Origin of the sequence: Streptomyces sp. NPDC102279 (assembly GCF_044766365.1) — a bacterium.
Classification (GTDB): Bacteria; Actinomycetota; Actinomycetes; order Streptomycetales; family Streptomycetaceae; genus Streptomyces.
Genome location: NZ_JBIWLU010000003.1, coordinates 1 through 115343, shown reverse-complemented (window position 1 = coordinate 115343; position 115343 = coordinate 1). Strand labels below are relative to the sequence as shown.

The following is a 115343-nucleotide window of genomic DNA, read 5'->3' as shown; positions in this document are numbered from 1 at the left end:
GCGGCGATCGTCGGGATCGGGGCCACCGAGTTCTCGAAGGACTCGGGGCGCAGCGAGCTGCGGCTGGCGGTGGAGGCGGTGCGGTCAGCGCTGGACGACGCGGGGCTGACACCGGGCGACGTGGACGGGATGGTGACGTTCACGATGGACACCAGCCCGGAGATCACCGTCGCCCAGGCGGCCGGGATCGGGGAGCTGTCCTTCTTCTCCCGTGTCCACTACGGCGGCGGTGCGGCCTGCGCGACCGTCCAGCAGGCGGCGCTCGCGGTCGCGACCGGGGTGGCCGACGTCGTCGTCTGCTACCGGGCGTTCAACGAGCGGTCTGGCCGCAGATTCGGCTCGGGCGTGCAGCGGAGAGAGCCGTCGGCGGAGGGCGCGGCCCTGGGCTGGGCCCTGCCGTTCGGGCTGCTCACCCCGGCCTCGTGGGTGGCGATGGCGGCCCAGCGGTATCTGCACACCTACGGTCTGACCCCTGAGGCGTTCGGCCATGTCGCGGTGACGGACCGCAAGTACGCGGCGACGAACCCCGCGGCGTACTTCCACGGCAGGCCGATCACGCTCGCCGAGCACGCGGCGTCCCGGTGGATCGTCGAGCCGTTGCGGTTGCTGGACTGCTGCCAGGAGACCGACGGCGGCCAGGCGCTGGTCGTCACCTCCGTGGAGCGAGCCCGGGATCTGCCCCGTCCTCCGGTGGTCGTCGCGGCCGCCGCGCAGGGAGCGGGCCGGGCACAGGAGCAGATGACGAGTTTCTACCGGGACGATCTGACCGGGCTGCCCGAGATGGGCGTGGTGGCGCGGCAGTTGTGGCGTACCGCGGGGCTCGGGCCGGCGGAGATCGACGTGGGGATCCTGTACGACCACTTCACCCCGTTCGTGCTGACGCAGTTGGAGGAGTTCGGGTTCTGCAAGCCGGGGGAGGCGGCCGACTTCGTCGCGGAGGAGCGGCTGCCGCTGAACACGCACGGAGGACAGCTCGGGGAGGCGTACCTGCACGGGATGAACGGCATAGCGGAGGGCGTCCGGCAGCTGCGGGGCACGTCCGTGAACCAGATGACCGGAGCCGAACGGGTCCTGGTCACGGCGGGTACGGGAGTCCCCACTTCGGGGCTGATCCTCGGCTCCGACGGCTGAGGAAGCCGTCCGTCCCGGCCGTCAGGGACGCGAAAGGGAGAGGAGAGGAGGGAGAGGCGGGGAGGGGCTGGAGGAGTCGGGCAGGTCTCCGAGTGGGCTTGGCGGTGGGCACCGGTCGCGACGGTCGCTCCAGGTGGCCAGAGTTGGGAACAGCTGCCCGAGCTCTTCCCCACCGTTCCCGGCCGTATCCGGCGGACCCCGCCCGTCCGCAGCTCTCCCCGGCCCGATCCAGCCGGCGCCTGCCGTCTCCCCCTCGACTCTCTCAGGGGTGAACCCTCAGGGGGCGGTGCGCGCTCGTCCACCTTCAGGAGGTGGGGCCACCCCCCTTCCTACAACCTGAGGCGGACATGGCTTCGGGACCTGCGGCCGATCCGCGGGAGGAGGGGGCGAACCTAGCGTGGAGTCATGACCACACTCGTCTGCACCAGCGCCTCGGACGCCGCCACTCCGGCGACGCAGACCCGTTCGTACCCGTCGTTCTCCTCCTATGTGAGGGCACGCCAGCCGGTGCTGTTGCGGACCGCCCGGTCGCTCACCGCGAACCCGAGCGACGCGGAGGACCTGCTGCAGACGGCGCTGACGAAGACGTACGTCGCCTGGGAGCGGATCGAGGACCATCGGGCGCTCGACGGCTATGTGCGGCGGGCGTTGCTGAACACACGGACGTCGCAGTGGCGCAAGCGCAAGGTCGACGAGTTCGCGTGCGACGAGCTGCCGGAGCCGGAGGGGCTGCCCGCGGCGGACCCCGCCGAGCAGCAGGCGTTGCGCGACGCGATGTGGCGGGCGGTCATGAAACTGCCGGCGCGGCAGCGGGCGATGGTGGTGCTGCGCTACTACGAGGACCTGAGCGAGGTCCAGACGGCGGAGGTGCTCGGCGTCTCCGTCGGCACGGTCAAGTCGGCGGTGTCGCGAGCGCTCGGCAAGTTGCGCGAGGACCCGGAACTGGCGCCCGCCGCCTAGGGCGTGTCCGCGGGTGTCCTGTCCGGCGGATCCCGGCGCGGACGTGGGACCGGTTCCCGTGCTTCGCAAACCGCGCCCGAGCAGGGGTGGCGCTGATCGATCATTCCTGCGCCTAGTGACATACCACGCGGTATGTGAGCAGAATCAGCGGAACCCATTACTACCGCGTAGGCAATGTCGCCCCCGGGAGGACGCCGTGCTGAGCACGATGCAGGACGTACCGCTGACTGTGACCCGCATTCTCGTGCACGGGGCGCGGATCCACGGAGAGTCGCAGATCACGACCTGGACCGGAGAGGGCGAGCCGCACCGGCGCAGCTTCCGCGAGGCCGGCGCGCGGGCCAACCAGCTCGCCCACGCCCTGCGCGACGACCTCGGGGTGACGGGCGACGAGCGGGTCGCGACGCTGATGTGGAACAACGCGGAGCACGTCGAGGCGTACTACGCGATCCCCTCCATGGGCGCCGTGCTGCACACGCTGAACCTCCGTCTCCCCGCCGAACAGCTCGTGTTCATCGTGAAGCACGCCGCCGACCGCGTGGTCATCGTCAACGGCTCGCTGCTTCCGCTGCTCGCTCCGCTCCTCCCCCAGCTGTCGACGGTGGAGCACGTGGTGGTGTCGGGCCCCGGTGACCGTTCGCTGCTCGACGGCGCGAGCGTGCGCGTGCACGAGTACGAGGAGCTGCTCGCCGGGAAGCCGACGGCGTACGACTGGCCGGAGCTGGACGAGCGACAGGCCGCGGCCATGTGTTACACCTCCGGTACCACCGGGGACCCCAAGGGTGTCGTGTACTCGCACCGTTCGATCTACCTGCACTCCATGCAGGTCAACATGGCGCAGTCGATGGGGCTCACCGACCAGGACACCACCCTCGTCGTGGTCCCGCAGTTCCACGTCAACGCCTGGGGTCTGCCGCACGCGACCTTCATGTCCGGCGTCAACATGCTGATGCCCGACCGTTTCCTCCAGCCCGCGCCGCTCGCGGAGATGATCGAGAGCGAGCGGCCGACGCACGCCGCGGCCGTCCCGACCATCTGGCAGGGCCTGCTCGCCGAGCTGACCGCCAAGCCGCGGGACGTCTCCTCCCTCACCCAGGTGACGATCGGCGGCTCCGCCTGCCCGCCCTCCCTGATGACCGCCTTCGACGAGCTGGGCATGAGCGTCTGCCACGCCTGGGGCATGACCGAGACCTCCCCGCTCGGCACCGTCGCCCGCCCGCCGGCCCACGCCGTCGGCACGGACGAGGAGTTCGCGTACCGGCTCACGCAGGGCCGTTTCCCGGCCGGCGTCGAGGCCCGCCTCACCGGCCCCGGCGGTGAGCGCCTCCCGTGGGACGGCGAGTCGGCCGGCGAGCTGGAGGTCCGCGGTCCCTGGATCGCGGGCGCCTACTACGGCGGCGCCGGAGCGGAATCGCTGCGCCCCGCCGACAAGTTCAGCCCCGACGGCTGGCTGAAGACCGGTGACGTCGGCACGATCAGCCCCGACGGTTTCCTGACCCTCACCGACCGCGCCAAGGACGTCATCAAGTCGGGCGGCGAGTGGATCTCCTCGGTCGACCTGGAGAACGCCCTCATGTCCCACCCGGACGTGGCCGAGGCCGCGGTCGTCGCCGTCCCCGACGAGAAGTGGGGCGAGCGCCCGCTGGCCACCGTCGTCCTCAGGGAGGGTTCCACCGCCGACTTCGCGACGCTGCGCGCCTTCCTCGCCGCCGAGGGCAGGATCGCCAAGTGGCAGTTGCCGGAACGCTGGACGATCGTCGAGGCGGTGCCGAAGACGAGCGTCGGCAAGTTCGACAAGAAGGTGCTCCGCCGGCAGTACGCCGAGGGCGGCCTGGACGTGACCCAGCTCTGACACACCGGCTCCGACACGACCCGCCGGGTCCCCACGACCGGCGCCGGCACGCGACACCTGCGCCGGGCGGGCGTTTCACGACCCGCCCGGCGTACGGCTGTCCCGGGCCCGGAGCGCCGCCACGTCCGCGCCGCGGAGTGGGATGTGCACGGACCGCTAGTTGGTACCGATGCGGGCCAGCAGGTCGACGATCCGGTCCTGGACCTCGTCGCTCGTGGAGCGTTCGGCGAGGAAGAGCACGGACTCCCCCGCGGCCAGCCGCGGAAGCTCCGCGGGGTCGACGGCGGCGGTGTAGACGACCAGCGGCGTGCGGTTCAACTGCCCGTTCGCCCGCAGCCAGTCGACGATTCCGGCGCGCCGCCGGCGTACCTGCATCAGGTCCATCACCACGAGGTTGGGACGCATCTGCGCGGCCAGCGTGACGGCGTCCTCGTCCGTCGACGCCCGCGCCACCTGCATCCCGCGCCGCTCCAGCGTCGCGGTGAGGGCGAGCGCGATCTCCGCGTGCTCCTCGATGAGCAGGACGCGCGGCGGATGCTGCTCGGAGTCGCGCGGCGCGAGGGCCTTCAGGAGGACGGCGGGGTCGGCACCGTACGCCGCCTCGCGCGTCGCCTGTCCGAGTCCCGCCGTCACGAGGACGGGAACCTCGGCGGCCACGGCGGCCTGCCGCAGCGACTGGAGGGCCGTGCGCGTGATCGGGCCGGTCAGCGGGTCGACGAACAGCGCGGCGGGGAACGCGGCGATCTGCGCGTCGACCTCCTCGCGCGAGTGCACGATGACGGGACGGTAGCCGCGGTCGCTCAGCGCCTGCTGGGTGGTGACGTCCGGCGCCGGCCACACGAGCAGCCGCCTCGGGTTGTCCAGCGGCTCCGGGGGCAACTCGTCGTCCACCGGCCGGGGCTGCGGCTGGTCGGCGACCTCGACGGCACCGCCGGGACCGTCGAGCGGCTCGGGGCCCTCGGCGGCGTTCTCGTCCGGTGCTCCTATGGCGTACGACCGTCCGGCACCCTCGGTGGCTCCGGGCCGCCGGGGTCCGGACGCGGGCTGGCCGCCCTGCTGGGGCGACCGCGCGCCGTTCTCCGGGCGTTCGACGACGGGCTCGGGCGGCGTGCCGAGCTTGCGGCGGCGGCCCGAACCGTTCGACTGGTGCGGGGGAGGCGTCGGCGCCTGGACGCCGCCACCCGGCTGGGCCGCGGCGATCTGGCGGGCGAACGGAACGCCCTGGCCGAGCGTGCGCACGCTTATGGCACGGCCCTGCGTCGTGCTGGAGTCCGCCGCGGCGGACGTCGCCGACGCCTCGGCGGGCAGCGGCTGCGCGATCCGTGGGGCGGGCCGCTCAGGCGGCAGCGGCGCGATGGCCGGCTGCGCAGCGGGCGCCACGGGCTGAGCGGGGCGCGTGGCGGCCGGCGCGACACCGGGAACACCGGGCTGTACGGGACGACGGGCGGCGGGCGCCGGGGTGTTCGCGCCCGAGGTGTCGTCGGCACCGGGGGCGGTGTTCGCGTCGGGCCACGGCTGCTGGGCCGCCGGAGCGGGCGCGCCCGGCATCGCGGCGGCACCGGCCGGGGTGCCCTGCGCACCGACGGCGGCACCCCGGGCTCCCTGCGTGGGACGGCCCTGAGCCGGAACGCCGTGAGCGGGGACTCCCGGGGCGGGAACCCCCTGTCCGGGGATGCCCTGCCCAGGAACCCCAGGTGTTCCGGTCGTCGTTCCCGTCGGAGCGACCGGCTGACCGGGCTGACCGGGCTGACCCGGCGTGGCGGCCTGGCGGGCGCGACGGCGGCCCGGGCCGGAGACGGGGTGCGGCTGGGGCGGGGTGTGGTCGTCGTCGTCGTCGGCGTGCGACACCGCGTCGTGGCGGCCGTCGTCGGCCTGACCGTGACCGGCCGCGACCGCGGCCTGCTGGGCCCGGGCGACCTGGGCCTGCGCCTCCTGGGCGGCCTGCGCCTGGAGGACCTGGGCCTGTGCCTGGGCGGCCTGCGCCTGCGCCTCGGCCTGGACGTACTCCGGCGATCGGTCCGCCTCCGCGGGCGGAAGCGCGAACACCGTACGGGCGCCCGTCTCCTGCGCGGCGGCACGTTCGGCCGCCGCGGCGAGCGCACGGCGGCGTCGTCCGGTCGGGTGCTCCGCGTCCGAGGCGTCGTCGTCCGGACCGTCCGGGCCTGTGTTCGTGGCCCCTGCCTGTGCACCGGCCGCGGCCGGCAACGCGGCGGGGAGTGCCTGCTGTTCACCGTCACGGCGTGCGCGTCGTCCGGAGGGCACCGGCACCCCCTGCGGAGGCACCGTCCCGCCCAGTCCCGATCCGATGGCCGCCGTTCCCGCGCCGTGCTCGCCCGCCATGACGACCGCACCCTCGGAGACCGCGTCGTCCGCGCCCGGTACCGCCGCGTCGCCCGCGTCCTCGGCCGCACTCGGCCGGCCACGACGCCGCCCGGTACCGCCGGAACCCTCACCGGACGGCTCGGCCGCGGTCCCCTGCGCGGGGACCGGCACCTCGCCGGCCGCGGGATCCCCCGCCGCGCGCCGACGGCGCCGACCGGTGGGAACCGTCCCGCCGGCCCCGGTGCTGTCCCCGGACTGCGCGTCGGACTCGGCCGTGACGCCGCCGTCCAGGAAGGCGTCGACGGACGAACGCCGGGCCCGTCGTCGGCCGCCGCTCTGCTGCGCGGCCTGGTCGGGCAGCGCGACCTCGGTGGAGACCGGCGGTCCGATCACGGGCGCGACCGCTCCGGCCCCGCCCCCGATCGGCACTTCGAGGACGAAGGCGCTGCCGCTCATCCCCGGCACCTCGTGGGTCTGGAGCACCCCGCCGTGGGCGCGCACGATCCCGCGCACGATCGGCTCGTGCACCGGGTCACCCCCGGCGTACGGCCCGCGCACCTCGATCCGGACGACCTCGCCGCGCTGCGCCGCGGCCACGACCACGGTGTTGTCCATGTAACCGCCCGCCGAGACGGGCGCGTTGCCGGTGGCGTCGACTCCGGCGACGTCCGCGATGAGGTGGGCCAGGGCGCGCGCGAGCCGATGCGGGTCGACCTCGGCCTCGATGGGCGGCGCGTGCACGGCGAACTGGACGCGTCCGGGCCCGATCAGGTCGACGGCCCCGTCGACACCGGCCGCGACGACGGCGTCGAGCATGACGTTCGTACGGGCGATGGTCTCGTCGCCCGCGTCGAGGCGCTGGTAGCCGAGCACGTTGTCGACGAGCGTGGTGATCCGCGAGTAGCCGGCCGCGAGATGGTGGAGCACCTGGTTGGCTTCGGGCCACAGCTGACCCGCGTCGTCGGCCGCGAGCTTGGAGAGTTCGCCGCGCAGCTGGTCGAGCGGCCCGCGCAGGGACTGGTCCAGGACGGCGAGCAGCTGCTCGTGCCGGGCGGTCAGCGCCTCGTAGCGGTCCTTCTCCCGCTCACCGAGGGACGCGTACCGCTCGTCCCCCGCGGCGAGTTCCTCCTCGTGCCGCTCGGTCAGCTCGGCGACCTCGGCGGTGTGCCGCTCGCGCAGGGCCTCCAGTTCGGCGGTGTGTTCCTCGCCGATCCGCTCCAGTTCCTCGGTGTGCCGGGTGTCGGCGGCGTCCTTCTCCTGGGCGAGGGTGTCGTACGGCCGCCGGTCCGTGAAGGTCATGACGGCGCCGACGAGCTGGTCCCCGTCGCGTACCGGAGAGGTCGTCAGGTCGACCGGCACCTGGTCGCCGGACTTCGACCACAGCACCTGCCCGCGGACCCGGTGCTTGCGTCCGGAGCGCAGGGTGTCGGCGAGCGGTGACTCGGGATAGGGGAAGGGTTCGCCGTCGGCCCGCGAGTGCAGGATCAGGGCGTGCAGGTCCTTGCCGCCGAGGTCGCTGGCGCGGTAGCCGAGGATCTGGGCGGCGGCGGGGTTGACGAGGACGACCCGGCCCTCGGTGTCGGTCCCGACGACCCCCTCGGCCGCGGCGCGCAGGATCATCTCCGTCTGGCGCTGCGAACGGGCGAGTTCGGCCTCGGTGTCGACGGTGCCCGAGAGGTCGCGGACGACGAGCATGAGCAGTTCGTCGGGGGTCGGGCCGTAGCTGTCGTAGGCCTGCTGGCCGTCCTCCAGGTTCGCGCTGGTGACCTCGACCGGGAACTCCGTGGCGTCGGTGCGCCGCGCGATCATGCGGGTCGGTTTGGTCCGCCCGCGCTGGTCGATGGTGTCGGGCCGCCGCATGGATCCGGGGATCAGCCGCGAGTCGAACTCGGGCAGCAGGTCGAGGAGCCCGCGGCCCACCAGTGCCGTGCCCGGGGTCTCGAAGGCCTCCAGGGCGATGGTGTTGGCGTTGACGACGGTTCCGTTGGCGTTGACCAGCAGCAACGCGTCGGGAAGGGCATCCAGTATGGCTGCGAGGCGAGCAGCGCCTCGGGATGGCCTGCTGCTCACGAGACGCTTCCTCCCTGTTACCGCACCTTGCCGACCGCGGATGCCATCTTGCCAACCTGCCCGCAGCGTGTCACGCGAGGGAGTCTACGGGCAGAGGTCCCGCCGACGGTGCCGGATGAGAGGGAGGTCGCACGCAGAACGGACGCAGAAGCTGTGACCATGTGTTTTCGCCCAACCGCGGGGACGCCCTCGCGCGGCCGCCCCCGCCCGGCCGGCTCGCGCGTCAGGAGATCAGGTCGGGCAGGAACGGGACCATGGTGTTCCAGCGGGAGATCTCGCACCCGTTCGTCCGGTCGTAGCGGGCGTCGACGGGTCGTCCCGCCCAGGTGCCCGTGACGTGCGCGGTGGCCGGCCCTCCGTACTGCATGGTGCAGAGGGCGTCCGGCGGTACGGGGGCGAAGAGGTCCTTGCCCCAGGTGGTGTTCCCGTCGAGCAGGTCGCAGGCCTCGGCGGGCCGCGGATGGCTCCCGCCCGCGGGATGACAGTCCAGTTCGTACGTGCCGTCCGCGCCGTTCCCCGCGTCGTGGACCGTCACCGTCAGCCGGTCCCCGGAGTCCTCGGGGCGGGCCGGCGGCGGCATGGCGGCGGACTCCACGCCACTGCGTGCGGCGGTGTAGAGAGAGGAGAGGCCGGCGGGAGCGGCCAGGGGCGAGGGGGATGCCGTGGGAACGGGGGATGCGGCCGGCGGGGGTGCGGGGGTACCGGCCGATGCGCTGGGCACGGCGGTGAGCGCGGCGGTGGCGGACGCGGCGGCGGTGAGGAGCAGTCGGCGCAACATGTGATGCCTAACGCGACGCGTCCTCCCTGGTTGCGCGCGGTCGCGCGCCGGTGGCGGGCTTTGCCCTCCGGCCTGCCTGCCTAGTACCGTAGGGGGCGATTGGTGACGCGGCGCTCGTCTGTGTCATCATCTGCACGCACCACTCGCGCTCGCGTGAGCGGTTGTGCGGGAGGCGTCGCCTAGTCCGGTCTATGGCGCCGCACTGCTAATGCGGTTTGGGCCTTCAAGCCCATCGAGGGTTCAAATCCCTCCGCCTCCGCGCGAAGATCCGAAGCCCCGGTCCAGTGGACCGGGGCTTCGTCGTTGCCAGGCCGCCCCGAACCGCCCAGAACGGCGTTTTCGCAGCTCACAAGGGGTGAGGCAAACGGATTTCACATGGCGGCGGCAGTCATGTAATGTTCTTCCTGTCGCCGCGAGCGGGGGAAAAGCCCGGGAAGCGAAGACGAAAGAACAACAAAACAAGCACTCGTAGCTTAACGGATAGAGCATCTGACTACGGATCAGAAGGTTGCAGGTTCGAATCCTGCCGAGTGCACACAGGCAAGAGGCCCCGGAGAGATCCGGGGCCTCTTGCGTTTCCGTTTTCTCGTTCTCCTCGGCGTGGAGGGCGGTCTCAGTTCAGTTGCTCGGCCAGTCCGACGATGATGCCCTCCGGGCCGCGGAGGTAGCAGAGCAGGTAGCTGTCCTCGAACCGGGCGATCTCGCCGACGAGTTCGGCGCCGTGAGGGCGCAGGCGGGCGACGGTGTCCTCGATGTCGTCGACGGCGAACATGACGCGGTGTGTGCCCAGGACGTTGTGCGGCTGGTTGCGCGGGCCGGCGCTGATCGCCGCGGGGCTGCGGTACTTCGCCAGCTCGAGCCGGCTGTGACCGTCCGGGGTCCGGACCATCGCGATGTCGCAGTGGACGCCGTCGAGTCCGGTGCACTGGTCGGCGACGAGGCCCTCGACCTCCGCCCTGCCCTCCAGTTCCATACCGAGTTCCACGAAGAACGCGACGGCGGCGTCGATGTCCTCGACGACGATGCCGACGTTGTCCATCCGCTGAATCGCCATGCTGGTTTCTCCCTCTTTCTGGTGCGGCCGGTGGTGACCGCTGATGTCCCTGGGACGGAGCCGGTGGCACGTTCTCGACATCCGCAGACTGCCGAACTCCGAAGAATCCGGAGAGCGTCTCAGGTGAGGTTCATCCGGGTGTACCAGCCCACCGGCATCAGGCGCCTTCGCGGCGCTTGGCGCTGTCAGCCGCAACCGCACCCCTTCGCGGCCTCGTCGGGCGTCTGCGAGGTGCAGCATCCGTCGTCGCCCGGGCCGGGGTCGGCGCTCTTGCCGAGGGTGTCGGCGTCCGCCTTGACGACGTAGACCTCCCACGGCTCCTGTCCCGGGCCGTGGACCCACACCTTGTCCTGGAGGGCGTAGCAGCAGGAGGTGTCGTTCTCCTCGAAGGTGGCCAGGCCGGCGTCCTTGAGGCGGGTGGTGGCCGCGGTGACCTGGTCGGTGGAGTCGACCTCGACGCCCAGGTGGTCGAGCCGTGTCTCCTGGCCGGGCTCGCCCTCGATCAGGACGAGCTTGAGCGGGGGCTCGGTGATCGCGAAGTTGGCGTAGCCCTCACGCCGTTTGGCGGGCTCGGTGCCGAAGAGCTTCGAGTAGAAGGTGATCGAGGCTTCCAGGTCGCTGACGCGCAGGGCGAGCTGAGCACGGGACATGGGGGGACTCCCATCCGCTTGTATTGACGTCTGTCGATGCAACCTTGCGCTCTGCTTCGAAAAACGTCAACATAGAAGCATGTCGAAACAAGAGCTTGTGGTGATCGGGCGGGACGACCCGTCCACCGCCTGCTGCCCCGGCCTCGCGACCGCCCCCCTGGACGAGGAGCAGGCGGCCGGGCTGGCGCGGATCTTCAAGGCCCTCGGTGATCCGGTCCGCCTGCGACTGCTGTCGATGATCGCTTCGAGGGCGGGCGGTGAGGTCTGCGTGTGTGATCTGACGCCGGCCTTCGACCTGTCCCAGCCGACGATCTCCCACCACCTCAAGCTGCTTCGGCAAGCGGGGCTGATCGACTGCGAACGCCGCGGTACGTGGGTCTACTACTGGGCGCTCCCCGGCACCCTCGACCGGCTCTCCGCGTTCCTGGCCACCGCGCGGGCCGCCGAGGGGGCCGAGTGAGCACGCGACTGGGGCGGCGGGTCCTCGCCGAGGCCGTCGGCTCGGCCGCGTTGGTCACGGTGGTGGTCGGCGCGGGGATCCAGGCGACCGAACTGACCTCGGACGCCGGCGTGCGGCTGCTGGCCGACTCCCTCGCCACCGTCTTCGCGCTGGGCGTGCTGATCGCCCTGCTCGGGCCGGTCTCCGGCGCGCACTTCAACCCCGTGGTCACCATCGCGGCCTGGATCACCGGCCGCGGCTGCGCCGAGGGACCCCGCGGCCGGGACGTGGCCGCCTATGTGCCCGTCCAGACCGTCGGGGCGATCGGCGGCGCGGTCCTGGCCGACGCCATGTTCGCCCGGCCGCTGGTGCAGTGGTCCACCCACGATCGCTCGGCCGGCCATCTGTGGCTGGGCGAACTGGTCGCCACGGCCGGGCTGGTCCTGCTGATCCTCGGGCTGGGGCGGACCGGCCGTGCGCACCTCGCGCCGGTGGCCGTGGCGTCGTACATCGGCGCGGCGTACTGGTTCACGTCCTCCACCTCGTTCGCCAATCCGGCCGTCACGGTCGGCCGCGCGTTCACCGACACCTTCGCCGGAATCGCGCCCGCCTCGGTCCTGCCCTTCGTGACGGCCCAACTGGCGGGCGCCGCAGTCGGGCTGGGGCTGGCCAGGGCCCTGTTCGGGCGTCCGCAGCCGGCGCGGACAGACCTCGCTCCCGGCCGGAGTGCCCCCGAACTCGCCGCCCCCACGCACCCCTGACCCGTCTCCGCCCAGAAGGACACCCGTCATGACGATCCACGCCGAGCGTCCGTCCGTCCTGTTCGTCTGCGTCCACAACGCCGGCCGTTCCCAGATGGCCGCGGCGTTCCTCACCCACCTCGCCGGGGGCCGCGTCCAGGTGCGCTCCGCCGGGTCCGCGCCCGCGGACACGGTCAATCCCGCCGTCGTGGAGGCGATGTCGGAGTCCGGTATCGACATCGCGGCCGAGGTGCCCAAGGTGCTCACGGCGGATGCCGTCCGGTCGTCCGACGTGGTCATCACGATGGGCTGCGGGGACAGCTGCCCGGTCTTCCCCGGCAAGCGCTACCTCGACTGGCGGCTTTCCGATCCGGCGGGTCAGGGGATCGCCGCCGTCCGTCCCATCCGCGACGAGATCGAACAGCGTGTCCGCGGACTGCTCGACGAGATCGCCCCGAGCGGCCAGGCGTGAGGTCGCCGCCCGGAGTCCGCGACTGAGGGAGGACGGCAGGTCATTGCGCGGTCGGCGGGCCGGTCGCGTGGGTCGACGGCCGCCGCCGCCGTTCGCGGGCGAACGCGGCGGCGACGGCCGTGGGGTGCGGGACGGTTTCGGGCTCCCCTCCCGTTGCCGGCTCGCACCGACCGTCCTCACCGCCCACCCGGGCGTGCGGGAGTACATCCCGGACTCCAAAAAGGCCGGAGAGGACGAAGGCTGGGAGCTGCGTCGTCGGCGATGCGGCCCCAGCCGCTCACAGGGGTCGGGCGGTCACGAGGACCCAGGGGCCGGGGGCCGAAAGAACAGGGGCCGGTCGACTGTCACCGGTCGGAGCCGGGAAGCGGTGGGCCCCTGTCCGTGCAGCGTATACCGGGCCCCGGCAGAGGCAGCAGTGCGCGTTTCGGCCGATGTACGAGGGGGCGTACGGGCAGGTGTGTGCTTCCGAGGGGGCGGTGGGGGGCCTGTGTCCGCCCTCGCGGAGGCGGTGGGCGCCGATGCGTGGCCGGCGGCCTCCGGTGCGGGTGCGCACGGTGGCCTGAACTGTCACGGGCGCGCGGACTCCCAAGCCCTGAGTGAACTCCCCGCGTCTTAAGCGTCGTTGAGGGTCGTCGTGTACCTCAGCGCCTCCTCCACCGTGGTGAGGATCTCGAAGTGCGGGCCGAGTCCGGCGGCCTTGATGATCCGCAGATGCCAGGGCCGGACGCAGACCAGCGCCAGCCGGCCCTCGCGTTCGAGGACCCGGCGCCGGGTCCTGCAGAGCACCCCGAGCCCGGCGCAGTCGAGGAACTCCACCGGCCTCAGGTCCACGACCACCCGGGAGTCCCGGTAGGCGCTCGCGGCGTCGGTGTGCACCCGGATCTCGGCGATGACGTTCAGGTCGACGGTGCCGTGCAGCTCCACCACCGTCACTCCCTGGTCGAGACGGCTGCGCGCGTTCGGGCCCGGCGGCGGGATGGGTCCCAGGGGCGCCGCGCCTCCGAGCGGAGTGGCGTCCGTGTGCCTGTCCTTGATGCCCATGGCGTTCCTCATACGAGATCCCTGGCGGGAGCTTGGTCGTGGGAACGTCACCGGGGGCAGGGGCGACGCCCGTCCACCGTAGAAACCTGATGGGAGGAAGAAACGCCCAGACGCCCGAAGTGTCACCCATGTGGGTGAACGGCGCTTGCGTTCGCGCGGCCGCCTCCCACTCCCTGCCGGTCCGGGCAGGGCGATGTCAGTGCCGGGCTCTACTGTCGGTGGGGTGCGGCAGGTGTGGGCGTGTTCGGGGTTGCGGTGGTCGGGGGACGGGCCGGTGCTCGTGTGGAGCGGTGGGCGGGAGAGCCCGCTGGTCCGCGGGCGCCGTGTGGCGTTCGGGGTCGTGGACGGGGGTGTGCGGACATGCGTCGGGGCCAGGGGGAACGCGTGCGCCGTGCGAGCCGTCGTCTCCGCGCGCGGTACGGGCGCGCGCTGCGAGGACTGTGCCCGGCTGGACCGGGCGCACTCGGTGGCCGCCGACACGATGGCCGACGACCCGCGCCCGTACCGGGTGTACCTGGCGTGGTTCGGGCCCGGCATGGTGAAGGTGGGGATCACGCGGGCCGAGCGAGGCTCCGTACGGCTCCTGGAGCAGGGGGCCGTCACCTTCAGCTGGCTGGGGCAGGGGCCGTTGATGGCGGCGCGCCGGGCCGAGGAACTGCTGCGGGCCGCGCTCGGAGTGCCGGACCGGATCCCGTACGCCGCCAAGCGGGCGGTGCGGGCCACGCTGCCGGGGCCCGAGGACCGGATCGCCGGGATCAGAGAGCTGCACGCACGGGTGGGGCGGCTCGACGCCTGGCCGGAGTCCCTCCGGCGTGAGCCCTTCGAACCCGTCGACCACACCGACGTGTTCGGGCTCGGCGGAATGCCTCCCGCGCAGGGGGTCGTCAGCGAGCTGGTGGCGGGAGGGGCGATCAGCGGTGAGCTGTGCGGTGCCGCCGGGCCCGATCTGCACCTGGCCACCGCGCGTGGAGTCCTCGTCCTCGACACACGGCTGCTGACCGGCTGGGAGCTGACCGGCGGCACGGAGGAGAGCGGTGTACGGGCTTTTCCCGTACGGGAGTCGCCCGTGGAGTCGGGAGTCCAGGAAGGGCTCTTCTGAGAGGCCGGCCAGGCCCTCCGGGAGCCCGCCCGGGTACCGGCCCGGGTTCCCGCCGTCCGGTTCCGTGGGGAAGGTGCTGGACGCCGCGGGACCGGCGGACGGAGAGTGGCGGACATGAGCGATCACTCTGACGTATCCGCCGGGGCGCGGCCGGGAGAGCGGGCGGCCGTCTCGGCGGCGGTGCCCGGCGAGGCCGCGGAGGTCCGCGCGTTCTGGCGGGGACTCGGGCTGCCCGGACTCGTCGACGTCCACACGCACTTCATGCCCGAGCGGGTGCTGCGCAAGGTCTGGGACTACTTCGACCGTGTCGGGGAGCTGACCGGCGGTGTCGAGTGGCCCATCACCTACCGCGCCGACGAGGACGAACGGCTCGCGCTGATAAGGGAGTTCGGGGTCCTCTCCTTCACCGCGATGCTCTACCCGCACAAGGCCGGCATGGCCGAGTGGCTCAACTCCTGGGCCGTGGACTTCGCGCGCCGCACCCCGGACTGCCTGCACACGTCCACCCTGTTCCCCGAGCCGGGCGTCGACCGGTACGTGCGCGAGGCGGTCGAAGCGGGCGCGCGCGTCTTCAAGGCGCATGTGCAGGTGGGGGCGTACGACCCGGGGGACGAACTCCTCGATCCGGCCTGGGGGATGCTCGCCGAGGCGGGCATCCCCGTGGTGATCCACTGCGGATCGGGCCCCTCGCCCGGCAAGCACACCGGGCCGGGCCCGGTCGCGGGCGTCCTCGCCCGCCATCCCCGGCTGCGGCTGGTCGTCGCGCACCTCGGCATGCCCGAGTACGAGGACTTCCTCGCCCTGGCCGAGCGGTACGACGAGGTGCGGCTCGACACGACGATGGCGTTCACGGACTTCAGCGAGCGGCTCGCGCCGTTCCCCGCCGGACTGCTGCCCCGCCTCGCCGACCTCGGCGACCGCGTCCTCCTCGGCACCGACTTCCCGAACATCCCCTACCCCTACGTCCACCAGCTGCGCGCCCTGGAACGGCTCGGGCTGGGGGACGACTGGCTGCGCGCGGTCTGCCACGGGAACGGGGCGCGGCTGTTCGGGCTCGGCTGAGGCGCGATCCCGGGCCGTCCGAGGGGCGGATCCACAGAGGGGTAAGAGGGACGCATGACGTTCCCAGGAGTTTCCTGAGAGGCGCCTGTGCGTTTCTCAGATAAATCACAGCTTGCGGAAAGGATGCTCTCAGCGGCACCGGCCAAGGTGTCCGCTATGACCACGACCTCGCCCCAGGGGCGCACCGAACTGCTGAGGCCGGACGGGAGCCCCGTCCGCGTGCTGGTGGTGGACGACGAGCTGTCGATCACCGAGCTGCTGTCCATGGCCCTCCGCTACGAGGGCTGGCAGATCCGCAGCGCGGGCGACGGGACGGGCGCGGTGCAGACCGCGCGCGAGTTCCGGCCCGACGCCGTCGTTCTCGACATGATGCTGCCGGACATGGACGGCCTGGCCGTCCTCGGGCGCCTCCGCCGGGACATGCCGGACGTTCCGGTGCTGTTCCTGACGGCGAAGGACGCGGTCGAGGACCGGATCGCGGGGCTCACCGCCGGCGGCGACGACTACGTCACCAAGCCGTTCAGCCTCGAAGAGGTCGTCGCCCGGCTGCGTGGACTCATACGGCGTGCGGGTGCCTCGGACCGGCGCTCCGAGTCCGTGCTCGTCGTCGGGGACCTCACCCTCGACGAGGACAGCCACGAGGTGTCCCGGGGTGGCGCCAACATCCACCTCACCGCGACCGAGTTCGAACTGCTGCGGTTCCTGATGCGCAATCCGCGCCGGGTGCTGAGCAAGGCGCAGATCCTCGACCGTGTGTGGTCCTACGACTTCGGCGGCCAGGCCAACGTGGTCGAGCTCTACATCTCGTATCTGCGCCGCAAGATCGACGCGGGGCGCGAGCCGATGATCCACACCCGGCGTGGAGCCGGCTACCTGATCAAGCCCGCGGCGTCATGAGCGGACGACGACGGCCGCGGACGCAGAAGAGGCGAGGACAGCCGCGTACTCTGCGGACGCGGCTCGTCGTCGCGTCCGTCGCACTGATCGCCGTCGTGTGCGCCGTGATGGGCACGGTGACCACGATCGCGTTGCGTTCACACCTGTACGACCAGGTGAACGCCAACGTGGCCCAGATGGCCATGCGCGCGGCGGGCGGCCCGTTGGGTGAGCCGCCGGGCAGCGGGCGGACCATGCGCCCGCCGAGCGACGACGGCATCGTCAAGGATCCCCTGGACTTCGTCACCCGGGGCCAGGGCATGGGGGCCATCGGCGCGATCGTGAAGAGCGGCGAGGTCACCAAGGGCGTCGTCAGTGTGGGGAAGAAGGACTCCAGCGGTGCCGAGCAGCCCACTCCGGTCAAGCTCGGCGAGAGCCAACTGGCCGCCCTGGCCTCCGTCGTGAAGGACGGGAAGCCGCACACCGTGGAGATCCCGGGCCGCGGCGAGTACCAGGCGCGGTACAAGAGCGGCGGGAACGGCGCCTTCTACGTGGCCCTGCCGACCAACGAGGTCACCAACACCCTGACCACGCTGATCTACGTCGAGATCAGCGTGACGGCCGCTGGCCTCGTGGCGGCCTCCCTCGCCGGCGCCGCCATCGTCACGCTCGCCCTCCGCCCCCTCCGCAAGGTCGCCGCCACCGCCACCCGTGTCTCCGAACTGCCCCTGCACACAGGGGAGGTCACGCTCTACGAGCGGGTGCCAGAGTCGGAGGCCGATCCGCACACCGAGGTCGGACAGGTCGGGGCGGCGCTCAACCGGATGCTCGACCACGTCCACGGAGCGCTGCACGCGCGGCAGCAGAGCGAGATGCGCGTACGGCAGTTCGTCGCGGACGCCAGTCACGAGCTGCGCACCCCGCTCGCCTCCATCCGCGGCTACGCCGAACTGACCCGGCGCGGCCGGGAGGAGACCGGACCCGACACCCGGCACGCGCTGGGGCGGATCGAGTCCGAGGCCGGGCGGATGACCGGGCTGGTGGAGGACCTGCTGCTGCTCGCGCGGCTCGACGCCGGGCGGCCGTTGCAGTACGAGCAGACCGACCTCGTCCCCCTGGTGATCGACGCCGTGAGCGACGCGCGGGCGGCCGGGCGGGATCACTACTGGCGGCTCGACCTGCCCGAGGAGCCCGCGCTGGTGGCGGCGGACGCCGCACGGCTGCAACAGGTCATGGTCAACCTCTTCGCGAACGCCCGGACGCACACCCCGCCGGGGACGACCGTCACCGCACGGGTGCACCGGCACGGGCCGTGGCTGTGCGTGGACGTCCAGGACGACGGGCCCGGCATCCCCGCCGACCTGCTGCCCCGCGTCTTCGAGCGGTTCGCGCGGGGCGACTCCTCGCGCTCCCGGGCCTCCGGCTCCACCGGTCTCGGACTCGCGATCGTGCAGGCCGTGGCGGCCGCGCACGGGGGCGCGGTGACCGTGGACAGCGTGCCCGGCAGGACCGTTTTCACCCTGCACCTGCCCGCGCTCGCACCCGAAACGTCGTGGCAACAGCACTCACAGGCACAGCACAGCGCCACCACATGGGCACAACAGGGCGCGTGACGAGAGTCGTTCCATGCGAACCGACTCTTCTCCCGGCAACCTGCCGGCGCGGGAGCATCTCCCGGCCACAGACGCCGGTACGCCTGTCCTGGACGTAGTGATCCCCGTCTACAACGAGGAGAAGGACCTCCAGCCCTGTGTGCTCAGACTCCACGAGCACCTCAAGCGCACGTTCCCGTACGCGTTCCGCATCACGGTGGCGGACAACGCGTCGACGGACACCACCCCTCAGGTGGCGGCGCGGCTGGCGGCCCGGCTCCCGGAGGTCGTCTCCCGCCGGCTGGAGCAGAAGGGCCGCGGCCGGGCGCTGCGGACCGTGTGGTCGGCGTCCGACGCGCCGGTCCTCGCCTACATGGACGTCGACCTGTCCACCGATCTGAACGCCCTGCTGCCGCTGGTGGCGCCGCTGATCTCCGGTCACTCGGACCTCGCGATCGGCTCGCGGCTCGCCCGCTCCTCGCGGGTGGTGCGCGGCGCCAAGCGGGAGTTCATCAGCCGCTCGTACAACCTGATCCTGCGCGGCTCGCTCCAGGCCCGCTTCTCGGACGCGCAGTGCGGGTTCAAGGCGATCCGCCGCGATGTCGCCCAGGTGCTGCTGCCGCTGGTCGAGGACTCCGGCTGGTTCTTCGACACCGAGATGCTGGTGCTGGCCGAGCGGGCCGGGCTGCGCATCCACGAGGTGCCGGTCGACTGGGTCGACGACCCGGACTCGACCGTCCACATCGTCAGGACCGCGACGGACGACCTGAAGGGGGTGTGGCGGGTGGGACGCGCCCTCGCCGGCGGATCGCTCTCGCTCGACCGGCTCGCCCGGCCCTTCGGGGACGATCCGCGCGACCGCGAACTGACCGACGTGCCCAAGGGGCTGGCCCGCCAGCTCGTCGGCTTCTGCGTCGTGGGCGGCCTGTCCACGCTCTTCTACCTGCTGCTCTACAGCGGCTTCCGCTCCTTCTCCGGTTCCCAGGTCGCGAACGCGCTCGCGCTGCTCGTCTCCGCCGTCGCCAACACCGCGGCCAACCGGCGGCTGACCTTCGGGGTCCGCGGCCGGGGCGGCGCCGTCCGCCACCAGGCGCAGGGCCTGGTCGTCTTCGGCATCGGGCTCGTCCTGACCAGCGGGTCCCTCGCCGCCCTGAACGCGGCGACGAACGATCCCGCGCACTCGACGGAACTGGCGGTCCTGATCGCCGCCAACCTCGCGGCGACCGTCCTGCGGTTCCTGCTCTTCCGCGCCTGGGTCTTCCCTGACCGGCGCGACGAACCGTCGGTGCCGGCACCCTCGCCGGTGGTGGCCTCGCACCTGCCGGGCGGGCACGCCGAACATCCGGCGGCGCCGCACCCGATGCCCGTACGGCACGGCCGGGCGACGCATCAGCCGCTGCCGCAGCGGCCGACGGCGCCCTCGGCCCCGGCCTCCTCCACCTCGACCTCGGCTTCGTACGACACGGCCCCGTTCCGCGCCGGAGACGCCGCGGACCGCGGCTGGGGGGACTCGACCATGCAGATGCAGGCGGTGCGCCCGCACGACCACGATCCGAGGAACGCGCGATGACGACGCAGCCCGACACGAGTACCGGGACCGGTACGACGACGAGCCGTGCCGGGGACGCGAGCCCCGCCGCGGACGCCCGGTTCACCGGAAGCCCCGCCCCCGCCTGGGGGCCGCCCGCCACGACCCTCCCGCCCGGGGCGGGCCGCCCCGCGGTCGTGCCCGGAGCCGGTGAGCCCGCGTGGCCGTTCCTCCGCCGGGCCTGGCGGGGCAGGCCCGAGGACCCGCGCTGGGCGCGCCCCGCGTTCCTCGCCCTGATGCTCGCCACCACGGTGCTGTACCTGTACGGGCTGAGCGCCTCCGGGTACGCCAACTCCTTCTACTCCGCGGCCGTCCAGGCGGGCAGCCAGAGCTGGAAGGCGTTCTTCTTCGGCTCGCTCGACTCGGCCAACGCCATCACCGTCGACAAGCCCCCGGCCTCGCTGTGGCCGATGGCCCTGTCGGTACGGATCTTCGGACTCAGCTCCTGGGCGATCCTCGTCCCCGAGGTGCTCATGGGCGTGGCGACGGTCGGCGTCCTGTACGCCGCCCTGCGCCGCCGGTTCAGTCCGGCGGCAGGCCTGATCGCGGGCGCGGTGCTCGCGCTCACTCCCGTCGCCGCCCTGATGTTCCGGTTCAACAACCCGGACGCGATGCTCGCGCTGCTCATGACCGTCACGGTCTACTGCGTGATCCGGGGTCTTGAGGACGGCCGGACGAAGTGGCTGGTCTGGGCGGGCGTCGCGGTCGGCTTCGCGTTCCTCGCCAAGACGCTCCAGGCGTTCCTGATCCTGCCGCCGCTGGCCGTGCTGTACGCGGTGTGCGCGCCGGTGAGCCTGCGGAAGCGGTTCGCGCAGATCGGCCTCTCGGCGGGGGCGATGATCGTCGCCGGCGGCTGGTGGGTCGCGATCGTCGAGCTGTGGCCCGCGTCCTCGCGCCCCTACATCGGCGGCTCGCAGAACAACTCCTTCCTGGAGCTGACCTTCGGCTACAACGGGCTCGGCCGGATCAGCGGCGACGAGACCGGCAGCGTCGGCGGCGGTGGCGGCGGAGGCGGCACCGGACAGTGGGGCGAGACCGGCTGGAACCGGATGTTCAACTCCGAGATCGGCAGCCAGATCTCCTGGCTGCTCCCGGCGGCCCTGATCCTGCTGGTGGCCGGCATCGTCCTCACCCGGAAGGCGAAGCGGACCGACCTGACCCGCGGCTCGTTCCTCGCGTGGGGCGGCGCGCTGCTGATGACCACGCTCGTCTTCAGCTACATGGCCGGCATCTTCCACCAGTACTACACGGTGGCGCTGGCGCCCTACATCGCGGCCGTGGTCGGCATGGGCGTGACGGTGCTGTGGGAGGAGCGCGGCAAGGTGTGGGCGTCGCTCACCCTGGCCGGAGCCGCCACCGCCTCCGCGGCCTGGGGATACGTCCTCCTCAACCGCACCTCCGACTACCTGCCCTGGCTCAAGTGGCTCGTCCTCGTCGGCGGTCTGACGGGCGCGCTCGGCCTGATCTTCGTGACCCGTCTCGGCCGCCGTCTGGCGCTCGCGGCGGCGGGGCTGAGCTTCGTGGCCGCGGTCGCGGGCCCGACGGCGTACACGCTCTCCACGGTGGGCACCGGTCACTCGGGCTCCATCGTGACGGCCGGTCCGTCCGGGGCCAGCGCGATGGGCGGACCCGGCGGCGGTGGCGGCGGTGGCATGCGGGGCGGCTTCCCCGGCGGCGGCCAGAACCAGCAGAACGGCAACGGCACCCAGCAGGGCGGCGGCACGGGCGGGCCCCCGACGGGCGGCACCGGCGGATTCCCCGGCCAGAACCAGCAGGGCAACGGGAACACGCAGGGCAACGGCGGCACCCAGGGCGGGAACCAGCAGGGCGGCATGCCCGGCACGGGTGAAGGCGGCACGGGCGGTGGCGGTGGCGCGGGCGGTCTGCTGAACGGGGCGAACGTCAGCTCCGCGGCCAAGACGCTGCTGTCGAAGAACGCCGGCGACTACACCTGGGCGGCCGCGGCCATCGGCTCCCAGAACTCGGCGAGTTACCAGCTCGCCACGGGCAAGCCCGTGATGGCGATCGGCGGCTTCAACGGCACCGACCCGTCGCCGACCCTGGCCCAGTTCAAGAAGTACGTGACCGGAGGGAAGATCCACTACTTCATCTCCGGCGGCGGTATGGGTGGCGGCACGGGCGCGAGCGCCTCGACTTCCTCCCGGATCAGCTCCTGGGTCACGGCCAACTTCAAGAAGGTGACGGTGGGTTCGGCCACCTTCTACGACCTGACGCAGCCGACGAGCGGCAGCTGACCGTCGACCGATGTCACGTCCCGCGGGACGGCAGGCGGTGGCCCGGAGCGAACACGCTCCGGGCCACCGCCCGTTCGGGAGGTCGAGGACGGGCGGCCGGCCGGGCCGAGGCAGGCGGTGGTCCGGGCCGCCCGGCGGTCGGTCACGCTCCAGGAAACCGCGTTGTACGCCGTATGGGAGCTGTTCTACGGTGTACAGCATGTCAACCTCGTCCCCTCCTCAAGGGCACCCCCAGCGATGGCTGATCCTCGGGGTCATCTGTCTGGCCCAGCTCACCGTGCTGCTCGACAACACCGTCCTGAACGTCGCCATCCCCTCCCTCACCCGCGAGCTGGGCGCCGCGACCTCCGACATCCAGTGGATGATCAACGCCTACTCGCTGGTGCAGTCGGGGCTGCTGCTCACCGCGGGCAGTGCGGCCGACCGGTACGGCCGCAAGAAGATGCTGGTGAGCGGACTCGTCCTGTTCGGCGCCGGATCGCTGGTGGCCGGACTCGCCGACTCCACCGGGCAGTTGATCGCCGCGCGGGCCGGCATGGGTGTGGGCGGGGCGCTGCTGCTCACCACCACCCTCGCCGTCGCCATGCAGATCTTCACCCCGGACGAGCACCCGAAGGCGATCGGCATCTGGAGCGCGGTCAACGCGGTGGGATTCGCCGCGGGGCCGCTGATCGGCGGCTTCGTGCTGAACCACTTCTGGTGGGGCGCGATCTTCCTCATCAACCTGCCCGTCGCGGCACTCGGCCTCGTCGCGGTGGTCGCGCTCGTCCCCGAGTCGAAGGCCGCGCCACGCGTCACGGCCGTCCCCGGATCCCCGGGAGAGCTGCGGCGGGCCGACCGGCCGGACGTGGTCGGTGCCCTGCTGTCGACGGTCGGCATGACCGCGCTGGTGTTCGCGATCATCTCGGGGCCCGGGCACGGCTGGACGTCGGCGTGGGTGCTCGGCACGGCCGTGCTCGCCGTGCTCGTCCTCGGCGCCTTCGCCGCCTGGGAGAGCCGGATCCCGTACCCCATGCTCGACCTGCAGTTCTTCCGGAACCAGCGGTTCACCGGAGCCGTCGCGGGTGCCGTCCTCATCACCTTCGGGATGGGCGGCGCGCTGTTCCTGCTGACACAGCACCTCCAGTTCGTGCTCGGCTACGGGCCGTTGGAGGCGGGTGTGCGGACCGCGCCGCTCGCGCTCGCCGTGGTCGCGCTGAACTTCTCCGGCCTGTCGGCCCGCTGGACCGCGCGGCTCGGCACGCCCCTCTCCATAGTGATCGGCATGACGCTGATGTCCGCGGGACTGGTGTCGATCGCCACGCTCACCGGCCACGGATACACCGGGACGCTCGCCGGACTGCTGCTCATCGGCGCGGGCTGCGCGGTGGCCAACCCCGCCATGGCGCACGCCATCATGAGCGCCATCCCGCGCGAGAAGGCGGGTGTCGGCGCCGGGATCAACGGCACGCTCGCCGAGTTCGGCAACGGGCTGGGCGTGGCCGTGCTCGGCGCGGTGCTCAACGCGCGGTTCGCGGCGCTGATTCCGGTCGCCGCCGCCTCGCTGCCCGCCGCGCTCGCCTCCGCGGGATCGGCCGGGGAACGCGGGCGGATCACCGACGCGTTCTCCTCGGGCCTGGAGACCAGCCAGCTGGTGGGCGCCGTCGCCGTCCTGCTCGGAGGACTCCTGGCGGCCGCGTTGCTGCGGCGGGCGGAGAGGGCAGACTCCGCGGTGGTGGTCTCCGTGTGAGGGGCGCGGGCGATCCGCGCGACCGGCGTTTCGGCGGCGGTCCGAAGGACACTTCGGAAAGGGACGGCGCGGTGGTGTCCGTCGAGCGCCCGCTTAGCATCGTCAGGGTGGGCGGACCGGGGAGTCCCCGGTCCGTGCCGTGGTTCGAGTTCCGAGGAAGGTGCGCCATGGTGAGGGCAGCCGACAGGGCCGAGCGTCCGGCCCGGACCAGTGTCTGGCTGGAGGGCAAGGCGCCCCGGGGCGGGGCCGCGCGGGGCGGCGGGCAGCCGTCGGGGCTCGACCGGGAGCGGATCACCGAGGCCACCGTGCGATTGCTGGACGCGGAGGGGCTCGCGAAGTTCTCGATGCGGCGGCTCGCCGCGGAGCTGAACGTCACGGCCATGTCCGTGTACTGGTACGTCGACACCAAGGACGACCTGCTGGAGCTCGCGCTCGACGCGGTCTTCGGTGAACTGGAGCTGCCGGACGTCGAGTCGGCGGAACACTGGCGGGATCAGCTGCGGGCGCTGGCCGTCGGGAACCGGGCGCTGCTGGTGCGCCACCCGTGGGTGTCGCCGCTCATCGGAAGCTTCCTGAACATCGGGCCGCACTCCATGGCGTTCTCGATGTGCGTGCAGCGGGTGATCCGGAACACCGGGCTGCCGCCGCGGGGCCAGACCGGGGCGATGTCCGCCGTTTTCCAGTTCGTGTACGGGTTCGGGACGATCGAGGGCCACTTCGTGCAGCGGTGCGCCACGGCGGGGGTGTCGCAGGACGAGTACTTCCGCGAGGCCATGAGCACGATCAGCGAACAGCCGCAGCTGGCGGCGGACTTCGCCAGTGCGGCGGATCTGATGGAGGCACGGGGCGGCGACACGGTGTCGGAGATGCGGGACCGGGACTTCGGATTCGCACTGGAGCTGTTGGTCGCCGGGATCGAGGCGATGGTGGCACGGGGCTGAGCCCCGTGCCGTCCGTACGGGGCCGGCTAGTCCTGGGGCGCCAGGTGCGCCGGGAAGCCGCCGGTGGCGACCGGGCCCCAGCGGGTCGGGGTGACCCGGATGATCGACTTGCCCTGCTTGCGCATCGCCGCGCGGTACTCGTCCCAATCGGGATGCTCCCCGGCGATGTTCCGGTAGTACTCCACGAGCGGCTCGACCGAGTCGGGGGAGTCGAGAACCTCGGCGGTGCCGTCGATCTGGACCCAGGGTCCGTTCCACTCGTCGCTGAGGACGATCAGGCTGACCCGCTCGTCCCGCTGGGCGTTGCGCGTCTTGGCCCGCCCGGGGTACGTCGACACGACGATGCGGCCCGAGTCGTCGACACCGCAGGTCAGCGGGGAGCCCTGCGGGCCGCCGTCGGCGCGGCGGGTCAGCAGGATGGCCCGGTGCCGGGGGCGTACGAAGTCCAGCAACTCGTCGAGGGAGACGGAGGTGTTCGTCGCGATGTTGGGTGCCATGCGATCAGCCTAGGCCGCGTGCGCCCCCGTCGCCCCCGGGCTGTGCCGGTGCACGCCACCGGACCCCATCCGAACAGCTAAAGTGCTGTTCGTCCTGTGCTCGCAGTCGGGAATGTGCTGCGGAGCTCTCCTGCGCATGGCCGTTTGGCCGTGCATGCCGAAGAGGTTCGTGGTGGCTGCGTCCGAGTTTTCTGAATTGCCCCGTTTTGCTGCGGGTTTCGAGCTGGCGGATGCCCTGACGGTGGCCGCGCAGCAGTTGCACGACACCGTGAGCACCCACACCACCCTGCGGACCGCCGTCCAGCTCGCCGTGCACGTCCTGCCGGGCGCCGAGCACGCCGGGATCGCCGTCATCGAGCGCAAGGCCCACCGGGAGACGCTGGCCTGGACGGACGAGGTCGTCCGCTCCGCCGACACGCTGAACGCGGGCCGTGAGCACCAGGCGTACTGGAACCGGCTGTGGACGGCTCCGGTGGCCCGGATCGAGGACAGTGCCTCCATGGAGGAGGACGGGGACCTCGCACTGTCGAGCCTCGGGCTGAGATCGGTGCTGTCGCTCAGACTCCGGGCCGACCGGCGCCGGCTGACCGTCCTGACGGCGTACGCGGGCAAGCCGCGTGCCTTCGACGACCAGGCCACCCGGGTCGGCCGGCTGTTCACCGCGCACGTCAGCATCGCGCTGGAGACGGCGACCATGCGTGAGCAGCTCACCGAGGCGATGCGCACCCGGGACCTGATCGGGCAGGCCACGGGCATCCTGATGGAGCGGCTCGACATCGACGCGTCCGAGGCCTTCGACAGCCTCGTGCGCACGTCCCAGCGGGAGAACGTCAAGCTCCGTGACCTGGCCCGACGGATCGTCGACGCCAGCGAGGGCGACTGAGTCGCGCTCAGACGGCGGGCAGCGACTCCCCCTGCACCGCCTGGATGTCCAGCTCCACCTTCAGCGTCGTACCGATGGCGGAGATGCCCGCCTGGACGACCTGGTTGTAGTTCATGGCGAAGTCCTCGCGGCGCAGTTCCACGGTCGCGCGGAACGCGGCGCGGGTGCCGCCCCACGGGTCGGCGCCGGTGCCGAGGTAGGCGAGGGCGAGGTCGACGGGGCGTACGACGCCGTGCATGGTGAGTTCGCCGTGCACGGTCCAGCGGTCGGAGCCCGCGGGCGTCACGTCCGTGGACCGGTAGGTGATGTGCGGGTACTTCTCGACGTCGAGGAAGTCCGGCGACTTCAGGTGGCCGTCGCGCATGCCGTTGCCGGTGTCGATGGAGGCGGCGGAGATCGTCGCCTCCACACGGGACGCGGTCACGTCGTCGGGGGCGATCTCGATGCGGCCGGCGAAGTCCGTGAAGCGGCCGTGCACGCTGGAGATGCCCAGGTGCTGGGCGACGGCGCCGATGGAGGAGTGCGCCGGGTCGATGGTCCACGGGCCCGGCGGGGGCAGTTCGGTGCCGCCCTGGCGGGCCAGCGTCACCTGGCCGACCTCGGCCCGGCCGGCGGCCGTGACGATCGCGCTGGACGCGGTGGGCGCGTACCCGACCGCGGTCACGATCACGGTGTAGGCGCCGGGCGTGAGGCTCGTGGTGTCATGGATGGCCCCGTCGGTGTCCGCCTCGGCCCGCAGCACCTGCGTGCCGGTCATGTCGGTCACGGTGACGACCGCGTGCGACACGGCCCATCCGTCCCGCGTACGGATCTTCGCGGTCAGTCCCATGTGCAGTAACTCCTTGCGATGCAGCAATGAAAACCGGCCCGTGGGGGGCGCACCTCCGCTCAGAGTGCGCGCTCCCCACGGGCCGGGGCTTCGGACTACTCGCCGGGGTGGGCGAGTTCGATGTCGTGGTCGTCCACGCCACGGCCGCCGACGGTCAGCGCCGTCGCCACCGGCGGGTAGCCGGTCGCGATGACGGTGTACTCGCCGCCGTCCAGGTCGGTGAAGGCGTAGGCGCCGTCTCCACCGGTCCTGGCCGTGCCGACCACGTTGCCGGCCGCGTCGACCAGCGTCACGCGGGCGTCCGACAGGGGGCCGTGCGGCGCCCGTACGACACCCTGGACCTGGGAGCCCGAGTCGAGGTCGACCTCGATCCGGGTGACCCCGGTGCCGCCCACCTCGACGGGCAGGGCGCGCGGCCGGTGGCCCGCCGCGTTCACGGCGACCGTGACGACTCCGGGCACCAGCTCGGCGAACGCGAACTCGCCCTGCTCACCGGTGGTTCCGGTGGCCAGCACGTCACCGCGGACGTCGGTCACGATGACCATCGCGTCCTTGACGGGGGTACCGCCGTCGGCCGCCCGGACGACACCGCTCAGCCCGCTCGTGCCGCTCAGCAGGATGTCGTACGTGAGCGGCTCGTCGTTCACGACGATCGTCGAGGCCTGCGGCTGGAAGCCGTCGGCGGAGGCGATCAGGACGTAGGAGCCGACGCCGGGCGCGTCCACCGCGTAGGAGCCGTCGGCCTGGGCGACCGAGCGGCCGAGCTGACGTCCCGCGAGGGAGATCAGCGTGACGGCCGCCTGCGGCACGGGTGCGCTCTCGGCGCCGCGGACCTGGCCGCGCACCGGGATGCCGGCGGACGCGGGCTGCGGGACGCTCTCGCGCGTCGCGGTGGCGACCGCGGCGAGACGCTGCGTGCCCTCGGGGCCCGCCTCGGTGGCCGCGACGGCCTGGGCGGGGATCCGCTCGGCGTCGGCCGGGACCTCGACGGACTCGGCGACGGTCGTCTCGGTGGCCGGCGCCCCGGACTGGTCGGCGGCGGCCTGGGCCAGCGCGCCGGACGTCCGCAGCGGGACCTCCTTGATGAACAGCACGATCAGGAAGGCGACCAGCGCCATGCCGGCGGCGATCAGGAAGACGTCCGCGATGCCGTGGCCGTACGCGCTCTCCATCACCGTGCGCAGCGGCGCGGGCAGCTTGTCCATGTCCGGGATGGTGGAGTCCGAACCGGAGCCGAGGGAGGCGTACTTGGGGCCGAGGTCGGTCAGCCCGTCCTTCACGTAGTCGGTGATACGGGTGGCCATGACCGCGCCGAGCGCGGAGACGCCGATCGCACCGCCGAGGGAACGGAAGAAGGTGACCGTGGAGCTGGCGGAGCCCAGGTCGGACGGCGCCACCTGGTTCTGCGTGGACAGCACCAGGTTCTGCATCATCATGCCGATGCCGAGACCCAGCAGCGCCATGAAGATCGCGATGTGCCAGTACGTCGTGTCGTAGCGGATCGTGCCGAGGAGACCGAGGCCCGCGGTGACCAGGAAGCCGCCGCTGACGAGCCAGTACTTCCACCGGCCGGTCTTGGTGATGACCTGGCCGGAGACCGTGGAGGAGATGAACAGGCCGGCGATCATCGGGATCGTCATGACACCCGACATCGTCGGGGACTTGTCCCGGGCCAGCTGGAAGTACTGGCTGAAGAAGACGGTGCCGGTGAACATCGCGACGCCGACGAACAGCGAGGCGAGGGACGACAGCGTGATGGTCCGGTTGCGGAACAGCCGCAGCGGGATGATCGGCTCGCTGGCCCTGGACTCGACGAGGACGAAGAGCAGACCGAGGACGATCGCGCCGCCGACCATCGTGTACGTCTGCCAGGAGACCCAGTCGTACTTGTCACCGGCGAAGGTGACCCACAGCAGGAGCAGGGAGACCGCGGCGGAGATGAAGAACGCGCCGCCCCAGTCGACCTTGACGTCCCGCTTCACGACGGGCAGGTGCAGGGTCTTCTGCAGCACGATGAGCGCGATGATCGCGAACGGCACACCGACGTAGAAGCACCAGCGCCAGCCGAGCCAGCTGGTGTCGGTGATGACACCGCCGAGCAGCGGACCGCCGACCGTCGCGACTGCGAACGTCGCGCCGAGGTAGCCGGAGTAGCGCCCGCGCTCACGCGGGGAGATCATCGCGGCCATCACGATCTGCGCGAGGGCGGACAGACCGCCGACGCCGACGCCCTGCACGACGCGGCAGGCGATCAGCATGCCGGCGTTCTGCGAGAGACCGGCGGCGGCCGATCCCAGTACGTAGATGACGAGCGCTATCTGGACGAGCGCCTTCTTGCTGTACAGATCGGACAGCTTGCCCCACAGGGGCGTGGTCGCGGTCATCGAGAGCAGCGCGGCCGTGACGACCCAGGTGTAGGCGGACTGGCCGCCGCCCAGGTCACCGATGATGCGGGGGAGCGCGTTGGAGACGATCGTCGACGACAGGATCGCGACGAACATGCCGAGCAGGAGCCCGGAGAGGGCCTCCATGATCTGCCGGTGCGTCATCGGAGCGCCGTCGGGGGCGCCTCCGTGCTTGGCGTGAGAGCCCCGCACACCGGCTGGTGTGGTGGTTGCCATGGGCTTCCTTTTCTTCCGTGCTTAAGCGGGCGTACGGGTGGTCAGTTCTGATACGTCTGTCGCGTACGAGGGAGGGTGCGCCGGTGTCCGCTGCGTGGAGCGGCAGTCGCCGAAGCTCTCGCGCAGCCTGCCCATCAGCTCGATGAGCAGCCCGACCTCGTGGTCGGACCAGTGACTGAGCCGGTCGGCCAGCAGCCGCGACGTGCGCAGGGAGAGCTCGTCGAGCTGCTCCTGGCCGGTCCCGGTGAGGCGCAGGATGCGTGAGCGCTTGTCGGCGGGGTCGGGGAACCGTTCGATCCAGCCCCGGTCGGCGACATGCGCGACATGGCGGCTGGTCACCGACATGTCGACGGAGAGAAGCTCCGCGAGCCTGCTCATCCGCATCTCGCCGTACCGGCCGAGCAGCGTGAGCACGGCGGCGGAGCCGCCGGGACAGTCGGGCGGCAGGATCCGCGCCATGTCCCTCTTCACGGCACCGATGGCGCTGAGCTGACGAGCCAATTCCTCGTACTGCGCCTGCTCGGCCATCACACCTCCCCCTGTTCGTTGCTTAGGGCAACCATAAAAGCAGTTGGTTGCTGCAGGCAAACGAGTTCGGGGCTTCAGGGCTAAAAACTTGGCAAAGGCAAGCATCTGCGAATGTAAACCCGCAGGTGAGGGCGTGCGTCTGGCTATGGGCTCGCTGTGACGGGGCCCGGAGCGCCCGTCGGACGCGCGTTCGGCGACGCGCTGGGGGCCCACGGAACGGGTGTTCCGGTCGAACCGCCCTCGGGCCGGAGCGAAAGCGGAACCCTGCACTTGGGCAGACCCCGCGGATTCGCTAGTGTCCTGGCCTATGGCAAACACCCAGGGCCCCGAGGGCAACTACGACCCCGCGGGCAGCACCCAGATGTTCCGTGCGTTCGTCGACGAGTCCCCCCAGGGCCGGCAGCAGCAGCAGGCGGCGGCTCCCGCCGGTCCCCGTGTGGGTCTGATCGTCGGCGTCATCGTCGCCGTCGTGGTCGTCGCCGCGGTGGCCTGGCTCGCGTTCAAGTAGGCGGGCGGGCCGGGCTCACCGGCCACCACGTACACCCGCTCCCACGTCCTACTTCCACTGGACGGACACGTCCCGCGTCTCGATGTGCATGCCCAACGGCACCCGCCACGCGTCGACGCACACCGTCCAGGTGCCGTCCTTCCTCGCGCCGGCGCCGATCGGCGCGGGAAGGGCCTCGGTCGACGTGATCGTCGCCCAGTCGATCCCGAGCGACCCGATGATGTGCGTCCCGAACGTCACCGTGCCCGAACGCACCGCCGTACCACCGGTGTTGCGGAACGAGACGATGACCTTCTCGCACCACCGCCGACCGGTGCCCGCCCGCGTGGTACCCGTCACGCCGAGCGCGGCGGGCCGGGCGCTCGCCGACGGTTCGGGCGTGGCCGGCGCGGAAGTGTGCCCGGCGCCGTTGCCCGGGCTTCCACCTGAACCCCCGCCAGTACGGCCCGAATCGGACCCGGAGGACGAGCCGGAACCGGCGCCGCCTGTGCCGGCCCCCGTACCGCCGGAGCCGTCGTCACCGCCCCCGGCCGTGGCGCCGCCCGCGTTCTTCTCGTCTCCCGGACCCTCCGCGCCGTCGCCCGAGGCCGAACCAGGACCGCCGCCGGCCGACGTCGATCCACCCATGTCCGAACCGGCGTGCCCGCCACCGGACTTGGCGCCGCGCGATCCGGAGCCCGGTCTGCCCGAGCCGTCCAGCGGCACCAGGGACACGTCGCCCGACGGGGCCACCGCGGCTCCCGAGGCCCCCGGCGAACCGCCCCCGGGTCCGACCGCGACATAGCCGCCACCGGCTCCGCCGCTCCCGCACGCGGCCAGGACTCCGCCCAGACACAGCACGGCCGCCGAGGCACCCAGCAGGGCACCCCGGCGTCCGGGTATCGACTCGTGACGCATCGCGCCAGTGTGACTGACGGTCCATCAATTATGAACCCCACGTGGAGTGTTCAGTCCGAGATGAGGCCCTCGCGCAGCTGGGACAGCGTGCGGGTGAGGAGGCGGGAGACGTGCATCTGCGAGATGCCGACCTCCTCGCCGATCTGCGACTGGGTCATGTTGGCGAAGAAGCGCAGCATGATGATCCGGCGCTCACGGGGCGGCAGTTTGGCGAGCAGCGGCTTGAGCGACTCGCGGTACTCCACGCCCTCCAGCGCGGTGTCCTCGTAGCCGAGGCGGTCCGCGAGGGAGCCCTCGCCGCCGTCGTCCTCGGGCGCGGGAGAGTCGAGGGAGGAGGCGGTGTACGCGTTGCCGACGGCGAGACCGTCGACCACGTCCTCCTCGGACACCCCGAGAACCACGGCGAGTTCGGCGACCGTCGGAGAACGGTCGAGCTTCTGCGAGAGCTCGTCGCTGGCCTTGGTGAGGGCGAGCCGCAGCTCCTGCAGGCGGCGCGGGACGCGGACCGACCAGGAGGTGTCGCGGAAGAAGCGCTTGATCTCGCCGACGACGGTCGGCATCGCGAAGGTCGGGAACTCGACGCCGCGTTCGGTGTCGAAGCGGTCGATCGCCTTGATCAGGCCGATGGTGCCGACCTGGACGATGTCCTCCATCGGTTCGTTGCGGGAGCGGAAGCGGGCTGCCGCGTACCGGACGAGCGGGAGGTTGAGCTCGATGAGGGTGTCCCGGACGTAACCACGCTCGGGGCTGTTCTCGGCGAGTGCGGCGAGCCGCAGGAAGAGGGAGCGGGAAAGGGTCCGGGTGTCGATGGCGCCCGAGGACTCGGGGACCAGTACGGCTACCGGGGCCTCGGCGGCGGGGACATCGTGAAGCGCGGCGTGCGCCTCGGGCGCTGCGTCGCTCTTCGTGAGCGTGAGCACCTTCGAGCTGCCCTGATCTGCGGACATGCCACCCCCTTTGGGTCGCGGACGGTCGCGGCAATCGCTCCCGTCGGAGGAACGCAGCCTCCACCTGAATACCGGAGGCGGGGCTGCGGCAAACGCGCTTCCGGAAGAATGTCACATGTCGGCAACACGCTGTAGTGACATGTCGACACTGAGGGGGTGAATAGACCCTGGAAAAAGGGGGTCTGACGGTTTTTCAGCGGTCAACCGCCGGAAAAAGCGACCTTGAGCGATTCGCTCTTGTCGGTTACGCCTCGATCCTGTTTGCGGATCGAAGACGCGCGAAACTACGGGCGAGCAGCCTTGACACATGCATCTGGGACACGCCCAGTTCCGCACTGATCTGTGACTGCGTGAGGTTGCTGTAGTAGCGCAGCAGCAGGATCCGCTGCTCCCGTTCGGGCAACTGTACGAGCAGGTGCCGTACGAGGTCGCGGTGCTCGACCCCGTCGAGCGCGGGGTCCTCGTAGCCGAGCCGGTCGAGCAGCCCCGGCAGCCCGTCGCCCTCCTGGGCCGCCTCGAGGGAGGTGGCGTGGTACGAGCGGCCGGCCTCGATGCAGGAGAGCACCTCCTCCTCGGTGATGCGCAGCCGCTCGGCGATCTCCGAGGTGGTGGGCGAGCGCCCGAAGGCGGTCGTCAGGTCCTCCGTCGCGGAGTTCACCTGCACCCACAGCTCGTGCAGCCGCCGCGGTACGTGGACGGTGCGGACGTTGTCGCGGAAGTACCGCTTGATCTCGCCGACGACCGTCGGCATCGCGAAGGTCGGGAACTGCACGCCCCGGTCGGGATCGAAGCGGTCGATCGCGTTGATCAGGCCGATCGTGCCGACCTGGACGACGTCGTCCATCGGCTCGTTGCGGGAGCGGAAGCGGGCCGCCGCGTACCGGACGAGCGGGAGGTTGGCCTCGATGAGCGCCCCGCGGACCCGGTTGTGCTCGGGGGTGCCCGGTTCCAGCACCTTGAGCTGGCCGAAGAGCACCTGGGTCAGGGCCCGGGTGTCGGCGCCGCGGCGTCGCTCGGGCGCGACCTCCGGGGCCGTCTCGATGACGGTCGCCACGGGTGCGGCGCTCGCCGCGGTGCCTGCTGCGTCGTCCGGTGCGGTGCCTGCTGCGTCGTCCGGTGCGGTGCTCTGCGCCGGGGGCGAGGGCGGGGCCTGGGCCAGGGCGTGCGTGGGGGCCGGCGCCTGGGCCTGGGCCGGGGCTTCCTCCTGGGGCGGCGCAGTACTGGCCGACACGGTCAACGCCACCTCGTCATTCGTCAACGTCCGTCAACGTATCCGTCAACTCATCCGTCAAAAGCGGTCATAGCATCACAAGACATGTGCACTGTGTGCAAGCACCGCATATTGCCGTGTTGGAGGTGGGTTGGGGCGTAAGACACCAAAAACCCCTGGCCGGTTGCGGTCAGGGGCGCGGAACGAGGGCGGCCGAGGCCGGTCGCGGCGGTCGGACCAGGGGGCCAGGAGGACCAGTCGGAACGATCCGATCGGTCCGGCCGGCCGGACCGCTGCGATCGAACGGACCGGAAGAGCGGAAGACCGGCGGAGCGGGCGTACCGATCAGAACGGATAGTCGGCGATCACCCAGGTGGCGAACTCGCGCCAGAGGGCGACGCCCGCCTGGTGGGCCGGGTGCTCCAGGTAGCGCGTGAGCGCGTCGGCGTCCTCGACGGCGGAGTTGATCGCGAAGTCGTAGGCGATCGGCCGGTCGGTGATGTTCCAGTCGCACTCCCAGAACCGCAGCTCGGGGATCCGGTCACCGAGCGCGCGGAAGGCGGCGACGCCCTCGACGACACGGGGCTCGTCCCGCCCGACACCGTCGTTGAGCTTGAAGAGGACCAGATGGCGGATCACGGGAACTCCTTGGTGGTGTCGGCGCCGGGCGTCAGTTCTGGGCTCCGTCGGCGACCCAGGTCATGAAGTCGCCCACCGCCTGGGCGGCGCTCGATATGCCCTCGAAGCCTATCTGGACGTAGTCCGCCGCCTTGGCCGGATCCGTGATGATCACGTAGAGCGCGAAGACCACGATGACGTAGATCGCGATCTTCTTCGAATTCACCGCCATGGCGGCCTCCCCTGTGCCTGCTGCGCCCGGTGGGCCCCCTGTTGCCGGCGGTGAGTTTAACCTTCACACGCTCTTTAGGGACCAACGGCCCACTGGTCGAGGTCTTTTGCCGGGCCCCGGGCGAGCTGCCGCAGGTCAGGATGGAAGTGAGCCCCGGCGGAACCGGCAGGAAGTCCGCGGGGCCCGGAGGGGCCTCACTGCGGGGTCCGCGCCGCAGCTTCCCCCGAGACGGCGGCGTGGACCTGAGGGTCCTTGAAACGGGGGAGGCGGCTGTCCCCCCGATGCCGCCTCCCCCGCCCCTTGTGGGTGCGGAAGGTAAGCCCCGGCGACTGAGCGGACGCCGGGGCTTTTCCGCGTCCGGAGGCCCGAGCGCACCCGCACGTCACGGAACGCACGAAGGGCCCCGTCTTTCGACGGGGCCCTTCTGAAGCGGTAGCGGAGGGATTTGAACCCTCGGTGACGGGTTACGCCACACTCGCTTTCGAGGCGAGCTCCTTCGGCCGCTCGGACACGCTACCGAGGAAGACCCTACCCCAAGGGGGGCCATGGTCTGAAATCCGTTTCGGGGCCCCGGAACTTCCGCGCGGGACACGGCCGACGAGCCCCCGGGCCGCGGTCAGCGGTCGCGGAAGAAGCCGGTGAGCAGCGCGGCGGACTCGACGGCGAGGACGCCCTCGACGACCTCGGGCCGGTGGTTCAGCCGCCGGTCCCGGACCACGTCCCAGACGGATCCGGTCGCGCCCGCCTTCTCGTCACGGGCGCCGTAGACCACCCGCTCGACCCGGGACTGCACGAGCGCGCCCGCGCACATCGTGCAGGGCTCCAGGGTGACGACGAGCGTGCAGCCGGTCAGCCGCCACTCGCCGAGCCGCGCGGCGGCCCTGCGCAGCGCGAGGACCTCGGCGTGCGCGGTCGGGTCGCCGGTGGCCTCGCGTTCGTTGTGCCCGGCCGCCAGCACGGTCGTCCCGTCCGGGGCCAGCACGACGGCACCGACGGGAACGTCCCCGTCCCGGACGGCCAGCCGCGCCTCGTCCAGAGCGAGCCGCATCGGGTCCCGCCAGGGGTCGCGTACGGGATCGGGCCGGGGTGCCTGATGAGGGGTGCTCACCCCGGGAACCTAGCGGAACCCCGCCGGGCCGAGGCGCGCAGACCTGCCCGACGGCACCGTGGGTGCTTCGCGGGCGGGCGCGGCCCTGGAGCGCGCGACGCCGGGAGAACGGGCAGACCTCGGTGACCCGGCCCCTTCCGGAGCCGGGCCGCGGATTCCGTGTGATGCCGGGGCCGGTCCACCGGCGGTGTCGTCGTCGTCCTGCCGCGTGCGGACAGGACTGCGGAGCCGGCCATGTGGAGCGGGCCGGCCCGGCGACGTCTGTCGATGCTGATGTCGTGCTGCGTACGTTCGGTCCGGGGAGCGGGGGCCTGGCTCGCCGGTACAGAGGGCCTGCCCGCCGTCCCGGGGCCTAGCGGACGGTCTCCAGGACCTCGGCCGCCCCCAGCGACTCGGCGATCGTGCTGAGCGCCTCGCCTTCGTCCAGGGCCAGCAGTTCCCTCTCGCTCACTCCGAGGTCCGCGAGGATGTAGCGGTCCCCGACGGGGCTGTGCGACACGGCGTCGCCGGTCACACTCCCCTCTTCTTCCTCCTCGTCGTCCTCGGAGTCCGCGGGCTCACCGTCCTCCGTGCCGTCCAGGTCGAGGGCGTCCAGGTCGGCGTCGTCGCCGCCCGGTTCCCGTCCCAGCACTTCGTCCGTGAGCAGGATCTCGCCGTACGAACTGCGGGCGGCCGCGGCGGCGTCCGACACGTAGATGCGAGGGTCCTCCTCGCCGTCCACGCGGACGACGCCGAACCACGCGTCCTCCTGCTCGATGAGCAGAAGCACCGTGTCCTCGTCCGAGACTTCACGGGCCAGGTCGGTCAGATCCGACAGGGTTTCCACATCGTCGAGCTCTGTGTCGCTCGCTTTCCACCCGTCTTCGGTGCGCGCGAGCAGTGCGGCGAAGTACACCGTGACTCTCCCACTGGTCATAGGTGTGCCGGTTGGGGTTCCCCCCGGCGGAGGCAGTGGGCGGGGAGTGTTGCGCTGAGCCCCGCCCACTCGGAATCGTGGCAGAAACAGAGCGCTCAGGGGACGTCTTCGGCCTGCTGTGTCTGCCTCTTTTGATCGCTAACAGCGGATCGTACGCGGATGCCCCCGCCGCGCAGGCACCTCCCGGCCCGACACGTCGGCGTGCCGCCGACGGGACGCGGGGTGCGATGCGGCGCGTGCGGCGGGCGCGTCGCGGGCGCTGACGTGCGCCGTGATCCGGGCGTCGCCCTGGGCGAGTTGGCGACGTCCCCACGGTCGCGGCGCCCCCGGCGCCGCGCGGTGTCGTGCCCGGCCGCGGGGCGGGCGTGCGGGTCCGGCCCGCCGTGCGGGCGGGCTACCAGCGGAACGTGCGCATACGCATGGCGTGGCGCAGGCGGGCCGTCTTGGCCCGGCGGGGCTGGACCCGGTCGCGCAGCTCGCGCGCCTCGGCCAGGTCGCGCAGGAACTGGGCCCGTCGCCTCCGGCGCTCGGCGTCGCTCTCCTGCCGCTCGGAGGTCTCCTCTTCCGGGTTCCGCATTGGCACACCACCCCAGGTCCGTCCCTCCCACCTTCCCTCCGATGGTCGGTTTGATGCCAGCGGACGGGTGACCCGGCGGGCGGGGGCGTGCCGGACGGGGCAGTGGCAGGCGCACGGGGCCCGGCTACTGTTGTGGACATGCGTCTCCACGTCGTCGACCACCCTCTGGTCGCCCATAAGCTCACCACCCTGCGCGACCGGCGCACCGACTCCGCGACCTTCCGGCGGCTCGCCGACGAGCTGGTCACCCTGCTCGCCTACGAGGCCACCCGTGACGTGCGGACGGAGCAGGTCGACATCGTGACCCCGGTCTCCCCGACCACGGGCGTCAAGCTCTCCTACCCCCGCCCCCTCGTCGTGCCGATCCTGCGCGCGGGCCTCGGCATGCTCGACGGCATGGTCCGGCTGCTGCCGACCGCGGAGGTGGGCTTCCTGGGCATGGTGCGCGACGAGGAGACGCTTCAGGCCTCCACGTACGCCACCCGCATGCCGGACGACCTCTCGGGCCGCCAGGTGTACGTCCTCGACCCGATGCTGGCCACCGGCGGCACCCTCGTCGCGGCGATCCAGGAGCTGATCAAGCGCGGCGCCGACGACGTCACCGCTGTCGTCCTGCTGGCCGCGCCGGAGGGCGTCGAGGTGATGGAGCGGGACCTGGCGGGCACGCCGGTCACCGTCGTGACGGCCTCGATCGACGAGCGCCTGAACGAGCACGGCTACATCGTGCCGGGCCTCGGCGACGCGGGCGACCGGATGTACGGCGCGGCCGAGTAGTCACGGACGGACGGCTCTTCGGAAGCGGGCTCTGCGGAACGGGTGTTCGGCAGAGCCCCGGGTTCCGTTCCGAGGGGTCAGCAGCTCTTCTTGGCGGAGGGCGTCGGCAGGGGCTGGGCCAGGACGGTCAGCGCCTTGTCGGCGTCCTCCTTCTTCGTGAGCGTCGTGAAGCCCTTGCCGATGATGAGGTCGACGGTGGTGGGCTGCGTCCGGCCGTCGGTCTTCAGCTGGGCGCCGGGGAGCTGGGTGTTGAGGACGGGGAGTGCGGCGCGGTCGGCGTCCTTGGCGCCGAGCAGCAGCCCCGCGCCCTCGACCTTCTTGTCGTAGGCGGCCGTCGCGTTGCCCACGTCACCGATCTTGAAGCCGCGTTTCTTCAGCTCGTCCGCGGTCTGCTTGGCGAGCCCGCTGCGGGGCGTCGCGTTGAAAACGTTCACGGTGATCTGGCCCGGCTTCGGAAGAGTGCCCGCGACCGCGGCCGCCGCGGAGGCTTTCGCCGCGGGGGAGGCCTTGGACCCGCAGTCCGCCTTCGTACCCGCGGCGCTGACCTTGCCGCCACCGGTGAAGACGTCGATGAGCTGCAGGGTTCCCCACCCGATCAGCCCGAGTGCGGCGACGGAGGCGACGACCAGGAACGCGAGCCTGCGGCGCCCCCGGGGTCGGCGCATCCGCGGGTACTTGTCCCCCGTGATCCGGTACTGGCCACCCATGCCAGGGGGAGTGAGCATGCTCATGGGCGCAGCGTAGTGCGCCCGGACGGCGATGCCTACTAAATGATCATTGCTCGGCACTCAGTTCAACCCATTGGGGTCAAGCCGTGGCCATTAGTCCAGTTCAAGGACGCGCGCGTGCAGCACCTGGCGCTGTTGGAGCGCGGCGCGGACGGCGCGGTGCAGGCCGTCCTCCAGGTACAGATCGCCCTGCCACTTGACGACGTGGGCGAAGAGGTCGCCGTAGAAGGTGGAGTCCTCGGCGAGGAGGGTCTCCAGGTCCAGCTGGCCCTTGGTCGTCACGAGCTGATCGAGGCGGACCGGGCGCGGCGCGACGTCCGCCCACTGCCGGGTGCTTTCCCGGCCGTGGTCGGGGTACGGCCGGCCGTTTCCGATGCGCTTGAAGATCACACGGAAAGCCTACCGGTCAAGACGTTCCGGGCGCAGCCACGGCGACGGAGTGCGACGCTGGAAAAGCCGCCGCAAAGCAGCACAATCGGGAACAGGGGTCAGATATGAGTGACAGCGAGACCGTGCCGCCGGCTGCCGCTGGGGCCGGTCCCGAGGGGCCCGGCGGCGCCCCCGCGCTCCCCCGGGAGGCCCTGGAGATCGCCGCCGGCTACGCCTTCGCCGGACCCGCTCTCGACCTCGGCGCGCTCCTCTGGGACGGGGCCTGCCTGCCCGACGCGCAGATCCGCATCCCGCTGCCGATGCTCAACCGGCACGGGCTGGTCGCGGGCGCCACCGGCACCGGCAAGACCAAGACGCTCCAGCTCATCGCCGAACAGCTGTCGGCGCAGGGCGTCCCCGTATTCCTCGCCGACGTCAAGGGCGACGTCTCCGGGATCTCGGCGCCGGGCGAGCCCGGGGACAAGGTCCGGGAACGGGCCGGGGAGGTCCACCAGGAGTGGACGCCGGGCGGCTGCCCCGCGGAGTTCTACGCGCTCGGCGGCCTCGGCCACGGCATCCCCGTACGCGCCACGGTCACCAGCTTCGGACCGGTCCTGCTCTCCAAGGTGCTCCGGCTCAACCAGACCCAGGAGCAGTCGCTCGGCCTGATCTTCCACTACGCCGACCAGAAGGGCCTGGAGCTGGTCGACCTCAAGGACCTGCGCGCGGTCGTCGCCTTCCTGACCTCCGACGAGGGCAAGCAGGAGCTGAAGGGGATCGGGGGTCTCTCCACCGCCACGGCGGGCGTCATCCTGCGCTCCCTCACCGCCTTCGAGGCCCAGGGCATGAGCCCCTTCTTCGGGGAGCCGGAGTTCGACACGAGCGAGCTGACGCGGACGGCGCAGGACGGCCGGGGCGTGGTGTCGGTCCTCGAACTGCCCGCCGTGCAGGACAAGCCGCAGCTCTTCTCGACCTTCCTCATGTGGCTGCTCGCCGACCTCTTCCACGACCTTCCGGAGGTCGGCGACGCGGACAAGCCGAAGCTCGTCTTCTTCTTCGACGAGGCCCATCTGCTCTTCAACGACGCCTCCAAGGCGTTCCTCGACTCCATCACGCAGACCGTCCGGCTGATTCGCTCGAAAGGGGTCGGCGTCTTCTTCGTGACGCAGACGCCGAAGGACGTACCCGGTGACGTCCTCGCCCAGCTCGGCAACCGCGTCCAGCACGCGCTGCGCGCCTTCACGCCGGACGACCAGAAGGCGCTGAAGTCGACGGTGAAGACGTTCCCCAACTCTCCGTACGACCTCGAAGAGGTGCTCACCGGCCTCGGCACCGGCGAGGCCGTCGTCACCGTGCTGAGCGAGAAGGGCGCCCCGACCCCGGTCGCCGCGACCCGTCTGAGGGCGCCGCAGTCCCTGATGGGGCCGGTGGCGCCGGACGCGCTCGACCGGGCGGTGCGGGCTTCGCCGCTCCACGGGCGGTACGCGCAGGCGGTGGACCGGGAGTCGGCCTACGAGAAGCTCACGGCGGCGCAGGCCGAGGCCGCCGCCGCGCCGGGTTCTGCCGGGCGGGACGAACAGGACGCTCCGCGGGCCGCGCGGTCCGGTGGCGGGCGGAGCCGGGCTCCGAAGGAGGAGGCCTCCGTCGTCGAGCAGGTCGTCGGCAGCGGCATGTTCACGTCCCTGGCGCGGTCGATGGGCACCCAGATCGGACGGGAGATCACCCGGTCGCTCTTCGGGACGGCGCGCAAGCGGCGGTAGCGCGCGGCGGGTGATGTGCGGCGCGGCAGCGTCGGAGGCGGCCGTCCCGGAGGGGGCGGCCGCCTCCTGTCGTCAGGTGCGCGGGGTCTCCGGGGACGAGCCCGGGCGCTGTTCGTCCGGGTCGGGGCGCGGCACGGGGCGCGGATTCGGCTCGGGGGCGTTGTCGCGGGCGGCTTCCGCGCGCAGGAGGGCGCGCAGGACCGCGTACGGGTCCGTGGGCATGGGAGGTCCTGTCCTGTTCCTTGGGTCCGGGATGCCGGGATGACCGGGGTTCGCCGGTGAGAGGCCTGGCCGCGGGCTCGTCCGAGGCCGGGGTTGATCGGCGGGGCCGGGTCTGTCAGCAGCGCAGGACCACGCAGCGGAGCGTGTGCAGGGTGGGAGTGGGGGCGGGAGAGGGGCCGGTGGGCGCGGCTGTCCGTGCGGGACGGCGGTGTCGTCGCGCACGGCTCGTGACGGCCGGGCGCGGTGGTGCGACGGGCCGGTGTCCCTGGCGGTGCGGCGGGCGGAGCGCCGTGTCGGGCACGTCGTGCTCCGCGGTGCCCTCGGCGCCGCCGGAGACGGCGGCCACGGACGCCACCGGGGCGCTGAAGGCCTCCGGGTGCGGGCCCGTCGCGAGCAGCGCGACGACGAGCAGCAGGAGGATCCGGAGGACCTTGTTCCGGGCTCCTCCGCGAGCCTCCCCGCGAGCCCCTCCCCGCGCCCGCCCGCGGTGGCGCGGCGGGTGCGGGTGGCGCGGGGTGGGGCTCATGAGCGTGATGTCCCCACCGGAGGCGGGGCGCTCACCGGGTCGGCGCCCAGATGCACCCGGTCGGCGTACTCCTCGGAGGGAGCGGGGGATCACCCGGGCACCGGAGCGGTTGCGGAACGCGACGACGATCTCAGCCGGGAGGAATGCGGCCCCTCCCGAGTCTGAGGAACGGGGTCCGGGGCGGAGCCGCAGGAACGGGAAGGGTAGGGAGGGAGGGGGCGGAGGAGGGGCCGGCTGCGGGGTCGGCGCCCGTGCCGAGGGAGGGGTGACCCGGTTCACGGAGACCCCGGTTCACGGAGACCCCGGTTCACGGAGACCCCGGTTCACGGAGACCCCGGTTCACGGAGACCCGGTTACTTGCCGGAGGCCTTCGCCGCGGCCTTCATCTCCTGCTTGTGCGCCCGTACCTTCGTCAGGGACTCCGGCCCGGTGATGTCGGCGACGGAGCGGAACGACCGGGCTTCGCCGTAGGGACCGGCCGCCTCCCGCCACCCCGTGGGCCGCACCCCGAGCTGCTTGCCGAGCAGGGCCAGGAAGATCTGCGCCTTCTGGGGACCGAAGCCGGGGAGATCCTTGAGGCGACGGAGCAGCTCCGCGCCGGTGCCGGCGTCCTTCCAGACGGAGGAGGCATCCCCGTCGTAGTGCTCGACGAGGTACTGGCACAGCTGGTGGATCCGCTTGCCCATGGAACCGGGATACCGGTGCACGGCCGGCTTGGCGGAGAGCAGCGCGGCGAACTTCTCCGGGTCGTACGACGCGATCTCGTGCGCGTCGAGATCGTCCGACCCCATGCGCTGAGCGATCGTATACGGCCCCGCGAAGGCCCACTCCATCGGTACCTGCTGGTCCAGCAGCATGCCGATCAGGGCGGCGAGCGGGCTGCGGCCGAGGAGTTCGTCGGCTTCGGGCTGCTGGGCGAGGTGAAGAGTGACGTCCATGGACCGATGATCCCGCGTGCCGGGACGGGACGCTCGGCCGTGGCCGCCCGGGTCCACGGGGCCCTCCCCGGGCACGTACGATCTCGGAGCATGCGAGTTAGGTGAGCCTAACCTGAGAAGAGTGGGGACGGATCGTGACCGCCGAGATCTACCGTGACGCCTGGGGCATCCCGCACCTGCGTGCCGAGAGCGCGCAGGAACTGGCGCACACCCAGGGGCGGGTCACGGCCGTGGACCGGGCCTGGCAGCTGGAGGTCGAACGGCACCGCTCGCAGGGCACCTCGGCCGCGTTCCTCGGCGCGGAGGCGGTGGGCTGGGACCGGTTCGCCCGGCAGGCGCGGCTCGACGACACGGCCCGGCACTGCTTCGCGGCCCTGGAGGAGCGGGACCCCGAGACCGCCGCGTGGATCGTCGCGTACGTCGACGGGGTCAACGCCGGACTGGCGGAGGGCGCCCGGCGCGCACCCGAGTTCGCCGCGACCGGGCTCGCCCCGGGCCGCTGGGAACCGTGGAGCCCGCTCGGGGTCTGGCTCGGCACGCACATCCTCTTCGCCGGGTTCCCCGCGAAGCTGTGGCGCGAGGAGGTCGTGCGGCGGTTGGGCGCGGACGCGGTGGGCCTGTTCGCCATGGACGGCCCGGGCACGGCCGGCAGCAACGGATGGCTGGTGAGCGGCGAGCGCACCGTCACCGGGCAGCCGGTCGTCGCCGGAGACCCCCACCGCTACATCGAGGACCCCGGCGTCTACCAGCAGATACGTCTGGCCTGCCCGGAGTTCGACGTCGTCGGCATCGCGGTCCCCGGCGTCCCGGGCATCGCCCACTTCGCCCACACCGGCACGGTCGCCTGGGCCATCACCAACGCGATGGCCGACTACCAGGACCTCTACCGTGAGCGCCTGCGGAGCGCGGACGGCGGGACCGTCGAGGCCCTCGATCCCGACGGCGTGTGGCGGGCCGCCGCCCGGCACGTGGAGCGTGTGGAGGTGGCCGGGGGCGCTCCGGTCGAGGTCGAGGTGGTCGAGACGGCCCGCGGACCCGTGGTGATCGGGGACGCCGGTGCCGGGGAGGGCGTCAGCCTCCGCCATCCGCCGCGCGTCACCCACGACCTCGGCTTCGGCACGCTCCTGCCGCTGCTGCGGGCCCGCCGGGTCGCCGACGTGGACCGGGCGTTCGACACCTGGGTCGAGCCGGTGAACGTCGTGCAGGCCGCCGACACCGAGGGCGGGCTGCTGCACCGCGTCGCGGGCCGCGTCCCGCTCCGCGCCACGGACAACCGCGTCCGAATCGTGCCCGCCTGGGAGCCCGGGCACGAGTGGACCGGCTGGCACACGATGCCGTACGGCTCCGTCGAGGACGGCGTCGCCGTGATGGCGAACCAGCGCGGCCCCGCCGCCCCGCTCGGTATCGAGTTCGCCCCGCCGCACCGCGCCGCCCGCCTCCGGCAGCTCCTCGACACGGGCGTCAAATGGACGGCCGCGGACATGCCGGCCCTGCACATGGACACCCATCTCGCCTCAGCCGAGCCCCTGTTGGACCGAATCGCCGGCCTCGACCTGTCCGGGCCCGGCGCCGACCTGCGGGACCGACTCCTGCGCTGGGACCGGCACATGGACGCCGGCAGCACCGCGGCGGCGGCGTACGCGGAGCTGCGCGGCGCGGTCGTACGGCGGCTCGCCGCCCACCCGGCCCTCGCCGTCCTCGCCGACCCGCCCGCCTGCCCGGACGTCTTCCTGCCCTGGCTCGCACTCACCCCCCGGGTCGGCCTCGCCCTCGAAAACCTGCTGAGCGCAAGGGAGTTGTACGGCATCGACCGCGACACCGTCGTCCGCGAAGCCGTCGAGGAGGTGGCCGCCCGGCCCACCGCCCGCACCTGGGGCGACACCCACCGCCTCGCCCCCTGGCGCGCGCTCACCGACACCTCGTACGACGAACCGGCGCTCTCCGGCGACAACGACTGCGTGCTGTGCACGTCGTCGGTGCCCGGGATCACCGACCTCAGCGCGCGCGGACCCGCCGCCCGCTACGTCTGGGACCTCGCCGACCGGGACGCCAGCCTCTGGGTGGTGCCCTTCGGCGCCGACGGAGTTCCCGGCGCCGACCACCACCGCGACCAACTCGCGCTGTGGCTCGCCGGAGAACTCGCTCCGGTGACCACCGACTGGAAGACGCTGACCAAGGAGAGCGATGACGGCCACTGACACGACGGACACCGGAGAAACGGACACCGGAGCCACGACCACGGAGCCGTACGCCGGAGGCCGCGCCGCCGTGCACGAGCAACTGGTCGAGGGCTTCGGCACGGTCCGGGTGCTGCCCGTGGAACCGCACGCCGACCTCGACGTCGTCCACGCCTGGGTGAGCGCCGAGCGCGCCGCGTACTGGGGCATGACCGGGTTCACGAGGCGGCAGGTCCTGGAGACCTTCCTGCACCTCGACTCGCTCGACACCCACCACGCCTTCCTCGCGGTCAAGGACGGCGTGCCGGCCGCGCTCTTCCAGACCTACGAGCCCGAGGCCGACCGTGTCAGCGAGTGCTACGAGGTCGAGCCCGGCGACATCGGCATCCACCTGCTGATCGGCCCCCCGGCCCCCGGGAGCGGTGCCCTGCCGGGCTGGTCGGCCGCACTGCTGGGCGCGTTCACGGCGTACGCCCTGACAGGCCCCGACCGGCGGCGCGTCGTCGTGGAACCCGACGTCCGCAACACCAAGGCCGTCGAACGGCTGACCCGGCAGGGCTTCGTCCCCGCCGGGGACATCGTGCTCCCCGAGATCGACCTGCCCGAGGTCCGCCTGCCGGAGAAGCACGCCCGTCTCCTCTTCCTGACCCGCGCGTCCTTCGAGGAGGGTTCGCCCACGTCCGGGTGAGCAGGACGCCGTCCGGGTCCGTACGTAACCGAGACTCTGCCCATGCGAATACGGAGACGGCGTGTGAACGGAAGCGGGCGGCGAAACCGGCGGCGCGGAGCCCGGGTCCTGGCCCTGCTGGGCGGCGTCCTGATGCTGGTCCTCTTCACGGGCGTGAGCGGCGCGTCCGCGCATGCCGCGCTGACCGGCACGGACCCGCAGGACGGCAGCGTGCTGAAGTCGGCGCCCCGCCGGGTGACCCTGACGTTCAGCGAGTCCATCGGACTGCTCGACGACTCCTTCCGCGTCCTCACCCCCGAGAACCGGCGCGTCCACACCGGTGCGCCGAGCCACGCCGACGGGCGGTCCGACACCGCGAGCGTCACGCTGCCCCGCGGCCTCGGGACCGGCACGTTCACCGTGGCCTGGCGGGTCGTCTCGGCGGACAGCCACCCCGTCTCGGGCGCCTTCACCTTCTCCATCGGCAAACCCTCCGCGACCGCCGCGCCGCTGCCCTCCGCCGCCGCGGGCGACCCCGCCTCCACCGCCCTCTACGACATCGCCCGCTACGCCGCCTACAGCGGTCTCGCCCTGCTCATCGGTACGGCGACCTTCGTGCTCGTGTGCGGCTACCGCGGCTCCGTACGCCGACTGCTGCTCACCGGCTGGTGGACCCTGCTCGGCTCGACCCTCGCGCTGCTCCTGCTGCGCGGCCCCTACGAGCGCGGCACCGGGCTGGTCGACGCCTTCGACCCGTCGATCCTGAGCGACACCCTGACGAGCCGGCCCGGCATCGTGCTGGTGGCGCGCCTCGCGCTGCTCGCCGCCGCCGTCCTCGTCCCGCTGCGCGCGCCGCTGCGGGACCGGCCGCCGGGCCGCGCCGTCCTCGCGCTCGGCGGAGTCCTCGCCCTCGGCCTCGCGGTCACCTGGGCCGCCGCCGAGCACGCCTCCGCCGGCATCCAGGTCCCGGTGGCGATGGTCTCCTCGGTGCTGCACCTGCTCGCCATGGCGGTCTGGCTCGGCGGTCTGACCGCCCTGCTGACCGCGCTCCACCGCCCGGCGGAGCCGGTCTCCCCGGCCGTCGTCACCCGCTTCTCCCGGCTCGCCCTCGCCTCGGTCGCCGTCCTCGCCGCCACGGGCGTCTACCAGTCCTGGCGCGGCCTCGGCTCCTGGGACGCGCTGACCTCGACGTCGTACGGCCGTCTCCTGCTCGTGAAGGTCGGCGCCGTGGCACTGCTGCTCGCCGGCGCGGCCCTCTCACGGCGCTGGACGGCACGGCTCGCGGCACCGCGCGTCGCGGTCACGGTTCCGGCCGGACGCGTACCGGTGGCGGTTTCGGCCGGCGGCCCCGGCGAGGCGGAGGCGGACACGGACGGCCGGCTGAAGGAGGAGGGACCGGAGGCGGAAGGGACGCGGGACCGGCACGACGGGGCGACGGAGGACGGGCACGACGGCGGGGCGGGCGGAGCGATCGACGCCGGACACCGCCAGGGGCTGCGGCGTTCGGTGCTCGCCGAGGTCACCGTCGGCATCCTGGTCCTGGTGATCACGACGATGCTGACCGGCACTCAGCCGGGCCGTGCGGCCGAGGAGGCCGCGGCCGCCACCGCGGCGGCCGACCGCCCGGCCTCGTCGACGACGCTGGTCCCCTTCGACGTCGGCACTCCGGGCGGCCACGGCAAGGTCCAGGTCGAGCTGTCACCGGGCCGGGTGGGCGAGAACTCGGTGCAGGCCGTGATCATCGGCCCCGACGGCGGCATCGCGACCGTCCCCGAACTGCGCATCACCTTCACCCTGGAATCCCAGAAGGTCGGCCCGATCGACGCGGAGATCACCGACAAGGGCGGCTACTGGACCTCCGACACCCTCACGCTCCCCCTCGCCGGCACCTGGACCATGAAGACCACGGTCCGCACCACCGACATCGACCAGGTCACGGTGGAGCGGAAGGTGAGGGTGAGCTGAGGCGCGGAGCGCGCAGGCCGGTCACGCGGCGGGGGATCGAGTTGAGACCCGGATCACACAGTTCCCGCAGCTCGTACGCCCGTTGACGGCAGGTACGGCGCCACCAACGTCGAAGGGCCCCACCTCGCGGTGGGGCCCTTCGACGTTAGTGCCCGGTGAGGCACTGGCGGAGGATACGAGATTCGAACTCGTGAGGGGTTGCCCCCAACACGCTTTCCAAGCGTGCGCCCTAGGCCACTAGGCGAATCCTCCGGGGCAAACAATACAAGACGTTGAGGAGTGCTCGCGAACTCGTTCCCCCCTCCAGGATCCTGTACTCTTTGCGGAGCCCCTCACGTGGCGCTATCTGACTGAACTCCCCCAGGGCCGGAAGGCAGCAAGGGTAAGTTGGCTCTGGCGGGTGCGTGGGGGGCGCTTACGTTTCCGGAACCGGTGTCCGGGCGGTGCGGGGCGGGGGTCGATCCGCCGGGTGCGCCCCGCGGGCCGGGACCGAGTCCGGGGTCACGTCCGCGAAGAGCTTCGGACGGTCCTGCTTGTCAGTGGGCGCCTATAACCTCGTAGACGTGTCGTCTCTCGCGCTGTACCGCCGCTATCGCCCGGAGTCGTTCGCCGAGGTCATCGGGCAGGAGCATGTCACCGACCCGTTGCAGCAGGCGCTGCGGAACAACCGGGTCAATCACGCGTACCTGTTCAGCGGTCCGCGCGGATGCGGCAAGACGACCAGCGCGCGCATCCTGGCCCGCTGTCTGAACTGCGAGCAGGGCCCGACCCCGACGCCGTGCGGGGAGTGCCAGTCCTGCCGCGACCTCGCACGCAACGGACCGGGCTCGATCGACGTCATCGAGATCGACGCCGCTTCGCACGGTGGTGTGGACGACGCCCGTGACCTGCGCGAGAAGGCCTTCTTCGGCCCCGCGAGCAGCCGGTACAAGATCTACATCATCGACGAGGCCCACATGGTCACGTCGGCCGGTTTCAACGCGCTCCTGAAGGTCGTCGAAGAGCCCCCGGAGCACCTCAAGTTCATCTTCGCCACGACCGAGCCCGAGAAGGTCATCGGGACGATCCGGTCGCGGACCCACCACTACCCGTTCCGGCTGGTGCCCCCGGGCACCCTGCGGGAGTACCTGGGCCAGGTCTGCGGCCAGGAGGGCATCCCCGTCGCGGACGGCGTGCTGCCCCTGGTCGTCCGGTCCGGCGCCGGTTCCGTGCGTGACTCCATGTCCGTGATGGACCAACTGCTCGCGGGCGCCGCCGACGACGGTGTGACGTACGCCATGGCGACCTCGCTCCTCGGGTACACGGACGGCTCGCTCCTCGACTCGGTCGTCGAGGCGTTCGCGGCGGGGGACGGCGCCGCCGCCTTCGAGGTCGTGGACCGCATCATCGAGGGCGGCAACGACCCGCGGCGGTTCGTCGCCGACCTGCTGGAGCGGCTGCGGGACCTGGTGATCCTCGCGGCCGTCCCGGACGCGGCGGAGAAGGGGCTCATCGACGCCCCGGTCGACGTCGTGGAGCGCATGCAGGCCCAGGCCGGGGTCTTCGGCGCCGCCGAGCTGAGCCGCGCCGCCGACCTCGTGAACGACGGGCTGACGGAGATGCGCGGAGCCACCTCGCCGCGCCTCCAGCTCGAACTGATCTGCGCGCGGGTGCTGCTGCCCGCCGCCTACGGGGACGAGCGGTCCGTCATGGCCCGCCTCGACCGCATCGAGCGCGGGGTGAACTTCTCCGGCGGCGGAGCGGCCCCGGCCATGGGGTACGTCCCCGGACCCGAGACACACGGTGCGCCGCCGATGCGCCAGGCCGCTCCGGCGGCGCCGCAGGCCGCGCCGGTGGTCCCGCCCGGCGGTGGCCCCGCGGCGGCCCGTGCCGCGGCGCGCGGAGCCGGACCCGGCGCGGACGCCGGAGCCGTGCCCGAAGCCGCCGCGCCCGTCGCACCGACGGCATCCCCCGCGCCCGTTCCGCAGTCGGCCCCGGCGGCGGCCCCCCCGGCCCCCGCAACGCCCGTCGCGCCGGAGCAGCCCCCGGCCGCCGGTCCCCCCGCGGGCCCCGCACCCGGTGCCTGGCCCACCACGACGGCCGTCGGCAGCGGCAGGCGCCCCGGCGGCTGGCCCACGGCGGCCCCCGCGGGCGGCGGTCAGCCGCCCGCGCCGCCCGCGCAGGCGCCCGCCGCGAGCCCCGCTCCGCAGCAGGCCGCCTCCGCGTCACCCGCACAGGCTCCCGCTCCCGCACCCGCCATGGGCGGTCCCGACCCCCGCACCCTCTGGCCGAACATCCTGGAGGCGGTGAAGAACCGCCGCCGCTTCACCTGGATCCTCCTCAGCCAGAACGCGCAGATCACGGGCTTCGACGGCACGACCCTGCAGATCGGCTTCGTGAACGCCGGGGCGCGCGACAACTTCGCGAGCAGCGGCAGCGAGGACGTGCTGCGGCAGGCGCTGTCGGAGCAGTTCAACGTGCAGTGGAAGGTCGAGGCGATCGTGGACGCCTCGGGCGGCTCGGCCCCGCCCACCGCTCCGCCCGGAGGCGGTTACGGAGGCGGAGGCGGCGGCTACGGCAGCGGCGGGAGCTACGGCGGCGACGGCGGAGGAGGCGCGGGGTACGGCGGCGCTCCGTCCGGCCAGCGCCCCGCGTCCCCGGCCGCCCAGCCGCCCTCCCCGCGGAGCGGCCCGTCGGGCGGCCACGGCCAGGGCGGAGGCTCGGCCGCGGCCACCCGGCCACCGGCTCCCGAACCGCCGCCGGTCTCCCCCGAGGACGACACCCCGGAGGACGACGACCCCGACCTGGACGAGTCGGCGCTCTCCGGCCACGACCTGATCGTCCGCGAGCTGGGCGCGACGGTCATGGAGGAGTTCTCGAACGACTGAGCGGCCGGATCCGGGTGACGGCACCCCCCGGACCGCCTCCTCCTCGGAGGATCGCACCAACCCCGCAGGCCTCCGTCATCGGAAGCCCCCACAAGGGCAGCCTCGGCCGGCGGCTAGGCTGACCCCCGTGAAGGTCCTTGTCATCGGTGGCGGCGCCCGCGAACACGCCCTGTGCCGCTCCCTGTCCCTCGACCCCGACGTCACCGCCCTGTACTGCGCCCCCGGTAACGCGGGGATCGCGGAAGTGGCGGAGCTGCACGCGGTCGACGCCCTCGACGGCGCCGCCGTGGCCGCGCTGGCCACGGAACTCGGCGCCGAACTGGTGATCGTGGGCCCGGAGGCCCCGCTGGTCGCCGGTGTCGCCGACGCCGTGCGCACGGCGGGCATCCCCTGCTTCGGCCCCTCGCTGGAGGCCGCGCAGCTGGAGGGCTCCAAGGCCTTCGCGAAGGACGTGATGGCGGGTGCCGGCGTCCCCACAGCACGTTCGTACGTCTGCACGACGCCCGAGGAGGTCGAGGAGGCACTCGACGCCTTCGGCGCGCCGTACGTCGTGAAGGACGACGGACTCGCCGCAGGCAAGGGCGTCGTCGTGACCGACGACCTCGACGCCGCGCGGGCGCACGCCAACGCCTGCGACCGCGTCGTCATCGAGGAGTTCCTCGACGGCCCCGAGGTCTCGCTCTTCGCGATCACCGACGGCACCACCGTCGTCCCGCTCCAGCCCGCCCAGGACTTCAAGCGCGCGCTGGACGGCGACGAGGGCCCGAACACCGGCGGCATGGGCGCGTACTCGCCGCTGCCGTGGGCGGACCCGAAGCTCGTGGACGAGGTCATGGACACCGTCCTCCAGCCGACCGTCGACGAACTGCGCCGCCGCGGCACCCCGTTCTCCGGCCTGCTGTACGCGGGTCTGGCGATCACCAGCCGTGGCGTGCGGGTCATCGAGTTCAACGCCCGCTTCGGCGACCCGGAGACCCAGGTGGTCCTCGCCCGGCTGAAGACCCCGCTCTGCGGCGTTCTGCTGGCCTCCGCGACCGGCGCCCTCGCCGATCTGGAGCCGCTGCGCTGGAGCGCGGACGCGGCCGTCACCGTGGTCGTGGCCTCGTGCAACTATCCGGACACCCCGCGTACGGGCGACTCGATCACCGGTCTGGACGAGGTGGCGGCGCAGGACGCCCCGCACGCGTACGTCCTGCACGCGGGCACCCGGCACGACGGCGGCGCCGTGGTCAGCGCGGGCGGCCGTGTGCTCTCGGTCACAGCGACCGGATCCGGCCTCGCCGAGGCCCGCGAGCGCGCCTACGCGGCGGTCGCCCGCATCGGTCTCGACGGCTCGCAGCACCGCACGGACATCGCGGCGAAGGCGGCGGCCGAGGCATAGCCCCAGGTCCCCACGGCGTCACCGAACCCCGGACTCCAGACGGAGTGCGGGGTTCCGCCGTGTCCGGAGCCGGCCCCTCCCGCCTGGCCGTTTCTGTACGGAACCGGGGGCCTGATCATCGCCCACTGTCATCCACCTCTCCCCAGAGCCATTCCATCGAGTGACCGATGCCCCATCCGCCTGACTGGGGCCGGGGCCCCAACTAGGGTGCGGCGAAAGCATTCCGGCACTTGGCCCACCGGCATTGCGATGTCGGTGGCGGGTGCCACAGTGGGGGAGTGACCAACGCCAGGACATCCGTCGGAACCGGCCGCGTGAAGGCCGGATCCCGGCGGACAATAGGGGGTGACGTCCGGTCGTGACCGGTATGGGTGTGGAGGTGGGCGCGCAGGCCGCGCGCTCCCGGGCTCTGGCCGTGCTGCGGATCCGCAGCAGGGCGCTGGCCGTCGCCCTGCTCCCCGCGGCCGTCGCCGTCGTGCTGCTGGCCGGAGGCGCCACCGGCCACATCGTCGGCGGGCACTGGGGGACCGTGCGCTGGATCGTGGCGGTCCTCGCCGTTGTCGTCCTGCTCGCGGCGGCGGGCGTCGCGCTCGTGATCGCCCGCGCCCGGCCCGCGATGAGCCCCACGGTCCCGGTCTCCGAGGCGTCGGCCCCCGATCTGTACCGCATGGTCCGCGACCTGGCCGATCGTCTCGACGTCCCGGCGCCCTCCGCGATAGCCCTGACCCCGGACTGCGACAGCTGGCTGGAGGACCGCACCCACCGGGCGCACGGCCGCTCCGCGTCGGGCGGCGGCGAGGCGGACGGCACGGACACCGACCGGGCGGGCCTGGCCGGAGGCCGGGGTGCCGCGCGCTCGGCGAACCGCGCGCGCCGTGCGTCGGCCGCCCCCGTCCTCGTCATCGGCTCCCCTTTCCTGTGGTGGATGCGCGTCGGTGAACTGCGTGCCGTCCTCGCCCCGGTCGTCGCCGGTACGGGCCCGTCGGCCCACCCGGACATAGCCGCCGCCCGCCGTTTCGTACGAGGACTGGACGCGGCCGTCGCCGTGACCTCGGAGCCCGGACGCGGCCCGCTGTCCCGCACGGTCCTTTCCGGAGTGGGCTGGGTGACCCGGCTCCTGCTGCGCAGCTGCCGGGTCCATGCCGCCGAGATGGAGCGGGGTGTCGCCGCGGCGGCGGCCGAGCGCGCGCAGGCCGTGGACTACGGCCTGCGGATCGTCGCCCAGGAGCAGGTGGGACTGGCGTACGCGGGCTGGGACCGGCTGCTGACCCGGGTCGCCCTGCCCGCCTGGCGGATGGGCCGCTGGCCCTCCCGGCTGGACGTGGGCGTCGTCGCCGCACTGACCGAGCTGTCCCGCCGCGACCGGCTGGCCGAGGGGTTCACCTCCCGGCTCGGCGAGCGGCCCGCCTGCGACCTGCTCGAAGAGCCCGGTTCGGTGGACGAGGCGACCTCGCTGCTGGCGGCCCGGCTCTTCCACGGCGGCCCCGCCGACGCCGGCCCCGACTGGGCGCCGGTCGACTGGCTGGACTATCCGGACGAGGTCGTCGACCGTACCTGGCGCACCGACGCCGCCCGGCTCCACCGCGTTCTGGACGCGCTCGGCGTCCGGCACCCGACCGACCCCGGCCGGCCCGAGGCGGGCGGCCCGACACTGGCCCGGGTACTGGACCACCTGGCCATCCCGGCGGAGGACCGGCCGGCGCCCGACGCCGACGCGGCCCTCGACCCGGAGGCGGCCCTCGACCCGGAGGCAGCCCTCGGCGTGCACGGGGCGGAGGCGTACGAAGGGGTCGGTGTCCCCGATGAGCAGGACGACCCGGACCTCGTCGTGGGGAGCGAACGAACCGCGGCTCTCGCGGCCGGCCTCACGGCAGAGGTGGCCCGCGAGGAGGCGGCCGCCCCGGCGCCGCCCGCCCCGGGCGCGGAGCAGCAAGGCCCCGATCACGCTCTCTGGGACGACGGGACCCTTCCGCTGTTCCCGCTCCAGCCGCCCCGTACCGGCCGTGACCTGCTGGCCGACCACGTCACGGCGATGGTCTGCTGCGCCGCGATGGACACCGCGGGAGCCACCCCCGGACTCGACTGGCTGGACGGGCCGTCCCTGCTCGTCGCGGGAGAGCGCGCCGCCGACCTCGGCCCCCGGGTCCTCACCCTCATAGAGACCGGCGACCCCGCACCCCTGCGCGAGTGGCTCCTGCGCCTCGGCGTCCGCCCGGAGAAGCCGGTCCGGCTGGTCTGACGGCACGGGCTGAACAGCGGCACCGGCGCAACCGGCGGGCCCACGGCGTGGCGAGACCTGTTCGGAACCGGCCGAACCGGTGGGCCCCACGGCTTCGCGCGACCGGTTTCGTCCGAATCCGGTTTGTCCGGCCCGGCGCTCTTCCGGCCGGTCGGCCGCACACTGTTCGCAGCCCGTCTCAGCCCCAGACGGAGCGCCCCGTTCCACTCACGTCAATTCGCGACGAACGGTGACGGACTGCGTGCGTAATGTGATGTGCTGGGACCGATCGCGCGCAAGGGCAAGGGCTTGCCGAACGACGGGGGCACGAAGGAGGGGACCGGCATGGGGTCGGAGCAGATCCGCCGCTGGGAGTCGGGCGCACTCGCACACGCCGTCACGGATCCCTTCGGCCAGGGCCCCGTCCCCTGGCTCCGCGGCAGCGAGACGTACTTCGACGACACCGGCCATGTCGTCCCCTGGTACCTGGACGCCGACACGTCCCCGGCCCCGCCTCCCCGGGCCGGCGGTTCGCGCATCCCGGCACCGCGCGCCACCTCGGGCACCCGCGCGCGCTCCGGCTCCGGCGGCCCCCGCTCCGCGGACGACGTCCGCCGCCAGATCAAGGGGTTCACCACCACCGGAGCCGCGGCTCCCGGCGAGTCCATCGACTTCCACGTCACCGTCGACCCGCCGCAGGAATTCAGCGTCGACATCTACCGCATCGGCCACTACGGCGGTGACGGCGCCAGCAAGATCACCACGAGTCCCCGGCTCTCCGGCATCGTGCAGCCGGCGCCGCTCACCGCCGACCGCACGGTCTCCTGCCACCACTGGTGGCTGTCCTGGCGCCTGCAGATCCCGTCGTACTGGAGCACCGGCGCCTACGTCGCCGTCCTCACCACCGTCGACGGCTACCGCTCCCACGTCCCCTTCACCGTCCGCAACGACCAGACGGCCGACCTGCTCCTGCTGCTCCCGGACGTCACGTGGCAGGCGTACAACCTGTACCCGGAGGACGGCCACACCGGCGCCAGCCTCTACCACGCGTGGGACGAGGACGGCCGGCTGCTCGGCGAGGCCGACGCCGCGACGACCGTCTCCTTCGACCGTCCATACGCGGGCGCGGGCCTCCCCCTCCACGTGGGCCACGCCTACGACTTCATCCGCTGGGCCGAGCGCTACGGCTACGACCTCGCCTACGCCGACGCCCGCGACCTGCACGCCGGCCGCGTCGACCCCACCCGCTACCGAGGCCTGGTCTTCCCGGGCCACGACGAGTACTGGTCGCCGCAGATGCGCCGCACCACGGAGCGCGCCCGCGAACACGGCACCTCGCTCGTCTTCCTCTCCGCCAACACCATGTACTGGCAGGTGGAGTTGGGCCCGTCGCCGTCCGGCGTCCCCGACCGCCTGCTGACCTGCCGCAAGCGCCGGGGCCCGGGCAAGCCCGCCCTGTGGCGCGAGGTCGACCGCCCGGAGCAGCAGCTCATCGGCATCCAGTACGCGGGCAGGGTGCCCGAGCCGCACCCCCTGGTGGTCCGCAACGCCGACCACTGGCTGTGGGAGGCGACCGGCGCGCACGAGGGCGACGAGGTGGAGGGCATGGTCGCCGGAGAGGCGGACCGTTACTTCCCACGCACGCCACTGCCCGATCACCAGGCCCGGATCCTGCTCGCGCACTCCCCGTATCCGGACAGCGATGGCGTCCCCCGCCATCAGGAGACCTCGCTGTACCGCGCCCCGTCCGGCGCCCTGGTCTTCGCGTCCGGAACGTTCGCGTGGTCTCCCGCGCTCGACCGCCCCGGCCACGTGGATCCCCGTATCCAGCGCGCCACCGCGAACCTTCTCGACCGCATCTGCAAACACGACTGAGGGCGCGCGGCCGGCCCCCCCCGGCGGCGCCCGCGCTCCAGAGGCGGAACCGGCCCCTTTCCGCCGCCACCGAGCGCCCCCTGTCCGCGGCCGCTCCCCTCATACGGGAGAATCGAGCCACTAGGACAGAACCACGGGGAGGCACCGTGTCCGGATTCGTCGAAAAGCCCGAGCCCCTTCAGGTGCCGGGTCTGGTACATCTGCACACCGGCAAGGTGCGCGACCTGTACCGGAACGAGGCGGGCGACCTCGTGATGGTCGCCAGCGACCGCATCTCCGCGTACGACTGGGTTCTCCCCACCGAGATCCCCGACAAGGGCCGTACGCTCACCCAGCTCTCGCTGTGGTGGTTCGACCAGCTCGCCGAGCTGGCCCCCAACCACGTGCTGAGCACCGAACTCCCGCCGGGCGCCCCCGCCGACTGGGACGGCCGCACGCTGATCTGCAAGTCCCTTCGGATGGCTCCGGTCGAGTGCGTCGCCCGCGGCTATCTGACCGGTTCGGGTCTCGTCGAGTACAACGAGTCCCGCACCGTCTGCGGCCTCGCCCTTCCCGAGGGCCTCGTCGACGGCTCGGAACTCCCCGCACCGATCTTCACCCCGGCCACCAAGGCCGCCGTCGGCGAGCACGACGAGAACGTCTCGTACGAGGAGGTGGCCCGCCAGGTCGGCGCCGACACCGCCGCCGAACTGCGCCAGGCGACCCTCGCCGTCTACAGCCGGGCCCGGGACATCGCCCGTGAGCGGGGCATCATCCTCGCGGACACGAAGTTCGAGTTCGGCTACGAGGGCGAGACGCTGGTCCTCGCCGACGAGGTGCTGACCCCGGACTCCTCGCGCTTCTGGCCCGCCGACTCGTGGGAGCCCGGCCACGCGCAGCCGTCCTTCGACAAGCAGTACGTCCGCGACTGGCTGACGTCCGCGGAGTCCGGCTGGGACCGCAAGAGCGAGCAGCCGCCGCCGGCCCTCCCCGACAACGTCGTCGAAGCCACTCGCGCCAAGTACATCGAGGCCTACGAGCGCCTCACGGGCATGAGCTGGACCTGACCTGGCCTGACGTGGCCCCGGGCCCGGCTCCGAGCCGGGCCCGGAACACCCGGGTCCACCCCCGGACACGAAGAAACCCCCGACCTGAGGTCGGGGGTTTCTTTTCCGGAGCGGACGACCAGGTTCGAACTGGCGACCTCAACCTTGGCAAGGTTGCGCTCTACCAACTGAGCTACGTCCGCATGCGCCGTGGCGCGACAGCCACTATACCCAACCTCGCAGACGTGCGAGACGCACTGCCGCGTGACGGTTCTCCGCACCCAGTTTGGACGCGGCCGACGACAGATAGTTCCGTACGGTCCCCTGGGACAGCGCGGCCCGCTCCGCGATCTCCGCCACGGGCGCACCGTCGGCGGCGAATTCGAGCACCTCGGCCTCCCGGACGGTCAGCGGCGAGTCACCGGCGGAGATCGCGTCGGCGGCCAACTCGGGATCCACATAACGGTTCCCCGCGTGCACCGTGCGAATGATCTCCGCGAGCCGCTGTGCACTGACCGTCTTCGGTACGAACCCCCGCACACCCGCCGCAAGCGCCCGCTTCAGATGGCCCGGCCTCCCGTGGCTCGTCACGATCAGCACCTGGCAGCCCGGCAGTTCGGCCCGCAGGGATGTGGCCACCCTCACACCGTCCGCCCCCGGCATCTGAAGATCCAGGACGGCGACGTCCGGTTCATGGGCCCGCGCCATCGCGAGCGCCTCGGGTCCGGTCGCCGCCTCCGCCACCACGACCAGGTCGTCCTCCAGCCCGAGCAGCGCGGCCAGCGCACCCCGGATCAGATGCTCGTCGTCGGCGAGCAGCAGCCGCACGGGAGAAGCCGGCGCAGACGCGTCCTCCGGCACGGACGTCACGGCGTGACCTCCCCGGCCTGGTGCGGCACGGCCGAGGCCGACCGTCCCCCGCTCCCGGGGACTCCGACCTCCACGCCTCTGTCCTTCCGCCGACCGTCCCGACCGTCCCGACCGTCCCGACCGTCCCGACCGTCCTGACCCACGCCCGTTCTCACGCTCTTGCCCACATCCCTGTCCGTGTCCCTGCCGGCATCCGCATCCGCATCCGGGTCCCGGTAGGCGTCAGCCGACGGTCTGGCCGCCCCTTGCCCTGCTGCAGGAGCCCTCCCGCGACGCGGGTCCGGGTCCCGGTAGATGTCAGGCGACGGCCGACTCGCCCCTTGACCTGTCCCCGGAGCCCTCCCCCGATCGGCATCCGGGTCCGGTTCCGGGGCATGCGGCAGTGACACGGGGACCTCCGCGGTCAGCCGGAAGAGGCCTCCGCTCGCGCCGGCCCGCAGCACCCCGTCCACTTCTCCCAGCCGCTCCCGCAGCCCCACGAGCCCGGACCCCCCGATCCGTTCGGAGTCCCCCTCCGGCCGGGGACACGAGCCTTCCGTGTCCGGAGCTCCGTCGTTCTCGACCGTCAGCGTCACCAGGCCCGCCGCCACCCGCAGCGACACGGCGCAGTTCTTGGCGTCCCCGTGCCGCAGCACGTTCGTCGTCGCCTCCCGGACGACCCAGCCGAGCGCCGACTGGACCGCCACGGGCAGCTCCGTGCCCGCGCCGGCGACCGAGCAGTCGATGCCCGCGGCCGTCAACACCCCCTGTGCACCCGCCAGTTCGACGCCCAGGTCGGCTTCGCGGTATCCCCGCACCACGGCCCGCACCTCCCGCTGGGACTCCCGGGCTATCCGCTGCACCTCGGTCATCTGGTCCACGGCCTCGGGCCTCCCGCGCCGGGCCAGCTGGACGGCCAGCTCGCTCTTGAGGGCTATCACCGCGAGGTTGCGGCCCATCACGTCGTGCAGGTCGCGGCCGAAACGCAGCCGCTCCTCGGCGACGGCGAGCCGGGCCCGGGTCTCGCGGGCCGCGTCGAGTTCGTAGACGGCGTTCAGCAGCCAGACCGAGAAGGCCGCGGTGAAGGTCAGGAACCCGGCGGTCAGCAGGACCGCGACGGCGGTGATCAGTGCGGCGGGCCCATGGAATCCGAGCGGGAAGGAGACCGCCCCGGCCCCCGCGGCCGCGCCGACCACGGCCGAGGTCATCCGCCGCCGGTCGCGGATCCCGAGGGCGAGCGTGCCGGTGCCGAACGCTATGACGCCGACGAAGAGCGAGGACGACACCCGTAGCTCGTCCTCGGTCGCCGGACGCCAGTCGGTGCCCGACAGGGCGAGCGCCACGAGGGCCGCGACGGCGGTGCCCAGGGCCAGCGCCAGCATCATCCGCCCGGGCTGCCGCCGGGTGCCACGCGTCCAGTCCAGCGACCGCGACGCCGTCACCCCACACAGCACGGCGTGCACGCACACGAGCAGGAACAGCGGCCAGGACAAGGCGGACGAGACGTTGCCGAAGATCGGCAGGCCGAACGTGACGACCTCGATCACGGCGAAGAAGTGGAACGACCACCGCGTGTACGTCTCGACCTTGGCCGGTGTGCTCTTGCCCTGCCACCAACCGGTCGGCTCGATCATGCCCGCCCCCACGTCCGTGGTCATCGTCGCGGCTCCCAGCGGAACCACCGCTGTACAGCAAACACCGCGATCGCGGCCCAGACCACCGCCGTACCGAGGGCGCCCAGGGTGTCGTGGGCGGAGAGGTGCCCGCTCCAGCCGCCGCGTATCAGGGTGATCACCGGTGTGAGGGGCAGCAGTTCGCAGAACGAGGCGACGCGGTCGGGCAGCACCTCCAGCGGGATGAAGGTCCCGGAACCGACCAGGGACACCAGCGTCAGCGGCATCGCCGCGACCTGGGCTCCCTCGATGCTCCTGCTGAAGCTCGCGGTGACGGCTGCCAGCGCCGGCCACGTGACGAAGCCCAACAGCATCCCCAGCAGGACGAGATGGGGTGCCCGAGGCGCCCCGATGTCGAGCGTCACGGCGTAGGCGGCGGCCAGGATCAGGCACTGGGCGAGGCCGATCGAGACCGAGGGAATGGCGGCGCCCAGGAGGATCTCCACGTCGCGTGGCTCCCCGGTGCGCAGCCGCTTCAGGACGAGTTCCTCCCGGCGGGCCGCGTACACACTCACCAGCGAGCTGTAGACCGCGAAGAGCAGGGAGAACCCGATCGAGGAAGGGAGCAGGATCGACCCGACGGTGAGCCCGGTGCCCTTCAGATCCATCTGGTCGACGGTCGAGCGAAGGGTGAAGGGCATGATCAGCGGCACGAACACCGCTGCCGCGAGCGTCGCCTTCGTACGGCCGAGCAGGGTCAGCTCGGCGCGGGCCAGCGCTCCCATGCGTCCCGCCGCCGTGGTCCGGGCCGGGCCCGTGCTCGTCGTGACCGCTGTTCCGCTCATGCCGCCGTCCCCTTCGTCTGCCTCGCCCGCGCGCCGGTGCCCGCTCCCGCCGGCTCGGGCCGGTGCCCGGCGTGTACCGCCGCGTCCCGCGCTATGCGAAGGAACGCCTCCTCCAGGGAGCCCGAGCGCACATCGAGCCCCCGCAGCTCGACCCGCGCCCGCTCCGCCCACACCAGCAGGGCCGTCGCGGTCCGCTGCAGCTCGTTCGTGCGGAGTCTGATCACCCGGCCCTCGGTCTCGTGGCTGCTCACGCCGAGTTCGGCCAGCGGGGGCAGGTCGCCCGGGAAGTACCCCTCGGGCAGCTCGAAGGAGACCCGCGACGGCTGGGCCGCGGTGACCTCGGCCGGAGTGCCGAGGGCCGCGATACGTCCTTCGTGGAGGATCGCCAGCCGGTCGGCGAGACCCTCCGCCTCCTCCAGATAGTGGGTGGTCAGCAGGACCGTGGTCCCGCCGTCGCGCAGTTCGCGGACCAACTCCCAGGTGCTCCGGCGGCCTTCCACGTCGAGTCCGGTCGTGGGTTCGTCGAGGAAGAGGACATCGGGGCGGCCGAGGAGTGCGAGCGCGAGGTCCAGGCGCCGCTTCTCGCCCCCGGACAGCTGCTTGACCCGCACCGCGCTCCGGCGGGTGAGGCCGACCAGCTCCAGTGCCTCCCCGATGGGCCGTGCCCCGCTGGTGCACCCCGCCCACATGCGGAGGGTCTCCGCGACCGTCAGTTCGGAGGGGAAGCCGCCCTCCTGGAGCATCACGCCGATCCGGGGCCGCACGGCCCTCCGTTCCGTGTACGGATCGTGTCCGAGGACCCGGACGTGCCCGCCGGCCGGAGGCGCGAGGCCCTCGATCAGCTCGACGGTGGACGTCTTGCCCGCGCCGTTCGTCCCGAGCAGGGCGAACAGCTCGCCGCGGCCCACCGAGAACGTGACGCCGCGCACCGCCTCGAAGTCTCCGCCCGCACCCTCGTACACCCGCCGCAGGTCAGTGACCTCGATCACGTGATCGTGCCCGTTCGTGTTCATGCATTCAGCCTCGCCGCGGAAAGGGCCCGGCAGCAGTGCGCGGTGTCATCACTCCCCATGACAAATGTCAGACGGCAGAGGGAGATCCGGTGGGGAAGGGACTTCGATGAAGGCTGTGATGCGGGCGAGGCCGGAGAGGGACCGCCCGTCGATGTCCGGGTACGGGCGCTGCTCGCACCGCGGTCGCGAACACGGGAGCACACAGGCTCACGAACGGCACACGACAAAGGCCCCGGTCGACTGACCGGGGCCTTTGTTTTCTGGAGCGGACGACCAGGTTCGAACTGGCGACCTCAACCTTGGCAAGGTTGCGCTCTACCAACTGAGCTACGTCCGCATTGCCTCCGACCGGCTTCCACCGATCGGCGCGAGCACCACCCTACCTGATCCATCCCAAGCTCTCGACAAGCTCGAGCAGGAGGGACCCCCATGAGAGGGTCGGTAAGAGATGCAGAGCGGGTGACAGGAATTGCACACTGCGCCTTCCCCCTGGAAGGGGGATGTTCTACTACTGAACTACACCCGCGCGACTCCGTGGGTTTCGGCTTTCGGCCTTGCCCCTCGGCGTGTTCCAGACTCTAGCTGATCAGCGGGGGGTCAGCGCAAGTCGGCTGTCTCCGGGGTCCGGTGGCGGTCCCTCGCGGGTGCTCCGGGCGCGGGGGCGGCGGTTCAGCGGGACTCGGCGAACGCCTCGTAGACCTTCTTGGGGATCCGGCCGCGCGGCGGGACGTCCATCTTGTTGGAGCGGGCCCAGGCGCGGACGGCGGCGGGGTCGGGCGTCAGCGCGGTGTGCGTGTACGCCTTCCCGGACTTCGACTGCTTGCGGCCGGCCTCGAGGTAGGGCGCGAGTACCTTGCGCAGTTTCTTGGCATTGGCTGGATTGAGGTCGATCTCGTACGACTTGCCGTCCAGTCCGAAGGCGATCGTCTCCGCCGCTTCCGAGCCGTCGATGTCGTCAAAGAGAGTGACCACGACACGCTGCGCCACGAATATCGGTCCCTTCGCGCGACAGCTCCGCGATCAACGGTCATGACGTGCGCGGACGTCACGGAGTTGTCGGAGAGATGTCGACTGTCCGGCTGTTATTGGGCAAAGTATCGGCTAATGCCAATTCCTTTGTACAGTGCCCGGCATTGCATTGTGAAGCCCGACTAAATCCTTCCGCGTGTCCGGAGGCAATGGGCTCCCGTCGCTCTTCTGCCGTTTTTCCCAGGATTTTCCGCGGGAGACCCCTTGTCGATGCGGGATCGTGATCGGGGTCACGTAGGATTCTACGAATCTACGCGAGTAGAAATTTTGTACGGGTAGTCTGAAGGGACCTGCTCAGCACCACACACCGGGAGTGCCAGTGGCACGCGTCGTAGTCGACGTCATGCTCAAGCCGGAGATCCTCGACCCCCAGGGCCAGGCGGTGCAGCGTGCACTGCCGCGTCTCGGTTTCGACGGTGTCTCCGACGTACGTCAGGGAAAGCGATTCGAACTGGAAGTGGACGGACCGGTGGACGACGCCGCGCTCGCCCGCATCCACGAACTTGCGGAATCCTTCCTCGCCAACACCGTGATCGAAGACTTCACCGTCAAGGTCGAGGAAGTCGCGGAGGCCGGAAAGTGACCGCTCGTATTGGAGTCGTCACCTTTCCGGGCAGCCTCGACGACCGCGACACGCAGCGCGCGATCCGGCTCGCGGGTGCCGAACCCGTCGCTCTCTGGCACAAGGACAAGGACCTCAAGCAGGTCGACGCCGTGGTGCTGCCCGGCGGTTTCTCGTACGGCGACTATCTGCGGGCCGGCGCCATCTCGCGCTTCTCGCCGGTGATGGAGACCGTCATCGAGCAGGCGAAGTCCGGAATGCCGGTTCTCGGCATCTGCAACGGCTTCCAGGTCCTCACCGAGGCGCACCTTCTTCCCGGCGCGATGCTCGGCAACAACCACCTCCACTTCATCTGCCGTGACCAGAAGCTGCGGGTGGAGAACGCGGAGACCGCCTGGACGGCCGACTACGTGTCCGGCCAGGAGATCCACATCCCGCTGAAGAACATGGACGGGCGGTACGTCGCCGACGGGCGCACGCTCGACATGCTGGAGGCCGAAGGCCGGGTCGTGTTCCGCTACGTGGACGTCAACCCGAACGGCTCGCTGCGCGACATCGCCGGCATCACGAACGAGGCGGGCAACGTCGTCGGTCTGATGCCGCACCCGGAGCACGCCGTCGAGCCCCTCGTCGGCTCCGGCCGCACCGACGGCCTCCCCTTCTTCACCTCGATCCTCAAGAAGCTGGTCACCGCATGAGCCGCACGCCTCTGGACACGGTCGAGAACGCGGCCGCGACCCCCGACGTCGAGCTTCCCTGGGCCGAACTGGGCCTGAAGAAGGACGAGTACGAGCGGGTCGTCGAGATCCTCGGACGCCGGCCCACCGGTGCCGAGCTCGCCATGTACTCCGTCATGTGGTCCGAGCACTGCTCCTACAAGTCGTCGAAGGTCCACCTCCGCCAGTTCGGCGAGAAGGCTCCGCAGTCCGACGCGCTGCTCGTCGGCATCGGCGAGAACGCCGGCGTCGTCGACGTCGGCCAGGGCTACGCGGTGACCTTCAAGGTCGAGTCGCACAACCACCCGTCGTACGTCGAGCCCTACCAGGGCGCGGCCACCGGCGTCGGCGGCATCGTGCGCGACATCATCGCGATGGGCGCCCGCCCGGTCGCCGTCGTCGACCCGCTGCGCTTCGGCGCGGCCGACCACCCCGACACCAAGCGCGTCCTGCCGGGCGTCGTCGCGGGCATCGGCGGCTACGGCAACTGCCTGGGCCTGCCCAACATCGGCGGCGAGGTCGTCTTCGACGCCTGCTACCAGGGCAACCCGCTGGTCAACGCCGGTGCCATCGGCGTCATGCGGCACGAGGACATCCACCTCGCGAAGGCGTCCGGCACCGGCAACAAGGTCATCCTGTACGGGGCCCGCACGGGCGGCGACGGCATCGGCGGCGCGTCGATCCTCGCCTCGGAGACCTTCGACGACGCCAAGCCGTCGAAGCGTCCCGCGGTCCAGGTCGGCGACCCCTTCCAGGAGAAGCTCCTCATCGAGTGCACCCTGGAGGCCTTCGCCGAGAAGCTGGTCGTCGGCATCCAGGACCTCGGCGCGGCCGGACTGTCCTGCGCCACCAGCGAGTTGGCGTCCAACGGTTCCGGCGGCATGCTCGTCACCCTGGACGACGTACCGCTGCGCGACTCCACGCTCTCGCCCGAGGAGATCCTCATGAGCGAGTCGCAGGAGCGCATGTGCGCGGTCGTCGAGCCGGAGAAGGTCGACCGCTTCCTCGAGATCTGCGACAAGTGGGACGTCATCGCCACCGTCATCGGTGAGGTCACCGATGGCGACCGGCTGGAGATCTTCTGGCACGGCGGCAAGATCGTCGACGTCGACCCGCGCACGGTCGCGCACGACGGCCCGGTCTACGAGCGCCCCTACGCCCGCCCCTCGTGGCAGGACGCGCTCCAGGCCGACGACGCCAACAAGCTGCCCCGCCCGGCGACGAGCGCCGAGCTGAAGGACCAGGTCCTCCGGCTCGTCTCCTCCCCGAACCAGGCCTCCAAGTCCTGGATCACCTCCCAGTACGACCACTTCGTACAGGGCAACACGGTGCTGGCCCAGCCCGAGGACTCGGGCATGATCCGCATCGACGAGGAGACCGGGCTCGGCGTCGCCATCGCGACCGACGGCAACGGCCGCTACGCCAAGCTCGACCCGTACACCGGTGCGCAGCTGGCCCTCGCCGAGGCGTACCGGAACGTCGCGACCACCGGCGCCAAGCCGCTCGCCGTCTCCGACTGCCTGAACTTCGGCTCGCCGGAGGACCCGGCGGTCATGTGGCAGTTCGCCGAGGCGATCCGTGGACTGGCGGACGGCTGCCAGCAGTTGGGCACCCCGGTGACCGGTGGCAACGTCTCGCTGTACAACCAGACCGGCGAGGTCGCCATCCACCCGACACCCGTCGTGGCCGTGCTGGGCGTCATCGACGACGTCGCCCGCCGCACGCCGGTCGCCTTCCAGGAAGAGGGCCAGCTCCTCTACCTGCTCGGTGACACCCGTGAGGAGTTCGGCGGCTCGGCCTGGTCGCAGGTCGTCCACGACCACCTGGGCGGTCTGCCCCCGCAGGTCGACCTGGAGCGCGAGCGGCTGCTCGCCGAGATCCTCATCTCGGCCTCGCGCGACGGAATGATCGACTCCGCGCACGACCTGTCCGACGGCGGCCTCATCCAGGCCGTGGTCGAGTCGGCGCTGCAGGGCGGCAAGGGCGCGCGGCTGATCGTCCCCGACGGTCTCGACGCGTTCACGTTCCTCTTCTCGGAGTCTGCGGGCCGCGCGGTCGTCGCCGTCCCGCGTTCGGAGGAGCTGCGCTTCAACGACATGTGCGGTGCGCGGGGTCTGCCCGTCGCCCGCATCGGTGTCGTCGACGGCGACGCGGTCGACGTCCAGGGCGAGTTCGCGCTCTCCCTGGCCGAGCTGCGCACCGCTCACGAGGAGACGATCCCGGCGCTGCTGGCGTGACCCGGTGACATGCGAGAAGGCCCCGTCCGGTCTCCGGGCGGGGCCTTCTCGCATCCTGGCCGGTGGGGTGGGACTCCGTCCGCGACAAGCCGCTCCTCCCGCGCCCGCTCCGGCAGGGAACCACTGCCGGTCCGGGCCGCCGACCCGGGCAGGCGCGGCGCCGGCACCACCGCGACCGCCATGACGGCGGCCGCTCCCCGGAGGACGACGTCGCGGATACGCGGTCCGGATGGAGGCCGCCGGATGGAGGCAGCCGAAAAAACGTCCGCCGCCCCCCGTCCGGGCGTCCCCCGGTCCTAGGGTGAGGATCATGCCCCCCGCCAAGAAGCGCGCCCGTGCCTACGACTCCGCCAAGATCCGCGCGGCGGTACTCGCCCAGTTCGGGAACGTACGGGAGGGCGTGCACACCCTGAGCGAGGAGCAGTCGGCGCGGCCCACGCACCTCGGCGGCTGGACCGTACGGGACCTCGCCGCGCATGTCACGACGGCCCTGGAGAGCGTGAGCCGCAATCTCGACCGGCCCGAGCCCACCGCCAGGGAACTGTCCCTGCTCGACTGGCCGTTCGCCACGGCCGCCCGGGCCGCCGACATCGCCGACGACACCCGTGAACTCGCCGGGCGGAACGCGGATCTCGACGCGCTGTTCGCCCGCACCGAGGAGAGGATCACCGAGCGCCTGGCCTCGGCCCCGGACGGCCGGCTGCTCGCCGCGCGCACCGGTGCGATGACCCTCGCCGACTACCTCGTGACCCGGACCGTCGAACTCGTCGTGCACACCGACGACCTGAACCGCGCGGTCCCCGGCCTCGACATCCCGTACGACCGCCAGGCACTCGCCGCCTGCACCCGGCTGCTCGCCGACGCGCTCGCCGTGAAGGCGCCCGGCGCGTCGACGGAGGTGCGGATCCCGCCGTACGCCGTCGTGCAGTGCGTCGAGGGACCCCGGCACACCCGGGGTACCCCGCCGAACGTCGTGGAGACGGATCCGCTGACCTGGATCCGGCTCGCGACGGGACGTACGGAGTGGAAGGCTGCGCTCGACGAGGCGAAGGTCAGCGCCAGCGGCGAACGCGCCGACCTCGCCGGCCTGCTGCCCCTCATGGGCTGAGCCTCCCTGCCGGTCCTGGCCGGCAGGATATCCGCGCGGCGACGGCCGAACCGCCCGATGCCGGCGGGCCGCTGTCGTCCGCACGGCCCGAACCGCCCGACGCCCGCGGGCCGCCGTCCCCGCACGGCCCGAACCACCCGATGTCCACCGTCCCCTGACGTGCCGCATCGCGCGTATCCCGGTCCTTGCCCCCGCCCGCGCCCGCCCCTCGATCGGGCGCCCTCGCCCCGGGAAGGGAACCGGATCCCCCACCCCTCCCGTCCCATCGGCATGGACAAGCAGCGAATGACCCTCAGTGTCCTGACCCTGCTTCCCCTCGCCGTGGCGTGCGGTACCCAGACGGCGGGAAGCGGTTCCGTCGGAACGGGATCGCCGGTGACCGGAGTCCACTGGACGGTCGACAGCCTCACCGTGGACGGAAAGACCGCGAAGGCACCGGCCGGCGCGTATCTGAAGATCGGCGAGGACGGCCGCGTCAGCGGCAACCTCGGCTGCAACGGATTCGGCTCGAAGGCCACCGTCAAGGGCGACCGGGTCGCGTTCGGCGCGCTCCGGACCACCGGGATGGGCTGCGCGAAGGGCCCGACGGACTTCGAGCGGGACCTGAGCCGCTCGATCGCCGGCCAGGACGCGTTCACCGCGAAGACCACCGGCGACCGGCTGACCCTCACCGCCGACAGCGGCGACCGGGTCAGCCTCACCGAGGAGAAGGACGCACCCCTGCGCGGGACGAAGTGGACGGTCACGGCACTCGGTGACAGGAACACCTCCCGATCACTCCCCGAGGGGACCGACGCGTACTTCGTGCTCGGCGAGGACGGCACCCTCGACGGCCGCCTCGGCTGCAACCACGCGTCCGCCCGGGCCACCGTGAGCGACGGACATATCACCCTCGGGCCGGCCAGGACCACCCGCATGATGTGCGACCGCTCACTCATGAGGACGGAGAAGACCCTGCTGGAGCTCTTCGACGGCCGCACCTCGTACGCGGTGGATCATCGTGGCATCACGCTGACCAGCGAAAACGGCACAATCGTCCAAGCGGCTGCCGCTGAGTGATCGGTTGGGGGCCCGTATCCCCAATTCGGACCAGTGGTCGATCTCGCCTACACTCGGTGCCGTGCCACGTGGTGACGGTCGACTCAATCATGATCTGCTCCCCGGTGAGAAAGGCCCCCAGGACGCTTGCGGCGTCTTCGGTGTCTGGGCTCCGGGCGAAGAGGTCGCCAAGCTCACTTACTTCGGGCTCTACGCCCTCCAGCATCGGGGTCAGGAATCCGCGGGAATCGCGGTCAGTAACGGCTCCCAGATCCTCGTCTTCAAGGACATGGGCCTCGTGTCCCAGGTCTTCGACGAGACCTCGCTCGGTTCGCTCCAAGGTCACATCGCGGTCGGTCACGCCCGCTACTCGACCACCGGTGCCTCCGTGTGGGAGAACGCCCAGCCGACGTTCCGTGCCACCGCGCACGGTTCCATCGCACTCGGGCACAACGGCAACCTGGTCAACACGGCGCAGCTCGCCGAGATGGTCGCCGACCTGCCCCGGCAGGAGGGCCGCACCACCCGTGTGGCGGCCACCAACGACACCGACCTGCTCACCGCGCTCCTCGCGGCCCAGGTCGACGACGACGGCAAGCCGCTGACCGTCGAGGAGGCCTCCGTGAAGGTCCTCCCGCAGGTCAAGGGGGCCTTCAGCCTCGTCTTCATGAACGAGCACACGCTCTACGCCGCCCGCGACCCGCAGGGCATCCGCCCGCTGGTCCTCGGTCGCCTGGAGCGCGGCTGGGTGGTGGCCTCCGAGTCCGCCGCCCTGGACATCTGCGGCGCCAGCTATGTGCGCGAGATCGAGCCGGGTGAGTTCGTCGCCATCGACGAGAACGGTCTGCGGACCTCTCGATTCGCGGAAGCGAAGCCCAAGGGCTGCGTCTTCGAGTACGTCTACCTGGCCCGCCCCGACACGGACATCGCCGGTCGGAACGTGTACCTCTCGCGCGTCGAGATGGGCCGCAAACTCGCCAAGGAAGCCCCGGTCGACGCCGACCTGGTGATAGCGACCCCGGAGTCCGGGACGCCCGCCGCGATCGGCTACGCGGAGGCCTCCGGCATCCCGTTCGGCGCCGGCCTGGTGAAGAACGCTTACGTCGGCCGGACCTTCATCCAGCCCTCGCAGACCATCCGCCAGCTGGGCATCCGGCTGAAGCTGAACCCGCTCAAGGAAGTCATCAAGGGCAAGCGTCTGGTCGTCGTCGACGACTCGATCGTGCGCGGCAACACCCAGCGCGCCCTCGTCCGGATGCTCCGCGAGGCGGGCGCCGCCGAGATCCACATCCGGATCTCCTCGCCGCCCGTGAAGTGGCCGTGCTTCTTCGGCATCGACTTCGCGACCCGCGCCGAGCTGATCGCGAACGGCATGACCATCGAGGAGATCGGCACCTCGCTGGGCGCCGACTCGCTCTCGTACATCTCCATCGACGGCATGATCGAGGCCACGACCATCGACAAGCCGAACCTCTGCCGTGCGTGCTTCGACGGTGAGTACCCGATGGACCTTCCCGACCCCGAGCTGCTCGGTAAGCAGCTCCTGGAGACCGAGCTGGCCGCGGGTCCCGCAGCCACGGCCGCGGCTGACGCCATCCGTCGCCCGTAAGTGCCGCAGAGCCCCGTTTCACCAACCCGAAAGATCCCAGGCAATGTCTTCTGTGTCTGATCAGTCACCTACGGCGACGGGCAGTGCCTCCGGTGCTTCCTACGCGGCTGCCGGCGTCGACATCGAGGCCGGCGACCGCGCCGTGGAGCTCATGAAGGAGTGGGTGAAGAAGACGCAGCGCCCCGAGGTCCTCGGCGGCCTCGGCGGATTCGCCGGCCTCTTCGACGCCTCCGCCCTCAAGCGGTTCGAGCGCCCGCTGCTCGCCTCGGCCACCGACGGTGTGGGCACCAAGGTCGACGTGGCCCGTCGGCTCGGCGTGTACGACACCATCGGCCACGACCTGGTCGCCATGGTCATGGACGACATCGTCGTGTGCGGCGCCGAGCCGCTCTTCATGACCGACTACATCTGCGTCGGCAAGGTCCACCCCGAGCGGGTGGCGGCCATCGTGAAGGGCATCGCCGAGGGCTGCGTCCTCGCGGGCTGCGCCCTGGTGGGCGGCGAGACGGCCGAGCACCCCGGTCTGCTGGGTCCGGACGACTTCGACGTCGCCGGCGCCGGTACGGGCGTGGTCGAGGCCGACCAGCTGCTCGGCCCGGACCGCATCCGAACGGGTGACGCGGTGATCGCCATGGCGGCCTCCGGTCTTCACTCGAACGGGTACTCGCTCGTCCGGCATGTCCTCCTCGACCGGGCGAAGCTCGGCCTGGAGCAGCACATCGAGGAGTTCGGCCGCACGCTCGGCGAGGAGCTCCTGGAGCCCACCAAGATCTACTCGCTGGACTGCCTGGCCCTGACGCGGACCGCCGAGGTGCACGCGTTCAGCCACATCACGGGCGGCGGCCTCGCGGCCAACCTGGCCCGGGTGATCCCGGACGGCCTGCACGCCGTCGTCGACCGCGAGACCTGGACCCCGGCCCCGGTCTTCGACCTGGTCGGCCGGACCGGCGACGTCGAGCGCCTGGAGCTGGAGAAGACGCTGAACATGGGCGTCGGCATGATGGCGATCGTCCCCGAGGAGTCGGCCGAGGTGGCCCTGGCCACCCTCGCGGACCGCGGAGTGGACGCCTGGATCGCCGGTGAGATCACCGAGCGCGGCGACCACGCGACGGGCGCGGAGCTGATCGGCGACTACGCGAACTGAAGCCCCCTGGGCAGCACAAAACCCGGTCCGGCGCTGATGCCCCGGACCGGGTGAAGTGCAGTCACTACGAGAAATCCGCCAGGCGGGATCTTCCGGAAAACCACTTCTGGGAGACCCGCTGAGAAGATCGCGGAAACTGCGAGGGACGCTGTTGCGTCAAGCGCCGCGACGTTGCGACTGAGGACCGGACTGGTCGTCGTCGTCCTCGTCGTCGTCGTTGTAGAGATCCGCGTACTGTGCGTACGGGTCGTCTTCCTCGTCGTCGTCCTCGAACGGCTCGCCATTCGGCGGCTGGCTCGAAGTCGAAGCGCCCAGCTCATTGGCCAGACGCGAGAGGTCAGTCCCGCCGCTGCTGTACTTCAGCTGGCGGGCGACCTTCGTCTGCTTGGCCTTTGCCCGGCCGCGCCCCATGGCTCGACCCCCTCGGATACGAGGCTCGACGGCCCCAGAGTCTTGACACGCGTTCATGATCGGGAACGGACTCTCCGTGGAGAGACCGGTCCGTAGGGCTTCCACGGTACCTGAGCCCACGCCCATACGGTACGTCGCCCGCAGCACGCGCCCTTGCCCAGAACCAACAAGGTGCCCTGTCCTCGCTGGTCAACCGCGATTTTAACCTCTTCTTGGCGTCCGACCCGCCGACAGACGTGAGAGTTGTCTCCCCAACACCCGTCGGCGGGTCCCTGACAAGCACATATGGCCCCGGAAAGGGTCAGTGAGAGCGTGCCTCCGCCATCCGCTGTTCGGCGATCCGGTCGGCCGCGGCGGCCGGCGGAATCCCGTCCTCCTTCGCACGTGCGAATATGGCCAGCGTCGTGTCGAAGATCTTCGCCGCCTTGGCCTTGCACCGGTCGAAGTCGAAGCCGTGCAGCTCGTCGGCGACCTGGATGACACCGCCCGCGTTCACCACGTAGTCGGGGGCGTACAGGATCCCGCGGTCCGCGAGGTCCTTCTCCACACCCGGGTGCGCCAGCTGGTTGTTGGCCGCCCCGCACACCACGCGCGCGGTGAGCGCCGGCACGGTCGTGTCGTCGAGCGCCCCGCCCAGCGCGCACGGCGCGTAGATGTCGAGGCCCTCGACGCGGATCAGCGCCTCGGTGTCGGCGACGGCCGTGACACCGGTGGGGTGCTGGTCCAGGATCCGCCGCACGGAGTCCGCGCGCACGTCCGTGATCACGACCTCGGCGCCGTCCGCCCGCAGGTGGTCGACCAGGTGGTGGCCCACCTTGCCGACGCCCGCGACGCCGACCTTGCGGCCGCGCAGCGTCGGGTCGCCCCACAGGTGCTGGGCGGAGGCCCGCATGCCCTGGAAGACACCGAAGGCGGTCAGCACCGACGAGTCGCCCGCGCCGCCGTTCTCCGGGGAGCGGCCGGTCGTCCAGCGGCACTCGCGCGCCACCACGTCCATGTCGGCCACATAGGTGCCGACGTCGCAGGCCGTGACGTACCGGCCACCGAGCGAGGCGACGAACCGGCCGTAGGCGAGGAGCAGCTCCTCGGTCTTGATCTGCTCGGGGTCCCCGATGATCACGGCCTTGCCGCCGCCGTGGTCGAGACCGGCCATGGCGTTCTTGTACGACATGCCGCGGGCGAGGTTGAGCGCGTCGGCGATGGCCTCCGCCTCGCTCGCGTACGGGTAGAAGCGCGTGCCGCCGAGGGCCGGGCCCAGGGCGGTGGAGTGGAGGGCGATGACGGCCTTCAGGCCGCTGGCGCGGTCCTGGCAGAGCACGACTTGCTCATGACCGCCCTGGTCCGAGTGGAACAGGGTGTGCAGTACATCAGCAGGCGCGCCGGTTACGTCGGTCACTGTGGTGACTCCCAGGTAATGAGCGGCGGTTGGGTGCGGGGCCCGTGCGGATGGCGGGCTCCGTGGGCATGAGAGTAGGGCCTGCGCCGACCCGCCTTCGGCGCAGTGTTCAGGATCACCCACCGACGGGGTACGGCCATGGTTCGATTTGCATAGATTTCTCTTCAGGTTGTGAGTGGTTCTCGCTGGTTTTCCCGGTGGTCGTCGGGGGAGGGAGCAGGCGTGCCCAAGGTGTCCGCGGTGATCGTGCCGTACACGTCGTACCTGCGCGTGTACGAGCCACTCGTTGCGTTTCCGGAGGCGGAGCGCGATCACTGGACGCGCTACGCCCGGCGCACCGAGCGCCCCTCGTACCAGGACGAACTGCGCCGTTCGCTGGCCGACTTGCTGCCCACTCCGCCGGTCCCGGTGCCGGTGCACGAGAGCGCCGACGCGTTCGTGGCCGAGGTCGACGGCGTGGTCTGCGTCTGCCCCTGGCGGACCCGGCTGCGCGGCTGGCAGGCCCTGGACGAGATCGGCGAGGAACTCCCGGCATCGGTCCTCGACGCGGTGCTGCCGCCGTTGGTGCGCCGTCAGGCCGCCCTCGACTACGAGCGCTGGCTGGCCCGCAACCCCGACGCCCGTCCGTGGATCCGGACCTCGACCTGGCAGGTGCCGCTGAACTGGTTCGTGCTCGTCTCCGAGGAGGAGCGGGAGTACGAGAAGGGGGCGGGCCCGGGAGGTGCCGCGCCGCGGCTGCGCTACCGGACGCCGATGGTGCAGGCCCGGCGGCGCACGGCGCGGGCCCTGCGCACGCTCCGGGACGCCCTGGACGAGGGACCGCTGATCGACGGTCTGGTGGACGTGGGGCGCTGGCTGGAGGAGTTCCATCCGCGCTCCCTGGTCGAGCTGGACTACGGAGGGCTCGTGCACGCGCTGCCGGCCGGGCACCTGGAGGACGACCACTCGGCCGCGGACGTCGCGGAGGGCATCGAGGCGCTGCGCACCGGGGACGGGGCAACGGCCGGCGAGGCGTACGGGCGGCTGGTGGAGCGCTGGCGGACGGTCAGGGACCGGCGCTCGGCGAACTGACGGCAGGAGCATCCACGATCGGGTCATGCGGGACACTTCCGGATGATTCAGCCCAAAGGGCTGTTCCGGTGGGTTCGCGTGGGACGGGAGGGGTTCCTGGGCCTGCCGACCGGTGTGATCTGCTTCTCACAGGGACCGTGTCGAACTCGCGTATGGTCCTCACACGCTGAAGAACCCTCACTCCAGGACGTAGGTCCCGATCCGGGCTTATGCGTCAACGGGTGTCAAGCGTGATGGATGGCACTTACCTGGCTCTTGCATCGCTTGCCCCTCCTCGTGCCAAAATAGGACAAGGAGTCCGGGGGAGGGCTCCGTCCGCCCACGTATGGGTGGAATCTCAGCATTGCACGCTATGGGGGGTCTGATGACTCCTGATCGTCCTGTGACTGATCGTCACAGTGGCGTGACTGTCCGCTATGGCATGGTCCATCGGCTTCCGTCGCTGATGAACACCTGGGAGGGCAATTCCATCGGTTTGGCCGACGCGGCTGGACGGATGGTGTAGTTGTAGTGCCGAGGACAAGCCGTTCGTCCTATAACCGACTCGACTCGCGTCCGCCATTTCGGGCAACGCGGGTCAAGGTGCAGAATTTAGAGGAAAGAACCGAGAAGGTTCGGTTCTCCCGAGGAGGCCGCTCATGACCGCTCGCACCCCTGATGCCGAGCCGCTGCTGACCCCGGCTGAGGTCGCCACGATGTTCCGCGTCGACCCCAAGACGGTCACGCGGTGGGCGAAGGCCGGCAAGCTTACGTCCATCCGCACGCTCGGCGGACACCGCCGCTACCGCGAGGCTGAGGTCCGCGCACTGCTCGCGGGTATCCCGCAGCAGCGCAGTGAGGCCTGAGACCCCGCATAACCGGACAAGTCGACGGACCCCCCAATCCGCCGAGGCGTCCGAACCACAGCTCCAAGCGACGCGGGTTCTGCCCCAACAGAGCCCACGCCCCAGCTTTTCCGCCATATGAACAGGGTGCGTCGTAGATCGCGCTGGACTCCGCCGGGTCCAGCGCGATCTTTTTTGTGCGGTCGGCGTGCCTCCACGACCGGCCTGTGAGCGGCCTTGTCGGAGTCTGGGGGCAGCTGTCGGATCGGCTGTGAACAGCCTCGACGAGAGGTGCAATTGCACATATTAAATTGACTCGTTGTAGGAGGGGGGTAAGTTCCGCACTTCTGAAAACCTATGCGGTGACTCCCGTCACATGCCAGAGTCCTTGTCGCGTGCAAGCCTTCTGCGCTAAGGGAGTTGGGCCCGAACGCACGCACCTCACTCTCAAGGGTCGCACCGCGCGGGCCTCCTGGCCGGAGTCTTCGGTCACGCGGTGGAGGGGCCTTCCTCCTCCGGGGCGTTCTCGGGGTCCTGCTCGTCGTACGGAGCGGGTTCCATGGCCAGCCGCAGGAGCCGATGGCAGACCGGGCAGTGCCGCGTCAGATGGCGATAGCCCGAGGCGGCCGCCAGATGGGCTCGGAGCAGAGCTCGGGTCTCGTGCCGGGCGGACAGCGCCATACGCACCTCCAGGGGGCCGACAGGGCGCGAGCCCCGACTCCCGGGGTACCCGCTGGAATGTGACGCCGTCAAGAAGCGGGAACGCGCCGTGGGGGCGGCCGTTGGGCCGTCGGCGGGCGCACGCGAAGCGGTGCGCGGTGCAAAGCAAGAAGGCCCGGAGCCGAAGCTCCGGGCCTTCTCTACTGCGGTCCTGACGGGATTTGAACCCGCGGCCTCCACCTTGACAGGGTGGCGAGCACTCCAAGCTGCTCCACAGGACCAAGATTCGCAGCGACTTCTTCTTGCGCTGTGCTGCGAAAAGAGACTGTACAGGAGGGTGGGCCCAGGGGCGAACTCACCGCGTGTACAGGCTCCGTCACGGCGCCGCCGCGTCGATCGCCTTCACGATCCGCTTGTCGGAGACGGGATATGCGGTGCCGAGCGCGTGGGCGAAGTAGCTCACCCGCAGCTCCTCGATCATCCAGCGGATGTCCCGGACCGCGGCGGGCACCGGCCGGCCCTGTGGCAACTGCTCCAGGAGCCAGGCGTACTCGTCCTGCATCTCATGGACCTTCTCCATACGGGCGGTGTCCCGCTGGACGCCGGTCGGCATCTGCTGCAGCCGGCGGTCCGCGGCCACCAGATAGCGCATCAGGTCCGGCAGCCGCCGCAGCCCGGTCGCCGTGACGAAGCCGGGCTTCACGAGGGCGTCCAACTGCTTGCGCACGTCCGTGAGGTTCGCGAGCAGGGTCGGGCTCCTGACGCCCTTCAGGCGGCGCTCACAGGCCTGCCAGGCGGCCAGCACCTGCTCCACCTGCCCGACGGTGCGCACGGTCGTGTCGACGATCTCGGCGCGCACCTTGTCGTACAGCTTGCGGTACGACTCCTCGTCCCATGCCGGGCCGCCGAAGTCACCGATCAGCTTGTCCGCCGCGGCCATGGCGCAGTCGTCGAAGAGCGCCTGGACCGAGCCGTGCGGGTTCGCGGACAGGGCGATCTTCTGGGCGTTGGTGAGCTTGTCCGAGGCGAACTTGCCCGGGTTCACCGGGATGTTCCGCAGGATCAGCCGGCGGGTTCCCTTCCACATGGCCTCGGCCTGCTCGGCCTCCGTGTCGAAGAGCCGGACGGAGACGGTGTTCGCCGCGGGGCCGTCGTCGACCAGCGCGGGGTACGCCTTCACCGGCTGGCCCGCCCGGCGCGTTTCGAAGAGACGGCTGAGCGAGCCGATCGTCCAGTCCGTCAGCCCCGTGCGCTCCAGGGACTCGCCGCCCGAGCGCTCCGCGGTCGCCGCGGCGGCCTGTGAGATGGCCTTGCGCGCCTTGGGCTTCAGCCGGAGCTTCAGGGCCTCCAGGTCCTTGTCCTCGGCGAGCTTGCGGCGCCGCTCGTCGACGATCCTGAAGGTGATCCGCAGGTGCTCGGGGAGCCGGGACCAGTCGAAGTCGTCCGCCGTCAGCGGCACCCCGACCATCCGCTTGAGCTCGCGCGCCATGGTCTGCGGCAGCGGCTCCTGGAGAGGCACCGCCCGCTCCAGGAACTTCTGCGCGAAGTTGGGGGCCGGGACGTAGTTCCGCCGGATCGGCTTCGGGAGGGAGCGGATCAGCTCCGTGACCACTTCCTCGCGCAGCCCCGGGATCTGCCAGTCGAAGCCCTCGTCCGTGACCTGGTTGAGGACCTGGAGCGGAACGTGGACGGTCACACCGTCCGCGTCCGCCCCCGGCTCGAACTGGTAGGTCACGCGGAACTTCAGGGGCCCCTGCCGCCAGGAGTCCGGGTAGTCGTCCTTCGTGACCTGGCCGGCGCGGTCGTTGATGAGCATCGAGCGCTCGAAGTCGAGGAGTTCGGGCTCCTCGTGGCGCTTGTGCTTCCACCAGGAGTCGAAGTGCGCCCCGGACACGACGTGTTCGGGCACCCGCTGCTCGTAGAAGTCGTAGAGGGTCTCGTCGTCGACCAGGATGTCCCGGCGACGCGCGCGGTGCTCCAGCTCCTCGACCTCGGTGAGGAGCTTGCGGTTGTCGGCGAAGAACTTGTGGTGCGTGCGCCAGTCGCCCTCGACCAGCGCGTTGCGGATGAACAGCTCGCGGCTGACCTCCGGGTCGATCCGCCCGTAGTTCACCTTCCGCTGCGCGACGATCGGCACGCCGTACAGCGTGACCTTCTCGTACGCCATCACGGCGGCCTGGTCCTTCTCCCAGTGCGGCTCGCTGTACGTCCGCTTGAGGAGATGGCCGGCCAGCGGTTCGATCCACTCCGGCTCGACGCGGGCGTTGACGCGGGCCCAGAGCCGGGAGGTCTCGACGAGTTCCGCGGACATCACGAAGCGCGGGGGCTTCTTGAAGAGCGCCGAGCCCGGGAAGATCGCGAACTTGGCGTTGCGCGCGCCGAGGTACTCGTTCTTGCCCGAAGCGCGTCCGCTCTCCCCGCCGGTCTCCTTCACGTCCTTCATGCCGACGTGCGAGAGCAGACCGGCGAGCAGCGACACGTGGACGCTCTGCTCGGGAGCGTCCTCCTCGTTCAGGTGGATGCCCATCTGCTTGGCGACGGTCCGCAGCTGGCTGTAGATGTCCTGCCACTCGCGGATGCGCAGGAAGTTCAGGTACTCCTGCTTGCACATCCGGCGGAAGGCGGACGACCCGCGCTCCTTCTGCTGCTCGCGCAGGTAGCGCCACAGGTTGAGGAAGGCGAGGAAGTCGGACGTCTCGTCCTTGAAGCGGGCGTGCTGCTGGTCGGCCTGGGCCTGCTTCTCGGAGGGCCGCTCGCGCGGGTCCTGGATGGAGAGCGCGGCGGCGATCACCATGACCTCGCGGGCACAGCCGTTCTTGTCGGCTTCCAGGACCATCCGGGCGAGGCGGGGGTCGACGGGCAGCTGGGCGAGCTTGCGGCCGGTCGGGGTGAGCCGCTTGCGGGCGTCCTTCTCGGCCGGGTCCAGCGCGTTGAGTTCCTGGAGGAGCTGGACGCCGTCGCGGATGTTGCGGTGGTCCGGCGGGTCGAGGAAGGGGAACTTCTCGATGTCGCCGAGGCCGGCCGCGGTCATCTGGAGGATGACGGAGGCGAGGTTCGTGCGGAGGATCTCGGCGTCGGTGAACTCGGGCCGGGACAGGAAGTCGTCCTCGGAGTACAGCCGGACGCAGATGCCGTCGGACGTACGGCCGCAGCGGCCCTTGCGCTGGTTGGCGCTCGCCTGCGACACCGGCTCGATGGGCAGCCGCTGCACCTTCGTGCGGTGGCTGTAGCGGGAGATGCGCGCGGTGCCCGGGTCGATGACGTACTTGATGCCGGGGACGGTGAGCGAGGTCTCGGCGACGTTGGTCGCCAGAACGATCCTGCGGCCCGTGTGCTGCTGGAAGACGCGGTGCTGCTCGGCGTGCGAGAGCCGTGCGTACAAGGGGAGCACCTCGGTGAAGCGGTAGCTCCTCTTCTCCAGCGCGTCCGCCGTGTCGCGGATCTCGCGCTCGCCGGAGAGGAAGACGAGGATGTCGCCCTTGCCCTCGGCCTGGAGCTCCTCGACGGCGTCGCAGATCGCGGTGATCTGGTCGCGGTCGGTGTCCTCGGAGTCCTCTTCCAGGAGCGGGCGGTAGCGCACCTCGACGGGGTACGTCCGGCCGCTCACCTCGACGATCGGGGCGTCCCCGAAGTGCCGGGAGAAGCGCTCCGGGTCGATGGTCGCGGAGGTGATGACGACCTTCAGGTCGGGGCGCCTGGGCAGCAGCTGGGCGAGGTAGCCGAGCAGGAAGTCGATGTTGAGGGACCGCTCGTGGGCCTCGTCGATGATGATCGTGTCGTAGGCGCGCAGCTCGCGGTCCGTCTGGATCTCGGCGAGCAGGATGCCGTCCGTCATCAGCTTGACGAAGGTGGCGTCCGGGTTCACCTGGTCGGTGAAGCGGACCTTCCAGCCGACGGCCTCGCCGAGCGGTGTGTCCAGCTCGTCGGCGACGCGCTCGGCCACGGTCCGCGCGGCGATACGACGGGGCTGGGTGTGCCCGATCATGCCGCGCACGCCCCGGCCCAGCTCCATGCAGATCTTCGGGATCTGCGTGGTCTTACCGGATCCGGTCTCGCCGGCCACGATGACGACCTGGTGGTCACGGATGGCGTCCGCGATCACGTCCTTCTTCTGGCTGACCGGGAGCTGCTCGGGATAGGTGATGGCGGGCACGCGGGCGCGGCGTTCGGCCATGCGGGCCTCGCCCTTGGTGACCTCCGCCTCGATCTCGGCGATCACGGCGGAGCGGGCCTCGGGCTTGCGGATCTTGCGCGCGCCTTCGAGCCTGCGACCGAGCCGCTGCGCGTCGCGCAGGGACAGTTCGGCCAGGCGGGGGGCGAGATCGCCGAGGGCGGGGGCAGGGTGCGTAGACATACGCGGTCCAGGATCTCACCTCGGCGAAATGACTGGCGAACGCTTTTGCGCGTCGGTCCCCCGCCGGGGCACGAAAAAGGCCCCGATCCGAAGATCGGGGCCTCTGCTGTGGCTGGGGCCGGGGTCGAACCGGCGACCTATCGCTTTTCAGGCGATCGCTCGTACCAACTGAGCTACCCAGCCACGAGGCTTCCGGGGAAACCTCAGCGGTCCTGACGGGATTTGAACCCGCGGCCTCCACCTTGACAGGGTGGCGAGCACTCCAAGCTGCTCCACAGGACCAAGCTTTGTGTGCGAACGAGCGAAGCAAGTGTCGCACACGGTGTTGCGTACCCCCAACGGGATTCGAACCCGTGCTACCGCCTTGAAAGGGCGGCGTCCTAGGCCGCTAGACGATGAGGGCTATCGGCCCGCCTGCGCGCTTCTCAGCGCGTCGGGGACGTGAGAAGCATATGGGATGGCGGGAGGTATCGCCAAAACGGTTTACCGAGCCGTCCCGGTGGGGCTCGGTGAGGGGGTCGGCGACGGGGTCGCGCCGGGCTGGTTCTCCTTCGGGAGATGGCGGCTGACCTCGGCGCTCGTGAGGCCGAGGCCGCCCAGCTTGATCTCGTCCCAGGCCTGGAGGCGCCGGGTGTCCCTGTCGAAGTAGAGGACCGAGGCCTCGATCGGGTCCGGGTACCTGCCCTCGACCGCCCGCAGCCCGCTGCCGCCCGTCGAGCCCTCGACGCGCAGCCGGGTGCCGTACTTCATGACCTCCATCTCCTCGTGGTGCAGATGGCCGGAGAGCACCAGGGGCACCTCGCCGTCCGTCCCGCGCGCCGCGGCGGGTTCGTGGACGATCGCGACGTCCGCCGGTGTGCCCGCGGCGCTCTGGTCGCGCAGGGCCGAGGCGAGGCGGGCGCCGGCGAGGTCCTCCGCGGCGTCGCCGCCGGGCGCGACCGCGCGGTCCGGGGTGAACTGCGGGTCGCCGATGCCCGCGAAGCGCAGCCCGGCGACGGAGACGGCCCGCCCGTCGTCGAGGACGTGGACGTTCTTCATCCGTTCCAGGTAGCGCTGGGTGAGGCGCGAGTCATGGTTGCCGCGCACCCAGACGTACGGGGCGCCCAGGTCCGGCACCGGGTCCAGGAAGCCGTTCTCGGCGGCCGTGCCGTGGTCCATGGTGTCGCCGGAGTCGACGATCACGTTGATGGAGTACTGCTTCACGAGCGAGGCGATGATCTTCCAGCTCGCCGGGTTGAGGTGGATGTCCGAGACGTGCAGGACCCGGATCGTGGTCGGGTCGGGCTCGTAGGCGGGGAGGGTGGACGTGACGTCGTACAGCTTCGTCACGTTCGTCACCAGGCGCGCCAACTCCTTCTGGTAGACGTCGAACTCGCTGACGATGTTGCGGGCGTTGCCGACCAGGGAGGGCGCGGAGGACAGCAGCCCGGAGTACTTCGGTTCCAGGACCGAGTTGGGGTTCCAGGTGGCGAAGGCGGTCGCCCCGGAGGCGGCCAGCAGGGCGAGGGCGAGGCCGCCGGCGGCGAGGGCCCGGCGTGGCCGGCGGTAGACGCCGAGGCCGAGGGCGGTGGCGCCGACGACCACGGCTATGCAGGAGCGCACGGCCAGGTCGATCGTGCCGTCCTCGACGTCCCGGGCCACCTCGTCCTGGAGGCCGGAGAGCCGTTCGGGGTGGTCGACGAGGGCCTGGGCACGGTCCGGATCGAGTTGGTCCACGTCCACGTCGAGGCGCAGCGGGGCCTGGTGGCTCCGCAGTTCCAGGGCGCCGAGCGGGGAGACGTTGATCTTCGTGCCGCCGGTGAGGGAGGGGCGCAGGGTCATGGTGGTGTTCATGGGGCCGACGGGGACGCGCACGTTGCCCACGACCAGCAGTCCGAGCCAGGCGCCGAGCAGCACCACGCAGAGGAGTCCGAGAGCGCGCGCGTACGGGTTGGGCCGGGCGGCGAGCTCCGGTACCGCGGGCCTGCGGCGGGCGCGACGGCGGCCGAGTGCGGGGAGCGCCCGGCGGGTGCGGTCGGCGGTACGGCGGACGAGGGCGGTTGCGGCGGCGCGGGCGCGGACCATTGGTCCCGTATGCCCAAGTGCCGGGGCGGGTATGCGGACGGAGCCGGCCCCGGCGGGTGGTCGGCGCGGGCGGTGGCGGCTCGGACGGTCGCCCTCGCGGGCGTCGTCCGGTCAACCCCAGCCCAGCTCGTGCAGCCGTTCGTCGTCAATGCCGAAGTGGTGGGCGATCTCGTGGATGACGGTCACGGCGACCTCGTGGACCACCTCGTCCGGGGTCTCGCACATCCGCAGGATCGGGCCCATGTAGATGGAGATGCGGTCGGGGAGCACCCCGGCGTACCACTCGCCGCGGTCGGTGAGCGGGGTGCCTTCGTAGAGGCCGAGGAGTTCGGGGTCGTCGGCCGGCGGCTCGTCCTCGACGAACACGGCGACGTTGTCCATGACCCGGGTCAGCTCGGGCGGGATCTTGTCGAGGGCCTGGCTCACGAGCTCTTCGAAGGTTTCGCGCGTCATCTCCAGCACAGGGCCATTGTCGGGGACGAGGCGCTCGCGGGGGGTACCGGCGGAGTGTCCGAAGGGCCCGGATGCGGCGCGCTGCTCACGCGGGCCGCATACGCGCGCTGCTCACGCACTCCTCGCCCGCGCGGCCCGGCCGCCGCCGCTCCCGCCTTCGTCGGGTCGTTCTCGGGGTACCGGGCGATCCAGGCGTACCCGCCCCCGGCCGTCGCGCCATCGCGGTCGGTGCCACCGGGCCCGCGGATCCGCCCGTCCCGCGTGACGTTTCGTCAGCGGCCGGAAGGGCACTCCGGGCAGGCCCCCGGGGCCGGTCGGGTCCGGGGGCGCGTGTCCTCTTGCGGGCGGCGGGAGTTGGACAGGGGGAACTCCCGTTCCTTCCCCGCGCTCCCGGCTCCGCCCGAGCGGGGGACGCCCCCTACGGAGGTGGCCGCCCGTGCGCGCCTTGTACGTACCCGTCCGTCTGGCCGCCACGGTCATGGCCGTCGCAGCCGCAGCCGGCTGCATGAGCGTGGGGAACGACGGGGACGACCGGCCCGGGCCCTCGCACTCCGCGGGGCAGCGGGCCGGCGAGCAGCCGGACGGCGGGACCTCGGTGGGCGGCGGCGGGATCGGGTCGCACGGCGGGAAGGGCGGCAAGGGCCGCAAGGGGTCGCCGAAGCCGGGTGAGTCGGAGTCGGGTGACGCATCTCCCTCCGCGTCCGCGTCGAAGGGCGGGAAGCCGTCCGCGAAGGCGACGGACAGGGGCGGCGGCGATCCGTCCACGGACCCGGTGCCGCCGGGTGAGCCGACGCCCACGCGCACGACCGCGGAGCCGACCCCCGAACCGCCGCCCGTGTCGACACCGCCGTCGTCCGATCCGGGATCCGCCGAGCCGTCGTCGTCGGCGCACGAACAGCCCGCGACGCAGCTCGTCCAGCGGGAGCCGGCGCCCGAGGCCGGCTCGCCGGTCTAGGCCCCTGACACCCTTGAAAACGTCCTGACCTGGGCGTATGGGGTCGGGTTTGCCTTCGGGGGTGGAGGGTGCGTATGGTGGTAGATCGTTTGATCCCATTTGCCCGGCGCCGCCAAAGAGAGCGCCGCGTGGCGCGTACTCTCCCTTGCCGTGGCCGGACCGCATAGAGGCGGTCGATTGCGACTTCACGGAGTTTGGGCGCGTGCCGAAGAACTCCGGAAGGTTCGCATTTCGCATGTCTGTTTCCAGTACTGATCACGTCGTCGTGCCCGAGAACGACCAGAACGACACCGTGAACGAGATCATCGAGGTCGTCGAGAGCGTCGAGGTCGTCGAGACCGTCGAGACCGTCGAGTCCGCCCCCGAGATGACCTTCTCCGACCTCGGTCTGCCCGAGGGTGTCGTCCGCAAGCTCGCGCAGAACGGCGTGACCAGCCCCTTCCCGATCCAGGCCGCGACCATCCCGGACGCCCTGGCCGGCAAGGACATCCTCGGCCGTGGCCGCACCGGCTCCGGCAAGACCCTCTCCTTCGGTCTGCCGCTGCTCACGCAGCTCTCCGGCGGCCACACCGAGAAGAAGAAGCCCCGCGGCATCATCCTCACGCCGACGCGTGAGCTCGCGATGCAGGTCGCGGACGCCCTCCAGCCGTACGGCGACGTCCTCGGCCTGAAGATGAAGGTCGTCTGCGGCGGTACGTCGATGGGCAACCAGATCTACGCCCTGGAGCGCGGCGTCGACGTCCTCGTCGCCACCCCGGGCCGCCTGCGCGACATCATCAACCGCGGCGCCTGCTCCCTCGCGAACGTCCAGGTCGCCGTGCTCGACGAGGCCGACCAGATGTCCGACCTGGGCTTCCTGCCCGAGGTCACCGAGCTGCTCGACCAGATCCCCGGCGGCGGCCAGCGCATGCTGTTCTCGGCCACGATGGAGAACGAGATCTCCACGCTGGTCAAGCGCTACCTGACCAACCCGGTCACGCACGAGGTCGACAGCGCCCAGGGCAACGTCACGACCATGTCGCACCACATCCTCATCGTGAAGCCCAAGGACAAGGCGCCGGTCACCGCCGCGATCGCCTCCCGCAAGGGCCGCACGATCATCTTCGTCCGCACCCAGCTGGGCGCCGACCGCATCGCCGAGCAGCTGCGTGACGCCGGTGTGAAGGCCGACGCGCTGCACGGCGGCATGACGCAGGGCGCCCGTACGCGGACGCTGGCCGACTTCAAGGACGGTTACGTCAACGCGCTCGTCGCGACCGACGTCGCCGCCCGCGGTATCCACGTCGACGGCATCGACCTGGTCCTGAACGTGGACCCGGCCGGCGACCACAAGGACTACCTGCACCGCTCCGGCCGCACCGCCCGCGCCGGCCGCTCCGGCACCGTCGTGTCGCTGTCGCTGCCGCACCAGCGCCGCCAGATCTTCCGGCTGATGGAGGACGCGGGCGTCGACGCCGCGCGTCACATCATCAACTCCGGTACGGCCTTCGAGCCCGAGGTCGCCGAGATCACCGGCGCCCGCTCGATGACCGAGGTCCAGGCCCAGTCCGCGGGCGACGCCGCCCAGCAGGCCGAGCGCGAGGTCACGCAGCTCACCAAGGAGCTGGAGCGCGCGCAGCGTCGTGCGGCCGAGCTGCGTGGGGAGTCCGACCGTCTGATCGCCCGTGCCGCGCGTGAGCGGGGCGAGGACCCGGAGATGGCCGTGGCCGCCGCTGCCGAGGCAGCCGAGCAGGCCGTCGTCGCCGAGGCCGAGGCCCCGGCCGCCGAGGCCGCCGTCGCCGAGCAGAACGAGCAGCCGCGTCAGCGCCGTGACGAGCGGGGCAACTACGAGCGCCGTGACAACGACCGCGGTGGGTTCCGCCGTGACGACAACCGTGGTGGCGGCTTCAACCGTGACGACCGTGGTCCCCGTCGTGACGACAACCGCGGTGGCGGCTTCAACCGCGACAACCGTGGTGGCGGCTTCAACCGTGACGACCGTGGTCCCCGTCGTGACGACAACCGCGGTGGCGGCTTCAACCGCGATGACCGTGGCGGCCGTTCTTTCGAGCGTCGTGACGACAACCGCAGTGGTGGCTTCAACCGCGATGACCGTGGCGGCCGTTCTTTCGAGCGTCGTGACGACAACCGCAGTGGTGGCTTCAACCGTGACGACCGTGGCGGCCGTTCTTTCGAGCGTCGTGACGACAACCGCAGTGCCGGTGGCCACCGGGGCAGCGACCGTCCCTTCAACCGTGCCGGTCAGGGCGACCGTCCCACGGGCGGTGGCTTCCGCTCCGGCGGCCACGACCGTCCGCAGGGCCGTCGTGACGACCACCGCACGACCGGCACCGGAACCGCTCCCGGTTCGTTCCGCCGCGACGACAAGCCGCGCTGGAAGCGCAACGGCTGAGACGCCGACGGCGGACGCTGACAGCCGTCCCTGACAGCTGACACGCAGCCACTTCGAGGGCCCGTACGACTCCGGTCGTACGGGCCCTTCGGCGTTCCGGGCGTCCGCCGGGGCGCCAAGGGCCTTTTCTGGCCAACTTGATGTTCCACCCCGCGCATGTCGTGCCCCCCGCGAGGGAATCGCTGGGGGCATGACAAATGACGCCACGGGCAGTGGGCTGTCGGACGAAGAACGGCTTGCCCAGCTCGGCTACACGCAGGTTCTCGCCCGCCGCATGTCGGCGTTCTCCAACTACGCGGTCTCCTTCACGATCATCTCGGTCCTGTCGGGCTGTCTGACGCTGTATCTGTTCGGCATGAACACCGGCGGCCCCGCCGTGATCACCTGGGGCTGGGTCGCGGTCGGGCTGATGACACTGTTCGTCGGGCTCGCGATGGCCGAGATCTGTTCGGCCTATCCGACCTCCGCCGGGCTGTACTTCTGGGCGCACCGCCTCGCCCCGCCGCGCAGCGCGGCGGCCTGGGCGTGGTTCACGGGCTGGTTCAACGTCCTCGGCCAGGTCGCGGTGACCGCGGGCATCGACTTCGGTGCCGCGTCCTTCCTCGGCGCCTACCTGAACCTCCAGTTCGACTTCGAGGTGACGCCCGGCCGTACGGTCCTGCTGTTCGCCGGGATCCTGATCCTGCACGGCCTCCTCAACACCTTCGGCGTGGGGATCGTCGCCCTCCTCAACAGCATCAGCGTGTGGTGGCACGTCATCGGCGTCGCCGTCATCGTCGGCGCGCTGACCTTCGTGCCGGACCACCACCAGACGGCCGGCTTCGTGTTCACGAAGTTCGTGAACAACACGGGCTGGGGCAGCGGGGTCTACGTCGTCCTCATCGGACTCCTCATGGCCCAGTACACGTTCACCGGCTACGACGCCTCCGCCCATATGACGGAGGAGACCCACGACGCCTCCACGGCCGGCCCGAAAGGCATCGTGCGGTCCATCTGGACGTCGTGGATCGCCGGATTCGTGCTGCTCCTCGGCTTCACCTTCGCCATCCAGTCGTACGACAAGGAGCTGGGCTCGGCGACCGGCGCGCCCCCGGCGCAGATCCTGCTGGACGCGGTCGGCGCCACGTCAGGCAAGCTCCTGCTGCTGGTCGTGATCGGCGCGCAGCTCTTCTGCGGCATGGCGTCGGTGACGGCCAACAGCCGCATGATCTATGCCTTTTCGCGGGACGGAGCGCTGCCGTTCTCGAACGTCTGGCACACGGTGAACCCGCGCACGCGGACCCCCGTCGCTGCGGTCTGGCTGGCCGCGCTGGGCGCCCTCGTGCTCGGACTGCCCTACCTGATCAATTACGCGGCCTACGCGGCCGTGACGTCGATCGCGGTCATCGGCCTCTATGTCGCCTACGTCATCCCGACGTTCCTGCGGGTGCGCAAGGGCGAGGACTTCCAGCGCGGACCCTGGCACCTGGGCCGCTGGTCCCGCCCGATCGGGGTGGTCGCGGTCGGCTGGGTGGTCGTCATCACGATCCTGTTCATGCTGCCGCAGGTCTCCCCGGTGACCTGGGAGACGTTCAACTACGCCCCGGTCGCGGTTCTCGTCGTGCTCGGCTTCGCCGCGGCCTGGTGGCTGGCCTCGGCCCGGCACTGGTTCCTCAACCCCGGACACGAACGCAACATCGCCCGTGAGGCGCTCCGCAAGGGAGCGCCCGAACCGGTGGATCCCTGACCTTGTGCGCGTCCGGCGTGGCCGGGTCGCCGATACCCGATCGGAGTCCCGGCCGCGTCCGGCTATGCTCGGGGATGCATCGGCGCGTCCGGTGCGCCGCATCGGCCTCGTCCGGTGCGGGGACCCTTAGCTCAATTGGCAGAGCAGTGGACTTTTAATCCATTGGTTGTGGGTTCGAGTCCCACAGGGTCTACCGCGTGACAGCGCCCCGCCCGGTTTCCGCCGGGCGGGGCGCTGTCATGTCGTCAGGGCGCGGCGACCGCACTGGTGTCAGCCCGCGGTGAGCTCCGTGAGGCCGGTGAGCTCCGGCAGCGGCAGCGTGTGCTGGGTCTGGAGGACCTTGGCACGCAGGTACCGGACGTTGTGCGCGGTGGCGAAGACGCCCGTCGGGACGCGGTGGGAGACCGTGACGCCGAGGTCGCGCAGCTGCTCGGCCTTGTCGGGGTTGTTGGAGAGCAGGTCGAGCGTGTCGATGCCGAGGGCCTGGAGCATCTGGGCGGCGGCCGTGTAGTCGCGGTCGTCCTCGGGGAGGCCGAGGGCGGCGTTGGCGGCGTACGTGTCGAGGCCCTCGTCCTGGAGGGCGTACGCGTCGAGCTTGTTGTAGAGGCCGATGCCGCGGCCCTCCTGGCGCAGGTACAGCAGGACGCCGCCGCGGTCCGCGATCTGTTCCACCGCCTCGCGCAGCTGCGGTCCGCAGTCGCACCGGGCCGAGCCGAAGACGTCGCCGGTCAGGCACTCCGAGTGCAGTCGCACCAGCGGGTTCGTGCCGGGGTCGCCGAGGACGACGGCCAGGTGTTCCTTGCCGTCGACGAGGCCGTGGAAGGTGACCAGGTCCGCGTCGACGGAGTAGCCGTCGCCGAAGCGCAGGGGCACGCGGACGCGGGTGCGCACCGTGGCGGTGGGGTGGTCGCGCATGTTGTGTCTCCGTCCAGCGGGTTCGTACGGGACGGCGCCTGCGGATTGTGCTTCAGATTTGAAGCACACCGTCCGGGACGAGACACTACATCTGCTTCAAAGTTCAAGCAACGGGTTGCGCGTCGTCCACGCGCCGTCTCCGGCGTCCCTCACGACGAACAGGAACGCCGTCGCCACGGCAGATCTTCCCCGCGCGCCGCCGAGTCCTCGTCCTGGATCGCCCGGGTGATGGCCCCGCAGATCTCCTCCAGCTGGCCCACCTGCTCGGCGGTCAGCCGGTCGAAGACCGCCGCCCGGACCGTCGCGACGTGCCCGGGCGCGGTCCGCTCCACGAGATCCATGCCCTCGTCGGTGAGCACGGCCACGTGGCCGCGCCGGTCGGTCGGGCAGCCCTCGCGGCGTACGGTGCCGTCCTTCTCCAGCCGCGTCACGGCGTACGTCAGACGGCTGCGCGTGATCTTCAGCGTCTCGGCCAGCTCCGTCATCCGCAGCCGTCGCTCGGGCGCCTCGGACAACCTGGCCAGGATGGAGTAGTAAAGGTGGGACATGCCCGCCTCGGCCTGGAGTCCGCGGTCGATGGTGTCCTCCAGGAGGGAGCTCGCGGAGATGTACGAGCGCCAGGCGCGCTGTTCGGCGGGGGAGAGCCAGCGGGTCGTCATGAGACCAGTCTAGGTATTGTTTAAAACTTGAACCACTGTGTGAGTGCGACCGGAGGAAACGCCCCGATGCCCCGTCCCCACGTCCTGTTGTCCGCCGCCGTCTCCCTCGACGGCTTCCTGGACGACACCGGGCCCGAGCGGCTGCTCCTCTCGGGCCCGGCCGACTTCGACCGGGTCGACGAGGTGCGGGCGTCCTGCGACGCGATCCTGGTCGGCGCCGGCACCCTGCGCGCCGACAACCCCCGGCTGCTGGTCAACTCCGCCGAACGCCGCGCGGCCCGCGTCGCCGACGGGCGTCCGGAGTATCCGCTGAAGGTGACCGTCAGCGGCTCGGGCGACCTCGACCCGGAGGCGCAGTTCTGGCACACGGGCGGCGAGAAGGCCGTCTACTCGACCGACGAGGGCGCCCGGCGGGCCGCCGGCCTGCTGCACGGCCTGCCCGGCGTCGACATCGTCCCGACCGGACCCGAGCTGGACTGGCGTGTGCTGCTGGAGCATCTGCACGACGTCCGGGGCGTACGCCGTCTGATGGTCGAGGGCGGCGGACGGGTCCACACCCAGCTCGTACGGGAGGGACTCGCCGACGAACTGCAGCTCGCCGTCGCGCCGCTCTTCGTCGGGCAGCCGGACGCGCCGCGACTGTTCGGGACCGGGGCCTATCCCCCCGGCCGTATGCGGCTCGTCGAGACCCGGCCCGTCGGGGACGTCGTCCTCATCCGCTACGTCCCCACCGCGCCCGGCACCGGCCGGACCGCCTCCGCCGCCGACCGGCGGTGGCTGGCCCTCGCCTGCGAGCTGGCGGCCTCCTGCCCGCCCTCGGAGACCGCGTTCAGTGTGGGCGCCGTGGTCGTCGCGGCCGACGGGACTGAGCTGGCCCGCGGCCACTCCCGCGAGGGCGACGACCCCGTGGTGCACGCCGAGGAGGCCGCCCTCGCCAAGATCGACCCGGCCGACCCGCGGCTGCCCGCCGCCACCGTCTACAGCAGCCTGGAGCCGTGCGCCCGCCGTGCCTCCCGGCCCGCACCCTGCGCCCGGCTCATCCTCGACGCCGGCGTACGGCGGGTCGTCACCGCCTGGCGCGAGCCCGACACCTTCGTCACCGATGCCGACGGCAACGGGCTCCTCGCCGCTGCGGGCGCCGACGTCGTCCTCCTGCCCGAGTACGAGGAGATCGCCAAGGCGCCCAACCGCCATCTGCTGGACGGGGCCGAGCACCGAACGGCCTGAGGGAACCCGCACGGCCGCGGTCGCTTGGGGCCGCTCGTGGGCCGACGCGGAGGGGCGGGCGACGCGTCGCCCGCCCGGTGGACGGCATGTGGAAGCGGAGCGTGTTCTGAGGGTCCCGCGGATGGCGTACACTGGTTTTAACGACGCGGGGTGGAGCAGCTCGGTAGCTCGCTGGGCTCATAACCCAGAGGTCGCAGGTTCAAATCCTGTCCCCGCTACTGAAGGCCAAGGGCCGGAACTCGGATTCACGAGTTCCGGCCCTTGGTGTTGGTACGGGCTCCCTTTCGCGGTCTCCTTTGCCTCTGCCGCTGTGCCGCTGTGCCGCGCCGTGCCGTTCCCGGGCTCACCCCGAAGAGCGGCGGAATCCCTCGGTCGGGCCACACCGGTCGCCCGCCGCCCCTGCTCCGGGTCTGCTGGACGTGTGGGTCAGCCAGGAGGTGAGGAGCGGACCGGAGAACTCGACGACCGGGCCGACCGCCCGCCCCTCGGTGATCCGCGGGCGACGGGGGTCTCCGGTGCTTCGGGTGCGTCCGGACCCGCGGGCGATGCCGGAACCGGTCCGGCGCGATGGCGTACGGGCCGTATCTCCTCCGTGCGCGCCCTCGTGCGAGCCCTGCCCGTGCTGCTGGTCATCGGCGGGACCTTCTACGACTACTTCACGCCGGGCGAGTTCACCGCAGCCCCCCTCTTCACGGCCGCCACCCTGATCGCCGCGCCCCTCTACTCGCTGCGCGGCACCGTCCTCACCGGCGCCGCCGCCGTCGGCGCGCTGATCCTCGTGCACCTGCGCCTCGGCATCGTCCTGCGGATCGACGCGGTCACCGAGGTCGTCACCGTCGCCACGGCGGCCGTCCTGGGCATCCTCATCAACATCCTCGTCCGGCGCAGCGACGAGCGGCTCGACTCCGTCTGGGAGATCGCCGAGTTCGCGCAGCGGGCCGTGCTGCCCGAACCCCAGGCGCGGATCGACGGCCTCGACGTCGCCGCGCGCTACGAGGCGGCCCAGGCGGACGCGTTCATCGGCGGGGACCTGTACGCGGTGCAGGACACCCCGTACGGCGTGCGGCTGGTCGTCGGGGACGTACGCGGCAAGGGGATGACGGCGGTCGCCGCCGTCGCCGTGGTCATCGGCGCGTTCCGGGAGGCGGCGGAGCAGGAGGCGACCCTGGAGGCGGTCGCGCAGCGGCTGGAGCGGGCACTGAAGCGCGAGGGCACCCGGCGCGACAACCTCGACGCCGTCGAGGGGTTCACCACTGCCGTCCTCGCGGAGATCCCGCACGACGAGGAGATCGTCCGCGTCGTCAACCGGGGGCATCCGCCGCCCCTGATGCTGCATCCCGACGGCACCCTCCTCCCGCTCACCGGCGGGCCCGCCGCGCTGCCCCTGGGGATGAGCGACCTGGGCGGCACACCCGACCGGGCGGTGCCGGCCCGTTTTCCGCACGGCGCGATCCTGCTGCTCCACACCGACGGGCTGTCCGAGGCCCGGGACGTGCGCGGGGAGTTCTACGATCCGGCCGCGCGGCTGGCCGGGCGGGTCTTCCCAGGGCCCGACGCGCTGCTGAACACCCTCGCCGACGAGGTCCGGCGGCACACGGGCGGCGCCCTCAGCGACGACATGGCGCTGCTCGCCGTCCGGCGCGGCTGACCGTCCGCGGAGGCCTTTCTTGATCGTTGTCACGAGGGGTGACCGAAGCGTGTCCCTCCGCATAACGACTGACGTACCGTCAAATGAATCCGTGTCGACGGGATGAGGCCAACTCGCCCGTTTTTCATCGCCCATGACCCCAAAGTCCTGGCCAAAAAGCGTTAATGATCAGTCTGAACAGCTTGGAATCAGGTGGCCAGGTCTATTAACGTTCGATAACGCAGCGCGGTCGTCCCAGCCGTCACAAGAGATGGCTCCGTGCGCATGCGCCGAATCCCGCAAGGGAACCGGGGAACCACCAACTTGGGGTGAATCGAGCGTATTCCGCCGTGGCAGCACGGTGGGTATACGCGCGTAGGAGACCTTCCTGCTCCGAACCCGTCAGCTAACCCGGTAGGCGAGAAGGAAGGAAAGGAGTGCGCCCACGTGGCGTCCAACCGGCCTGCTCAGCCAACCTCGTTCGCGCCGAATGACACACAGTCCTTCGGCTTCGCCTACGGCAAGGACGAGGGACCCTGGGAGGAGTGGAACCCCACCGAGGATTCCGTCCGTCCCGTTCGTGGCCGGCACCGCGTGGGAAAGCAGCGCGGCGGAGGACTCGCCCGCAGCTCCACGGTCCTCGGTGTAGGCGTCATCGCCGCAGTCGGCGCCGGTGGCATGGCCACCGCGGCGCCCGGCAAGGCGCCGGTCTCGATCTCGCTGCCCGACCTGTCCTCGGTCACCCACTCGGCCAAGGCCCTGATCAGCGACGGCGCCGAGGCCCCCAAGGGCTCCACGACTCCGCTCACCGGCGCGGGACTGACCACCGCCGACACCGCCCAGGGCACCACGGACGCCGGTGAGGCCCTGCGGGCCCGCATCATGCAGCAGGCCGAGTCGCAGCAGAACCAGGCCGACAGCGCCACCCAGGAGGCCGCCGAGACAGCCGCCGCGAAGCAGGCCACCGCGCTCGCCACCAAGCAGCAGGACGACGCGAAGGCCAAGGCGGACGCCGCGAAGAAGAAGGCGGAGGAGGAGGCCAAGGCGAAGGCCGAGGCCGAGCGTCTCGCCAAGCTCGCCAAGAGCTACTCGCTGCCGACCTCCTCGTACACCCTGACCTCGCGCTTCGGTGAGGCCGGTGCCCTGTGGTCGTCCGGCTACCACACGGGTCTCGACTTCGCGGCGCCCACCGGCACGCTGATCAAGGCCATCCACAGCGCCACCGTCACCGAGGCGGGCTGGGCCGGATCGTACGGCTACCGCACGATCCTCACCCTCGACGACGGCACCGAGCTGTGGTTCTGCCACCAGTCGTCGATCAGCGTCAGCGTCGGCCAGAAGGTCGCCACCGGCGACGTCATCGGCCGCGTGGGCGCGACGGGCAACGTCACCGGGCCGCACCTCCACCTGGAGGTCCACCCCGGCGGTGCCGCCACCGGCATCGACCCGATGGCGTGGCTCCAGGGCAAGGGCCTCAACCCCTGATCCGTACGGACTGCTGACCGGCGGCCGGCTCGCGGGGGACTCCTGCGACCGGCCGTTTCGGCGGGAGGACCGGGGCGCGCGGGATGCATGTGGAATACAGGCATCCTGTGCGGGCGTTGAATCACCCCATGACTTCTCTTCGCAAGCTCGGCTCCTCCGACCTCGAGGTCTTCCCGCTCTCGCTGGGCGGCAACGTCTTCGGCTGGACGGCGGACGAGACCCGGTCCTTCGCCGTCCTCGACGCCTACGCGGCCGCCGGCGGCAACTTCCTCGACACGGCCGACTCGTACTCGTCGTGGGTCGACGGCAACGAGGGCGGCGAGTCCGAGTCGATCATCGGCACGTGGCTGAAGGCCCGCGGCAACCGTGCGGACTTCGTCGTCGCCACCAAGGTCAGCCAGCACCCGGCCTTCCCGGGGCTCTCCGGCGCCAACATCAAGGCCGCCGCCGACGCGTCGCTGCGCCGCCTGGGCACGGACCACATCGACCTCTACTACACCCACTTCGACAAGACCGAGGTGCCGGTCGACGAGATCATCGGCGCCCTCGACGAGCTGGTGACGGCCGGCAAGGTGCGGCACATCGCCGCGTCCAACATCTCCCCGGAGCGGCTCCAGGAGTCCCTGGAGTTCTCCGACCGCGAGGGCCTCGCCCGCTACGTCGCGCTCCAGCCGCAGTACAACCTGGTCTCGCGCGACACCTACGAGGGCGCCCTGCGGGATGTCGCCTCCCGCGCCGGACTGGCCGCCGTCCCCTACTCCGCGCTCGCCGCCGGCTTCCTCACCGGCAAGTACCGTCCGGGCACGACCGTCGACTCGCCCCGTGCCGCGGGTGCGTCCAAGCACCTGGAGACGGAACGCGGACAGCGGGTCCTCACCGCGCTCGACGAGATCGCCGAGGCCCACAACGCGGCCGTTCCGACCGTCGCCCTCGCCTGGCTCGCCGCCCAGCCGACCGTCGCCGCGCCGATCGCCTCCGCCCGGACGGTGGAGCAGCTCCCGGCCCTGCTGGGTGTCGCGGACCTGTCGCTGACGGAGGCGGAACTGTCACGCCTGACCCAGGCGTCGGCGTGACCCGCGCGTGAACCGAACCCCGGCCCCCGTACCGGCGAGGTGCCGTCCCGCGGGGGGCGGGGGCTACGAACGGTAGGGGTTGTACGCCGGATACGGCACCGGCGGCGCGTACGGCTGGACCGGTGGGGCGGCGTACCCGTAGCCGTGCGCCGGCCAGGGGGGCGGCGCGGGTATCGGGGAGGTGGCGCGGGCCGCGTAGGCGAGGGAGGGGCGGGCGATCTCCCTGCGGCGCCACAGCTCGTGCAGCAGCTCGCGTTCCCGTACGACGAAGTCGGCGCCCGCGCGGCCCCGGCGCCCCCGGTGGCGCAGGAACGCCAGCGAGGTGGCGTAGGCCTCGTACTCGGCGACCGAGCGGGCCGCGGCCTTCCCCCAGTGATGGCCGGCGTACTCGCGGGCGAGCCGTCGGGCCCGCATCGAGCCGAGGACGTAGGGCTCGGCAGCGCCCAGCCAGCCCGCGGTGGTGTACGCGGGCAGTTCCGTGCGCACGATGCGCAGCTCGCGCTGCCGGGTCCAGACGACCAGCCAGGTCAGCAGCCCGAACGCCGGCACCATGAAGGCCGCGTAGACCGCGAAGAAGCCGTACTCCCCGAAGTCCGACGAGCTGTTCCACACCGAGTGCATGCCCATCGCGAGCAGCAGTCCGGCGAACGGGACCAGCACGCGGCGCACGTGCTGGCGCTCGGCGGACAGGGCCGCGACGCCGAAGCCGATGCCCGTCAGCACGGTGAACAGGGGATGCGCGAAGGGCGACATCACCACGCGGACGAAGAACGTCGCGGCGGTGACGGAGGACAGTCCGCTGCCCCCGCTGAGCCGGTCGGTGCCGAAGGCGGTGCCGAGATAGAGGATGTTCTCGGTGAAGGCGAAGCCGGTGGCGGTGACCCCGGCTATGACCACCCCGTCGACGATCCCGGTGAAGTCCCGTCTGCGGAACAGGAAGACCAGCAGGACGGCCGCCGCCTTCGCCGACTCCTCGACGACGGGGGCTATGACGGTCGCACCGAGGGTGTCGGCGCTGGAGGGATCCGCGGTCGCGGTCGCTATCCACCGCGTGGCGAAACTGTTGGCGACGATCGCTATGAGCGCGGCCGCGCAGGCGCCCCAGGCGAACGAGAAGACCAGGTTGCGCCAGGGGCCCGGCTCGACCCGGTCCAGCCACCGGAACGCGGCCATGAGCAGCGGCACCGGGAACACGGCGAGACCGAGACCGACCAGGAAGCCCTCGGTGCCCGTCTGTTCGCGGACGAGCGCGAGGATGACGAGACCGGACAGCGCCAGCAGGGTGATCAGCGCTCCGTACCGGACCCATCTGCGCTGCCACCAGTGCGGATGGCGCAGCGCATGCCCGGCGGGGACGCCGGGCTGCGGGGGGTACGGGGGACTGATGGCCACGGCATTGACCCTAACGAGGGAGGGCGCGGCTCGCGACGGTGGCCGGAGTCGTCCTGGTGTACGAGATCCCGCGGGTGCCGGAGGGCCGTGCGCGGGTCAGGCGCCCGGGGCGTGCTGGTCTCGGTGCTGTACGCGCCGGAAGAGGAGGTCGTTCACCACATGACCCTTGTCCAGTCCCTGTCCCTCGAAACGGGTCAGCGGCCGGAACTCCGGACGCGGCGCGAAACCGCCGTCCCGCAGCGTGTTCTCGAAGTCGGGGTGCGCGCTCAGGACTTCGAGCATCTGGTCGGCGTACGGTTCCCAGTCCGTCGCGCAGTGCACCAGGGCGCCCGGCTTGAGGCGGGTCGCGGCGAGGTCCAGGAACTCCGGCTGGATCAGCCGCCGCTTGTGGTGCCGCTTCTTGGGCCAGGGGTCGGGGAAGTAGACCCGCAGGCCGTTCAGGGACGCGGGCGGGAGCATCTCGCGGAGCAGGATGATCGCGTCGCCGTTCGCGACCCGGATGTTGGTCAGACCGCCGCGCTCCGCGAGGCTCAGCAGATTCCCCTGGCCGGGGGTGTGCACGTCGACGGCGAGGATTCCGGTCTTCTGGTCCTCGGCCGCCATCTGTGCGGTGGCCTCACCCATGCCGAAGCCGATCTCCAGCACGACGGGCAGGTCGGCCCCGAACAGCTCCGCCAGGTCGAGCGTGCGCTGTCCGTCGATGTCCAGTCCCCACGTGGGCCACAGGCGCTGCAGGGCCTCGCCCTGTCCGGTCGTCACCCGGCTCCGGCGCGGCTGGAAGCTCCGGATCCGCCGCTCGAAGTGGGAGCCGGCGGGGTCGGCCTGCGGGCCGCCGGGGAAGCGGGGCGCGCCCTTGGCGCGGTGGTGACGCGGCGAGCCGTCCTCGGCGGGGGCGGGCCGGGTCTCTTCGGAGGAGTCGAGGAAGTCAGACACAGTGCGGTCGATTTTACGGGGGGTCGCGGCGGGGGGTGACCGGACCGGACCGGGCCGCGGGAGGTGCGGCCTGCCGGAAGGCGCCCGATCAGCCGGCCGCGAGGGCAGCCAGGGCCCGGCGGGCGACCTCGCGGCCGATCGGGAGGGAGGCCGTGGCCGCGGGGGACGGCGCGTTCAGGACGTGCACCGTGCGCGGGCCCTCCTTGATCAGGAAGTCGTCGACCAGCGTGCCGTCCCGCAGGACGGCCTGGGCGCGGACGCCGGCCGCGGCGGGCAGCAGGTCGTCCGGGGTCACCGCGGGCAGCAGCCTGCGGACCGCCTGGGTGAACGCGGCCTTCGACACCGAACGCCGGAGCTCCCCCGCGCCGTACCGCCAGTGGCGGCGGGCTATCCGCCAGGAACCCGGCCAGGACAGCGTCGCGCCCAGCTCACGGGGGCGGACGACGCTCCATCCGTATCCCTCGCGGGCGAGGGCGGGCACCGCGTTCGGGCCGATGTGGACGCTGCCGTCGATGCCCCGGGTGAGATGGACGCCGAGGAAGGGGAAGGCGGGGTCGGGCACCGGATACACCAGGCCGCGCACCAGCTCCGGCCGCGCCAGGGTGAAGTACTCGCCGCGGAAGGGCACGATCCGCATCCCCGGGTCGTCGCCCGTCAGGCGGGCCGTCTCGTCGCAGTGCAGTCCCGCGCAGTTCACCAGAACCCGACCGCGGACGATCGTGCCGTCGGCCGTGCGGACGGCGGCGCCGAGGTCGGGGCGCCGGTCGATCCGTACGACGTCCGCGCCGTACCGGATGTCCGCGCCGGAGGCCTCCGCGAGCTGCCGGGCCACCGCCACGTAGTCGCAGACGCCGGTGGTGCCGACGTGGATCGCGGCGAGGCCGCGCACCTCGGGCTCGGCCTCGGCGATCTGGGCGGGACCCAGCTCCCGGACCGGAATGCCGTTCTCCCTGCCGCGCTGGACCAGGGCGTGCAGCCGGGGCAGCTCGGCCTTCTCCGTCGCGACGATCAGCTTGCCGGTGACGGCGTGCGGGATGTCGTACTCCGCGCAGAACTTGATCATCTCGGCGGCGCCCCGCACCGCGTACCGCGCTTTCAGGGAGCCCGAGCGGTAGTAGACACCGCTGTGGATCACGCCGCTGTTGCGGCCGGTCTGGTGCCGGGCGGGGCCCTGCTCCTTCTCCAGCACCGTCACCCGGGTGCCCGGCGCCGCGCGCGTGACGGCATAGGCCGTCGACAGGCCGACGATTCCGCCGCCGATCACCAGCACATCGCAGTCGTACGCGCTCCGCACCTGCACCACCTCCCGGCTTCGATAGTGCACTGCGCCACTGACAATGCCCTCAAACCCGAGATTCACGCCCCGCCGCGTCTCGCCCGGTCGAAGGGGCGGCGGCAGCGGGACGCGGTGCCGCCCTACGCCGGAGCCATCAGCAGCGGTCGCGCCCGCTCCCGCAGCTCCACCACACGCGGCTCGTCGCCGTACGGCTCCAGGCGGTGCAGCAGATCCTTCACGTACTCGGTGGTGCGCGCGGACGAGATGCGTCCCGCGACCTCCACCGCCCGTACGCCCTGCTCGCACGCCGCGTCGAGATTGCCCGACTCCAGTTCGGCGACCGCCGACACGACCAGGCGCAGCCCGTGCGACCGGACGAACTCCTCCGTCGGCTGCGACAGCGCCTGCTCCGTGAAGCGGCGCACCTGACGGGGCGCCTTCAGGTCGCGGTAGCACTCGGCGGCGTCGGCCGCGAAGCGGTCGTACGAGTAGAAGCCGAGCCAGGACGGGTCGTGGTCGCCGTCACGGGCGCGCTCGAGCCAGCCCTCGGCCGCCTTCAGGGCCGTGCCGGCCGCCTGGGCGTCACTCGCGCGGGCGTGGGCACGTGCCTCGACGAGCCGGAAGAAGCTCATCGTGCGGGCGGTGGCGAGGCCCCGGTTGCGCTCCACGGCGGCCTGGGCGAGGTCGACGCCCTCGTCGCCGAAGCCCCGATAGGTCGCCTGGAGGGACATGGAGGCCAGCACGTAGCCCCCGAGGGGGACGTCCGCGGCGGCCCGCGCCAGGCGCAGGGCCTGGATGTAGTAGCGCTGCGCCGCCTCCTGTTGCCCCGTGTCGAAGGCCATCCAGCCCGCGAGACGGGTGAGTTCGGCGGACGCGCCGAACAGGGCCCGGCCCACCTCGTCGGAGTAGGAGCCGAGCAGCAGCGGCGCCGCCTCGACCCGCAGACACTCGGGCACCATGGACGAACGCCAGTCGCCGCCCCCGTACTTGGAGTCCCAGCGCCTGGCGTCCTCGGCTGCCTCACGCAGCTTCAGCACATCGCTGTGGCCGACTTTCAGCGGTGCTCCGGAGTCCTCACCGGGGCTCACGTCGCGCGCCACCGAACTGTCGGCCGGGGTTATCAGCCACCGCGACGCGGGGGTCGCATAGGCGCTCACGGCGAAGGAACCGGCCAACGACTGCCAGATGCCTCCGCCGCCGGCCCGGCGCCCGGCGAGGTCGAGGCGGTACAGCTCGGTCGCCGACCGCACCGCCTGCCCGACGTCACGGGGGAAGGCGAGACCCACCTCCGGCGCCGGATCGGCGTCGGCCAGGCCGATCTCGTGCAGCGGCACCGGACGGCCGAGTTTCTGGCCGATGGCGGCCGCGATGAGGTGCGGCGCGGCGCCTTGCGGCACCATGCCTTTCGACACCCAGCGCGCCACCGACGTCTTGTCGTAGCGAAGCGTCAACCCGCGTTGGGCGCCAAGATCGTTGACGCGACGCGCGAGTCCTGCATTGCTGATTCCCGCGAGGGCGAGAACGGCGCCGAGTTTTTCGTTCGGCCCGCGTTGCTCCCTGGACATGCGCCACCCCTCGACACAGACGGCTGCCGCACTGGCATAACCACGCGGCATTCGTAAACCCAGCGTAGTTCGCCCGATCCCCAGCGTTAAGGGGCGTAGGTCCGGTTGGCGGGATTGTGGTCCGTACGACTGTACGGACGGTCGCGGCGTGCTCCTGGTGTGTGGCCGTGCGCCTGTGCGTGCGCTCTTCTCCGGCCACCGGGGGAGCGCTTCCATGGATCGTGCGTGGGTCGGCCCGCTGTACTGGATCCAGTGGGCTGGGGGACACCGCCGCCTACATCCCCGCGGGCGGCGGACCGGTCCGGGAGGCGAACTCCGCCTCCCGGACTGTGCGTTGCCGAAGCGGTGCGCAGGGCCTGTACGGAGCGTGTCCGAACGTGTCCATCCAGCGCCGATTTGGCCGAAAATCGACGGTCACTTCTGCGAGTGATCAGCCCTCCCACCACCACAGTTGAGGGCGCGAAGGGCGTCTTGGGGGAGCGTATCGGGGGCGCATTCACGTCGACCCTCCGGGGGTGGGGTGACGTGCGACGGGCGGACGTGGCGGTGTCCGTGAGGCCGGCCGGGGTGGCCGCCGTCTCGGCGGCCGTGGCGCCGGAATCCGAACGGCCGCAAGCGGTCGGACTCCGGACAAGTTCGTTGTTGCTGCCGGTCGTTCGGCGGTACGTGGCGGTCCGGCCATACGGTGCCCGTGAAGTCCCTCTCGGAGAGGGGTATTTGTCGGAAGTGCGGCACCCCGTGGCGGCGCGGGCGGCCGCACGGGGGCGCACTTCGGGGAGCGCAAGCCGCCGCAGGGGCCCTCCCGCACGCTTCCTTCGTGGCAGCATGGTGCCGAGTTCGTACGTGCACTGGTTGTCCACAGCCTGTGGAGGCGGCGATGCGATGGTTGGTGGGGTGGAGCAGCACCGTCGCCAGAGCGCCTGTGATCGGCTCGGCGGGCGCCACCGGGAACGACGGCGAGACCGTGCATCCGGTGGGATCCCAACTCCTGTGGGGCGACCCCGATCCGCTGTGGGCCGTCGGCGACTGGCGGCCCGACGAGGTGCGCGTCGTGAAGGCCGACCCGGAGAACCGCATCGCCGTCCTCGGAACCTGCGGTGCCTCCGACGAAGAACTGCGGGTCGGGCTGTTCGCCGCGCGCGGCGGGGCACTCCGCCACCTCACCAACTGGTCCGGCAGCTACACGGCGGTCGTCCAGGTCGGCCGCCGGGTCACCGTCTGCGGTGATCTCGCCGGAGCCCGGCCCGTGTTCTACACCCCCTGGGCGGGTGGCACGGCATACGCGACCGCCGCGCTCCCCCTCGCCGACCTCATCGAGGCCAACCTCGACTTCGGACACCTCGCCGCCCTGCTCGCCGCCCCCGACGTACCGGCGGCCGTGCACGACTCCACCCCCTACGAGGGAGTGCGGCGCATCCCGCCCGGGCACACCCTCATCCTGCGCGCCGGGGCACGCGAGATCGCCGGCTACGAACCCGTCGCCTCCCTCGCCGTCGCCGCGCCCACCGTCGACCCCGCCCGCGCCGTCGACGCCGTACGGGACGCCCTCGTGGACGCCGTACGCACCCGGCTCTCCGCACCCCGCCATGTGCCCGGCACCGACGTGGACCCCGGGCCCGTCCCCGGCATGGGCCCGGCCGAACGGCGTGCCGCGCGCGGGATGCCGGTTCCGGGAATCGGCGCCGACCTCTCCGGAGGGCCCGCCTCGGGGACCCTCGCCCTGCTCGCCGCCGGACTTCCCGGAGCGCCCGGTACGGTCCTCGGGCACGGCACCGGCGCCGGTGAGCGGCTGCTCGCCGTGACCTTCAACGACCTCGCCGTCCCCGGGCGGGAGGCCGAACTGGAGCGGGCCGGGGCGCTCGCAGCGAACCCGCGGCTGCACCACGTGGTCGTCGCCGGAGGCGAGGAGACGCTGCCCTACGCCGACCTGGACGGCCCCCTGACCGACGAGCCCGCGCCGTCCCTGGTGACGGCGGCACGGCACCGCGCACGGCTCGCCTCGGGCAGCGCGGACCACTTCACCGGCTACGGCGCCCGACAGGTCCTCGACGCACATCCCGCGCGGCTCGCCGACCTCCTGATGGACCGCAAGCGGCGCCATCTGGTGCGGCCCGTCGCCGCGTTGACCAAGGCCGACGGCTCGGTGATGGTCCCCGCGCGCGTGTACGGCGCGGCCCGCAAGCTCGCCCGGACGCCGTACCGCACCGGGGTCGACGCCCTCGCCGACCGCCTCCTGCACCGGCGGTTCGACGAGCCCGGCGGGGCGGTGGGCGCCTCGCTCGCCGCCCTGAGCTGGGCCAGACCCGGGCCCGCCGCGCGATGGCTGACCGGTGAGGCACTGGCCGAAGTATCGGTTCGCCTGCAGGGCGGCGGGGGACGCCTGAACGTCGGCCCCGGACAGCGGCCCGGTGACTTCCGCGCGCGGGCCGCGCTCGCCCGCCACGCGGCGGACGTACGCGTCCTGGAGCAGGCCGCCGAGATCCGCTTCCAGCGGCTGCACACGCCGTTCCTCGACAACCAGGTCGTCCGGGCCTGCCGTGACCTGCCGGAGGCGCTGCGGGTACAGCCCGGTGCGCGGGCGGCGATCCTGCGCACGGTGCTGGAAGGGGCCGGGGTGGCGGATCTTCCCCCCGGATGGGGCGCGCCGTCCCACGCCTCCGCCGCCGCGGCGGCGCGCACGGGGCTGCGGGTCGCCGCCGACTCCCTGGTCGCCCTCTTCGACACCCCGCTGCTCGCGCAGGCCGGGCTGGTCGAGGCCCGCGTCATCCGCAAGGCGCTGCGCGCCGCCGCGGAGGGTTCGCCGCTGCCGCTCGACGGGCTGGCCGATCTGGTGGCCCTCGAACTGTGGCTGCGACGGCTGCTGGCGCGACGCGGCACCTGCTGGACGGGTACACCGGCACGACAACGCGCCGTTCCGGCGGGGATCGTGCCGCAGGGGCGGGCGTTGGGGGCGGGTGCCGGGGCGGTCGTCCAGCGACGCTGAGCCGGAGGTGCGGTTCGCCGCACCGGTTTTCGGGGTGCGGTCCGATGGTGGGGCGAGGGGCGACTGCGGGCGGACGAGGGCCGAGCGCCCAGCCCTTCGGGCGCGAGGGTGCCGGCTTCCTTTCGGCGGGGAGAAATTCAGCCCCTCCGGCGTTTGAGGAGCGGGGGCCGGGGCGGAGCCCCAGGGGTGGGAAGGGCAGGGGCGGAGGGGCGAAAGACGTCGGGCCTGGCCGGCTCCGGCGGGCTCGCCGGGGGGAAGCCGTGACCTGGAGGTGGGGGGACGGTGAGAATGGGGGCGTGCGGTACAGGATTCTGGGGGTCACCCAGGTGGAGGACGACCGGGGGGCCCTGGTCACCGTCGGCGGCCCCCGGGTCCGCGCGCTGCTCACAGCCCTGGCCCGCCACCCCTCCCGAACAACGAGCCCGGACACCCTGATCGACGAGGTGTGGGGCGACGACCCGCCGCAGGACGCCCCGGCCGCGCTCCAGGCACTGGTCGGCCGCCTCCGCAGAGCCATCGGGAAGGACACGGTCACCTCGGAGCCCGGCGGCTACCGCCTGCGCGCCACCCGCGACGACGTGGACCTGTACGTGTTCGAGCGGCTCGTGACGGAGGGCAGGACCGCGCTCGACCACGGTGACGCAGCCACCGCGGGCACCCGCCTCCGCGAAGCCCTCGCCCTGTGGCGCGGTCCCGCCCTCGCCGACCTCCCCGACCGTACGGCGGCGACCCGTCCCGAGGCTCTGCGGCTGGAGGCGACCCGCAGCCGGGTCGAGGCGGACCTTCGGCTGGGCCGCGCCGCGGAGGTCGTACCGGAGCTGAAGGGACTGGCGGCGGACCATCCGTACGACGAGGCGCTGTGCGTCCTGCTCATCCGCGCTCTGAGCGAGGCGGGCCGCGGGGCGGACGCCCTGGCCGCGTACGAGGAGGTGCGCCGCGCGCTGACGGAGGGACTCGGTACGGATCCCGGGCCGGAACTCCGCTCCCTGCACGCGGCGTTGCTGGAGCAGGGGGATGCCCCGGGGCGGCGGGGCGCGCGGCCCGGCTCGGACGGCGCCCTGGCGTCCGGCGCCGTTCCCGGGCTCGGTTCCGCGGACCCGTCCCGTGCTCAGCGGACCGGCAACATCCGTCCCCGGCTGAACTCGTTCGTGGGGCGGGAACCCGAGATCGGGGCGATCCGTTCGGATGTGCAGAGGGCCCGCCTGGTCACACTGACCGGACCTGGCGGTTCGGGAAAGACCCGCCTCGCCGAGGAGGCCGCCGCCGGGCTTTCGCAGGCGTGGCTGGTCGAGCTGGCCCCGCTCGACCGGCCCGAGGCGGTCCCGGGCGCGGTCGTCAGCGCCCTCGGTCTGCGCGAAACCGTGCTGATCACCAACGAGATGACGACGGCGCAGGCCGACCCGGTCGCCCTGCTCGTCGAGTACTGCGCCCCGCGCAGCCAGCTCCTGGTCCTTGACAACTGCGAGCACGTCATCGGAGCGGCGGCCGAACTCGCCGAGACACTCCTGACCCGCTGCCCCGGGCTCACGATCCTCGCCACGAGTCGTGAACCTCTGGGAGTCCCTGGCGAGTTGGTGCGTCCCGTCGAGCCCCTCCTGCCCGACTCCGCGCGCCGCCTCTTCATGGAGCGGGCCTCGGTCGTCCGTCCCGACGCCGCGGCCGCGCTCCCCGACCTGGCGGCCGTGGACGAGATCTGCCGACGGCTCGACGGCCTGCCCCTGGCCATCGAGCTGGCCGCCGCGCGGCTGCGGCTGCTCACCCCCCGGCAGATCGCCGACCGGCTCGACGACCGCTTCCGCCTGCTCACCTCCGGAAGCCGCACCGTGCTGCCCCGCCAGCAGACCCTGCGCGCTGTCGTCGACTGGTCCTGGGACCTGCTCGACGAGCAGGAGCGGACCGTGCTGCGCGAGGCCTCGGTGTTCGCCGGCGGCTGGGACCTGGCGGCCGCGGAAGCCGTGTGCACCGGTCCCGCCGCCGACCTCGTCGGCGCGCTCGTCGACAAGTCCCTCGTCGTGGCCATGCCCCACGACACGGAGGACCGTGGCCGTGACGGCGGTCAGGGACATGGGGCAGCCGGCCGCGCCGGGGCCGACGGGGGAGACGTCGGGCCGGGCATGGGCGCCGCGCAGCGCGGTGACGATGGTGCGGGCGGCTCCGGGGCCGGCATGCGGTATCGCCTGCTGGAGACCATCCACGAGTACGCCGGTGAGCGTGCCGCCGAGGTTCCCGAGCTGCGTGCCGCCGCCGAGCGGCGGCATCGTGACTGGGTGCGCTCTCTCGTGGAGGAGGCCGAGCCGCAGCTGCGCTCGGGTGCCCAACTCCCCTGGGTGCGACGCCTGGAGGCCGAGCTCGACAACATCAGGGCGGCGCTCCATCGCTCGCTCGTCGCCGCCGACGAGGAGGAGGCCGCGGCGCTGGTCCTCGCCATGGGCTGGTTCTGGTGGCTGCGCAACTTCCGGAACGAGGGAATGGAGTGGATGGACCTCGTCCTGAGGCTCGGCGCCTGGCTCGACACCGCCGCCGGGGGCCACGCTCCCGTGAACCCCCGCGACGGCCTTCTGTCCGGGCTGGAGGGTGTGGATCCCGTCGCCTTCTTCCTCGACGACCCCGAGGGCGACGAACGGCACCCGTTGCACCGCCAGCGGATGCGGCTGCGCATGTTCCATCTGTTCATGAAGGTGGACGTCGTCCCGCTGGACGAGTGGGGGGACAGGAGGACCCGGGAGTACGTGGAGCGGGTGCGGGCCGTCTTCGAGAAGGGCGGTCCGGACGCGGCGTGCATGCCGGGGATCATCTGGCCGCTGGCCGCGTTCTTCCTCGGCACCGCGGAGGACATGCGATCCGCGATGGACGCGACCGTCGCCAACTGCCGTGAGTACGGCGGCGAATGGGAGATCGGCGTCGCGCTGATGTTCCGTACGCATGTCGTCGTCGACGCCCCGGGCGGGATGGCAGGGGTGGACGACGACCTGGCGGAGCTGCGCGTGCTCAGCCGACGGGTCGGCGACCGCTGGATGCGCGCCCAGGTGTGCAGCGCGGCCGGTGAGGCGGCGATGGCGCGCAGCCGCTTCGACGAGGCACGCGGGGAGTACGCGGAGGCGTTGCGGCTGGCCTTCGAGGTGGGGGCGTACGCGGAGACACCGTTCCTGCTGGCCCGGCTCGGCGAGGTCGCCTATCGCTCGGGCGATCAGGCCAAGGCCCTGTCCCTGCTCGACGAGGCGAGTGCCGCCGCCGACCGGTACGGCGTCATGGATTCCCGGGCGTTCGTCAACCTGCTGCGCGCCCAGATCGCCCTCGACGACGGTCGGACCGGGACCGCCCGCGAGCTGTGGACGATGGCGCGGGAGGACAGTTCCCGTGGCACCCCGCCGCCGCAGTTCATGGCAGCGCTGAACTGGTCCGACGCGATGATCGCAGCCGTGGAGTCCGGTCCCGCGCACGGTCTTCGGAAGCTGCGCGCGGCCGTGCGGGAGGCGGTGGACGAGCGGTGCGCCGACGTGGTGGTCGCCGGTCTCGTCGAGGCCGCGGCGGCCTTCCTCGGCCGGTTGGGTGCCCACCCGGCCGCGACCCGGCTGATGGCCGCGGGCACCCGCTGGCGCGGGGGGCTTCCGCGAGCCGACCGTGAGCGCGCGGAGGCCGAGCGCACCGAAGCAGCGGCGCTGGCCGCCCTCGGCCCCGACCAGTACGCGTCCGAACACGCCGAGGGCTCCGGCTACACCGTGGCGGAGGCGCAGAGCGACCTGGCCGAGGCGCTCATGAAGTATCCCGACGAGTAGCCGGCACGGGACCGTCGGGACGGACGTGGCCGGCTCAAGTGTGGTGTGGCGCGGGCGCGTTCAGCTGGACGGGGCGTGGAGCGGTGCGGGCGCGTTCCGTCGTCCGAGCGGGTGCGGAGGCGTCACCGGCAGAGGAACTTCGACTCCGCCCAGTCGCCGAGCGCAGCCGATGCGAACGGGCTCTGGGGTTCGACGACGAGCCGGATCGTCCGGTGGCCGGTGAGGCTGACGTGGACGGGGACCGCCCGGTCGCCGCCCTCGATCACGGGCGACCGCCAGAGCGGGGATCCGTCGGCGTAGACGGCGAAGCGCATCCTGCCCAGGCCCAGCGTCAGGTCGTCGACGCCGACCATCGCGTCGTAGGCGGTGCAACTGCGGTTGAGGTCGATGGTGACGGATGACCTGCCGTGGACGGTCACACCGTGCGCGTAGTCGTTGTTCGCGATCGACACCCCGCTGCGCTGCCACACCCAACTGCTCTCGCCCAGCCGCATCTCGGGCTTCGTGTGGTCGCCGGCGACGCCGTACTCCAGCTCGCTCCACAGGTAGACGACCGGAGCGGGCGGCGGCGGTGGTGCCGGAGCCGGTGGCGGGGTGGGCGTCGGTGTCGGTGTGGGCTTCTGCGGGGCAGGGGTGGGCGTGGGCTTCGGGGCCGACGGCGGAGTGGGGGACGCCTTCGGCTCGGGAGTGGGCTTCGGCCGTGGTGAGGGCGGCGGGGTCGGTGTGGGCGTGGGTGCCTTCACGGCCGGCGGCGCGGGTGCGGGGGCCTTCTTGGGCGGCTTGGGGGAAGGAACGGGCGCTTCGACGGCGGGCGAGGCGGCCGGCCGGGCCTCGGGCCGCCTGGCCGCGGTGTCGTTGCCGACCAGGGCGAGCGCCACCGCCGCGGCGGCGACCGCGACGACACCCGCGGCGATCCCTGCCTTGACCGGGGCGCCGATCCCTTCGGAGGCCGCCGCGCCTCCGCCGGCGCCCGCTCCTCCCGAGCTGCCGCTCGCCGCGGCGGCCGCACCCGCCGCTCCGGCCGCACCCGTTCCCACGCCACCGGCGATCAGCGCCATGACCTTCGCGTACCCGGCCGCTCCGAACCAGCCGATGACCGCGACCGGGACGACCGCGGGGATACCGCTGGCGACTTCCTTGATCTGGCCCGCCGCGAGGCGGCACTTGACGCACTCCTCCAGGTGCTTGCGCAGACCCCGTTCCGCACGGGTGCGCAGACCGCCGCGGGCGTAGGCGCCGAGCCGGTCGGCGTAGCGCGCGCACTCCTCGTCCATCGTGAGCGTGGTGCTGACGTGGGCCTGGAGGTACGCCTGCTTGAGTCCCTCACGGGCGCGGCTGGCGAGGACGCGGGTGCCGTTGGCGTCCAGGCCGAAGAGCGTGGCGACCTCGCTGGGGGACTCGTCCTCGACCTCCGTGTGCCACAGCACGGCCTGCCAGCGCTCGGGCAGCGAGCGGAAGGCCTGCATGGCCATCGACTGCTCGGCCTCGTGCATGGCCCGTACGTCGGCGCCGAGGTCGAGGGTGTCGTCGTCGGAGACCTCCGAGCCGCGGGCGGCCTGGGCGGCGAACACCGCGAAGTCGTCGACGAGTTGCTCTCGCTTGGCGGACTTCGTCCAGTTCGCGGCGACCCGTCGCACGGTGGTGAGGAGATAGGCGCGGACGGCGTGCTCGGGACCGCTGCCGCCGCGCACGGCCTGGAGCATGCGGGCGAACACCTCGGCCGTGAGGTCGTCGGCGGTGTGCGCGTCGCGGCAGCAGGTGCGGGCGTACCGGCGGACGGCGTCGGAGTGCCGGCGGTACAGCTCCTCGTAGGCGGTGTCGTCGCCCGCGCGCATCCGCTCGATCAGACCGGCGTCGGGGGGCGGCAGATCCACCGGGGGCGGCAGCACGCCGGGGTCGCGCCGGTCGAACCGGTCGCGCTGCGGAGGGACGCTCGGGTCGGGCGCACCCGCCGCGGGAGGCCTGTTCCCGGAGGATGGGCCGTTGCCGGAAGCGGGGCCGGGGACGGACGCGGGTCCAGGGACGGATACCGGTCCGGTGCTGGACGAGAGTCCGGTCGTGGAGGCAGGCCCGGTGCCGGGTTCCGCAGTCGGCGCGGCGTCGGACGGCGGGCCGGGCGGAGGGATGTGGGCGGTGCCGCCACTGCGCGGGCCGCCCTGGCTCGGCACCTGGTGCGGGGGTGCGCCGTCGGATTCCGTGCCGCCGTCGGCGCCACCGTCACCGAGGGACTCGTCCCGCCCGTCAACGCTCATCGCGGAAAGCCCCCGCCTGCACACTCGGACCCGAATACCGGGACAGAGTGCCACACGCTCCTGAAGCGGGGCCTGTTCGTACGGACCAACCACTCGTCCGAGGGGATTTGCCGCTCGGCAGTACTAACCGTCACCCGTTCGGGGAATGGTCAACGGCCGCCTCGTCGACGGGAGTTGACGCCCTGTGCCGGAATGACCGTATGGGGTGGAAGCTCCCGGTACGCGCATGGAGTGCATGCGCGTACCGGTGGAGCGTCCGTGCGAGGCGTCCGTCCGTGCGGACGGCGTGGGTGCGCCGGGGCGAGCCCGGCGCGGGTCACGCCGGACGCGAACGGAGGCCCTCCAGCAGGATGTCCAGCAGCCGGGCCGAGGCCGCGGCCTGCTGCGCCGGGTCCGGCAGCGAGGGTGCCGCCGTCGCGATGACGAGCAGCACGTCCGCCACGGTGACGTCGGCGCGCAACTCGCCCGCCGCGCGCGCCCGGTCGACCAGCCGGCCGACCACCTCGAGCAGAGTGGCCGCGCCGGCGTCGTCCACCGTCGCGATCACTTCCTCCTCGGGAACGGGCCGCTGCTCGACGAGCCGCAGCTCGGGCGTGAGCTGGGACCGCTGCTGCGGCACCCGCGCCCCGTCCGTCTCCGGCCCGTCCTCGCCGACCCGCAGCACCTGCGGCGGCAGCAGCCGTCCGGCACCCGAGGCCACCGACGTCCGCAGGAAGCGCGACAGCGCCGACCACGGCTCTTCCTCCTGGCCGAGCGCGGTACGTGCCTGGTCGGTCAGCCGGGAGGTCTCCTCCTCGGCTATCCGGCGCACCAGGACGTCCTTGCTCGGGAAGCGCCGGTACACCGTGCCGACGCCGACCCGGGCGCGACGCGCGACGTCCTCCATCGGCGCGCCGTAACCCAGCTCGCCGAAGACCTCGCGCGCCGCGCGCAGTACGTGTTCAAGATTGCGCTGTGCGTCCACACGCAGCGGTGTCGTACGCGATCCGTCCATCGGACCGCGGCCGTTCCCGCCCGCCGCGCCGACCGCGCCACCGGGTGCGATGGCAGAAGCGGTAGACCAATGAGAGTCCTGAATGTGCATAAGCGTTCCCCCGGTAATGACGTCTCCCCCCGGAGACTCTCCCCGCCATTGATAGCCGGAGCGTGCGGAACAAGCTTGTGCGCGGGCCCTCGTGCGGACCCACCGAGCGCATCCCCCTACACCCCGTCGACATACGAACATAGTTGAGTGGGGGTCAATTCAGAAGGGGCAGGTTCCGCACGGAGCGCCCCCCGATCGGAGTACGGGCCGGGTACGTCCCGGTTGCGCCCCCTCCGAGTACCCCCCTCGCCCACCCTGACCTGGCCTTCTCCTGCGGACTCCGGCAAATCGGCCAACTCCGTACGTTGTCCGCGACCGGTCACACAAATTGCTGGGGCTGTGGACAAACTCCGGACGGGGGTGCGTCATGGGATGGTGAAGGAACGTGCGCGCATTCTCATTGTCGGCGGCGGCTACGTCGGGATGTACACCGCTCTGCGTCTCCAGCGGAAGTTGAAGGCCGAACTGAAACGGGGCGACGTAGAGATCGTCATCGTCTCCCCCGACCCATATATGACCTATCAGCCGTTCCTTCCGGAGGCCGCCGCGGGCTCCATCTCCCCGCGCCACGTGGTCGTTCCGCTGCGCCGGGTCCTCGACCAGTGCCGGATCGTCATCGGCGAGGCCCGGTCGATCGACCACGCCAAGCGCACCGCGACGCTCACCACCCTCGCCAGCGAGGAGGAGGGCGCGGGCGAGGAGCAGATCTCGTACGACGAACTCGTGCTGGCGCCCGGCTCGATCTCCCGCACCCTCCCGATCCCCGGCCTGGCCGAGTACGCCATCGGCTTCAAGACCGTCGAAGAGGCCATCGGACTGCGCAACCACGTCATCGAGCAGATGGACATCGCCTCCTCCACCCGCGACCCCGCGATCCGCGACGCCGCCCTGACCTTCGTCTTCGTGGGCGGCGGATACGCGGGCGTGGAGGCGCTCGGCGAGCTGGAGGACATGGCCCGCTACACCGCGCGGTACTACCACAACATCCAGCCCGAGGACATGAAGTGGATCCTCGTGGAGGCCTCGGCGCGCATCCTTCCCGAGGTCGGCGAGGAGATGGGCAGGTACACCGTCACCGAGCTGCGCCGCCGCAACATCGACGTACGCCTGGAGACCCGCCTCGACAGCTGCGCCGACCGGGTCGCCGTCCTCAGCGACGGTGCGCGCTTTCCGACCCGCACGGTCGTCTGGACGGCCGGGGTGAAACCGCACCCGATCCTCGCCGCGACCGACCTCCCGCTGAACGAGCGCGGCCGGCTCCTGTGCACTGCCCAGCTGGCCGTCGACGGCGCCCCGCACGCGTGGGCGGCGGGCGACGCGGCGGCCGTCCCCGACGTGACCGCGGAGCCCGGCAAGGAGACCGCGCCCAACGCCCAGCACGCCGTACGTCAGGCGAGGGTCCTCGGCGACAACCTCGCGCACACCCTGCGCGGCGAACCCCTGGACACGTACTCCCACAAGTACGTCGGCTCGGTCGCCTCCCTCGGCCTGCACAAGGGTGTCGCACATGTCTACGGACGCAAGCTGAAGGGCTATCCTGCCTGGTTCATGCACCGCGTCTACCACCTCAGCAGGGTGCCCACCTTCAACCGCAAGGCCCGTGTGCTCGCCGAATGGACCCTGGCGGGCCTCTTCAAGCGGGAGATCGTGTCCCTCGGCTCACTCGAACACCCCCGTGCGGAGTTCGAACTCGCGGCCGGTGGAAAGCCTCCTGCCGACCCGAAGGGGTCGTCCTGACCGGACGCAGGAACTCCACCGGCGGGGGCGGCGTCTGAAGGATGTCGGTCCGGTCGGTCAGACTGCCAGACTGCTCCACGACTTTGGGCGGGTGCACCGCTCGCTCTTCTAACACGAGGCCTTCCCCACTGTGAACTTCACGCGCTGGAGCGCCCGGCTCCCCGGAACGCAGCGCCGCGCCGCAGCGCGGACCGAGCACACGGCCGTCCCGGACCGGCGCGGGGAAGGCTCCGTGCCGGCGGCCCGGGCCGAGCAGCTCACCGACGACGCGCCGCCCGGACTCGCCGTCGACGAACTCCCGGTGCGCGAGGTCCTCGACCGCGTCCCCGCGCTCGTCGCCCTCGTGCACGGCCCCGACCACCGCCTCGCCTACGTCAACGACGCGTACACCGCCGCCTTCGGCGCCCGGCACGTCGCGGCGCCCGCGCGCGAGGCCCTGCCCGAACTGGACGAGCTGGGCCTGCTGCCGCTCCTCGACCAGGTCCTGCGCAGCGCCAAGTCCCGCACGGTCAAGTCCCGCAAGGTGTCGACCGGCCGCTCGTACACGTTCACCTGCACCCCCGTCGAAGGCTCCCCGGAGGGACACGGCGGCGGCGTACTGATCTTCGCGACCGACGTCACCGACCACGCCGAAGCCGCCGAGCGGCTGCGCGCCAGCGAGCGCGACCAGCGCGAGACCGCCGTCACCCTCCAGCGTTCCCTGCTCCCGCAGGAGCTGGAGGAACCCGACGACCTGCGCATCGCCGCCACCTACCTGCCCGGCGGCACGGAGGCGGCGGTCGGCGGCGACTGGTACGACGTCATCACCCTCGGCGGCGGCCGCACCGCGCTCGTCATCGGCGACGTCATGGGCCGCGGGGTCCGTGCCGCGGCGGTCATGGGCCAGCTCCGCACGGCGGTCCGCGCCTACGCGCGCCTGGACCTGCCACCGCACGAGGTCCTGCAGCTCCTGGACGGTCTCGCCACCGAGATCGACGCGAACCAGATCGCCACCTGCGTGTACGCGATCCACGACCCGAACGAGGGCCGGCTGGTGTACGCGTCCGCGGGCCACCTGCCCATCCTGGTCCGCAACGAGGACGGCACCACCCACCGTGCCGACGAGCCCACCGGCCCGCCGCTCGGCACCGGCGGCTGGCTGCACGCCTCCGGCTCGGTCCCCCTCGCCCCCGGCTCCACCGCCGTCCTCTACACGGACGGCCTGGTCGAGCGCCGCGACGAAGACCTCGACGAGGGCATCGCCTCCCTGGAGCGCGCCCTGGCCGGCGCCACGGGAACCCCCCAGGTCGTCTGCGACCGCCTGGTCCGCGCGGCAGGCGTCACCGCCGAGCACGACGACGACGTCGCCGTCCTCGTCCTCCAGCACCCGTCCCGCACCGGCCCCGAGGGCGAGCTCTTCCGCAACGCGGCCCTGGAACTGCTCGGCGGAGTGGAAGCCACCCCACGCGCGCGTGCCTTCGCCTCCGGCGTGCTCACCAGCTGGCGCTTCCCGGCCGAACTGCACGACCTCGGCGTGCTGGCCGCCAGCGAACTCGTCGCCAACTCACTCCAGCACGGCACCCCGCCCATGCGCCTGCGGCTCCGGCGCACCGATCGCCGCCTGATCATCGAGGTGACCGACGGCGACGACCACCTGCCGCGCCGCCGCCGCGCCGAACCCGCGGACGAGGCAGGCCGCGGCATCGCCATCGTCGCCACGATCGCCTCCAACTGGGGCTCCCGCCGCACACCGGGCGGTGGCAAGGCGGTGTGGTGCGAGTTCGCGCTCCCACGCCCGGCGAACTGATCGCACCGTCTTCCCCGCCTCGCCCTCGGGCCGGACCGGTCAGGCGCTCGCCCGCACCGGCTCCGCCGGAGCACCGCCCTGCGCGACCACGCGGCTCCTCGCGAGCCACGGCTGGTTCTGCACCGGGGTGAGCTGCCGCCCGAGCCGCACGGCGAGGAAGGTGATGCCGAGCGAGAACAGCAGGAACACCACGACGTACGGGCCGTGCAGCGAGGCTCCCATCGGACCGCCCACCGCCGGACCCACCGCCAGCGCGAGCTGCTTCACCAGCGCGAACGCGGAGTTGTACTGACCGGCCATGCCCGTCGGCGCCAGATCGGCGACCAGCGGCGCGACCGTCGGCGACAGCATCGCCTCACCGAGCCCGAAGAGCGCGTACGTCGAGACGAAGGCTGCGGTGGCCATGGTCTGGCTGCCGTGCCCGAGGCCCGCGTAACCGGCCGCCAGCCACGCGACCGCCCAGATCAGCCCGACCGCCGCGATCACACGGGACCGCTTGCGACGCTCCACGAACTTCAGCACCGCGAACTGTGCGACCACGATCATCGCCGTGTTCGCCGCCATCGCCGTACCGAGCGCGGACGTGGAGATCCCGGCCGCCTCGACACCGTAGGCCGAGAGCCCCGACTCGAACTGGCCGTAGCAGGCGAAGAACAGCACGAAGCCCAGCACGGACAGCTGCACCATGGCCCGGTTGCCGAGCAGCTGCTTCCAGCTGCCGCCCCTGCCCTGCGGCGCACCCTCGCCGATCCGCGGCGCGTGCGGCATCCGCACCGTCGCCACGATCACGGCGAGCAGCAGGAACATCGCCGCCTCGATCGCGAACAGCAGGGTGAACGAGCTCGCGCGGCTGGTGTCGACGATGTGGCCGCCGATCAGACCGCCGACCCCGAGACCGAGGTTCTGCAGGAAGAACTGCATCGCGAACGCACGCGACCTCGTGTCCGCCGTCGAGCAGTCCACGATCATCGTCGCCAGCGCCGGCTGCATCACGGCCTGACCGGCACCGAGCGCGGCAGCCGACAGCAGTACGGTCGTCGCGCTGCCCGCAAGCCCGAGGCTCAGCGCCCCGAGAGCGGCCGTGACGAGGGCGACGAGCAGGACCGGCAGCGGGCCGCGCCGGACGATCGCCCGCCCGGCGAACGGCAGCACGACGAGAGCGGCCACGGCGAAGACGGCGAGCACGATGCCCGCCGTCATGGAGCCGAGTCCCCGCACCTGCGCCACATAGACGTAGAGGAAGGGGACGGTAAAGCCGAGCCCGAACGCACTGAGTGCGTTGCCCACGTGGATCCGGCGCATCGCTGCGCCCATCGCCCTGGTCACTTTCACCTGCCTTGATCGAGAAGCCGCAGTGGCCCGCTCCAGTAAGGAAGCGCCTGGGAGACGCGTTCCTCCGCATGGATGCAGGCCTGAAGACTTCGAAGCTAAAGTTAGATGTTGAACTGTACACCTCGAAGGACTTCGACGCCAAGCGGTGCCGTGCCATACTCGGGCCATGGGCGACACCCCCGGCGTCAGCGAGCCGACACTCGAAGAACAGATCGCCGCGTATCAGCGCGAGTTCCAGGACCTGGACCCCCAGGTCGAGGAGATCGTCTCGGCGCTGTCCCGCCTGAACCGGCGGATGAACGTCGCCTACGGCCGGCAGACGGCGGCGCTCGGCATCAGCAACGCCGAGTGGGAGGTACTCAAGGCACTCGTGCTCGCCGGTGCTCCATACCGCCTGGGCCCGAGTGAGCTGGCCAAGCGGCTCGGTCTGACCCCCGCGGCCATGACCCACCGCATCGACCGCATGGTCGGCGAGGGTCTGGTCACCCGGGAGCGGGACGAGTCGAACCGGGTCCGCGTCATCGTCGAGCTGACGGACGAGGGCCGGGAGAAGTGGCTCGAAGCGATGCGGATGGCCACGGTCTTCGAGGAGGACCTGCTCCAGGACCTCTCCACCAAGGAGCGCGGCGTGCTGGGAGAGGTGCTGACCCGTCTTCTGCGCAGGGTGGAGGACGCCCAGCCGGACGCCGGCGGCCGGCTCAGCGACCTCGATTAAAGATCTTGACAGGGGAGGTTGACACTGCCTCCCCGGATCCGTAAGGTTCTTCGAGTTGCCACGGGGCCGGAACGGTTCTGCGGCAGCACATCCGCCGCGGATGCGGCACTCAAACCATCAGTACGATCTCCCACCGGGGTTCAATTCGGCGTGCCCGAATTGAATTCGATTTGGGCCTGGCAGCTCGATTAGGAACTGCCGGGAGGATCCGCTAAAGTTTGAGACGTCGGAACGGCCCAACAGCCGGGAGGACAAGCCCCGCTGACTGGGGGTCGGGCCCGAAAGGATCTGATAGAGTCGGACTCGCCGGAAAGGGAAACGCGAAAGCGAAAACCTGGAAAGCGCCGAGGAAATCGGATACGGAAACGGTCTGATAGAGTCGGAAACGCAAGACCGAAGGGAAGCGCCCGGAGGAAAGCCCGAGAGGGTGAGTACAAAGGAAGCGTCCGTTCCTTGAGAACTCAACAGCGTGCCAAAAATCAACGCCAGATTTGTTGATACCCCGTCTCCGGCCGATCGGTCGGGACGAGGTTCCTTTGAAAAAGTCCTGTCGGGCATTGTTCCGGCAGGCGCATCAGCGAGGACGCTGTGAACCGAAGGGATTATTCCTCCCTCCGGTTCCGCTCTCGTGGTGTCGCCCCGCGGTCTTTCATTAGACGTAGGTCGGGAAAACATTCACGGAGAGTTTGATCCTGGCTCAGGACGAACGCTGGCGGCGTGCTTAACACATGCAAGTCGAACGATGAAGCCTTTCGGGGTGGATTAGTGGCGAACGGGTGAGTAACACGTGGGCAATCTGCCCTTCACTCTGGGACAAGCCCTGGAAACGGGGTCTAATACCGGATAACACTCCTGCCTGCATGGGCGGGGGTTAAAAGCTCCGGCGGTGAAGGATGAGCCCGCGGCCTATCAGCTTGTTGGTGAGGTAGTGGCTCACCAAGGC

Annotated in this window: 88 protein-coding genes, 13 tRNA genes, 1 rRNA gene, 1 other RNA gene, 1 pseudogene and 1 riboswitch (1 of these 105 running past the window's edge); of the genes and pseudogenes, 53 read left to right on the top strand and 51 right to left on the bottom strand. The window is 71.7% G+C overall.

Translation table 11 applies throughout. The annotated features are described in order from the left end of the window. The 3 genes from ACIRQH_RS07310 to ACIRQH_RS07300 all read left to right on the top strand — a co-directional run. Positions 1-1131, top strand: the 3' portion of a protein-coding gene (locus ACIRQH_RS07310; protein WP_358818808.1) for a lipid-transfer protein. 36 nt of this gene lie to the left of the window's left edge; only the last 1131 of its 1167 coding nucleotides appear in the window; its start codon lies off the left edge, out of view; the stop codon is at positions 1129-1131. A gap of 405 nt (positions 1132-1536) precedes the next feature. Further along, positions 1537-2091 (top strand): SigE family RNA polymerase sigma factor, encoded by a 555-nt coding sequence (locus tag ACIRQH_RS07305; protein WP_358818807.1) that lies wholly within the window; start codon positions 1537-1539, stop codon positions 2089-2091. A gap of 208 nt (positions 2092-2299) precedes the next feature. Next, complete coding sequence (locus tag ACIRQH_RS07300) at positions 2300-3943, top strand: long-chain fatty acid--CoA ligase (protein ID WP_388868494.1); 1644 nt, start codon at positions 2300-2302, stop codon at positions 3941-3943. Between the two features lie 156 nt (positions 3944-4099). On the opposite strand, the gene ACIRQH_RS07295 is transcribed toward ACIRQH_RS07300, so the two are convergent. Together ACIRQH_RS07295 and ACIRQH_RS07290 are read right to left on the bottom strand one after the other, a co-directional pair. Next, positions 4100-8335: a PAS domain-containing protein gene (locus ACIRQH_RS07295; protein ID WP_404224636.1), complete on the bottom strand. Its 4236-nt coding sequence runs from the start codon at positions 8333-8335 to the stop codon at positions 4100-4102. A gap of 223 nt (positions 8336-8558) precedes the next feature. Next, the gene (locus tag ACIRQH_RS07290) at positions 8559-9113 is read right to left on the bottom strand and encodes an SSI family serine proteinase inhibitor (RefSeq protein ID WP_358818805.1); all 555 of its coding nucleotides are present in this window, start codon (positions 9111-9113) and stop codon (positions 8559-8561) included. A 168-nt stretch (positions 9114-9281) separates the two neighbouring features. Here ACIRQH_RS07290 and ACIRQH_RS07285 point away from each other — a divergent pair. Beyond that, positions 9282-9372: transfer RNA gene (locus ACIRQH_RS07285), tRNA-Ser, on the top strand. Positions 9373-9575: 203 nt separating this feature from the next. Then, positions 9576-9648, top strand: a tRNA-Arg gene (locus ACIRQH_RS07280). Positions 9649-9726: 78 nt separating this feature from the next. Here the strand turns inward: ACIRQH_RS07280 and ACIRQH_RS07275 are convergent. Next, positions 9727-10167: a VOC family protein gene (locus ACIRQH_RS07275; protein WP_388868134.1), complete on the bottom strand. Its 441-nt coding sequence runs from the start codon at positions 10165-10167 to the stop codon at positions 9727-9729. Positions 10168-10352: 185 nt separating this feature from the next. Beyond that, positions 10353-10817: an ArsI/CadI family heavy metal resistance metalloenzyme gene (locus tag ACIRQH_RS07270; protein ID WP_388930042.1), complete on the bottom strand. Its 465-nt coding sequence runs from the start codon at positions 10815-10817 to the stop codon at positions 10353-10355. A 79-nt stretch (positions 10818-10896) separates the two neighbouring features. Here ACIRQH_RS07270 and ACIRQH_RS07265 point away from each other — a divergent pair, with 79 nt between their 5' ends. From ACIRQH_RS07265 to ACIRQH_RS07255, 3 genes are read left to right on the top strand one after another with little or no spacing between them, the layout of a single operon-like run. Then, positions 10897-11277, top strand: coding sequence for an ArsR/SmtB family transcription factor (locus ACIRQH_RS07265; protein ID WP_388868128.1), 381 nt, complete (start codon positions 10897-10899; stop codon positions 11275-11277). Further along, on the top strand, positions 11274-12017 hold the full coding sequence (locus tag ACIRQH_RS07260; protein WP_404224633.1) for an aquaporin: 744 nt from the start codon (positions 11274-11276) through the stop codon (positions 12015-12017). The genes ACIRQH_RS07265 and ACIRQH_RS07260 overlap by 4 nt, the downstream gene beginning before the upstream one ends. A gap of 28 nt (positions 12018-12045) precedes the next feature. Then, a complete protein-coding gene (locus tag ACIRQH_RS07255) occupies positions 12046-12468 on the top strand; it encodes an arsenate reductase ArsC (protein WP_404224631.1) in 423 nt (140 codons plus the stop codon). Positions 12469-13080: 612 nt separating this feature from the next. Here the strand turns inward: ACIRQH_RS07255 and ACIRQH_RS07250 are convergent. Continuing rightward, positions 13081-13521: an STAS domain-containing protein gene (locus ACIRQH_RS07250; RefSeq protein ID WP_358817904.1), complete on the bottom strand. Its 441-nt coding sequence runs from the start codon at positions 13519-13521 to the stop codon at positions 13081-13083. Positions 13522-13732: 211 nt separating this feature from the next. Between ACIRQH_RS07250 and ACIRQH_RS07245 the strand changes: the two genes are divergently transcribed. From ACIRQH_RS07245 to ACIRQH_RS07210, 8 genes are all read left to right on the top strand, one after another. Continuing rightward, complete coding sequence (locus tag ACIRQH_RS07245; protein ID WP_388930038.1) at positions 13733-14608, top strand: DUF2797 domain-containing protein; 876 nt, start codon at positions 13733-13735, stop codon at positions 14606-14608. Between the two features lie 114 nt (positions 14609-14722). Then, on the top strand, positions 14723-15670 hold the full coding sequence (locus ACIRQH_RS07240; protein WP_388868120.1) for an amidohydrolase family protein: 948 nt from the start codon (positions 14723-14725) through the stop codon (positions 15668-15670). Positions 15671-15826: 156 nt separating this feature from the next. Further along, positions 15827-16567, top strand: coding sequence for a response regulator transcription factor (locus ACIRQH_RS07235; RefSeq protein ID WP_179165267.1), 741 nt, complete (start codon positions 15827-15829; stop codon positions 16565-16567). After that, the gene (locus tag ACIRQH_RS07230) at positions 16564-18159 is read left to right on the top strand and encodes a sensor histidine kinase (RefSeq protein ID WP_388868117.1); all 1596 of its coding nucleotides are present in this window, start codon (positions 16564-16566) and stop codon (positions 18157-18159) included. Before ACIRQH_RS07235 ends, ACIRQH_RS07230 begins: the two co-directional genes overlap by 4 nt. A gap of 13 nt (positions 18160-18172) precedes the next feature. Beyond that, positions 18173-19708: a glycosyltransferase gene (locus ACIRQH_RS07225; protein WP_388868114.1), complete on the top strand. Its 1536-nt coding sequence runs from the start codon at positions 18173-18175 to the stop codon at positions 19706-19708. After that, positions 19705-21981, top strand: coding sequence for an ArnT family glycosyltransferase (locus ACIRQH_RS07220; RefSeq protein ID WP_388868111.1), 2277 nt, complete (start codon positions 19705-19707; stop codon positions 21979-21981). The genes ACIRQH_RS07225 and ACIRQH_RS07220 overlap by 4 nt, the downstream gene beginning before the upstream one ends. A 199-nt stretch (positions 21982-22180) precedes the next feature. Then, a complete protein-coding gene (locus tag ACIRQH_RS07215) occupies positions 22181-23710 on the top strand; it encodes an MFS transporter (protein ID WP_404224628.1) in 1530 nt (509 codons plus the stop codon). 167 nt (positions 23711-23877) lie between these two features. After that, the gene (locus ACIRQH_RS07210) at positions 23878-24651 is read left to right on the top strand and encodes a TetR/AcrR family transcriptional regulator (protein WP_358817897.1); all 774 of its coding nucleotides are present in this window, start codon (positions 23878-23880) and stop codon (positions 24649-24651) included. 26 nt (positions 24652-24677) lie between these two features. Here the strand turns inward: ACIRQH_RS07210 and ACIRQH_RS07205 are convergent, their stop codons facing one another. Continuing rightward, complete coding sequence (locus tag ACIRQH_RS07205) at positions 24678-25148, bottom strand: PPOX class F420-dependent oxidoreductase (protein WP_358817896.1); 471 nt, start codon at positions 25146-25148, stop codon at positions 24678-24680. A 154-nt stretch (positions 25149-25302) separates the two neighbouring features. Between ACIRQH_RS07205 and ACIRQH_RS07200 the strand changes: the two genes are divergently transcribed. Next, positions 25303-26031: an ANTAR domain-containing protein gene (locus ACIRQH_RS07200; RefSeq protein WP_404225005.1), complete on the top strand. Its 729-nt coding sequence runs from the start codon at positions 25303-25305 to the stop codon at positions 26029-26031. 7 nt (positions 26032-26038) lie between these two features. On the opposite strand, the gene ACIRQH_RS07195 is transcribed toward ACIRQH_RS07200, so the two are convergent. From ACIRQH_RS07195 to ACIRQH_RS07185, 3 genes are all read right to left on the bottom strand, one after another. Further along, complete coding sequence (locus tag ACIRQH_RS07195) at positions 26039-26860, bottom strand: YceI family protein (RefSeq protein WP_358817895.1); 822 nt, start codon at positions 26858-26860, stop codon at positions 26039-26041. A gap of 95 nt (positions 26861-26955) precedes the next feature. Continuing rightward, positions 26956-29481 (bottom strand): MFS transporter, encoded by a 2526-nt coding sequence (locus tag ACIRQH_RS07190; RefSeq protein WP_388930033.1) that lies wholly within the window; start codon positions 29479-29481, stop codon positions 26956-26958. 21 nt (positions 29482-29502) lie between these two features. Next, positions 29503-30009, bottom strand: coding sequence for a MarR family transcriptional regulator (locus tag ACIRQH_RS07185; RefSeq protein WP_358817893.1), 507 nt, complete (start codon positions 30007-30009; stop codon positions 29503-29505). Positions 30010-30316: 307 nt separating this feature from the next. On the opposite strand from ACIRQH_RS07185, the gene ACIRQH_RS07180 reads away from it, so the two are divergent. Beyond that, positions 30317-30517, top strand: a complete 201-nt coding sequence (locus ACIRQH_RS07180) for a hypothetical protein (RefSeq protein ID WP_081218227.1) — start codon at positions 30317-30319, stop codon at positions 30515-30517. Positions 30518-30565: 48 nt separating this feature from the next. On the opposite strand, the gene ACIRQH_RS07175 is transcribed toward ACIRQH_RS07180, so the two are convergent. From ACIRQH_RS07175 to ACIRQH_RS07135, 9 genes are all read right to left on the bottom strand, one after another. Beyond that, positions 30566-31414 (bottom strand): hypothetical protein, encoded by an 849-nt coding sequence (locus tag ACIRQH_RS07175; protein ID WP_404224625.1) that lies wholly within the window; start codon positions 31412-31414, stop codon positions 30566-30568. Between the two features lie 50 nt (positions 31415-31464). Beyond that, positions 31465-32361: an RNA polymerase sigma factor SigF gene (locus tag ACIRQH_RS07170; protein WP_388930031.1), complete on the bottom strand. Its 897-nt coding sequence runs from the start codon at positions 32359-32361 to the stop codon at positions 31465-31467. 244 nt (positions 32362-32605) lie between these two features. Next, positions 32606-33598: an RNA polymerase sigma factor SigF gene (locus ACIRQH_RS07165; protein WP_404225003.1), complete on the bottom strand. Its 993-nt coding sequence runs from the start codon at positions 33596-33598 to the stop codon at positions 32606-32608. A gap of 318 nt (positions 33599-33916) precedes the next feature. Continuing rightward, positions 33917-34210: a Dabb family protein gene (locus ACIRQH_RS07160; protein ID WP_358817889.1), complete on the bottom strand. Its 294-nt coding sequence runs from the start codon at positions 34208-34210 to the stop codon at positions 33917-33919. A 31-nt stretch (positions 34211-34241) separates the two neighbouring features. Then, the gene (locus tag ACIRQH_RS07155; protein WP_081218223.1) at positions 34242-34421 is read right to left on the bottom strand and encodes a hypothetical protein; all 180 of its coding nucleotides are present in this window, start codon (positions 34419-34421) and stop codon (positions 34242-34244) included. 430 nt (positions 34422-34851) lie between these two features. After that, positions 34852-34939, bottom strand: a tRNA-Ser gene (locus ACIRQH_RS07150). A 98-nt stretch (positions 34940-35037) separates the two neighbouring features. Next, positions 35038-35469, bottom strand: coding sequence for a tRNA adenosine(34) deaminase TadA (gene tadA / locus ACIRQH_RS07145; protein WP_404225001.1), 432 nt, complete (start codon positions 35467-35469; stop codon positions 35038-35040). 412 nt (positions 35470-35881) lie between these two features. Continuing rightward, positions 35882-36424, bottom strand: a complete 543-nt coding sequence (locus tag ACIRQH_RS07140) for a hypothetical protein (RefSeq protein ID WP_358817944.1) — start codon at positions 36422-36424, stop codon at positions 35882-35884. A 415-nt stretch (positions 36425-36839) separates the two neighbouring features. Further along, a complete protein-coding gene (locus ACIRQH_RS07135) occupies positions 36840-37022 on the bottom strand; it encodes a hypothetical protein (RefSeq protein ID WP_351426420.1) in 183 nt (60 codons plus the stop codon). A gap of 138 nt (positions 37023-37160) precedes the next feature. On the opposite strand from ACIRQH_RS07135, the gene upp reads away from it, so the two are divergent. Continuing rightward, the gene (gene upp / locus ACIRQH_RS07130) at positions 37161-37796 is read left to right on the top strand and encodes a uracil phosphoribosyltransferase (protein WP_355871842.1); all 636 of its coding nucleotides are present in this window, start codon (positions 37161-37163) and stop codon (positions 37794-37796) included. Positions 37797-37873: 77 nt separating this feature from the next. On the opposite strand, the gene ACIRQH_RS07125 is transcribed toward upp, so the two are convergent. After that, a complete protein-coding gene (locus ACIRQH_RS07125; RefSeq protein WP_404224622.1) occupies positions 37874-38527 on the bottom strand; it encodes a LytR C-terminal domain-containing protein in 654 nt (217 codons plus the stop codon). A gap of 90 nt (positions 38528-38617) precedes the next feature. Next, positions 38618-38914 carry a type II toxin-antitoxin system VapB family antitoxin gene (locus ACIRQH_RS07120; protein WP_003999914.1) on the bottom strand — a complete coding sequence of 99 codons (297 nt, stop codon included), beginning with the start codon at positions 38912-38914 and terminating at the stop codon, positions 38618-38620. A gap of 104 nt (positions 38915-39018) precedes the next feature. On the opposite strand from ACIRQH_RS07120, the gene ACIRQH_RS07115 reads away from it, so the two are divergent. Beyond that, positions 39019-40653 (top strand): helicase HerA-like domain-containing protein, encoded by a 1635-nt coding sequence (locus ACIRQH_RS07115; protein ID WP_404224620.1) that lies wholly within the window; start codon positions 39019-39021, stop codon positions 40651-40653. Between the two features lie 72 nt (positions 40654-40725). On the opposite strand, the gene ACIRQH_RS07110 is transcribed toward ACIRQH_RS07115, so the two are convergent. The 3 genes from ACIRQH_RS07110 to ACIRQH_RS07100 form a co-directional block, all read right to left on the bottom strand. Further along, positions 40726-40875, bottom strand: a complete 150-nt coding sequence (locus ACIRQH_RS07110) for a hypothetical protein (protein ID WP_358817886.1) — start codon at positions 40873-40875, stop codon at positions 40726-40728. A gap of 115 nt (positions 40876-40990) precedes the next feature. Further along, on the bottom strand, positions 40991-41401 hold the full coding sequence (locus tag ACIRQH_RS07105) for a hypothetical protein (RefSeq protein ID WP_404224618.1): 411 nt from the start codon (positions 41399-41401) through the stop codon (positions 40991-40993). Positions 41402-41754: 353 nt separating this feature from the next. Beyond that, positions 41755-42339, bottom strand: coding sequence for an HhH-GPD-type base excision DNA repair protein (locus ACIRQH_RS07100; RefSeq protein ID WP_404224616.1), 585 nt, complete (start codon positions 42337-42339; stop codon positions 41755-41757). Positions 42340-42473: 134 nt separating this feature from the next. Here ACIRQH_RS07100 and ACIRQH_RS07095 point away from each other — a divergent pair, with 134 nt between their 5' ends. The 3 genes from ACIRQH_RS07095 to ACIRQH_RS07085 all read left to right on the top strand — a co-directional run bounded on the left by ACIRQH_RS07095 (position 42474) and on the right by ACIRQH_RS07085 (position 47148). Next, a complete protein-coding gene (locus ACIRQH_RS07095) occupies positions 42474-44537 on the top strand; it encodes a penicillin acylase family protein (RefSeq protein ID WP_404224614.1) in 2064 nt (687 codons plus the stop codon). After that, positions 44524-45204, top strand: coding sequence for a GNAT family N-acetyltransferase (locus ACIRQH_RS07090; RefSeq protein WP_388868082.1), 681 nt, complete (start codon positions 44524-44526; stop codon positions 45202-45204). The genes ACIRQH_RS07095 and ACIRQH_RS07090 overlap by 14 nt, the downstream gene beginning before the upstream one ends. 132 nt (positions 45205-45336) lie before the next feature. Continuing rightward, the gene (locus tag ACIRQH_RS07085) at positions 45337-47148 is read left to right on the top strand and encodes a copper resistance CopC/CopD family protein (protein ID WP_404224999.1); all 1812 of its coding nucleotides are present in this window, start codon (positions 45337-45339) and stop codon (positions 47146-47148) included. Between the two features lie 164 nt (positions 47149-47312). Here the strand turns inward: ACIRQH_RS07085 and ACIRQH_RS07080 are convergent. After that, positions 47313-47400: transfer RNA gene (locus tag ACIRQH_RS07080), tRNA-Ser, on the bottom strand. Between the two features lie 71 nt (positions 47401-47471). Between ACIRQH_RS07080 and ffs the strand changes: the two genes are divergently transcribed. The 6 genes from ffs to ACIRQH_RS07050 all read left to right on the top strand — a co-directional run bounded on the left by ffs (position 47472) and on the right by ACIRQH_RS07050 (position 56535). Next, positions 47472-47570, top strand: an RNA gene (gene ffs / locus ACIRQH_RS07075) — signal recognition particle sRNA small type. A gap of 141 nt (positions 47571-47711) precedes the next feature. Then, positions 47712-50015, top strand: a complete 2304-nt coding sequence (locus ACIRQH_RS07070; RefSeq protein ID WP_404224612.1) for a DNA polymerase III subunit gamma and tau — start codon at positions 47712-47714, stop codon at positions 50013-50015. Between the two features lie 127 nt (positions 50016-50142). Next, complete coding sequence (gene purD, locus ACIRQH_RS07065) at positions 50143-51396, top strand: phosphoribosylamine--glycine ligase (protein ID WP_388868021.1); 1254 nt, start codon at positions 50143-50145, stop codon at positions 51394-51396. Between the two features lie 367 nt (positions 51397-51763). Then, positions 51764-53635, top strand: coding sequence for a hypothetical protein (locus ACIRQH_RS07060; protein ID WP_388868479.1), 1872 nt, complete (start codon positions 51764-51766; stop codon positions 53633-53635). A 324-nt stretch (positions 53636-53959) separates the two neighbouring features. Then, on the top strand, positions 53960-55489 hold the full coding sequence (locus ACIRQH_RS07055; protein WP_404224610.1) for a N,N-dimethylformamidase beta subunit family domain-containing protein: 1530 nt from the start codon (positions 53960-53962) through the stop codon (positions 55487-55489). 146 nt (positions 55490-55635) lie between these two features. Next, complete coding sequence (locus tag ACIRQH_RS07050; protein WP_358817878.1) at positions 55636-56535, top strand: phosphoribosylaminoimidazolesuccinocarboxamide synthase; 900 nt, start codon at positions 55636-55638, stop codon at positions 56533-56535. Positions 56536-56644: 109 nt separating this feature from the next. Here ACIRQH_RS07050 and ACIRQH_RS07045 read toward each other — a convergent pair. The 8 genes and pseudogenes from ACIRQH_RS07045 to ACIRQH_RS07010 form a co-directional block, all read right to left on the bottom strand. After that, positions 56645-56717, bottom strand: a tRNA-Gly gene (locus ACIRQH_RS07045). 22 nt (positions 56718-56739) lie between these two features. Then, positions 56740-57342, bottom strand: coding sequence for a response regulator transcription factor (locus ACIRQH_RS07040; RefSeq protein ID WP_358817941.1), 603 nt, complete (start codon positions 57340-57342; stop codon positions 56740-56742). Between the two features lie 419 nt (positions 57343-57761). Then, positions 57762-58997: pseudogene (locus ACIRQH_RS07035) on the bottom strand (sensor histidine kinase); the annotation flags it as partial. Between the two features lie 20 nt (positions 58998-59017). Further along, positions 59018-59821 (bottom strand): ABC transporter permease, encoded by an 804-nt coding sequence (locus tag ACIRQH_RS07030; RefSeq protein ID WP_404224608.1) that lies wholly within the window; start codon positions 59819-59821, stop codon positions 59018-59020. Beyond that, complete coding sequence (locus ACIRQH_RS07025) at positions 59818-60834, bottom strand: ABC transporter ATP-binding protein (protein ID WP_388868014.1); 1017 nt, start codon at positions 60832-60834, stop codon at positions 59818-59820. The genes ACIRQH_RS07030 and ACIRQH_RS07025 overlap by 4 nt, the downstream gene beginning before the upstream one ends. A gap of 261 nt (positions 60835-61095) precedes the next feature. After that, positions 61096-61171 (bottom strand) — tRNA-Gly (locus ACIRQH_RS07020). 117 nt (positions 61172-61288) lie between these two features. After that, positions 61289-61360 (bottom strand) — tRNA-Gly (locus tag ACIRQH_RS07015). Between the two features lie 143 nt (positions 61361-61503). After that, entirely contained in the window at positions 61504-61821 is a 318-nt protein-coding gene (locus tag ACIRQH_RS07010) for an Lsr2 family protein (protein WP_358817875.1), read from the bottom strand. Between the two features lie 361 nt (positions 61822-62182). Here ACIRQH_RS07010 and purS point away from each other — a divergent pair, with 361 nt between their 5' ends. From purS to purM, 7 genes are all read left to right on the top strand, one after another. Next, on the top strand, positions 62183-62446 hold the full coding sequence (gene purS, locus ACIRQH_RS07005; RefSeq protein ID WP_060898438.1) for a phosphoribosylformylglycinamidine synthase subunit PurS: 264 nt from the start codon (positions 62183-62185) through the stop codon (positions 62444-62446). Continuing rightward, on the top strand, positions 62443-63123 hold the full coding sequence (gene purQ / locus ACIRQH_RS07000; protein ID WP_358817874.1) for a phosphoribosylformylglycinamidine synthase subunit PurQ: 681 nt from the start codon (positions 62443-62445) through the stop codon (positions 63121-63123). Before purS ends, purQ begins: the two co-directional genes overlap by 4 nt. Beyond that, positions 63120-65378 (top strand): phosphoribosylformylglycinamidine synthase subunit PurL, encoded by a 2259-nt coding sequence (gene purL / locus ACIRQH_RS06995; protein ID WP_358817873.1) that lies wholly within the window; start codon positions 63120-63122, stop codon positions 65376-65378. The genes purQ and purL overlap by 4 nt, the downstream gene beginning before the upstream one ends. A gap of 310 nt (positions 65379-65688) precedes the next feature. Further along, on the top strand, positions 65689-66486 hold the full coding sequence (locus tag ACIRQH_RS06990; protein WP_388930018.1) for a sterol carrier family protein: 798 nt from the start codon (positions 65689-65691) through the stop codon (positions 66484-66486). Between the two features lie 270 nt (positions 66487-66756). Next, the gene (locus tag ACIRQH_RS06985; protein ID WP_404224604.1) at positions 66757-67545 is read left to right on the top strand and encodes an META domain-containing protein; all 789 of its coding nucleotides are present in this window, start codon (positions 66757-66759) and stop codon (positions 67543-67545) included. Between the two features lie 61 nt (positions 67546-67606). Beyond that, complete coding sequence (gene purF / locus ACIRQH_RS06980) at positions 67607-69133, top strand: amidophosphoribosyltransferase (protein WP_358817870.1); 1527 nt, start codon at positions 67607-67609, stop codon at positions 69131-69133. 43 nt (positions 69134-69176) lie between these two features. Then, positions 69177-70277 (top strand): phosphoribosylformylglycinamidine cyclo-ligase, encoded by a 1101-nt coding sequence (purM, locus tag ACIRQH_RS06975; RefSeq protein ID WP_358817869.1) that lies wholly within the window; start codon positions 69177-69179, stop codon positions 70275-70277. A gap of 156 nt (positions 70278-70433) precedes the next feature. On the opposite strand, the gene ACIRQH_RS06970 is transcribed toward purM, so the two are convergent. Both ACIRQH_RS06970 and ACIRQH_RS06965 read right to left on the bottom strand, forming a co-directional pair. Then, positions 70434-70688, bottom strand: a complete 255-nt coding sequence (locus ACIRQH_RS06970; RefSeq protein ID WP_164369483.1) for a DUF3073 domain-containing protein — start codon at positions 70686-70688, stop codon at positions 70434-70436. A gap of 301 nt (positions 70689-70989) precedes the next feature. Further along, on the bottom strand, positions 70990-72084 hold the full coding sequence (locus ACIRQH_RS06965; RefSeq protein ID WP_388930015.1) for a Leu/Phe/Val dehydrogenase: 1095 nt from the start codon (positions 72082-72084) through the stop codon (positions 70990-70992). Positions 72085-72306: 222 nt separating this feature from the next. Here ACIRQH_RS06965 and ACIRQH_RS06960 point away from each other — a divergent pair, with 222 nt between their 5' ends. Beyond that, positions 72307-73155 (top strand): hypothetical protein, encoded by an 849-nt coding sequence (locus tag ACIRQH_RS06960; protein ID WP_358817867.1) that lies wholly within the window; start codon positions 72307-72309, stop codon positions 73153-73155. 638 nt (positions 73156-73793) lie between these two features. Further along, positions 73794-74000: a developmental transcriptional regulator BldC gene (gene bldC, locus ACIRQH_RS06955; protein WP_003949541.1), complete on the top strand. Its 207-nt coding sequence runs from the start codon at positions 73794-73796 to the stop codon at positions 73998-74000. Positions 74001-74468: 468 nt separating this feature from the next. Here bldC and ACIRQH_RS06950 read toward each other — a convergent pair whose 3' ends face one another. The 8 genes from ACIRQH_RS06950 to ACIRQH_RS06915 form a co-directional block, all read right to left on the bottom strand. Further along, a complete protein-coding gene (locus tag ACIRQH_RS06950) occupies positions 74469-74660 on the bottom strand; it encodes a DUF6274 family protein (RefSeq protein ID WP_404224601.1) in 192 nt (63 codons plus the stop codon). Positions 74661-74845: 185 nt separating this feature from the next. Further along, positions 74846-74920 (bottom strand) — tRNA-Asp (locus ACIRQH_RS06945). Positions 74921-75015: 95 nt separating this feature from the next. Continuing rightward, positions 75016-78993 (bottom strand): ATP-dependent RNA helicase HrpA, encoded by a 3978-nt coding sequence (gene hrpA, locus ACIRQH_RS06940; RefSeq protein WP_404224599.1) that lies wholly within the window; start codon positions 78991-78993, stop codon positions 75016-75018. Between the two features lie 109 nt (positions 78994-79102). Continuing rightward, positions 79103-79176 (bottom strand) — tRNA-Phe (locus ACIRQH_RS06935). Positions 79177-79200: 24 nt separating this feature from the next. Beyond that, positions 79201-79275 (bottom strand) — tRNA-Asp (locus tag ACIRQH_RS06930). Positions 79276-79323: 48 nt separating this feature from the next. Next, positions 79324-79396, bottom strand: a tRNA-Glu gene (locus ACIRQH_RS06925). Between the two features lie 80 nt (positions 79397-79476). Beyond that, entirely contained in the window at positions 79477-81057 is a 1581-nt protein-coding gene (locus ACIRQH_RS06920) for a metallophosphoesterase (protein ID WP_404224597.1), read from the bottom strand. A gap of 111 nt (positions 81058-81168) precedes the next feature. Next, positions 81169-81519: a metallopeptidase family protein gene (locus ACIRQH_RS06915; protein WP_081218193.1), complete on the bottom strand. Its 351-nt coding sequence runs from the start codon at positions 81517-81519 to the stop codon at positions 81169-81171. Positions 81520-81946: 427 nt separating this feature from the next. Between ACIRQH_RS06915 and ACIRQH_RS06910 the strand changes: the two genes are divergently transcribed. The 4 genes from ACIRQH_RS06910 (at position 81947) to ACIRQH_RS06895 (ending at position 86776) form a co-directional block, all read left to right on the top strand. Further along, positions 81947-82465: a hypothetical protein gene (locus ACIRQH_RS06910; RefSeq protein ID WP_358817863.1), complete on the top strand. Its 519-nt coding sequence runs from the start codon at positions 81947-81949 to the stop codon at positions 82463-82465. Between the two features lie 235 nt (positions 82466-82700). Further along, positions 82701-84857, top strand: a complete 2157-nt coding sequence (locus tag ACIRQH_RS06905) for a DEAD/DEAH box helicase (protein WP_404224595.1) — start codon at positions 82701-82703, stop codon at positions 84855-84857. Between the two features lie 190 nt (positions 84858-85047). Next, on the top strand, positions 85048-86583 hold the full coding sequence (locus ACIRQH_RS06900; RefSeq protein WP_388867983.1) for an amino acid permease: 1536 nt from the start codon (positions 85048-85050) through the stop codon (positions 86581-86583). A 120-nt stretch (positions 86584-86703) separates the two neighbouring features. After that, positions 86704-86776, top strand: a tRNA-Lys gene (locus ACIRQH_RS06895). Between the two features lie 77 nt (positions 86777-86853). Here ACIRQH_RS06895 and ribA read toward each other — a convergent pair. After that, the gene (gene ribA, locus ACIRQH_RS06890) at positions 86854-87498 is read right to left on the bottom strand and encodes a GTP cyclohydrolase II (protein WP_388930012.1); all 645 of its coding nucleotides are present in this window, start codon (positions 87496-87498) and stop codon (positions 86854-86856) included. Positions 87499-87647: 149 nt separating this feature from the next. After that, the gene (locus ACIRQH_RS06885) at positions 87648-88157 is read right to left on the bottom strand and encodes a MarR family winged helix-turn-helix transcriptional regulator (RefSeq protein ID WP_404224593.1); all 510 of its coding nucleotides are present in this window, start codon (positions 88155-88157) and stop codon (positions 87648-87650) included. Between the two features lie 66 nt (positions 88158-88223). Between ACIRQH_RS06885 and ACIRQH_RS06880 the strand changes: the two genes are divergently transcribed. The 5 genes from ACIRQH_RS06880 (at position 88224) to ACIRQH_RS06860 (ending at position 93569) form a co-directional block, all read left to right on the top strand. After that, on the top strand, positions 88224-89384 hold the full coding sequence (locus ACIRQH_RS06880) for a dihydrofolate reductase family protein (RefSeq protein WP_404224591.1): 1161 nt from the start codon (positions 88224-88226) through the stop codon (positions 89382-89384). A 144-nt stretch (positions 89385-89528) separates the two neighbouring features. Further along, positions 89529-89602 (top strand) — tRNA-Met (locus ACIRQH_RS06875). A gap of 203 nt (positions 89603-89805) precedes the next feature. Further along, positions 89806-91032, top strand: coding sequence for a PP2C family protein-serine/threonine phosphatase (locus tag ACIRQH_RS06870; RefSeq protein ID WP_404224589.1), 1227 nt, complete (start codon positions 89806-89808; stop codon positions 91030-91032). A gap of 257 nt (positions 91033-91289) precedes the next feature. Next, positions 91290-91447, top strand: a riboswitch (cyclic di-AMP (ydaO/yuaA leader). Positions 91448-91458: 11 nt separating this feature from the next. After that, on the top strand, positions 91459-92496 hold the full coding sequence (locus ACIRQH_RS06865; RefSeq protein WP_388867841.1) for a M23 family metallopeptidase: 1038 nt from the start codon (positions 91459-91461) through the stop codon (positions 92494-92496). A 128-nt stretch (positions 92497-92624) separates the two neighbouring features. After that, the gene (locus ACIRQH_RS06860) at positions 92625-93569 is read left to right on the top strand and encodes an aldo/keto reductase (protein ID WP_358817855.1); all 945 of its coding nucleotides are present in this window, start codon (positions 92625-92627) and stop codon (positions 93567-93569) included. Between the two features lie 63 nt (positions 93570-93632). Here ACIRQH_RS06860 and ACIRQH_RS06855 read toward each other — a convergent pair whose 3' ends face one another. The 4 genes from ACIRQH_RS06855 to ACIRQH_RS06840 form a co-directional block, all read right to left on the bottom strand. Further along, positions 93633-94961: a PrsW family intramembrane metalloprotease gene (locus ACIRQH_RS06855; protein WP_404224587.1), complete on the bottom strand. Its 1329-nt coding sequence runs from the start codon at positions 94959-94961 to the stop codon at positions 93633-93635. 96 nt (positions 94962-95057) lie between these two features. Next, positions 95058-95894: a tRNA (guanosine(46)-N7)-methyltransferase TrmB gene (gene trmB / locus ACIRQH_RS06850; RefSeq protein WP_388867837.1), complete on the bottom strand. Its 837-nt coding sequence runs from the start codon at positions 95892-95894 to the stop codon at positions 95058-95060. 88 nt (positions 95895-95982) lie between these two features. Further along, a complete protein-coding gene (gene lhgO, locus ACIRQH_RS06845) occupies positions 95983-97218 on the bottom strand; it encodes an L-2-hydroxyglutarate oxidase (protein ID WP_388867833.1) in 1236 nt (411 codons plus the stop codon). Between the two features lie 92 nt (positions 97219-97310). Further along, positions 97311-98735 carry an MFS transporter gene (locus ACIRQH_RS06840; RefSeq protein ID WP_355883952.1) on the bottom strand — a complete coding sequence of 475 codons (1425 nt, stop codon included), beginning with the start codon at positions 98733-98735 and terminating at the stop codon, positions 97311-97313. A gap of 877 nt (positions 98736-99612) precedes the next feature. Here ACIRQH_RS06840 and ACIRQH_RS06835 point away from each other — a divergent pair. Further along, a complete protein-coding gene (locus ACIRQH_RS06835; protein ID WP_358817851.1) occupies positions 99613-101718 on the top strand; it encodes an asparagine synthase-related protein in 2106 nt (701 codons plus the stop codon). Between the two features lie 296 nt (positions 101719-102014). Continuing rightward, positions 102015-105494, top strand: coding sequence for a BTAD domain-containing putative transcriptional regulator (locus tag ACIRQH_RS06830; protein ID WP_404224584.1), 3480 nt, complete (start codon positions 102015-102017; stop codon positions 105492-105494). Between the two features lie 122 nt (positions 105495-105616). Here ACIRQH_RS06830 and ACIRQH_RS06825 read toward each other — a convergent pair whose 3' ends face one another. Both ACIRQH_RS06825 and ACIRQH_RS06820 read right to left on the bottom strand, forming a co-directional pair. Next, positions 105617-107746: a sigma-70 family RNA polymerase sigma factor gene (locus tag ACIRQH_RS06825; protein ID WP_404224582.1), complete on the bottom strand. Its 2130-nt coding sequence runs from the start codon at positions 107744-107746 to the stop codon at positions 105617-105619. A 316-nt stretch (positions 107747-108062) separates the two neighbouring features. Beyond that, the gene (locus ACIRQH_RS06820) at positions 108063-108830 is read right to left on the bottom strand and encodes a TetR/AcrR family transcriptional regulator (protein ID WP_388867821.1); all 768 of its coding nucleotides are present in this window, start codon (positions 108828-108830) and stop codon (positions 108063-108065) included. A 372-nt stretch (positions 108831-109202) separates the two neighbouring features. On the opposite strand from ACIRQH_RS06820, the gene ACIRQH_RS06815 reads away from it, so the two are divergent. Both ACIRQH_RS06815 and ACIRQH_RS06810 read left to right on the top strand, forming a co-directional pair. Beyond that, entirely contained in the window at positions 109203-110567 is a 1365-nt protein-coding gene (locus ACIRQH_RS06815; RefSeq protein ID WP_404224580.1) for an NAD(P)/FAD-dependent oxidoreductase, read from the top strand. Between the two features lie 130 nt (positions 110568-110697). Continuing rightward, positions 110698-112353 carry a SpoIIE family protein phosphatase gene (locus ACIRQH_RS06810; RefSeq protein ID WP_358817846.1) on the top strand — a complete coding sequence of 552 codons (1656 nt, stop codon included), beginning with the start codon at positions 110698-110700 and terminating at the stop codon, positions 112351-112353. A gap of 39 nt (positions 112354-112392) precedes the next feature. Here ACIRQH_RS06810 and ACIRQH_RS06805 read toward each other — a convergent pair whose 3' ends face one another. Then, complete coding sequence (locus ACIRQH_RS06805) at positions 112393-113667, bottom strand: MFS transporter (protein WP_358817940.1); 1275 nt, start codon at positions 113665-113667, stop codon at positions 112393-112395. Between the two features lie 184 nt (positions 113668-113851). Between ACIRQH_RS06805 and ACIRQH_RS06800 the strand changes: the two genes are divergently transcribed. Together ACIRQH_RS06800 and ACIRQH_RS06795 are read left to right on the top strand one after the other, a co-directional pair. Beyond that, positions 113852-114400: a MarR family winged helix-turn-helix transcriptional regulator gene (locus ACIRQH_RS06800; RefSeq protein ID WP_081218170.1), complete on the top strand. Its 549-nt coding sequence runs from the start codon at positions 113852-113854 to the stop codon at positions 114398-114400. Between the two features lie 674 nt (positions 114401-115074). Next, positions 115075-115343, top strand: a 16S ribosomal RNA gene (locus ACIRQH_RS06795); the annotation flags it as partial.

Coding starts and splice junctions, on each gene's coding strand:
- ACIRQH_RS07305 (WP_358818807.1), top strand. CDS start 1,537: ATGACCACACTCGTCTGCACCAGCGCCTCGGACGCCGCCACTCCGGCG.
- ACIRQH_RS07300 (WP_388868494.1), top strand. CDS start 2,300: ATGCAGGACGTACCGCTGACTGTGACCCGCATTCTCGTGCACGGGGCG.
- ACIRQH_RS07290 (WP_358818805.1), bottom strand. CDS start 9,113: ATGTTGCGCCGACTGCTCCTCACCGCCGCCGCGTCCGCCACCGCCGCG.
- ACIRQH_RS07275 (WP_388868134.1), bottom strand. CDS start 10,167: ATGGCGATTCAGCGGATGGACAACGTCGGCATCGTCGTCGAGGACATC.
- ACIRQH_RS07270 (WP_388930042.1), bottom strand. CDS start 10,817: ATGTCCCGTGCTCAGCTCGCCCTGCGCGTCAGCGACCTGGAAGCCTCG.
- ACIRQH_RS07265 (WP_388868128.1), top strand. CDS start 10,897: ATGTCGAAACAAGAGCTTGTGGTGATCGGGCGGGACGACCCGTCCACC.
- ACIRQH_RS07255 (WP_404224631.1), top strand. CDS start 12,046: ATGACGATCCACGCCGAGCGTCCGTCCGTCCTGTTCGTCTGCGTCCAC.
- ACIRQH_RS07250 (WP_358817904.1), bottom strand. CDS start 13,521: ATGAGGAACGCCATGGGCATCAAGGACAGGCACACGGACGCCACTCCG.
- ACIRQH_RS07240 (WP_388868120.1), top strand. CDS start 14,723: ATGAGCGATCACTCTGACGTATCCGCCGGGGCGCGGCCGGGAGAGCGG.
- ACIRQH_RS07235 (WP_179165267.1), top strand. CDS start 15,827: ATGACCACGACCTCGCCCCAGGGGCGCACCGAACTGCTGAGGCCGGAC.
- ACIRQH_RS07230 (WP_388868117.1), top strand. CDS start 16,564: ATGAGCGGACGACGACGGCCGCGGACGCAGAAGAGGCGAGGACAGCCG.
- ACIRQH_RS07225 (WP_388868114.1), top strand. CDS start 18,173: ATGCGAACCGACTCTTCTCCCGGCAACCTGCCGGCGCGGGAGCATCTC.
- ACIRQH_RS07220 (WP_388868111.1), top strand. CDS start 19,705: ATGACGACGCAGCCCGACACGAGTACCGGGACCGGTACGACGACGAGC.
- ACIRQH_RS07215 (WP_404224628.1), top strand. CDS start 22,181: ATGTCAACCTCGTCCCCTCCTCAAGGGCACCCCCAGCGATGGCTGATC.
- ACIRQH_RS07210 (WP_358817897.1), top strand. CDS start 23,878: ATGGTGAGGGCAGCCGACAGGGCCGAGCGTCCGGCCCGGACCAGTGTC.
- ACIRQH_RS07205 (WP_358817896.1), bottom strand. CDS start 25,148: ATGGCACCCAACATCGCGACGAACACCTCCGTCTCCCTCGACGAGTTG.
- ACIRQH_RS07200 (WP_404225005.1), top strand. CDS start 25,303: ATGCCGAAGAGGTTCGTGGTGGCTGCGTCCGAGTTTTCTGAATTGCCC.
- ACIRQH_RS07195 (WP_358817895.1), bottom strand. CDS start 26,860: ATGGGACTGACCGCGAAGATCCGTACGCGGGACGGATGGGCCGTGTCG.
- ACIRQH_RS07190 (WP_388930033.1), bottom strand. CDS start 29,481: ATGGCAACCACCACACCAGCCGGTGTGCGGGGCTCTCACGCCAAGCAC.
- ACIRQH_RS07185 (WP_358817893.1), bottom strand. CDS start 30,009: ATGGCCGAGCAGGCGCAGTACGAGGAATTGGCTCGTCAGCTCAGCGCC.
- ACIRQH_RS07180 (WP_081218227.1), top strand. CDS start 30,317: ATGGCAAACACCCAGGGCCCCGAGGGCAACTACGACCCCGCGGGCAGC.
- ACIRQH_RS07175 (WP_404224625.1), bottom strand. CDS start 31,414: ATGCGTCACGAGTCGATACCCGGACGCCGGGGTGCCCTGCTGGGTGCC.
- ACIRQH_RS07170 (WP_388930031.1), bottom strand. CDS start 32,361: ATGTCCGCAGATCAGGGCAGCTCGAAGGTGCTCACGCTCACGAAGAGC.
- ACIRQH_RS07155 (WP_081218223.1), bottom strand. CDS start 34,421: ATGGCGGTGAATTCGAAGAAGATCGCGATCTACGTCATCGTGGTCTTC.
- tadA (WP_404225001.1), bottom strand. CDS start 35,469: ATGCGGCTCGCTCTGGACGAGGCGCGGCTGGCCGTCCGGGACGGGGAC.
- ACIRQH_RS07135 (WP_351426420.1), bottom strand. CDS start 37,022: ATGCGGAACCCGGAAGAGGAGACCTCCGAGCGGCAGGAGAGCGACGCC.
- upp (WP_355871842.1), top strand. CDS start 37,161: ATGCGTCTCCACGTCGTCGACCACCCTCTGGTCGCCCATAAGCTCACC.
- ACIRQH_RS07125 (WP_404224622.1), bottom strand. CDS start 38,527: ATGAGCATGCTCACTCCCCCTGGCATGGGTGGCCAGTACCGGATCACG.
- ACIRQH_RS07115 (WP_404224620.1), top strand. CDS start 39,019: ATGAGTGACAGCGAGACCGTGCCGCCGGCTGCCGCTGGGGCCGGTCCC.
- ACIRQH_RS07110 (WP_358817886.1), bottom strand. CDS start 40,875: ATGCCCACGGACCCGTACGCGGTCCTGCGCGCCCTCCTGCGCGCGGAA.
- ACIRQH_RS07105 (WP_404224618.1), bottom strand. CDS start 41,401: ATGAGCCCCACCCCGCGCCACCCGCACCCGCCGCGCCACCGCGGGCGG.
- ACIRQH_RS07100 (WP_404224616.1), bottom strand. CDS start 42,339: ATGGACGTCACTCTTCACCTCGCCCAGCAGCCCGAAGCCGACGAACTC.
- ACIRQH_RS07090 (WP_388868082.1), top strand. CDS start 44,524: ATGACGGCCACTGACACGACGGACACCGGAGAAACGGACACCGGAGCC.
- ACIRQH_RS07085 (WP_404224999.1), top strand. CDS start 45,337: ATGCTGGTCCTCTTCACGGGCGTGAGCGGCGCGTCCGCGCATGCCGCG.
- ACIRQH_RS07060 (WP_388868479.1), top strand. CDS start 51,764: ATGGGTGTGGAGGTGGGCGCGCAGGCCGCGCGCTCCCGGGCTCTGGCC.
- ACIRQH_RS07055 (WP_404224610.1), top strand. CDS start 53,960: ATGGGGTCGGAGCAGATCCGCCGCTGGGAGTCGGGCGCACTCGCACAC.
- ACIRQH_RS07030 (WP_404224608.1), bottom strand. CDS start 59,821: ATGAGCGGAACAGCGGTCACGACGAGCACGGGCCCGGCCCGGACCACG.
- ACIRQH_RS07025 (WP_388868014.1), bottom strand. CDS start 60,834: ATGAACACGAACGGGCACGATCACGTGATCGAGGTCACTGACCTGCGG.
- purL (WP_358817873.1), top strand. CDS start 63,120: ATGAGCCGCACGCCTCTGGACACGGTCGAGAACGCGGCCGCGACCCCC.
- ACIRQH_RS06990 (WP_388930018.1), top strand. CDS start 65,689: ATGCCCCCCGCCAAGAAGCGCGCCCGTGCCTACGACTCCGCCAAGATC.
- ACIRQH_RS06985 (WP_404224604.1), top strand. CDS start 66,757: ATGGACAAGCAGCGAATGACCCTCAGTGTCCTGACCCTGCTTCCCCTC.
- purM (WP_358817869.1), top strand. CDS start 69,177: ATGTCTTCTGTGTCTGATCAGTCACCTACGGCGACGGGCAGTGCCTCC.
- ACIRQH_RS06970 (WP_164369483.1), bottom strand. CDS start 70,688: ATGGGGCGCGGCCGGGCAAAGGCCAAGCAGACGAAGGTCGCCCGCCAG.
- bldC (WP_003949541.1), top strand. CDS start 73,794: ATGACCGCTCGCACCCCTGATGCCGAGCCGCTGCTGACCCCGGCTGAG.
- ACIRQH_RS06950 (WP_404224601.1), bottom strand. CDS start 74,660: ATGGCGCTGTCCGCCCGGCACGAGACCCGAGCTCTGCTCCGAGCCCAT.
- hrpA (WP_404224599.1), bottom strand. CDS start 78,993: ATGTCTACGCACCCTGCCCCCGCCCTCGGCGATCTCGCCCCCCGCCTG.
- ACIRQH_RS06920 (WP_404224597.1), bottom strand. CDS start 81,057: ATGGTCCGCGCCCGCGCCGCCGCAACCGCCCTCGTCCGCCGTACCGCC.
- ACIRQH_RS06905 (WP_404224595.1), top strand. CDS start 82,701: ATGTCTGTTTCCAGTACTGATCACGTCGTCGTGCCCGAGAACGACCAG.
- ACIRQH_RS06900 (WP_388867983.1), top strand. CDS start 85,048: ATGACAAATGACGCCACGGGCAGTGGGCTGTCGGACGAAGAACGGCTT.
- ribA (WP_388930012.1), bottom strand. CDS start 87,498: ATGCGCGACCACCCCACCGCCACGGTGCGCACCCGCGTCCGCGTGCCC.
- ACIRQH_RS06885 (WP_404224593.1), bottom strand. CDS start 88,157: ATGACGACCCGCTGGCTCTCCCCCGCCGAACAGCGCGCCTGGCGCTCG.
- ACIRQH_RS06880 (WP_404224591.1), top strand. CDS start 88,224: ATGCCCCGTCCCCACGTCCTGTTGTCCGCCGCCGTCTCCCTCGACGGC.
- ACIRQH_RS06860 (WP_358817855.1), top strand. CDS start 92,625: ATGACTTCTCTTCGCAAGCTCGGCTCCTCCGACCTCGAGGTCTTCCCG.
- ACIRQH_RS06840 (WP_355883952.1), bottom strand. CDS start 98,735: ATGTCCAGGGAGCAACGCGGGCCGAACGAAAAACTCGGCGCCGTTCTC.
- ACIRQH_RS06835 (WP_358817851.1), top strand. CDS start 99,613: ATGCGATGGTTGGTGGGGTGGAGCAGCACCGTCGCCAGAGCGCCTGTG.
- ACIRQH_RS06825 (WP_404224582.1), bottom strand. CDS start 107,746: ATGAGCGTTGACGGGCGGGACGAGTCCCTCGGTGACGGTGGCGCCGAC.
- ACIRQH_RS06820 (WP_388867821.1), bottom strand. CDS start 108,830: ATGCACATTCAGGACTCTCATTGGTCTACCGCTTCTGCCATCGCACCC.
- ACIRQH_RS06815 (WP_404224580.1), top strand. CDS start 109,203: ATGGTGAAGGAACGTGCGCGCATTCTCATTGTCGGCGGCGGCTACGTC.
- ACIRQH_RS06805 (WP_358817940.1), bottom strand. CDS start 113,667: ATGGGCGCAGCGATGCGCCGGATCCACGTGGGCAACGCACTCAGTGCG.
- ACIRQH_RS06800 (WP_081218170.1), top strand. CDS start 113,852: ATGGGCGACACCCCCGGCGTCAGCGAGCCGACACTCGAAGAACAGATC.